The organism is Rhizobium gallicum bv. gallicum R602sp, assembly GCF_000816845.1.
In the GTDB taxonomy this organism is placed as follows: Bacteria; Pseudomonadota; Alphaproteobacteria; order Rhizobiales; family Rhizobiaceae; genus Rhizobium; species Rhizobium gallicum.
Genome location: NZ_CP006877.1, coordinates 2,710,036 through 2,824,217 on the forward strand (window position 1 = coordinate 2,710,036; position 114,182 = coordinate 2,824,217).

Below are 114,182 nucleotides of genomic sequence, written 5' to 3' on the forward strand. Positions count from 1 at the left end.
CATTGACTTGCACGTAACAGGTCAAAAACCGGGAACAAATGACTAAGAATAGGCAAAAAAGCCTGGAAAGGTGGCCCAATATGACTCATACAACGAAAAAATTTCTAGCCTCAGCAATGCTTGGCACATTGCTGGCTTTCTCGGCCCACGCGGCCACGCTCAATATCCACAATGGCGGCGATCCGGCATCGCTCGATCCGCAAAAGCTCTCCGGCGACTGGGAGAATCGCATTGCCGGCGACATCTTCGAAGGACTCGTGGCCGAAGATGCTAAGCTCAATCCGATTCCGGGCCAGGCCCAAAGCTGGACCGTTTCGGACGACGGCAAAGTCTACACCTTCAAGCTGCGCGACGGCATCAAGTGGTCCGACGGCCAGCCGGTAACGGCCGGAGACTTCGTCTTCGCCTTCCAGCGCCTCATGGACCCGAAGAATGCCGCCGACTACGCCTATCTGCAGTTCACCGTCAAGAATGCCGAAAAGATCAACAAGGGCGAGATCACCGATTTCAGCCAGCTCGGCGTCAAGGCAATCGACGATAAGACGCTCGAGATTACGCTCGAAGCCCCGACGCCGTACTTCATCGGCGCGCTCACTCACTACACCGCATATCCATTGCCGAAACACGTCGTCGAAGCCAAGGGAGCGGACTGGGTCAAGATCGGCAACATCGTCACCAACGGCCCCTACAAGCCCGTCGAGTGGGTGCCGGGGTCGCACGTTACAACCGTCAAGAATGACCAATATTATGGTGTCAAAGACCTGAAGATCGACGGCGCGAAGTTCTTCGTGCTTGAAGACCAGGAAGCCGCGCTGAAGCGCTACCGTGCCGGCGAGTTCGACATCCTTACTGACTTCCCGACCGATCAGTACGAATGGATGAAGAAGAACCTGCCCGGTCAGGCGCACGTGGCGCCGTTCTCCGGCCTCTATTACTACGTGATCAACTCGAGCAAGCCGCCGTTCAGCGACAAGCGCGTCCGCCAGGCTCTTTCGATGGCGATCAATCGCGAGGTCATCGGCCCGCAAATTCTCGGAACAGGTGAACTGCCCGCTTATTCGTGGGTGCCGCCGGGTACGGCCAACTACGGCGAGCCGGCCTACGTCTCCTGGAAGGATTTGCCCTACAGCGAGAAGGTCGTCGAAGCTAAGAAACTGCTTACGGAAGCAGGTTTCGGCCCTGACCGTCCACTAACGGCACAGCTCAAGTATAACACCAACGACAACCACAAGCGCATCGCCGTGGCGATTGCCGCCATGTGGAAGCCGCTCGGCGTGAATATCGAACTCGTCAATGCCGAGACCAAGGTGCATTATGATCAGCTGAAAAGTGGCGAAGTGGAAATCGGCCGCGCCGGGTGGCTTGCCGATTACAACGATCCGGACAACTTCCTGAACCTGCTCGTTACCGGCGTTCAGATGAACTATGGCCGCTGGTCTAGCCCTGAATACGACAAGCTGATCAAGGAAGGCAACGCGCAGACGGATCTGGCAAAGCGCGCCGAAATCTTCAAGAAGGCCGAGCAGCTGGCGCTGGACGATTCCGCCGCCCTGCCGATCTACTATTACGTCTCGAAAAACGTCGTCTCGCCGAAGATCGAGGGCTTCGTCGACAACGTGCAGGACATCCACCGTACGCGCTGGCTGTCGATGAAAGAGTAAGGAAAACGGCCCTTCCCGCGGACTGCGGGTAGGGCCGGTCCACGATCATGATCAAATATGCACTCCGTCGATTGCTGTCGACGATCCCCGTTCTCTGGATCGCCGTCACAGCCTGTTTTTTCGTTTTGCGCCTTGCCCCCGGCGGCCCCTTCGATGGCGAAAGGCCATTGCCGCCGGTCATCATGAAGAACCTTGCGGCCCACTACAATCTGGATAAGCCGCTGATCCAGCAGTATATGATCTATGTCGGCGACCTGCTGAAAGGCGATCTTGGCCCGTCCTTCGCCAGCGAAGATTTCACCGTCGGGCAGCAGATCATGATCGGTCTGCCGTATACCTTTACGATCGGCACCGCCGCCTTCCTGCTCGCCATCCTTGTCGGCGTCATCGTCGGCTGTCTTGGGGCGCTCTACCAGAACAAGACGCCCGACTATACCCTGGGCGCACTCATTCTGATCGGCGTCGTGCTTCCCAACTTCCTGATCGCCCCGATCCTGCAGCTCGTTTTCGGTATCCGTCTCGGATGGCTCCCAGTCGGCGGCTGGGGTGACGGCTCCTTCAAGTTCCTTGTCATGCCGATCGTCGTTCTGGCGCTGCCGCATGCCGGCCGCATATCGCGCATCACCCGCGGCTCGATGATCGAGGTCATGAACCAGAACTTCATCCGGACCGCCAAGGCAAAAGGCATCGGTCCGCGCCTGACGGTCATGCGCCACGCGCTGAAACCCGCCATGATGCCCGTCGTCTCCTATCTCGGACCGGCGGCAAGCTATCTTCTCACCGGCTCGCTGGTTGTCGAGAGCGTCTTCGGACTGCCCGGCATCGGCCGCTATTTCATCACTGCAGCGCTGAACCGCGACTACGGCATGGTTCTTGGAACGGTCATCTTCTACATGGTGCTGATCGTCTTCCTCAACCTTCTCGTCGACATCGCCTATGCGTGGCTCGATCCGAAAGTGAGAAACCGATGATCCTCAACCCCGCAAAACGCGAGCTGCTCGCCGCCGAGTTGCTGCAGGCCGAAGGCCTAGCCCCCGAAGGCCGTTCGCTCACCAAGGATGCTCTTCGGCGCCTGTCACGCAACAAGGCCGCGGTAATCTCCATCGCGGTGCTGGCGCTGCTCGTCCTCCTCGCCTTCCTCGGCCCTTACTTCATTCCCTTCAACTATGAGGATCCGGACTGGGCCGCCTTCCGCACGCCCCCGGACTTTGCAAGCGGGCATTACTTCGGCACCGATCCGAATGGCCGCGATCTTCTGGCCCGCGTGCTTTACGGCACCCGTGTCTCGCTTGCCGTCGCGCTGACGGCAACCGTCGTCTCCGTCGTCATCGGCGTGCTCTACGGCGCCGTCTCCGGCTATATCGGCGGCAGGCTGGATTCGATCATGATGCGTTTCGTCGATATCATGTATGCCCTTCCCTACATCCTGTTCGTCATCCTGCTGATGGTGATCTTCGGCCGTAACGTCTATCTGCTCTTCGCCGCGATCGGCGCGCTGGAGTGGCTGACCATGGCCCGCATCGTCCGCGGCCAGACGCTGTCGATCAAGCAGCGCGAATTCATCGAGGCTGCACGCGCCTCCGGGCAGAGGCCTTTCAAGATCATCCTCAAGCACGTCATTCCGAACCTGATCGGCCCGGTGGTCATCTTTGCGGCCCTCACCGTTCCCGAAATCATCGCCACGGAGAGCTTCCTTTCCTATCTCGGCTTCGGCGTTCAGGAGCCGCTGACCTCGCTCGGCACGCTGATTGCCGAAGGCACCGATGCAATGGAGAGCATGCCCTGGCTGCTGGTCTTCCCGGCAAGCTTCCTCGTCGCCCTGCTGCTCAGCCTGCTCTTCATCGGCGACGGCCTGCGCGACGCGTTCGACCCGAAGGATCGCTAACGATGACCGACAACCTTCTCGAACTCAAAGACTACTCGATCACCTTCGAAACGCCGGACGGCCAGGTGAAGGCCGTCTCCAACATGAACCTCACGATCAAGCGCGGCGAGCGCATCGCGATCGTCGGCGAGTCCGGCTCCGGCAAAAGCCAGACTTTCCTTGGCATCATGGGATTGCTCGCCAAGAACGGCAAGACCAGCGGCCAGGCGCTGCTCGAAGGCAGGGATGTGCTGTCGCTGAAGCCACGTGAACTCGATCGGGTGCGCGGCAAGGACATGGCCATGGTTTTCCAGGATCCGATGACCGCCTTGAATCCGTCTCTCAGGATTTCCCGCCAACTGACGGAACAGCTTGAGGTTCATCGCGGTTTCACGGCGCGCGCAGCCTCAGCCGAAGCGCTCGATATGCTGAAGCGGGTCGGCATCCCCGACCCCACGCGTCGCTTCAACCTCTATCCGCACGAGCTCTCGGGCGGCATGCGCCAGCGCATCGTGATTGCCATGGCACTGCTCACCAAGCCGAAGCTGCTGATTGCCGACGAGCCCACCACCGCGCTCGATGTCACCATCCAGGCGCAGATCCTCGATCTCTTCAACGATCTGACGGCCGAGATGAATACGGCGCTCGCGATGATCACCCACGATCTTGGCGTCGTTGCCGGCCTCGCCGATCGCGTCGCGGTCATGTATGCCGGCCGCATAGTCGAGGAAGCGCCGGTCGACGAGCTCTTTGAAAATCCGGCACATCCCTATACGGCGGCGCTGCACGCAGCGATCCCGCGCCCGGACCAGGACGTCGACCAGCTCGTCGTCATTCCCGGGCGGCCGCCGAACCTGCAGCACCTGCCGAAGGGCTGCAACTTCTCGCCGCGCTGTCCCAAGGTAGAAGACGATTGCATCGATCGTCCGCCGCCGCTCGAAACGCTTTCACCACGCCATTGCGCAGCCTGCTTCCACCCCTTCCCGCGTATCGAGGAGCTTCTCAATCATGGCTGAACGATCGCTGTTGCGGGTCGAGAACCTGACGACCCAGTTCGAACTGCCCTCCAAAGGCTTCTTCAAGCCGCCGGTGATGCTGACGGCCGTCAACAATGTCAGTTTCGACTTGAAGGAGGGCCGCACGCTCGGCATCGTCGGCGAATCCGGCTGCGGAAAGTCCACGCTCGGCCGCTCCATCCTGCGGCTTCTACGCTCGCAGGAGGGCCGCATCCTCTGGCAGGGCCGCAACTTGCTAAACCTGTCGGACGAAGAGATGCGCGCCGCGCGCCGCGACATGCAGATCATCTTCCAGGATCCGATCGCATCGCTCGACCCGCGCATGACGGTCGGCGACATCATCGCCGAGCCGCTGACCGTCTTCGAGCCGAAACTTTCCAAAGCGCAGCGCCTCGAACGTGTGCGCGAGATCATGACTGCTGTCGGCCTCGTGCCGGAAATGATCAACCGCTACCCGCATGAGTTTTCCGGCGGTCAGGCACAGCGCATCGGCATTGCCCGCGCGGTCGTGACGAGGCCGAAGCTCATCATCTGCGACGAGCCGGTATCTGCCCTCGACGTTTCGATCCAGGGGCAGGTCATCACGCTCCTGCGCAAGCTCCGGAAAGAGTTCGGCCTGACGCTGATCTTCATCAGCCACGACCTTTCCGTCGTGCGGCTGATCTCGGACGACGTGCTGGTGCTCTATCTCGGCAAGGTGGTGGAAGCCGGTGATTGCCAGACGGTCTTCGAACATCCTGCGCATCCTTATACGCAGGCACTCTTTTCGGCCGCACCCATCCCCGATCCGAAGCTTGCCCGCCAGCGCACACGCATTCGCCTTCAGGGCGATCCGCCCTCGCCGCTGAACCCGCCGAAGGGCTGCGTCTTCTCGCCCCGCTGCTGGAAGGCGACGGATATCTGCCGGACGGAAATGCCGCCGACCGAGCATGTGCGCCCGGGTCAAACGGCAGCCTGTTACCATATGGACCGGTAAATCGCGTCCGCTCTGGGTCAGCTCGCGCGCAACACGCGCGTTGCCCAGCGCCTGCCCCGGAGCGGAACAATCGCGCTCCGGGGCAGTTCTCCCCTTACACAAGCATGCGGGTCACAGCAGGGTTCCGAAGGAGGAGAAATTGCTCAAGCTGATATCCAATGCCGGCCTTGTGCTGGCGCTCACATTCGGGGGCGCTGTCGCGCCCGCATCCTTTGCTCAGGCTCAGGACGTCCAGTTCCGTATCGGCCCGGACGGCGTGGGTATCTACGAACGCGATCGCGATGATCGTTATCGCGACGACTACCGCCGGGGCTGCAGCCCGCGCGAGGCACAAATCGCCGCCCGCGATTCCGGCCTTCGCCGGCCTGAGGTCGTCCGTGTGACGAGGCGCAGCGTCACGGTGCAAGGCTGGACCCGTTATGGCCCGGACCGCATCGTCTTCGCCAACCGCCGCGGCTGCCCGGAGATCGGATAGGCAAACGAACGATCTGCGACATGAGCCCGCCGTCACGCCGGCGGGCTTTTTCACCACTATTTCTGAGGTTTGCGCCCCGTTTGTGAGCCTGTAACTCTTGACGATTGCCCTTCCACTCGCCTTCGCCATGAGGATTGCCCAACGTGGTGGGCATTCTACCATGAAAACACACAGGCCTAGACGCTGATGCAGCGCTGCTTTTGCCACCGCCTTTCCGGCCCAGGCCGAAGATCTGACGTTCAAGCACATCAACGGCGGGCATCGAAGAGTGGGAGGATGATGTCTCCGGCAAGCAGGTCCTGAAGCCGGGCGAAACGATCAGCATCACCATCGCCGATGGCCGCGATGTCTGGAAATACGACATGCGCTTCGAATTCGACGAGGCTTCCGACCTCTGTTCGACCGAGGACCGGCAGGCTCTCTGCCAGCTCGGCAGCTACACGATCCACGAAAGCAATCCGCCATTGGCCTCAAACCTGTCTCGCAAGCGGGCGGGGCTGGTTATTCCGGTGGCTGCCGTCCAACCGGCAATGCCTGCGCTTGCCTCCAAACGCCTCTGCGCGTAATCAGCAGACGCGGAGAATTTTCGGGAGGCAGTTTTGAACGGACGGTTCTTATCGATCGGTGAGTGCATGGTGGAGCTTTCGCAGGCAGGCGGCGGCCTGCTGAGAAAGGGTTTCGCCGGCGATACGCTGAACACCGCCTGGTACGCTCGCGCCTGCATACAGCCCGCCTGGAGCGTCGATTATTTCACCGCGCTTGGCGATGACGCCATGTCGGACGAGATGATCGCCTTCTTCGAAGAAGCAGGCATCGGCACGAATCTCATCAGGCGCATCAAGGGCAAAGCGCCCGGCCTTTACATGATCAACCTCAGGAACGGCGAACGCTCCTTCAGCTACTGGCGCGACAACTCCGCCGCCAGGCAGCTTGCCGCCGATCCCGACCGATTGCGCGAAGCGATCGAAGGTACAGACGTCGTCTATTTTTCGGGCATCACGCTCGCCATTCTTCCGCGCGAAGACGCCGACACGCTGCTTGCCGAAACCCGCCGCGCCAAGGCCGCAGGAAAATTCGTGGTCTTCGATCCGAACATTCGCCCGCGCCTGTGGGCGAGCTATGACGTCATGCATACGACGATCAGCGAAGGCGCCCGCTCCTCTTCCCTCGTCATGCCGAGCTTCGACGACGAGGCCCTGCATTTCGGCGACGACTCCATCGAAGCCACCATCCATCGCTACCGTGCCCTCGGCGCACCGAACGTGCTGATCAAGAACGGCGCGGACGGCGCGACGCTGAACTTCGCCGGCCAGGAGGACTTCGTACCGGCCGAAACGGTCAAGGAGGTCGTCGATACGACCAGCGCCGGCGACAGCTTCAACGGCGCGTTCCTCGCCAAATATCTCGAGACGAAGGATGCGGTCGCCAGCGCCTGTTTCGCGGTGAAGGTTGCCGCGCGTGTCGTCAGCGAGCACGGTGCACTCGTGGCAAAGGATAAGCTCGGGCTCTGAACCTCGATCGGCAGCCTGTAATAAATCCATCACAGAGAAGCCTCAAAATAAGCACGCGGGAATCACGTTCCTTACGCCCGCTTGGGGTTGTGCCGCTGCCGCCCGATACGGCGTGGCGTGGATGGAAAACGGGACATGCTGCAACATCCGTCGAATAACGATCGCGGCGAGAGCTGGGCCAATAGCGCGCCTGGAAGCTTGCCCGAGAGGCTGGTGATCGTCACCGACGCCTGGCATCCGCAGGTCAATGGCGTTGTCCGCTCGATCGAGAATACCAACCGCGAACTCGCGAAACTGGGGGTCGAAGTGTCCATGGTGACGCCCGAGCGCTTCAGCAGCTTCCCCTGCCCGACCTATCCGGAAATTCGCCTTTCGATCGCCAATTACCGCCGCGTCGCCCGCGAGATCGAAAAGCACAAGCCGTCCTATGTGCATATCGCCACCGAAGGCCCGCTCGGGCTGACGGCGCGGCGCTGGTGCCTGAGTACCCGCATGCCGTTTTCCACCAGCTACCACACGCGCTTCCCGGAATATGTCTCGGCCCGTCTGCCGATCCCGAAGCGCTGGCTCTACGCCTTCGTGAAGTGGTTCCACAATTCCGGCGCCGGCTGCATGGTGGCAACGCCGAGCCTTGCCCGCGAGCTGTCGGAAAAAGGCATCCGCAACCTGATGCCCTGGAGCCGCGGCATCGATGCCGCGCAGTTCCGCCCGATGGAACTGGAAGAAAAGCCTTTCGGCCTGCAGCGCCCCATCTACATGACGGTTGGACGGGTGGCGTTGGAAAAGAACCTGCCCGCCTTCCTCGATCTCGACCTGCCCGGCTCCAAAGTCGTGGTCGGCGACGGCCCTGCCCGCGCCGAGCTGGAAAAGCGCTATCCGGACGTGTTCTTTACCGGCCTGAAATTCGGTGAGGAGCTTGCCGGGATCTATGCACAGGCCGATGTCTTCGTCTTCCCGTCGCTGACCGATACCTTCGGCAACACGATCCTGGAAGCGCTCGCCTGCGGCGTTCCCGTTGCCGCTTTTCCCGTCACCGGCCCCCTCGACATCATCGGCGAGGATGGCGAGGTCGGCGCACTGCACGCAGACCTAAAGGTGGCGTGCCTCGGCGCATTGTCCGCCTCGCGCGAGAAGGCACGGGATCTTGCCCTGCAATATTCCTGGGAAGCGGCAACGCAGCAGTTCATCAACAATATCCGCGCCGCCAACGGCGTCATTACGCCGAAATGGAAGAAGGCCTGGCAATATGCCAAGACCCTGCCCAAAAGCAGAAAGGCCGGCGATGCCGCCGGCCCGATGAAATCCGGAACCTGATTTTTCACTTGTGCAGGGCACTGCGCAGCGTGTCGCTGGCAAGCGTGATGGCGCTGCGGACGGCCGGGGTTTCGCTGATGGCGTTCAAGAGCACGAAGTCGTGGATCGTGCCGTTGTAGCGGACCGAGGTGACCTTCACGCCGGCCTGCGAAAGCTTGCGGCCATAGGCCTCGCCTTCGTCGCGCAGCACGTCGTTCTCATCGGTGACGATCAGTGCCGGCGGCAGGCCGTTCAGCTGTTCCAGCGAAGCGTTGAGCGGTGTTGCCGTCGGGTCCTTGCGCTTGGCTTCGTCCGGCAGATAAGCGTTCCAGAACCACTTCATCGCTTCCTTGGTGAGCCACGGGCCGTTGGCGAATTGATTGTATGAGCGGGTCTCAAAATTCGCGTCGGTGACCGGGTAGAACAGTACCTGTTGCTTGAGGGCCGGGCCGCCGCGCTCCTTGGCAAGCAGGGTGACGGCCGCCGTCATGTTGCCGCCGACGCTGTCACCGGCAACGGCTACGCGGCTCGCATCGACCTTGAACTCGTTGGCATGCTCCACGACATACTTCGTTGCGGCATAGGCCTGCTCGATGGCGATCGGATAGCGCGCCTCGGGCGAACGCTCGTAGTCGACGAAAACGACCGCAGCATTGGCGCCATTGGCAATCTCACGGACGAGGCGGTCATGCGTATCGGCATCGCCCAGCACCCAGCCGCCGCCGTGGAAATACATAACGACCGGCAGCGCGCCCTTGGCATTTTCAGGGCGGATGATCCGGAGCTTGATGCTGCCCGTCGGGCCGGCCTTGACCGTCCTGTTTTCTTCATGGACTGCGGGCTTCTTCACCTCGCCCTTCTGCGCGCCGGCGAGAATATTGCGGGCCTCAGCCGGAGAGAAGGTATAGATCGGCTTGCTGCCGGCAAGTGCATCGATGAATTTCTGCGTGGCCGGCTCCAGCACGGGATCGGCAGCGGCGCCAAGGGCCGAGGCGGCCAGGATCACGGCTGTGGAAAGTGCGGTCTTGATGGTCGACATTGTCTTGTCCTCTCAGTTTGCTGTTCGTTGCGAATGGATTTTATATCGCGCACGATTGTTTATTGCGCAATTAAAAATGACGCATTGCTGCCATGCACTAAAATCGCTTGCTATTATTTATCGCACGATTAAATTGATGTATTTCCGGAGACATGCCATGCAGGCGCAACCAGAACTCGACAATTTCATCTGCTTCGCCATGTATACGGCAAGCCACGCGATGAACCGCGTCTACAAGCCGTTGCTCGACGCGCTCGGCCTCACCTATCCGCAATATCTGGTGATGGTCTCGCTCTGGCAGGAGGACGGCCAGACCGTCGGCGGCCTTGGCGAAAAGCTCTTTCTTGAATCGAGCACGCTTACCCCTTTGCTGAAGCGCCTCGAAGCCGCCGGCCATATCCGCCGCGAGCGCAGTAAGGAAGACGAACGCGTCGTCATCATCCGCCTGAGCGGGGAAGGCATCGCACTGCAAGAAAAGGCCGCCGCGATTCCCAACTGCATCGCCGGCGCTACCGGCCGGGACGCCGCCGGCCTCGCGCGCCTGCAGGGCGAGATCGTGGCGCTACGCGAGGCGTTGAACGGGAGTGTGGCGGCTGAGAAGGGCGAATGTTAGCTTTGACTGGCTGCCCCCCGACTTCGCCTTCCGGCTTAAAACGGCCATAGCAAAAACGTCGACGGTACTCTCAGAACCAGACATCAGCGAGCGTGCGCAACGCCATGGCGGCGCCAGACGGTGCAATTGCAAATCGTGGCACCGGTATTTGTGCTCGAAACTCCGAGCGCGCAGCGCCCCAATGACAGAGCCGCGCGTAACCTCAGGCGCCATGTGTGTCGGCAGTGCCATGGTTACCCTTTCACTTTTGTTCGTCCCGGCATGTTTTGCACAGCAAAGAACGATGACTTTGCCGGTCGGTGGATCATGATCGCTTACCCAGCAAATCAGGCCTGCCCCGAAAACGATGCCGATGACGCAAAAAGCCGCCTCGATGAGCATCGTGATTGGACTTCCGCGCCCGCTGGAGTCAATCTTATTTCAGGGCAAAAGTGTAAGGGGGCGGAGCAGCCATCGTCTGAATCGGAGGCTAAAATGAAACATCAAGCACTTGACCAACTGCGGACCGTCGCAAACGTCAACCTGGATCAGCCGCGCCGGCCGATGTCGCGCAGCGAGCGCCTGCAGCGCTGGGCAGAGATCCTCGAGCAGTTCCCGAACCGGCATCTCTCGACACTGCACCAGACAGAATATCAGCCGGAAGCAGGGCGCGACATCATGCGCGCCGACAATTCGCCGATCTCCGTCGCCTTCAAGGATCCTGTGCTGCGTGCAGCCGGGATGGAAAACGACACCTATGGCGAAGCAAAGCGGTTTTTCGAGTTGACCGACAGGGAGTTGCATAAGGTCATCTGCTACTGCCACTTCGGCGCTACGGTAAACGCTGCAACCGCTGCCCGGCAAATCCGCTCTTTCTACGCTGAAGGAAAGCGCGGCATGCTCCATCGGCTGCGCGCGGCGTTCCTCGACTAGGCGCGCCAAGGTTTCGTAGGGTCATTGCTGGAGCCGCCGTCGGCAGCTCCAGCTTTTCCGCGCGCCGTGCGGCGGCGTATTTCCCGAACAGGAGTGAAAGGCGGCTATCGCTTCTTCTTCGACTCGTACGGATTGTCCGGCGAGCGGTAATGGATGCGGATCGGCACGCTCGGCATGTCAAAATCCTCGCGCAAACCATTGATGAGATAGCGCGTATAGGATTCCGGCAGCGCGTCGGAACGCGTGCAGGAAATCATGAACGCCGGCGGGCGGGCCTTTACCTGCGTCATGTATTTCAGCTTGATGCGGCGGCCGGAAACGGCCGGCGGCGGGTGCTGCACCTGTTGCTGCTCCAGCCAGCGGTTGAGCCGCGCCGTCGAAATGCGCTTGTTCCACACCTTGTCGGTATCGATGATCGACTGCATGAGCTTGTCGAGCCCGCGGCCGGTCTGGCCGGAAATCGGAACGGCGCGGATGCCGCGCGCCTGCGGGAGCAGGCGATCGGTCTTTTCGCGCAGGTCGGCGAGGACGGCCTGCGGATCCTCGATCATGTCCCACTTGTTGAAGGCGAGAACGGCCGCACGGCCTTCGCGCAGTACCAGGTCGACGATGTGCAGATCCTGTTTCTCGAAGGGGATCGTTGCGTCGAAGACCACGACAACAAGTTCGGCAAAACGGATCGCGCGCAGCGCATCGGCAACCGAAAGCTTCTCCAGCTTTTCGATCACCCTCGCCTTGCGGCGCATGCCGGCAGTGTCGAACATCTTGATCGTGCGGCCGCGCCAATCCCACTCGACGGAGATGGAATCGCGCGTGATGCCAGCTTCCGGCCCCGTCAGCAGCCGGTCCTCGCCGAGGAAGCGGTTGATGAGCGTCGACTTGCCGGCATTCGGCCGTCCGACGATTGCAACCCGTAGCGGCTTGGTATCGTCGTAGGCGGGCTCTTCGTCCTCTTCCCCCTCCACTTCGGACCGCGCAACGTCCACGTCGGTAACGGCGACGTCTTCCTTCGGCGGATAGGCGCGCTCCTTGCCGAGCGCGGCGACGATCGCGTCGCGCAGGTCGAGCATGCCCTGCCCGTGTTCGGCCGAGATCGGCGTCGGTTCGCCGAGACCGAGTGTGTAGGCGTCGTAGAAACCGCTGTCGGATCCCTTCGCTTCGGCCTTGTTGGCAACAAGCACCACCGGCTTGCCGCGGCGGCGCAGCATTTCGGCCAGGGCGGTATCGACCGGCGTCAGACCGGTCTTGGCATCGACGACGAACAGCGATAGATCGGCCTCGTCGATTGCCGCTTCCGTCTGGGCGCGCATGCGGCCGAGCAGGCTTTCGGCATCGGCCTCTTCGAGACCGGCGGTATCGACGATCGTGAACTTAAGGTCGATCAGCCGCGCATCGCCCGGCCGGCGGTCGCGGGTAACGCCCGGCGTATCGTCGACGAGCGCCAGCTTCTTCCCAACCAGGCGGTTGAAAAGCGTCGACTTGCCGACATTCGGGCGACCGACGATCGCGACCGTAAAGCTCATTAGAGATCCTTAGATTCAGCCCTGCGCGGCGGGCGCCTTGCCGGATGCGGTGATATTATCAAGCATGATCTGGGCGCGGTTTGCAATGTTGCGCGGGCTTGCGGCATCGTCGGCAATCGCCTGATACCACTGGCGGGCCTGCGCCATGTTGCCGGCCTTGTATGCAGCAAGGCCCAGCGCTTCGCGGGCCGAGTGGCGGAAGGCGTTCGCCGGAATGGCCATTTCCTCGACGGCGGCGGAAACCTGCTCGTAAGTGCCGCTTTCGATCAGCAGCCAGCCGGCGCGCATCCTGGCGGCATCGCGGACGGCTTCCGGAACGGACTGGTCCTTGCCGATCGCTTCGAAGGCGGCGATGGCCGCGGCATTGTCGCCCTTCTGCGCCTGAACCGAGGCCGCACGCATGCGGGCGAGAACCGGATAGGCGCCGTGGCCTTCCTTTTCGAGCGTGGCGAGCGCGGCAAGCGCCTCGTTGCTCTTGTTTTCGTCGGCAAGCTTCATCGCCGCCAGGAACTGGTCGCCGGTGCCGGACGAGCGGTTGTCGTCCCAGTAGTCAAAGGCAACCTTGCCAGCCGTACCGACCACGATCAGAACGGCGATGGCGATGACATAGCGGCCGAAACGGCGCCAGGCGCCCTTCATCTGGTCGGAACGAAGTTCCTCGTTGACTTCACGGATGAAGCTGTCGTCGTTGAATGCCATTCTCGTCTCCGGCACGGATAAGCCCATTGCATGCGTTGCCGCATATTGTCGGGCCTTCTACTCCATTTTGCGCCACTTGTAAGGGGGATCGCAAAGATTCGTCACACCGCAAGCGGCGAAACGCCGATCAACCATTCGTGCACTCTCCAAATCAGCAGCCCCCAGGCGACAAGGCCGATGACGACGGCATAAAGATCATACCTGGCTGAAACGAAGGGCCGCAGCGTCAGCTCGCCCGCCCGCTCGCGCCGCTTCAGGGAGATGCGGAGAATGACCCCCCAGGCGAGGAAGGCCGCAAACAGCAGAACGGACGAGGTCTCACCATTGGCAAGCAGATGCGAAAGCGCCCAGATCTTCACCGAAAGCACCATCGGATGCTTGGTCCGAACCGCGATGTGCCCCGCCGGCAGCAGCGAGGCGGCAAGACAGATGAGCGCAATCAGCATCAGCGTCACGGCGATATGCGCCATCCACACCGGCGGCATGTACAGCATGCCGGTCACCTGCCGCGCCTGGCCAAAACCGTAGATCAGCAGGATCAGCGAAAGAAGGCTTGCGATCGAATAGGCGATCTTCCAGCCGTTCTCACCGAGGCTTGCGATCATCGATTGGCGGAAACCGGGTGCAACCACCCGCACCAGATGGATACCGAGGAAGAGTATGATGCCGATGATAAGCAAGGCCATGGCGCGCGTCTCCTGTCCGTTTCCCGAGGCTTAACCGCAGCCGCAGGAAAATGCCAGCGGCACCGCAGCTTTGCCGCAATTCTGTAACAGGAAAGCCGCAAACAAATTTTCGCGGTGCCCATGTTTCGTTTCATTTTCCCTGCCTGCCTCGCCTTTTCCTTTGTCACCTCCCTTCCCGCCCAGGCAGCCGACCAGCCGCCGAAACAGTTGGTGATCGTGTCCTTCGATGGCGCCCATGACAACGCGCTGTGGCAGAAGAGCCGCGAGATGGCAGCAAGGAATGGCGCACACTTCACCTATTTTCTCTCCTGCACGTTCCTGATGAATCAGGCTGCGAAGAAAGCCTACCAAGCCCCTCATCAAAAACGCGGAAAGTCCAATGTCGGCTTTGCCCAAAGCGACGACGAAATCCGCGAGCGGCTCGGCAATATCTGGCATGCGCATCTCGAAGGCCACGATATTTCGAGCCACGCCTGTGGCCATTTCGACGGCCGCAATTGGAGCGAGGCCGATTGGTCCGCCGAATACTCGACCTTCGAGGCGACGCTGAAGAACGCCTGGAAAAGCGTCGACCTCAAAGAGCCGCAAGGTTGGCAGGATCTGGTCGAGCACGGCATCAAGGGTTTTCGCGCACCTTATCTTTCGGCGACGGCGGGCGGCGACATGATCGCTGCGCAGAAGAAGGCGGGCTTTTCCTATGACGCCAGCCTCGTCACCAAGGGTCCGGCCATGCCCGTCGCCGAAGACGGCATCATCCGCTTCGGCCTGCCGCTGATTCCCGAAGGTCCGAAGGAAAAGCCGGTTATCGGCATGGACTACAACCTCTTCATCCGCCACTCCAAGGGCGAAGAAGACAAGACCGACAGCAAGGTCTTCGAAGAGCGCGCCCACGCGGCTTTCAAAGACGCATTCGACAAGCAATATGCCGGAGACCGCATTCCCCTCCAGCTCGGGTTCCACTTCGTGGAAATGAATGGCGGCGCCTATTGGCGCGCGCTCGACCGCCTGGTGAGCGACGTCTGCCGCCGAACGGATGTCGCCTGCGTCAGCTACGCGGAAGCGATCCCGATGATCGAGGCGCGCGGGAAATTGCAGGAACAGGAAACCTCGGGGCTTTGAGCGCCGCCTTTGTGCGCCCTTTGAAACTCCTGCCGGGCCGGGCCCGCATCCGCCCTTCGAGCATCTTCTCCCCGCTGGGCAGAAGAGCAAAGCGACGCGCCCTGTTATTGCTGCGCCCAGCATTCATCAGCGACACCGCCACCCTCCATCGTTCGAGTGACTCAAACGTCACCACGAGTACCGGAAGGCGGATGAGGAGTTGCCGAAAACGGGACGCTCCAGCTTAGCGCAACCCAAGTCTTAGCCGTCCGGTTGGACGACGCCCTCACGATCGAGATAGCGCTGATCGATCTCCGGCAACGGTTCGTCGTCGATCGCCGCCTCGAAGGCCTTGAGGCGCTTGTGGATCGACAGAAGCTCGATGATCGTCGTCCAGGAATTGACGAGATACTGGAAGGAGTTGCTGACCTGGCCGAAGGCAGTCAGGATCTGCTGATAGATACCATAGGTGATCTTTCCCGCCACGATCGTCGGCACCAGCATGAAGGTCACGAACAGCGCGTCGGCCTGCAGATAGAAGTAGCGGGCAACATTGAAATAGAGATAGTGGAAATACATCCGAAAATAGTTGCGGCGGACGTTCGCAAACAGCTCGTTGACCGTCGGCGGCTGGGCCCGGTCGGCATAATCTTCGCCGTAAACAAGTTCCTTGCGGTAAGCAGCTTCCACGCGCTGGTTGCGGAAGTTCAATCCCGGCAGCTTGATACCGGCAACGGCGAGAAGCACCGTTCCGAACGCGGACCAGAAGAGCGCCAGCCAGAACAGCGTATGCCCGATTTCACCGACGATCGGCAGTTCGGAGACGTAACTTGAAAGGGCAAACAGGATCGGCAGGAATACGATGAGCGTCATCACCGAATTGATCAGGTTGATGCCAAGGCCTTCAAGAATGCTCGAGAAACGCATCGTATCTTCCTGAACACGCTGCGCAGCACCCTCGATATGACGAAGCTTCTCCCACTTGGACATGTAGAAATCATTCATGGCCGTTCGCCAGCGAAACACATAATGACTGGTGAAGAAGTCGGTGATGATTGAAACGAACATGCTGAGAAACGCGATCTGCGCAAAGATCAGCATAAGGCTATAGAAGTCCCAGACGGTGACTGGGGCCGTTTTCGCCAGCGCATTCTGCAACGTATCACCAAACGGACGGCGCCAGTTGTTGATGGCAACGGAAATCTGAACCCCGAAATATGTCGCCATGATAATGAGCGCAGAACCCCAAACGGACCAGATCCTCCAAGGATGGTCTTTCGCTCGCAGGTGCCAAAAACCGCAGAAGAGACCAACGCATATCAGGAAGAAGGCATAAAAAAACAGATTGTCGGGCAAGAGGAAAAAGTCGAGTCCGATTGGAGGCTCCTGCCCCTCGGGAAGCGGCCCGAAACCAAGAGAAAGTCCCGTCGATTCTCCGACGCCATACCACACGGCGATACAGATAAGTGCCCAGATGGCTACTGACGGGAAGAAGAGTTTCGGCTGCGGGAAGAAGGAATGGAACACGAGCAGTCGCTTTCCTGAACTGGAATCTTGGGAGTATCAGCTAACTGATTGTGCCGGAAACTATGGCAGTTCGAAGAAGGCAGCAATGGGTTCGGCCCATTGTTACGCATTTGTAACGGCTTATCCCAATCTCTTGATGACGGGAAGCACGAGGGCGGCGCACAGGATGAGGGCTGCGGCAGCTATAAAGGTCGGCATGGTGAAGCTGCCGGTCTGCTCGGCAATCCAGCCGGCAACGATGGGGCCGATGATCTGGCCGAGACCGAAGGCAGCGGTCATTGTCGCGAAGATGCGGCGCGCGCTTTGCGGAGCCAGCTTGCGGCCGATCTGCAGCCCGTAGGCGGTGATGGCGAGGAAGGTGGCGCCGAAGAGAGCGCCGCCGATCAGCGGCGCAATCGAATGCGGCAAAAGCACGGTCGCGAGAACCCCGACCGCCTCCATCAGCAAGGCGGCTACATAGACCCAGCCGAGGCCAAGCAGATATACCATCGGCCGCCATGCAAAAAGCGCAACGGCTGCCGTGAGCCCAGCGATGAACCAGCAGAGGAATTCGACCGTCTGCCCCGCCGCGTCCATGCGCGCGATTGTGACGAGGAAGGTCGCGGTGATCACGTAGCCGAAACCGAAGATGCCATAGGAAAGCGTGAGCAGAGCCACCGGCGGCCTCCAGACGATCGGCGGCTCCATGCCGGCATTGCCTGAGCGTACCGGCGCCGATGGCAGCAAAAGCCAGACGGCGGAAAAGCTGATTGCCGAAAAGATCGCACCGCCGATCCAGTCGGCTCGCCAGCCGGAGGCGCCGGCAAAGATGAGACCGATCAGCATCACCATGACCGAAGAGAGAGCAATGCCAGCACCCGGGCCGCCGAAATGCGCCGCCTGAACGTGATCGTTGCCCGCCGCAGCGCCATGACTCAAGACGATCGACGAGGTGAAGATCATCGCAAATGCGCTTGCCAATCCGGCCAGAAAACGGATGGTCGCGAAAACCGGAACGGAATTCGTGGCGGCCATGGCGGCAAGCAGTAGCGCGTTGGCCAGAAGCGCCGAGAGCGCGACCTTGCGTTCATGGCCAGCGACCCAGCTGTAAGTGGCAAGCACGGCGCCCGCGAGATAGCCTGCGAAATTGGCAGAAGCGATGAAGCCTGCATCGGCCGCCGAAAGCGGCACGCCGCTCATCATCCCGGGCAGGATCGGCGTATAGGAAAACCGCCCGAAGCCCATGGCGGCCGACATCGCGATCATGCCGGCAAGCGCCGTCCGGAAGAGGTTCACTGGTTCGGTATCGCTACGCACTAACATGCTTGGCTTTATCGCGCTGCACAATGGCAGAGACAAACGAGAAAATCTGATCGATCGATCAATTTCACAAATCCTCGGCGTCACTTGAAATGACATATCTTACGATATATGTTTTACGATATAGTGAACGATACATCGAATGACAAAGGAACGAACCATGAGAGGTTTCAGAGGTAGCGGCATGTTCGGCGAAGCGATGCGGATGGGAATGGGCCGCAAGTTTTCGGCTGGTGATCTTCAACTGGTGCTGCTGGCGTTGCTCGACGAGCGACCACGTCATGGCTACGAGCTGATCAAGACCCTGGAGGAGCGCTCGGGCGGCTTTTACGTTCCAAGCCCGGGCGTCATCTATCCGGCGCTGACCTATCTCGAAGAGACGGAACTGGCGGAAGTCCAGATCGAAGGTGCCAAGAAGCTCTACAAGATCACCGAACGCGGCAGGCAAAAGGTCGAGGAGAATCGCGCCATGATCCAGCACACGCTGAACAAGCTCGAGCGCATCGGCGAGAAGATGGCTTTCGTCAACCGCATGTTCGATCCGGATCACCACGGCCGCCACCGCGACGCCGAGGACGAGGAGGATCTGATGCGCGACAACGGCGACATTCGCGCCGCCCGCACACTGCTTCGCGCCGCACTGAGGATGCGTTACCCGTGGTCGAAAGCCGAAGCCACCCGCATCGCCGGCATCCTGGAACGCGCCGCCACGGAAATTCTGCAAGGTGGCAAGCCGGAGGCGAAGGGGTAAGGCCGGCTTCCCCACAGGCGAGAGGTTGCCAAATCTTGTGCTTGGCCACCAGCCAAGATTTAGAGTTCGCTGGTTAAGGTGAAACTACCTCGCGAGAAATCGCCGCTAAACCCCGCCATCCGGCAGCGTCAAAATCAGCGGACCGTTCCGGGTCGCTACCACAGTGTGCTCGAACTGCACGGTCGGGGCTTGCGGGTCGGCGTAGAGCGTCCAGGCATCGTCGCCGCCTTCGGCCCATGTCGCGCCGAGCGACAAGAAAGGCTCGACGGTAAAAACGAGCCCTTCGGTCATCATCCGCTTTTCGGAAGGATCGGGCCAGGTAGAAAGCTCGGCCGGCTCCTCGTGCAGCGAGCGGCCGACACCGTGGCTCGCGAGGTTGGCGACCAGTGTATAGCGGTTCTTTGCCGCAAAGGCGCCGACGGCCTTGCCGATCTTCGCCAGCGGCTCACCGGCCTTCACCTGGTTGAGGCCGACCCAGAGCGCCCGCTTGCCGTCACGGCAGAGCCTCTCGATCTTTGGCTTGACCGGCGGCACGGTGAAGGAGGCGCCGGTATCGGCGAAAAAACCGTCCTTTTCGGCCGAGACGTCAATATTGATGAGATCGCCCGGGCGGACCATGCGCGATCCCGGAATGCCATGGGCGATTTCCTCGTTGACGCTGATGCAGGTCGCACCCGGAAACTGATAGCAGAATTCCGGCGCCGAACGCGCGCCCGCATCTTCCAGGACCTTGCGGCCGATCTGGTCGAGTTCCAGCGTCGTCATGCCGGGCTCGACTGCTGCTGCCATCACCTGAATGGCATTGGCGCAGATGCGGCCGATCTCCTTGAGCTTTACCAGTTCGTCGTCGTTTTCGATTACCATCGCTTTTCCCGGCCCGCCGCAAGGCGCAGGCCATTGCGGGTTCAGGCCGTGGCTTTCGCCCCTTCGCCCGTGTCAGTCAATGCCTTTCTGACAAGCGGGGCCACTTTCGTGCCGTAGAGCTCGATGCCCCGCATCACCTGATCATGCGGCATGAGGCCGATCGCCATCTGCAGCAGGAAGCGGTCGTTCCTAAAGATCTTGTGATGTGCGACGATCTTTTCGGCCACGACCTCCGGGTCTCCGACGAAGAGCGCGCCGGAAGGGCCGCGCGACATATCGAAATGCGCCCGGCTCGTCGGTCCCCAGCCCCGCTCGCGGCCGATGCGGTTCATGACCTCCGCCTGCGGTCCGTAGAATTGATCAGCGGCTACATCCGTCGTGTCGGCGATGAAACCGTGGACGTTGATACTGGTCTTCAGCTTTGCCTGGTCCTGCCCTGCCCGGCGCGCAGCCTCGCGATAGAGATCGAAAAGCGGCGCAAAGCGGCGCGGCTCGCCGCCGATGATCGCAAGCGCCACCGGCAAGCCGAGCGCACCGGCGCGCGCCACCGATTGCGGCGTGCCGCCGACAGCGACCCAGAGTGGCAACGGATCCTGCAGCGGGCGCGGATAGACACCGCGGCCGTTGACCGGCGCCCGCAGCTCGCCCTGCCATTTGACGGTCTCGCTTTCGCGGAGCGTCATCAGCAGATCAAGCTTCTCTTCAAAAAGCTGGTCGTAGTCTTCGAGGTTGTAGCCGAAGAGCGGAAAGGATTCGATGAACGAGCCGCGCCCTGCCATGATCTCGGCACGACCGTTGGAAAGCAGATCAAGCGTCGCAAACTGCTGGAATACGCGAACCGGATCGTCCGAGGAGAGCACGGTCACGGCGCTGCTCAGCCGGATATTCTTCGTCTTGACCGCAGCCGCGGCAAGCACAACGGCGGGCGCGGAGACGGCATAGTCGGGCCGATGATGTTCGCCGAGCCCGAACACGTCGAGCCCCACCTGATCGGCAAGCTCGATCTCCTCGATCAGATGCTTGAGCCGATCGGCCCCCTCCGCACCCTTGCTGCGCTCAGGGTTCGGATTGACGTCGGCAAAGGTATAAAGGCCCAATTCCATAATCGGCATCCCGTTGAATGTGCCCATGGAGATAAGAAGACAAGCAGCGGAGGGCAACCGGAAATTCTGGAACGGACCGTTCGATGAAGTTGATGGGCCATTGCCCTGTTCTTGAATGGAAACCTGCACGTCCGCTGGCAGGCTGCAGAGTTTCTCGGCTTGCGGACGCAAGCCGGCTGGATTCCCGTGCTCGTCACAAGAACAGCCGCGGCACGTCGGCGGGCGAAAAACTCGCATTTCTACTGTAAGATAAATCACTTCGCAGCTTCAACGGAATCACTTTCCGAACAGCTTTACAATGATACCGACCGGTCAGGAGAGCAGCGTTCAGCACCGATCTCCTGCTCCATTGCGGAAAGTCAGATGCGGGCCAGAAGCTCGGCGAGCTGATCGGCAGCCTTGCCCCAGCCTTCGTGGAAGCCCATCTTTTCGTGCTCTTCCTTGTCTTCGGCCCGCCAATGCAGTGCCTTGGCGGTGTACTTGGTCCGGCCGTTGCCGAGGTCTTCGAGAAGCACCAAGGCGGTCATGAAGGGTTTTTCGGAGGGAACCCAGGCGCTGGTATAGGCGTCAGTCAGGACGATCTTCTCGTTTTCGACGACTTCCAGATAGACGCCGTGGTTTGGAAATTCCTGGCCTTCCGGGCTGCGCATGACGACAAGGCTCGAACCGCCCGGGCGAACGTCGCTTTCGACCTTGGACACGGTCCAGGGGCGCGGGACGAACCATTCCTTCATAAGTTCCGGATCGGTCCAGGCCTTGAATATCTTTTCGCGCGGGGCATCGAATTCGCGGACGAGAACGAGTTCATGTTTTGCATCGGCAATCATCTCAGCATTCCTCCTGTTGAACGAAACCTGTTTTCCATCAGGTTGTTACAAAGACGTGTCGCAATTTGCCGTTCCGACATCGCCCACGATTATTTCTTGAAGTTTATTTCGCAACCGGATGTGCCGGCTCGCTCTGCAGCTTGTCGATCTGCAGGCGGATGTGAGCCGCTTCGGCAGCTGAATTTGCAAGCGCGATCGCGCGGTCGAAGGCTTCGCGCGCCTCCCTCGCCCGGCCCATCTGCTTCAGCAGGCCGCCGCGCAGGCCATGAAAGTAGAAATAGCCGTCGAGCTTTTCACCGAGCGTTTCGACAAGCCGCAAGGCCTCCTCCGGTCCCTTAAGCTTCGAAATCGCAACCGCCCGGTTGAGCGTGACGACCGGGGACGGCTGAAGGCGCTCGAGCACGCGGTAGAGCAGATCGATCTCTTCCCAGTCCGTGTCTTCGGCTCGCTTCGCCCGGGAATGAATAGCCGCAATTGCCGCCTGCAACTGATAGGGTCCGGGCCGGCGGTGGCGGATCGCCTTGTCGAGCAGATTCAGCGCTTCGTTGATCAAAGCATGATTCCAACGCGAGCGGTCCTGATCTTCGAGCAGTACCAGTTCGCCATTTGCCTCGAAGCGCGCGTCGCGCCGCGAGATCTGCAGCAGCATCAGCGCCAAGAGCCCCATGATCTCCGGCTCGCCCGGAAAGATGCGAAGCAGGAGGCGGCCGAGCCGGATCGCCTCATCGCTGAAGGCGGCCGCCTCGCGTTTCGGATCGCCCTGCGAATAGCCCTCGTTGAAGATCAGGTAGATCATCGTCGAGACGATCGAAAGACGCTCCGCCCGCTCCTCGGGACCCGGCGTCTCGAACGGCACGCCGGCTTTCGCAACGCGTGCCTTGGCGCGGGTAATCCGCTGCTCCATGGCACTTTCGCCGACGAGAAAGGCGCGCGCGATCTGCGGCACAGAGAGCCCGGAAACGATGCGCAATGCCAGCGCGATCTGCTGGGTGGCAGGCAGGTCGGGATGACAGCAGATGAAGAGCAGCCGCAGGATATCGTCGCGATAGTTGGATTCGTCCAGCCGGTCGGCAATATCGCTTTCGGCATCCTCCTTGTCGGAGATCAAGTCTTCGTCCGGCAACGCCTGGGTCTTTGCCTGTTTGCGCACTGCGTCGATACCGCTGTTGCGGCCGACGAAGATCAGCCATGCGGTCGGATCGCGCGGCGGGCCTTTTTCCGGCCAAGTGCGGATTGCCCGCAGACACGCCTCCTGAAACGCTTCTTCCGCAATGTCGAGATTGCGGAAGTAACGCAGCAGCGCGCCCAGCGCCTTCGGCCGGGCAGCAGTCAGCGCAACGTCGATCCAGGCGATATCCGTCATGTCGAGGCTTCTCCGGGCCGGAAAACGTAAAACGGCCGAATTTCATAGGACGTCGAGCCTGGATTGACCGCCGACAGCTCCTTCGAAAAAGCGATCGCCTCGTCCAGGGTCTCAAAATCAACGACGTAAAAACCGAGAAGCGCTTCCTTGGTTTCCGCGAAAGGACCGTCGAGCACGAGCGGTTCTTCCTTGCCCTTGCGCACGGTGGTCGCCGCCGTCGTCGGCATCAGCCGGCCCGTCGGACCGAGCCTTCCAGCCTGAGCAACGGGGGCCTGCACGGCATGGAGCTTCGCCATGACGGCGTCTTCCTCCTCCTTGGACCAGGAGAAAACGGTCTCTTCATTGGCATAGCAAAGGATTGCGTAAAGCATCTTCCACTCCTCTTCCTCAATGACGAAGAAGTAACCCGGTATCCGACAGGACGCAGCAAAAATTATCGTTGAGAAGATCGGCAAGCCGTATGGTGAAAGACCCGTGAGCGCGGGCAGCAGCGTTGCCGCACCGGCCATGTTCAAGACGTGATCAATCGCTTCGCCATCTGATCCAGCGCCCGCTTGAAAAGGCCTTGTCATCGAGCGCACGCGACAGCACAAGAGCCGCCTGTATTCCAAGCACGGCGTTCTCCGCCGTCGCCCTCGCCTCGTTGGCCGGGCGGCCGCTGCGGACAAGGGCACCGGCGAGCGCATCGATCCAGCGCTGGAAATAGCCGTTGATGGTGGCCGCAAATCGATCACGGGTTTCATCCAGCGCGAAGGCGCCGACCAGGCAGATACGGCCGCCGGAGCGGAAATAGGCGTCGGCGTTCTTCCACATTGCCGCGATCGCTTCGGCAGGATCTTCGCGGCGCAGGGCTCGTAAACGAATTGTTCGAACCAAGTGTCGACATCGGCGAGTACGGCGGCTGCCATCTCTTCCTTTCCACCGGGAAAGAAGTGATAGAGGCTGCCCTTGCCGATGCCAGTCCGCTCAGTGATCCGGCTCAGCGTCGCTCCTTCGAAGCCCAGCTCGCGGAAGATTTCCGCAAGCAGCGGCACCACGTCAGCGCGTTCGTAGAGCGTTCTCAGAGCTGCCACCTTCCTTCAAAGACCAAGGTCGGAGGGGCCGGGATGATCATCTGGCCGCCGGCCGAGCGGCCAGTGGAATTTGCGGTCCGATTCCTTGATCGGCAGATCGTTGATGCAAGCGAAACGCCGCTGCATCAAGCCCTCTGCATCGAATTCCCAGTTCTCGTTGCCGTAGGAGCGAAACCAGTTGCCGCTGTCGTCATGCCACTCATAGCGCACGGCAATGCGGTTCTCGCCGAAGGTCCAGAGCTCCTTGATCAGGCGATAATCCAGCTCCTTTGCCCATTTGCGCGCAAGGAACGCAACAATCTCGGCGCGGCCGTTTATGAATTCCGCCCGGTTCCGCCAGCTGCTGTCCGGCGTATAGACGAGCGATACCCTTTCCGGATTGCGGCTGTTCCAGCCGTCTTCTGCCATGCGGATTTTCTGCGTTGCGGTTTCCAGTGTGAAAGGCGGGACGCGTGCACTCGTGATCACCTCCTGTACTGATGAGAATGCATTGTACCATTACAGAATTGGCAACGAGCCCTGCTGCGCATTTCATCCCCTGATAGAGATTGGCGATACGCCCACGCTTTTGACGCATTTCGTCTATTTGTTTCCTGCTGCAGTGCACGGTCGAGAGAGGGAACCATGCGGCAGGAAAAGACCCGCATCGATTGGCTCGACATCGCCAAGGGGATGTCGATCATCCTCGTGGTCATCTACCACACGCTCCTCTACCACGACTTCCACGAGATTGCGCCGGACCTTTATGCCCGCATCAGCGGCATCATGACGCCGATCCGGATGCCGCTGTTTTTCACCGTCTCCGGCTTTCTTGCGGCATCGGCCGTACAGGCGCCCTGGCGCGACTTCCTGAGCCGGAAGATCTGGCTGCTCATCTATCTCTTCGCCGTCTGGAGCACCGCGCGCTGGCTGTTCTTCCACTATATCCAGACCAATGCCCTGGTACCGGCCGAAGGCAGCGATCCCTACCAGTTGATCGAGATGTGGTGGGCGCCCAATACAGGCATCTGGTTCATCTGGGCACTGGCAATCTTCATGGTCGCCACGAAGCTTCTTTCTTCCGCCCATCATGCGACGTCGATCGCGATCGCCGCCATGGTCTCGATCCTGACTTTCGGCGAGCATCTGCAGATCGATCTCTTTACCCATCGCAATGTGCTGCAGTATTTCGTCTTCTTCCTCTTCGGTTGCTGGTACGGAAAATCCGTGGTCGGCACGATCACGCAGCGCCCGCTTCTGATGGCATTCGGCGGCTTCCTGCTGTTTGCGGCACTCTATCTGTTGCGCTGGCGGCTACAGGCCATCGAGAAAGGCAGTTGGGCGCTGATCTCTTCCATCGCCGGCCTGGCATGGCTTTGCGGAACCGCTGTACTGATGTCGCGGCTGCAGCCAGTTCGGCACGCTTTCGCCTATTTCGGGCGTAACACGCTTCCGGTCTATGTGACGCACGTCATGATTGCTTCCCTGCTTGTGGCGGCGATCGCAACGCTGGTGAAGGCGCACGCGGCAAGCGGTTATGTGACCGCACCTCTTGTCGTGATCATCGCGATCGGCCTGTCGCTCGCCATCAAGGCCGTTGCCGATCGCAGCGGCGCCGGCTGGCTCTACGTTCCCCCCGCAAGGCGCAAGCGGCAAGCAATTGCCGCTTAAAGCGGGCAATAGCTGCGCCAAGACGAACGCTAAACTTCGCTCAACGTCCGCTTTACAGCATTGCGCCATCCCTTGACCTTGGCGGCCCGCGTCTTCTCATCCATGTCCGGCTCGAAGCGCCGGTCGCGCTTCCACCTGGCGGAGAAGGTCTTGCGGTCGGGCCACACACCCGCCCTGCTCCCGGCAAGCCAGGCAGCACCGAGGGCGGTGGTTTCGAGGATGACCGGGCGATCGACGGGAGCTTCGAGCAAGTCTGCCAGCCGCTGCATCGTCCAGTCGGAGGCGACCATGCCACCGTCGACGCGCAGCACCGTGTCGTCCTTGCCGTTCTTCCAGTCCTTTTGCATGGCATCAAGCAGGTCGCGGGTCTGGTAGCACACGGCTTCGAGCGCCGCGCGGGCGAATTCGGCTGGACCGCTGTTGCGGGTGAGGCCGAAAATCGCGCCGCGCGCCTCCGGGTCCCAATGCGGCGCGCCAAGTCCGGTGAAGGCGGGGACGAGATAGACCTCTTGTGTCGGGTCGGCCCGTTCCGCAAGCTCGCCGGTCTTGGAAGCGCGGTCGATGATCCCGAGGCCGTCGCGCAGCCACTGCACGGCCGCGCCAGCAATGAAGATCGAGCCTTCGAGCGCGTAGGTCGTTTCGCCGTTTAGGCGGTAAGCGATCGTGGTAAGCAGCCGGTTCTTGGAGCGCACCAAGTCGGCGCCGGTGTTCAAGAGCGCGAAGCAGCCTGTGCCGTAGGTCGATTTCATCATGCCAGGCTCGAAGCAGGCCTGGCCGATGGTCGCGGCCTGCTGATCGCCGGCTACGCCGAGAATCGGGATCGCGGCGCCGAAGATCGAGGCATCGGCAACGCCGAACTCATCTGCACAGTCCTTCACCTGCGGCAGCATGGCGGCCGGCACGCGCAGGATTTCGAGCAGGTCTTCGTCCCATTTGTTCTCGGCGATATTGTACATCAGCGTGCGCGAGGCATTCGTGGCGTCGGTGACAAAGCTCTTGCCGCCGGTCAGCCGCCAGATCAGGAAGGTGTCGATGGTGCCAAAGCAAAGCTCGCCCTTGGCGGCACGCGCCCGTGCTCCCTTCACATTGGCCAGCAGCCAGGAAAGCTTGGTGCCCGAGAAATAGGGATCGAGGATCAGCCCGGTCTTCTTCGTGAACGTCTTTTCGAGGCCCTGGCGCTTGAGATTGTCGCAGTATCTCGCCGTGCGGCGGTCCTGCCAGACGATGGCGTTCTGGATCGGCTTGCCGGTCTCGCGTTCCCACACGACAACAGTCTCGCGCTGGTTGGTGATGCCAAGTGCCGCGATGTCCTTGGCTTCGATCTTCGCCTCGCGCAGCGCCATGTGGATGGTGGAGACCACCGAATCCCAGATCTCCTCCGGATCGTGTTCGACCCAGCCGGAACGCGGATAGATCTGCGTGAACTCCTTTTGGCCCGCGCCGGCGATCCTCATCTCGCTATCGAAAATGATCGCCCGCGTCGATGTCGTGCCCTGATCGATCGCCAAAACATATCCGCTCACGCCTGTCCCTCCCATGCGCATTGCCTTGTTGCAGAAATCAATAAGGCACCAAAGCGAACCTGAAAAGAAAATAAAACGAAAAAGAACCAGCGCTCGGCTGCTCTCTTTCCAGCCTGCAAATCGTCTCTCCCGCGCGATTGCCAGAAGCGCCGCTTTGGGCATAACCTTCGCGATATTGCGTCGCGAAAACAAGCCATAGGGAGTACAGCATGAAGAGAACCGTTGTCGTCACCGGATCCACCAGCGGCATTGGGCTTGCGATCGCCACCGCCTTTGCCCGAAAGGGCGACAATGTCGTCATCAACGGCTTCGGAAAGGCGGACGAAATCAAGGCGATAGTGGAACGGCTTGAATCGCTGTCCGAGGGAAATGCCCTCTACCACCCAGCGGATATGACGAAACCCGCGGAGATTGCAGACCTGATCGCCACGGCGGCGAAGACCTTTGGCACCGTCGACGTGCTGGTCAACAATGCCGGCATCCAGCATGTCGAGAAGATCGAGGATTTCCCGATCGAGAAATGGGACCAGATCATCGCCATCAACCTGTCGAGCTCGTTTCATACGATGCGCGCCGCCATCCCGCAGATGAAGGCGAAGAAGCATGGCCGCATCATCAATATCGCCTCGGCGCACGGCCTCGTCGCCTCGCCTTTCAAATCCGCCTATGTGGCCGCAAAACATGGTATATTAGGCCTGACGAAGACAGCGGCGCTCGAACTTGCCGAATTCGGCGTGACGGTAAACGCCATCTGCCCCGGCTATGTGCTGACGCCGCTCGTCGAAAAGCAGATACCGGATACCGCCAAGGCCCGCGGGATGACGGAGGAACAGGTAAAGACCGAGGTCATCCTCAAGGCCCAGCCGACGCGCGAATTCGTCAAGGCCGAGGAGATCGGCGCCATGGCGCTCTACCTCGCCAGTGACGACGCCCGGCAGGTGACCGGCACCCACATCTCGATTGACGGGGGCTGGACTGCGGCATAACCATTTCAAAAACAAGAACAAGGAACAACATGAAAGACAGCATCCGCTTCATCCTCAACGGCGAGGACATCACGCTGAGCGATGTCTACCCCTCCGAGACGCTTCTCGATTTTCTGCGGTTGAGGCGCCGGCTGACCGGCACGAAGGAAGGATGCGCCGAGGGTGATTGCGGCGCCTGCACGGTGCTCGTTGGCCGCTTGCTCGACGGCAAGCTCTTCTATGAGACGGTCAATGCCTGTATTCGCTTCTTAGGATCGCTGAACGGCACGCATGTCGTCACCGTCGAGCATCTGGCCGCCAGGAACGGCACGCTGCATCCGGTACAGCAGGCGATGGTGGACTACCACGGTTCGCAATGCGGTTTCTGCACGCCGGGCTTCGTGATGTCGCTCTATGGCCTCTGGCTTTCCAACGAAAAACCCGGACGGCCCGAGATCGAAAAGGCGCTTCAGGGCAATCTCTGTCGCTGCACCGGTTACGAGCCGATCGTCAAGGCGGCCGAAGCCGTCGGCCGTGCGCGTCCGAGCACGCTCTTTGATCCGCTCGAAAAGACCCGCTCTGAAATCGTCTCCAGGCTCTGGGCGATGCAGACACGCGAAACGATCACCATTGTTTCCGGCGAGGACCGGCTGATCGTTCCCGGCTCGGTCGAGGCGTTGGCGCGCGTTCTGGCCGATGAACCGCAGGCAACCGTCATCGCCGGTTCCACCGATGTCGGACTCTGGGTGACGAAACAGATGCGCGCCTTGAGTCCTGCCATCTTCATCAATCACCTGAACGAACTGCAGGCGATCAAGACCACGGATGGCGGCGTGACGATCGGTGCGGGCGTCACCTATACCAAGGCTTTCGAAATCCTTGCGCCGAAGCTACCGACGCTCGGCAATCTCATCAACCGCATCGGCGGCGAACAGGTGCGCAACATGGGTACGATTGGCGGCAATATCGCCAACGGTTCGCCGATCGGTGACAGCCCGCCGCCTTTGATCGCGCTTGGCGCCACGCTGAAGCTGCGCTGTGCAACGGGCACGCGCATGCTGCGGCTCGAGGATTATTTTATCGACTACGGCAACCAGGACCGCAAGCCTGGCGAATTCGTCGAGAGCGTCTTCATGCCCTACCCGGCCGAAGGCAGCCAGTTCGCGGTCTACAAGATCACCAAACGCCGCGATGAGGACATCACTGCCGTGCTCGGCGCCTTCTATCTAACACTCGATGAGGCAGGCGACGTCAACGACATCCGCATCGCCTTCGGCGGCATGGCCGGAACGCCGAAGCGCGCCCGCACCGTCGAATCCGATCTCATCGGCAAACCGTGGAACGAGGAAACGGTCGACAGGGCACGCGACGCCTTCGACGCCGATTTCCAGCCGCTGAGCGACTGGCGCGCCACCGCCGAATACCGGCAACTGACGGCAAAGAACCTGCTGAGGCGCTTTTACCTGGAAACGGTTGGAACGCCAGTGGAATTGAAGCGGTTCGAGGGGGTGGCGTGATGACGATCATCAACATCGTCGCAAGCGGCCCCCCTCATCCGGCTGCCGCCACCTTCTCCCCGCCGGGGCCGTCATGCTCGGGCTTAAGCCGAGCACCCACGCCTGAGCAGCGAGAGCCGGCACCAAACGCCAGTGCAGGCAACTCGGAGGAGCCATCTGATGGATAAATCCACCTTCGACACCGCCAAGGTCATCATCAGCGGTCCCATGCACAGCGCGCTGAAACATGATTCAGCGCATAAGCATGTCACCGGAACTGCCGATTATATCGACGATATTCCGGAACCCGCGGGCCTGCTGCACGGCGCGCTCGGAATGTCCGAGCGCGCCCATGCCGAGATCCTCAGCATGGACCTTTCCGAAGTCCGCCGGCACCCCGGCGTCCTTTGGGTCTTCACCGGCAAGGACGTGCCGGGCGTCAACGACGTCAGTTCAAATGGCAGCCATGACGAGCCGCTGCTTGCCGAAACCGAGGTCGAGTTCCACGGCCAGCCGGTCTTTGCGGTGATCGCCGAGACCCGCGATGCAGCACGGAAGGCCGCACAGAAGGCGAAGATCGAGTATCGCGATCTGCCGCACTGGAGCGATATCGACGGCGCGCTCGAAAACGGCAGCCCGCTCGTCATCGCGCCGATGACACTGCAGCGCGGCGATGCCAAGGCCGAGATGGACAATGCCCCGCACCGGCTGAAGGGCCAAATACGCATCGGCGGGCAGGAGCATTTTTACCTCGAAGGCCACGTCGCCATGGCGATCCCCGGCGAGGACGACGAGGTGACCGTCTGGTCCTCCACGCAGCATCCGAGCGAAATCCAGCATATCGTCGGCCACGTGCTGAACATTCCGTCGAATGCCGTTACGGTGAATGTGCGCCGCATGGGCGGCGGCTTCGGCGGCAAGGAAACGCAGGGCAACCAGTTTGCAGCGCTTGCCGCCATCGCCGCCAAAAAGCTGAAACGTGCCGTTAAATTCCGCCCCGACCGCGACGAGGACATGAGCGCCACGGGCAAGCGCCACGACTTCCTGGTGGATTACGAGCTCGCCTTCGACAATGAAGGCCGCATCCACGCTGTCGACGCAACCTATGCGGCGCGCTGCGGCTTCTCGTCGGACCTGTCCGGCCCGGTGACGGACCGCGCCCTATTCCATGCCGATTCCAGCTATTTCTATCCGCATGTGCATCTGACCTCGATGCCGCTGAAGACGCATACCCCCTCGAATACTGCCTTCCGCGGCTTCGGAGGGCCGCAGGGCATGTTGGGAGCCGAGCGCTTCATCGAAGAGATCGCTTATGCGATTGGCAAGGACCCGCTCGAAATCCGCAAACTGAACTTCTACGGCCAGCCCGGTTCCGGCCGCACGACGACGCCCTACCACCAGGAAGTTGAAGACAACATCATCCTGCGCATCGTCGAGGAATTGGAGGAGCGCGCCAATTACCAGGCCCGCCGCAATGCCATCATCGGCTTCAACCGCGACAGCCGCTACATCCGCAAGGGCATTGCGCTGACGCCCGTGAAATTCGGCATCTCCTTCACGATGACGGCCTTCAACCAGGCGGGCGCCCTGGTGCATATCTATCAGGACGGTTCGATCCACCTGAACCATGGCGGCACGGAGATGGGCCAGGGCCTTTATACCAAGGTGGCGCAGGTGCTGTCCGAAAGCTTCCAGGTCGATATCGACCGCGTGAAGATCACCGCGACGACCACCGGCAAGGTTCCGAACACGTCTGCGACCGCCGCCTCCTCCGGTTCCGACCTGAACGGCATGGCCGCCTATGACGCTGCGCGGCAGATCAAGGAGCGGCTCGTTGCCTTCGCCGCAGACAAATGGAGCATCGATCCGGCAGAAATCGTCTTTTTGCCGAACCGGGTGCGCGTCGGCGAGAAGGAAATCCCCTTCCCCGATTTCATCAAGCAGGCTTATTTCGCCCGCGTGCAGCTCTCGGCAGCGGGCTTCTACAAGACGCCGAAAATCCACTGGGATCGGGCAGCAGGGCGCGGCACGCCGTTCTATTATTTCGCCTACGGCGCCGCCTGCAGCGAAGTCTCGATCGACACACTGACCGGCGAATACTTGATTGACCGCACCGACATCCTGCACGACGTCGGCCGCTCGCTGAATCCGGCGATCGACATCGGCCAGGTGGAAGGCGGCTTTGTGCAGGGTATGGGCTGGCTGACGACGGAAGAACTCTGGTGGGACGACAAGGGCCGGCTGCGCACGCATGCGCCCTCGACCTACAAGATCCCGCTTGCCTCCGACCGGCCGAAGATCTTCAACGTCCGTCTCGCCGAATGGTCGGAGAATGCCGAGCCCACCATCGGCCGCTCGAAGGCCGTTGGCGAACCGCCGCTCATGCTGGCGATCTCCGTGCTCGAAGCACTCTCGATGGCGGTGGCCAGCGTCGCCGACTACAAGGTCTGCCCACGGCTCGACGCCCCGGCAACGCCGGAGCGGGTACTGATGGCGGTGGAGCGGATGAAGCGGGTGTGAGAGTGGCTGGCTCACTAATGCCTCAAGCCAAGGTGAATAAGCGGGGGAGCAAGACTTGCCCGGCTAGAGGCGATGGCTCCCGGCAATCAGCAGGCTGCGGCAATTCGCCCATCGTTTGGCGGCAAGCCCGCACCATTTCGATCTTTCCCCTTGTGAGGGAGGTGTCACGCAGGACAGAGGGGAGTGCTTTCGCGCCATGACGTCCTCTTTCCTCGCCTTTACGAGCGCACACCCCGCCATCATCCTCGTCGACATTGTCGAAACCCAAGGCTCCACGCCGCGCGAAGCCGGCACCTTCATGCTCGTCGCCGAAAATGCCACCTGGGGCACGATCGGCGGCGGGCAGTTGGAGTTCATGGTGATCCGCAACGCACGAGACCTGCTTATAGGCAGCGGCAGGGCGACCATGAATGTTCCGCTTGGGCCGGAGATCGGGCAATGCTGCGGCGGGCGTGCTGAGTTGCGGTTCCGGCGGGTGACGGATGATCTGATGACAGAGCTGAAAGCACGGCAAGCCGAAGAAACGTCACGCCTTCCGGAGGTCTATCTTTTCGGCGCAGGCCATGTCGGGCATGCGCTCGCGGCCGCACTTGCGCCGCTGCCGCTCTTCGTGACAGTGGTCGAGACGCGTAAGGAAGAGCTTGCTGACCTGCCATCGGAAGCGAAGACGCAGCTTACGCCGATGCCGGAAGCGCTGGTGAAGGAAATGCCCGCGGGCTCGGCCGTCGTCATCCTGACGCACGACCATGCGTTGGACTTTCTGATCGCCCGCGAGGCGCTGGCGAGAACCGATCTTGCCTATACCGGCATGATCGGCTCGGCCACGAAACGGGCAACCTTTGCAAACTGGCTTTCGCGCGAAGGCGGCGAACGGAACTGGCTCGACCGCCTCACGCTGCCGATCGGCGGCTCGGTTGTCAGGGACAAGCGGCCGGAAGTGATCGCCGCCATGACCGCTGCCGAAATACTGACGGCACTTTCGGCCTATCGGCACAGATCGCTCTCGTAACGGGGATCGCGCCCGTCCAGGAAGCCAAGATCGCGCTTCACGCGATCGGGAATGCCGTCGAGATCGAGCCGCGACGGGTGGAATATCTTGCCAAAAGCCCACCCTGTCACGCCTGAAACAAGTGACAAAAGCGAAAGATTGACGAGATTTTTGTTCTCTTCGATAGCATGGCAATCCATGACCTCACCCTTGTTCAACTGATGCTATGGCTTGCAGATTGCCGCTAAAAATGCTGCAATTCCAATCGAACAACCGTCTATGTGCATAAAGAGAACTTATCCATGAAGCTGTCGAAACAGTTCGCGTTGAATGCGCTGCGCGTCTTCGAAGCCGTGGCGCGGCTCGGCAGCTTCACGAAGGCGGGCGAAGAGCTCGGCATGACGCAGACGGCTGTGAGTTACCAGGTGAAACTGCTGGAGGAGAGTATCGGCGAACCGCTGTTCCTGCGCCGCCCGCGCCAGATCAGCCTGACGGATACCGGCGAACGGCTGGCGCCGAGGGTGACGGAGGGTTTTGCCGTCCTGAGCGAAGCAGTCGCCTCCGTCAGCGCCGCAGCAGAAGAAATGCTGCTTATCCACTCGACTCCGACCTTTGCGGCGCAGTGGCTGGCGAGACACATAGGCTCGTTTCACCTGAAATATCCGAGCACTGCGGTAAGATTGAAAACCTCAGACACGCTGATCGATTTTTCGCGCGAGTCCGCGGACCTTGCACTGCGCAGCGGCAAAGGCAACTGGCCGGGCCTGCGTTCCCATATGCTGATGAAGGTGACGTTTACACCGATGCTGGCGCCCGCATTGGCCGAGTCGATCGGCGGCATCCATTCACCGTCCGACCTGCTGAAGCTGCGGCTTATCGATGCCGGAGACCCTTGGTGGCTCCAGTGGTTCACCGAGGCCGGCGTACCAAACCCCGATCTTGCCGGTCGTCCCCGCTCAAGGCTCGGCGCGCAGTCCTTTGAAGCAAGTGCCGCAATTGCCGGCCAAGGCGTTGCGATCCTGACGCCGGAATTTTATTCGGACGATCTCGCCGCTGGCAGGCTCTGCCAGCCCTTCGACCTCGTCTGCTACGACGGCGCCGACTACTGGCTCGCCTATCCGGAAAGCCGAAGGAATGTGCCGAAGATCCGGGCCTTCCGGAACTGGATCATCGGCGAGATGGACGCGCACGCTCTTTGAGCGGCGCTCAATAGCCCATTTCCGGCGCGTAGAAGCAGCGCGGCGTGTCCTCGTTCGGGAACAGGCAGAGGTGATATTCGCCATCGCCGGATTGCATCGCCTTTGTCATCGGCAGCATGAAGACATGCGCCCGCGTCACCAGCCGGTGGTCGCCGGGCAACAGCGTCACCCGATACCCTCTGGGCGTCACCTTGACGCTTTTTGAAGGAATCATCTGGCAATCGCCAGTATGGTTGTCGCCGTTACAACAGAAGGGTTCGTAAGACCAACCCGCTGGCGCGTCGTGGGCACTCACACTCGACGCGAACGCAATCATCACACCTGCCAGAATGCTGCGCATGGGCATCTTCTCCGTCGATGAATGCGCCGCCTCAATGCGGTTTCCACCTCATCCTGGCGGCCCATAATGGTAATTGTAACCGGGTCGTGACATTTCAAGGATCACTAAATTCTGCAGTGCAACATACTCAAACCAGACGTGCTGCCTTAAACCGTCCGCAAGTTTCAATGACCTCACGGTGACATAATCCATGCTGACGGAGACCGAATTGAGGCTTATCGTGCGGAAATGCGTGACGGCAATGCTCTCGGGGTCAGCCTCAATCGCGGCCGCGTCGAATGATCGGTGTTACCCGTTTGAGACGCTCGGCAGAACTCGACTTTTTGGCAACCCTGCTTCGATCAAGCCACTCCTGACCATTGAACTGCCAGAAATTTCACAGAAATGAATTGCGCGGGACGGCAAATCCGCTGCCTTCATAATAATCGAGGGAAACAATCGCCGATACGTGCTCCTCGGCAAGGCAAGCGGCTGGCGTCTTACCCCTTCCCTCCCGGCGCAACTTTCTGCAATGTGGCGAGTCGGAGGAAGACAGGGGAACTGAATGTATGAATATGCCATAGCGTGGGAATGGCTGGCTTTTGCGACACGCTGGTTTCACGTCATCACCGCGATCGCCTGGATTGGCTCGTCCTTCTATTTCATCGCGCTTGATCTCGGGCTCATGAAGCATCCGCATCTTCCGCCGGGCGCCTATGGCGAGGAGTGGCAGGTGCATGGCGGCGGCTTCTATCACATCCAGAAGTATCTGGTGGCGCCGGCGCAGATGCCGGAGCATCTGACCTGGTTCAAATACGAAAGCTACTTCACTTGGATCTCCGGCTTCCTGATGCTCTGCATCGTTTATTATGGCGGAGCCGACCTCTTCCTCATCGACCGCCATGTGCTGGACATCAGCGCGCCTGTCGCGATCCTGATCTCGCTCGCCTCGCTGGCCATCGGCTGGATCGTTTACGACCTGCTCTGCAAGTCGCCGCTCGGCAAAAACACCTGGGGCCTGATGGCGGTGCTCTATGGCGTGATCGTCTTCATGGCCTGGGGCTATACGCAACTCTTCACCGGCCGCGCCGCCTTCCTGCATCTCGGCGCCTTCACGGCGACAATCATGTCGGCCAACGTCTTTATGATCATCATTCCGAACCAGAAGATCGTCGTCGCCGACCTTATCGCCGGACGCACGCCGGACCCGAAATACGGCGCGGTCGCCAAGCAGCGCTCGCTACACAACAACTACCTGACGCTGCCAGTCATCTTCTTCATGCTGTCGAACCATTATCCGCTAGCCTTCGGCACCGCCTTCAACTGGGTGATCGCAGCCCTCGTCTTCCTGATGGGCGTCACCATCCGCCACTGGTTCAACACGACGCACGCACGCAAGGGGCGCCCGACCTGGACCTGGATCGCGACGGTCATCCTCTTCATCCTCATCATGTGGCTTTCGACGGTGCCCAAGGTGTTGACCGGTGGAAGCGAAACGGCTGCCGTCGCGCCGGCCTTCCAGCAGTTTACGGGTGATCCCCACTTCCCTGCGGTCAAGGAGGTGATCGGCACGCGCTGTTCGATGTGCCATGCCGCCGAGCCAGTCTATGAGGGCCTTTCCCGGCCGCCGAACGGCGTCATCTTCGAAAACGACGCGGAAATCGCGGCCCATGCGCGTGAAATCTATATACAGGCAGGCCGCAGCCATGCCATGCCGCCCGGCAACGTGACGGAAATCACGTCGGACGAGCGGAAACTGCTCGTCGCCTGGTTCGAAAGCGCAGTCGAAGGCAAACAGCAATGATGACGAAACTCCTGCGCGGGCGCCTGCTCTCGTTCAAGCGCGCGCCTCTCAGCGTCACTGATACGGACAGCTACCGCTACGAGAGCGACGGCGGCCTGCTGATCGAGGCAGGCAAGATCGCGGCGATCGGCGCCTATGGCGACATCAGGAAGAAGGCTGCGGCAGATGCGGTCGAGATCGACCACCGCCCATACCTCATTATGCCGGGCTTCATCGACACGCACCTGCATTTTCCGCAGATGCAGGTGATCGCCTCCTACGCAGCCGACCTGCTCGAATGGCTGAACACCTACACCTTCCCGGAAGAATGCCGCTTCGTCGAATCCGCGCATGCCGAAAAGATCGCGGCGCATTTCTACGACGAACTGGCCCGCCACGGCACGACGACGGCTGCCGCCTATTGCTCCGTCCATAAGACCTCCGCCGACGCTTACTTCTCGGAGGCCATGCGCCGCAACATGTGCATGGTCGGCGGCAAGGTGATGATGGACCGCAATGCCCCGCAGGGCCTGCTCGACACGCCTGAGATGGGCTATGACGAGACGCGGCAGGTGATTGCCGACTGGCACGGCAAGGGCCGAAACCACGTCGCCATCACCCCGCGCTTCGCCATCACTTCGACGCCGCAGCAGATGGCGGCGGCCCAGGCTCTCGCGCAGGAATTTCCGGACTTGCACATCCAGACGCATCTTTCGGAAAACCACGACGAGATCAGGTTTGCCTGCGAACTTTATCCGGACGCGATCGACTACACCGATATCTACGCCCGCTACGGCCTGCTGGGCCCGAAGAGCCTCTTCGGCCACTGCATTCACCTCTCCGAGCGCGAGGCAGATGCCATGAGCGAAGCCGGTTCGGTTGCAGTCCATTGCCCGACTTCGAACCTCTTCCTCGGCTCCGGCCTCTTCCCGCTGAAGGCACTGGCGCGCCGCGAAAAACCCGTCAGGATCGGCGTTGCCACCGACATCGGCGGCGGCTCCAGCTATTCGATGCTGCGCACCATGGACGAAGCCTACAAGATCCAGCAGCTCCTTGGCGAGCGCCTCAACCCGCTTGAAAGCTATTATTACATGACGCTCGGCAATGCGGAGGCGCTCTCGCTCACCGAGAGCATCGGCACCCTGGATGAAGGCACGGACGCCGATCTCGTCGTCCTGAACGCCGCGGCAACGCCTGCCATGGCGTTGAAGATGGACGTGGTGAAGACGCTGCCGGAAGAACTTTTCCTGCTCCAGACGATGGGCGACGACCGGGCGGTCGCGGAGACTTATGTGGCGGGCGAGGCAGCAAAGAGCAACCTCACTTTCCAAAGCAGGCAAGCTGCACATTCTCGCGACGCTGATCGATGCTTATGAGGCGTCACGCTCTCCAATCCATCTGCCCGACCCTTGAGCCGCAAGGACCTTCAACCGATGCTCGGCAAAATGATCCGCCGGCTGCATGAGCATCTCGAGGTTCCGACCGACACCTTGATCGTGCCGATCCGTACCAACAACGCGGCACAGGATATCAATACGACCAGCTTTTCTTCAAAGCCTCCATCACTGCGCGGATGATCGGGACATTCCTGATGTCGGAGTGAACGACAAGCCAGACTTCGCGCGCCAGCGGCTTGGGCTCCCGAACGGCCTTCACGAGGCCATCCAAGCCTGCAAGGAGGAAATTCGGCAGGAGGGCGACACCGCCGCCGGCTTTCGCGGCGGAAAGCTGGAACTCGAGGGTCGTGGCCTTGATGGACAGTTTTCGCCCGTTCGCCACCTCGAGCAGGCGAGTTGACTGCGGCGAACTCGACATGGTTTCGTCATAGGCGATGAAGTTCCAGTCCTCTTCCGGCACAGAAGCCAGATAAGTTGGCGCCGCATAGAAGCCAAAAGCCACGTCGCCAAGCTTGGTGATGGTGAAGTCGCCCTGTTCCGGCTTCGTCATGCGGACCGCGATGTCGGCCTCCCGCCGGTCGAGCGAGGCGTATCGCGTCTCGCCGACAATGGTGATGGCGATGTCCGGGTGGTTGCGCCGGAGCTGGACGAGCGGCCCGGCAAGCAGCGCGGCCGCAAGCGTCGGCGGTGCGCTTACCTTGACATCGCCGGCAAGCCTGCCGCCGGCAGCAAGGCTCACACGTTCGATTGCCCGGGCCTCCTCGCCCATGCGCTCGGCCATCGCCGCGACCCGTTGCCCCTCAGCCGTCAACAATATTCGCCGCCCGCGCCGGTCGACGAGCTTCACGCCCATCTGCGCCTCCAGGCCGGCGACGCGGCGAGCGACCGTCGCATGCTCCACGCCGAGCGAGCGGGCAGCGCCGAGCAAAGTGCCAGTCTGCGCCAAGGCCGCGAAATAGCGAAGATTTTCCCAATCGAACATTGATCATTTTTTCCCATCAATTGGCAGACAATAGGGAATTTCCGACCAACAGGCCATCGGCCATGATTGCTGCGACAGCAAATCGGAGCAGAGTCATGGACAAGATCGTTACAGTTCAGGCGCCGGGCGGTATCGAGCAATTGCAGGTGCTGGAGCACACACCGCAGCAGCCTGGCCCCAATGAGATCCGCATACGGCATGAAGCAATCGGCATGAATTTCGTCGACATCTACCATCGGAAGGGCATCTATCCCTTGCCAGCCTATCCGGCAGTCCTGGGCGTCGAGGGCGCGGGCATCGTAGAGGCTGTTGGTACCGGCGCCGTCGAGGTGAAGCCGGGTGACCGTGTTGCCTATGCCGGCGTAGTCGGCGCCTATGCGGCAACGCGCCTGCTCCCCGCCGCGCGCGCCATCCGACTTCCGGACGAAATTCCATCACGCCTCGCCGCAAGCTCGATGCTGAAGGGCATGACTGCCTACATGCTGCTGACGCAGACCTACAAGGTCTCCCCCGGCACGGTCGTCCTCGTGCATGCGGCAGCCGGCGGGCTCGGCGCCATTCTGGTTCAGTGGGCAAAGGATCTCGGAGCAACAGTTATCGGGACCGTCAGTTCAGCGCAAAAGGCAGTGCTCGCCCGCAATCATGGCGCCGACCACCTGATCGTCGGGCGCGACGCGGATGTCGTCGGCGAAGTGAAACGGCTGACTGGCGGCCGCGGCGTTGATGCCGCCTATGACGGCATCGGCGGCAGCATGCTATCCAAGACCATCCAATGCCTGCGGCCATTCGGCGTCGCCGCAACGATCGGCCAGGCCGGCGGCCCGATACCGCCTGTCGCTGTCGAGGAGCTGCGCCCCGGAAAATCTCTCGCCCATCCGAGCATCATCGCCTATGTCGCCGACCTCGATAACTACGCAGGGGCGGCCAAAGCCGTGGTCGAGATTCTGCGTTCCGGCATCACCGCAACGATTGCCGGAGAATACGCTTTGACCGACGCCGCCAAGGCGCAGCACCTCCTCGAAGAAGGACGTGCCGCGGGTAGTTTCATTCTTGTTCCATAGGCGACGAAAGAGATACCCACCGGCTTGGAAATCATGTTAAGGGCCACGGCACTATCCAGATGCGAAAGTCTCGTCCATGGCCACTCCTCTCACCATCGCTGACCTCAAGCAACTCGCCCAGCGCCGCGTGCCGAAAATGTTCTTCGACTATGCGGATTCCGGTGCCTGGACGGAGTCGACCTATCAGGCGAATGAGAACGATTATGCCAAGATCAAACTGCGCCAGCGTGTACTCGTCGACATGACGAACCGCACGCTGGAAACGACGATGATCGGCCAGAAAGTCTCGATGCCGGTGGCGCTCGCGCCAACCGGCTTGACGGGCATGCAGCATGCCGACGGCGAGATGCTGGCTGCACGGGCGGCCGAGGAATTCGGCGTTCCCTTCACGCTCTCGACCATGAGCATCTGCTCGATCGAGGATGTCGCCTCGGTGACGACGCGGCCGTTCTGGTTCCAGCTCTATGTGATGAAGGACAAGGACTTCGTCATGGATCTCATCAATCGCGCCAAGGCGGCCAGGTGCTCTGCGCTGGTGCTGACGGCTGACCTGCAGATCCTCGGCCAGCGGCATAAAGACCTGCGCAACGGCCTCTCCGCCCCGCCGAAATTCACGCCGAAGCATATCTGGCAGATGGCGACGCGCCCCTTCTGGTGCCTCGACATGCTGAAGACGAAGCACCGCACCTTCGGCAACATCGTCGGCCACGCCAAGAATGTCTCCGACCTCTCCTCGCTGTCTTCCTGGACGGCCGAGCAGTTCGATCCGCAGCTCTCCTGGGCCGACGTCGCGTGGATCAAGGAAAAGTGGGGCGGCCCGTTGATCATCAAGGGCATTCTCGATGTCGAGGACGCGAAGGCCGCAGCCGAGACGGGAGCCGACGCAATCGTCGTCTCCAACCATGGCGGCCGTCAGCTCGACGGCGCCCCTTCCTCGATCAGCATGCTCCCGCAGATCGTCGATGCCGTCGGACATAAGATCGAAATCCATCTCGACGGCGGCATCCGCTCCGGCCAGGACGTGCTGAAGGCCGTGGCGCTCGGCGCCAAGGGCACTTATATCGGCCGTCCCTTCCTCTACGGCCTCGGCGCCATGGGAAAAGAGGGCGTGACACTGGCGCTCGGGATCCTCCGCAAGGAGATGGACATCACCATGGCGCTCTGCGGCAAACGCGACATCAACGACGTCAACTCCTCTATCATCGTCGGACGGCAGTAGCGCTCGCAAGCTGAGGAACCGTCCCATTTCAAGTCATCGCGCAATGCAAGATAAAGCCGCGCAATCGCTGTTGCCAACAAAAGCCGCGCGTGCACTTGCGATTGCCGCGGAGGAAAAGGTGGGTACCGCCAAGGCCGTAGAGATCGCCGAACGTGTCGGCATGGGCGAAGGCCTCGCAGCGCAACTGCTATCCTATCAGGCCAACAAACCCATCTTGGACAGGCTCATGAAGGAAGCAGGCTTCGATGGCGACAATGCCGTTTCGTCTCTGCTTGACAATCTGGGTGAAACCTGGCGCACCGAAAGGGATTCACGAAGACGACTAGACAACTATCGAATCCAGCCCGTTGCCAGCGCGGCCGCCCAGTCGGGGCGGCCGTTTGCTTTTGCAAGTCTCGACATCGACATGTGATCGTAGGCGACCTTGCGGAAACAAGGTGTCCAGCCGGACGCGGATTTCTCCAGGATGGCGTAGCTTGCCATCGGATGGCCAGTCTCCACCTTGTGCGGATAGGGTTTGTCATCGTCATAAGCCGGGCCGCCGACGCTGCCGGGATTGACGATGAGGCGGCCGTCGCGAAGCTGGACAAGGCGCGAAATATGGCTGTGGCCGCACAGGATCAGCGGCAAATCGATCCCGTCTGCGAGCGCCTCGATTTCTTTCAACGGCTTCAGAAACACATGGCCTTCCGGAGCGACGGACTCCAGCCAGTAGAGATTGTCATTCTTAGGCGTCGCGTGGCAGAGATAGGCTTCACCTTTGTAGATAAGGTCGCTCGGCAGAGATCGCAGCCAATCGAGATGACGCGGCAGAAGCTGCTGATAGGCAGCTTTGTCGGAAGCATGCATGGATTCCGGCTTCTGCTCGATCAGATAGCGGTCGTGGTTGCCGCGGACTGTCGGAAGGGCGAGCGAGAGAAGCAGCTCGGCGGTCTTTCCTGCTTCCAGAGGGCCACTGAAGCAATCGCCGAGATCGACGATATCCGAAATGCCCTGCGCGCGGATATCGGCAAGCACGGCCTCCAGAGCCAGATGGTTGCCGTGGATATCGGCGATCGCCGCAAACCGCATGGCTAGCTCCCGCGATAGGTGGAATAGCCGTAAGGCGAGATCAGCAGCGGAACGTGATAATGCGCGCCGGTGTCGGCGATGCCGAAGCGGATCGGTACAAGATCGAGAAAGGCCGGATGCGGCAGGGGCAAGCCTAACGCGCGCAGATAATCGCCTGCATGGAAGAGCAGTTCGTAGGTTCCTGCCTGGAAATTCGCGCCTGAGAGGATCGCGCCGCCGTCGACACGGCCGTCCGAATTGGTCTCGACCGTCTTGATGTGATGGCGGATATCGCCCTCCAGGCGAAAAAGGTCGATCCTCAGTCTTTCAGCCGGCTTACCGGAGGCGGTGTCGAGAACATGGGTCGTCAGTCCGGTCATTGAGCTGGCTCGCTGATTGTGTATGGGGTTTCGAAGAAATGCTCTTGCAGATTGTCGCCGGGACCGTCCCTGTCGACAACGAGAAAGTCGCTTTGTTGGTTGAGCACGAGCAGCGGGTGATGCCAGACGTTGCGGCGATAATTCACGCCCTGGTCGCCGTGTGCGAGGAACACCTGCGGCCTGCCGGGCTTTCCGTCCTGATCTTCCGAAACCACGACCAGAAACGGCCGCCCGGAAAGCGGCGAGAAGCTCTGGCTGCCGAAAGGATGCCGCTCCATCATGCCGATCTCATAGGGAAAGGCGCGCGGCTGACCGCGGAAGAGATTGATGATGACGCGTGCGCCCTCGCCTGCCGCCTCGGCCGTAGCCAGCGCATGAAAGCGTTCCGTCGTGCCGCCGTTGATGTACCGCATTGTTGCCGGATCGGCCTCGATAACGTCGCCGAACGGCGCGAATGCAGTTTTGGTGAGAGGCTGGATGTCGAGAAGGTCTGTCAAATGTCATTCACCCTGGGCGTGCCAGTGACGCAATCCATGCAGTTGATCGAGAAGATCGGGGATGGCTGTTTGCGCAGTTTCCCAAACGGTGTCCAGGTTCATGCTCATATAGCCGTGAGCGATCCGGCTTCTCATTCCGCGCATCTTTTGCCAGGGCACGTTGGAGAATTCCGCTGCAAACTCGGGATATTCCTCCATGATTCGCGATGTTGCCGCGCCGATCATCAGGAGGTTCATTCCGACTGCGCGCTGTCTCACAAGGTCCCTCAGAAATTCATCCTTGCTCATGTCCTTGACAAAATCGATGGTTTCGAATGCGACCTGCTGCATCTCGTCGAGATAGGTTCGAAGCCGATCGATACTCATACAGGCTTGGCTTCCTGCAGGACCCGGCTGCGGACACGTTCGGGAATATCGCCTGGCGTCAGAACGTGGATTTCCGTTCCCGACATCAGCGCCTGCAACTCCTCCAGCAACCCGCCGAGATCGAAAAGCGTCGTCCCCGGCAGCGCATCGACGAGAATATCGAGATCGCTGTCCGGCCTATCCTCGCCGCGGGCCACGGAACCGAAAATGCGCGGGTTCGCCGCCTTGAAACGCGTCGTGGCGTCGCGGATCGCCTGCCTGTTCTTTTCCAGCACTTCCGAAGGCTTCATCGAGGCATCACTCCTGATGCCTCGAATATAGGGGAGCGGCGATAAAGAAGAAAGAACTCACCCCTTCACCCCGAAGAGCCGCAGCCGCATGATGCCGCCATCTGGATGCATCGCGATGCGGACATGCGTCACCGGCCCGATATCGGCGATGGCATCCGCGCCATATTCGTGGATGTGGTCCATCTGCAGCTTGGTGCGTGTCAGGATCGGCTTCCAGTTTTCCGAAGCCGCTGTATCCACTTCGCTCAGAGTATCGCCAAGATCGGGCAGATAGGCGCCGAGAAGCTCGCAGGTGTCCGGGAAATTGCCCTTGAAGAAGGCGGTATCGACTATGACGCGCTTGATTGTGCCGGGGTGGCCAAGGCGGATCACAGCCCAGTCGTGACCCGGGCCGCGGCGGCGCTTGGTTTCCCAGCCGTCGCCCATATTGATGCCGCGACCGGGGCCGAGCATCTTGTCCGGGTGGCCGTAATGGGCGTCCGACCAGGCAAGCGACTTCGCGCCATTGAAGATATAGCCGAGGTCAACCTCCTCGCTCGCACCGACCTTCGACCAGTCGAAATAGGCCGAACCGTAGACGCGCAGGCGCGCGACGCCGCCATCGGGATAGATATGCAGGCGCAGATGCGTCCAGATCTTCTCCTTGCCGGCATTCTCGAAGAAGTGATGTGCGCTTGGCCCCAGAGGCGACTTCGCGAGGATTTCGGTCCACACCGTTGCGTCGGTCGGATCGCCGTCGTCGACGAAAACGGCGTCGATCGAGCAATGCGGCGGATAGTTGCCGGTAAAATAGCTGGTATCGACGTCGAAGCCGAAGATGCGGCCGGGCATGGCAAGCTTGACGATCGCCCAGTCATGGCCGGGCACGCGCTTGCGGCGGCTTTCCCAGCCGTCCATGTACTTGCCGTTGTCGTCGTAAAGATCCGCATCGAAGCTCGCCGGCACATCCTGCAGCATGCGCTCGAGCGGCGCAAAGAACTCGTCCGTCGCATAGAGGCCCCTGGCGCCGAGGCGCGCAGACGCAAGGTTGATCGCGCCGTTCGCGAAGGACGGCAGGCTGGCATTGGAATTGTCGGTCATTCACTTCTCCGGAAGCATGGATGTCAGTCGCAAAAGCGCAATCTTTTCGACCTCAGCGCAGGCGGTCGCAAGTTCCTCGTCGCGGCTGTTGCCGATACGTTTTTCGAAAGCCGCAAGAATATCGTCCTTGTTCAGTCCCTTCACCGCGACGATGAAGGGAAAGCCGAATTTCTGGACATAGGTGGCGTTGAGTTCGGTGAAGCGGGCATGCTCTTCGCGGCTCAGCCGGTCAAGTCCGGCACTTGCCTGCTCCTTCTTGCTGTCTTCCGTCAGTTCGCCGGCGACTGCCAGGCGTCCGGCAAGATCGGGATGGGCGCGAAGAACGCCAAGACGCTCCTCCTCGCTTGCCGCGCGGAAGATCGCGACGAGCGGAATGTGCACCTTGTCCACAGTCAACTCTTCGCCAATGAAACCGTCGTCATAAGCGCGCTCTGCAATGAAGGACGAATGTTCGAAAACACCGCCGAAACGCGACACGAATTCATCCCGCCGGATCATCAGGTCATGTCCTGCTTGTGGTTCTTGTGCCAATGCTCGGCAATCTCGATGCGGCGAGGGATCCACACGTTGTCGTGCTTCAGCACATATTCGATGAAACGCTTCAGGGCTGCAGCGCGGCCGGGCCGACCGACCAGACGGCAATGCAGGCCGACCGACATCATCTTCGGATTGCCGGCCCTGCCTTCTTCGTAGAGCATATCGAAGGCATCCTTGAGATACGTGAAGAATTGATCGCCGGAATTGAAGCCCTGCGGCGTCGCAAAGCGCATGTCGTTCGTTTCAAGCGTATAAGGAATGATGAGGAACGGTTTGTCATCAATCCCCTTCACCCAGTAGGGCAGGTCGTCGGCATAAGAGTCTGACGAATAAAGGAACCCACCCTCCTCTTGAACCAGCCGCAGCGTATTGTCGGAGGGCTTTCCCTGGTACATGCCGTAGGGGCGCTCGCCGGTGAGCTCGGTGTGGAGACGCACCGCCTCGAGAATGTGCTTGCGCTCGAGGTCTTCCGGAAAATCCTTGTACTCCAGCCATCGGTAGCCATGGCTGGCGATCTCCCAGCCGGCTTCCTTCATCGCCGCGACGGCCTCCGGATTGCGGGCCATCGCAAGCGTCACGCCGTAGACGGTCGCCTGAACCTTGAGCTCGGTGAACATGCGCCAGAGCCGCCAGAACCCGGCACGCGAACCGTATTCGTAGATCGATTCCATGTTCAAGTTGCGCTGGCCCGGCCAGGGCGCTGCTCCCACGATTTCCGACAGCAGGTTCTCGGACGACGCATCACCATCGAGGATCGAGCTCTCACCGCCCTCTTCGTAATTGATGACGAACTGCACGGCGAGGCGGGCCTCGTCCGGCCATTTCGGATCGGGGGTATTGCGACCATAGCCGACGAGATTGCGCGGATAGGTATCGGAAGCCATCAAATCACCTTTTGAAAGTCAGGCGAAACGGTAGCACCCGGAGACGGAATGTCGAGACGGAAATGCGAAACTGACTTTCGCCGCTACGGCACAAGTCGCCGCCTTTGCGGCTGGGTCATATGCCTGCGGCCCGCAATAGCGCGACGCAGAAGACGCCGAGCGCCACGGAAAAGAGCATCGGCAGACGGAGTGCTGCAATGGCGGTGAGTGCGCAGGCGATCGTTTCCGCAATGCCGGTGGCAAAGGCGGTCGGCGCGACGACCGCCATCAGAACGGCAGGCGGAATGGATTCGATCGCCTTTCGGCGGCTTCCCTCCAAGGACACATGCCACATGAGCACAAGACCGCTCAGGCGCGTGAGCACCGTCACGGCTGCCATGGCGATGATCGCGACAAGGGTGGAGAAATCGACTGTCATTGCGTCACCTCCACGCGCCGACTGCCGCTGGCGACTGCCGCAAGCAGACCGGCGACGGCGCCGGCTGCGACATACCAGACGCCTGGTACGAAATGTTGGGTCGCTACCGCGGCCGCACCGCTTGCGATAAGTACAGCGCCGGTTTCCGGTCCCTTCCAGAAGCCCATGACGAGCACGATGAAGACGGCCGGAAAGGCGAAATCCAGTCCAAGCGCCACGGGATCACCGAGGAAAGCGCCGAGCGTCGCGCCCGCAAGGCCCGAAAGTACCCAGGCGAGATAGAAGGGTGCGGCAAGCCCAGCGAACCAGGCGGGCGTGAGCCGCGCAAGACCGGCGCGGAATTCCGCCATCGCCCAGATCTCGTCTGCAAGAAACAGGCATGCGAAATAGCGCCTGCGTCCGCCAAAAGCCTGCATCTTGGTGCCGAGCGATGCACTCATCAGTACATGGCGGATATTGACGAGCAAGGCCGCAAAACCGACGCTCGTCCACGAGGCCGGATGCGTCCAGATATCCATTGCCACGAACTGCGAACCGCCGGCAAAGACCAGCGCGCTCATCAGTGCGGTCTCGACCGGGGAAAGCCCTTTCGTGACTGCGACCGCGCCGAAGACAAGGCCGATCGGTATGACGGCAGCGATGAGCGGCGAAATGGCTCTCATGCCGCCGAGGAACTCCGCCCATTTTCCATTCTCATTCACGACAGGATCTCCGATTTGATGCGGAGGTTTTAGAATGGAGATGAATGGTCGTCTTGAACGAAAGTGACTACCGCGCGCGATACTGGCCGGGCGTCACGCCGGTGCGCGCCTTGAAATGCCGGCTGAAATGCGCCTGGTCGGCGAAACCGCATTCGAGCGCAATGTCCGCCGGCTGTCCGCCAGCCTGCAGCTTGCGCCGGGCAACGCGAATGCGGATATCAGTGAGGAAGGCGTGCGGCGTGATGTGGAATTCCTTGCGGAAGGCGCGTATCAGATGCGCACGGCTGAGGCCCGCCACGGCGGCGAGTTCTTCAAGTCCGACATCAAAGGCGTAGTTTTCCATCAGGTAGTCACGGGCGCGCTGCACCCCCGACCGCTCCTGCGTGTCGATCGGCACGATGATTGAACTGCCGTGATGCCGAAACATGGCCTCGAGCACAAGGAACATGCCCTGACTGGTCTCCAGCGCACCGGCCCCCGATTCCAGCGCGCGGTGCGCATCATGAAAAGCCTCGGCAAGCCGGGGATCGCGGAGGATCTGCTTGCCGAAGGCCGGCATGCCGCTGAAGGTGCGGCCGGTGACATCTTCCAGGATTTCCCGGAAGAGTGACGTGTCCGGGTAGATCATCCGGTAGCGATAGCCGCCCTCGACAGGCACGCCATCATGGATTTCGCCCGGATTGATCAGATAGAGATCGCCCGGCCCCGAGCTTTCGCGCGCGCCCCGGATCGTCGCGATCTGGCTGCCGCTTTCGATAGCGCCGATGCTGAAGGTCTCGTGGGCATGCGGCGCGAACTCATGCGTCAGGAAGGTCGCGCTCAGGCATTCCATGCCGCCAAAACGGCTGTCGCGCCAGAATCGCGTCGTCTCCGCCCCAGACAGCGGCATGGCTTCGGTTGCCTGTTCCTGGGAGATGTTGTCCATCGTCCGGATATAGCATCTTTGGGCCGCCCATTCTTGAACAAAAGTGATCAGGCGATCTTGCGCGCGCTGACCTTGCCCATCGGATGCAGCGAATGGACGCGGAACGGGCCGCCTGCGCCTTCCTCGATCATCAGCGCGATGTTGGCGACGGTGACCGGCTCAGCGAGAACAGGCTCGAAGACGCTACGCAGCGCCTGCTCGATGCGCGGCATATCGACAAGATTGACAGGACCCGTCACAGGCATGTGGAAGCGGAACTCATCCATCACATAGGGATTGCCCCAGCGATGCAGATTGGCAAACTGCGCGGCCGAAAGCCCATCCGGATCGATGCGCTCGATCTCGGCTTCGGAAAGCGGTGCACGGAAGCGGTCGAAATGCTGCACGACCGCAGAAGCGAGATAGTGCATGTCTTCGCAGGGGACCGACGGCACGAGGCTGAAGAAATTGCGCAGGCGCGCAACCTCGATCCTTGGAATCCGGAACGGCTGGAAGCTGCCGGAAAAGCGCATCATATCGCGTAAAAGTTGCGTTTCCGAAACATCGGCTGCAAGGTGAAACGGCGCCCTCAACACACCATGGAAACCGTAGCGGCGCGGCACGGCAGTATGGAACGCTACGTCGTGGATGCCGATCCCGCCAATGGCTGGAGGTTCGACCATCTCGCCGGAAAAGACGTTGCGACCGAGCCAATTGGCCGCCACATGGCTGATCGGATCGCTCGGCGTAGGCGTGAAGCAAATGGCGTAGCGCATACAATCTCCTCCACAAGGAAGGGCGCGCAGACGATTCCGGCGCCGTCGATGCGCTAGCAGATAGGCGATTTGCATGACAGAATAACGAAAAGCACCAGCTTCTAATTCACGTTTAACGTGAAGCAGCGATGATATGGCTCGAAAACGCGAAACTTTCCGGCAGGGCGAAAGGTGCGGAACGCCCGTCGGCCATATGTACGGCAGCTTCGGCAAGACGGTGGGCAAGGCCGAAGCTGACTTTGAAGCCGCCGGTCAAGGCGATGAGCTTCGGATAAATCGGATGCGGACCGATCATCGGATCGCGGTCGATCGCCTTCGGACGAAGGCCGGCCCAGCGCTCGACGACCGGCGCCTTCCCAAGCACGGGGGCCATCTCGCGCGCCGCTTCGATCAGAGCGTCGAGTTGAGCATCGGTCGTATTGGGATTGTCAAAACGGTCCTCGCTGGTGCTGCCGATCGCAGCATGGCCGCCCTCATGAGCAATGATATAGAGGCCGTCGCGGAAGATGGTGGGAAGGGCGGGATCGATCTCGGCTTTCAACAGCGCCGCCTGCCCCTTGACCGGTTGGCCGAGCGGCCTTTCCAATCCGGGCGTGAACCGCTGCAGAAGCGGAAATGACTGATGACCTGCCGCGACGATGCAGCGGCCAAAGGCGATTGTTCTCCCACCGGCGTCGGCGATCCCGCGTTCCGGTTCGAGACCGTCGACTGTAGCATTCTCGATAATGCTCACACGCTTTGCCTGCCTCAGAAAGGCGACAAGAGCGGCGACCAGCGTACGGGGTGCGACGCGGGCAGCAAGCGTGTCGTGCACGAAGCCGCTCGCACCAGCGGCAGGGTCGATCCAGCCTGTAACCGGCGGAGCATCTGCGACATGCCAATGGAAGCTGCGGCCGTGCCGATGCCAATGTGTTTCGGCATCGGCAAAATGGGTAAGCGCGATCTTGCGTAGATGCGGCTTCGGCAGCGGGATGATGCGCCCGGAGCGGCGGTAGCCTGTGGAAAGGCCGGTGGCAGCTTCGATCGCAGCGATCTCGGTTTCGAGGGAAACCAGCGCATCGAACTGGAACTGCTTCTTGGCATTCCATTTGTCCGGCAAATGCGGCATCAGCGCCCCGAGCAGCCCGCCGCTCGCGCCCTGCCCCAATTCACCGGCATCGACGAGGAGCGTGTCGATGCCAAACCGCTCGGCATGAACCGCCGCCCACAGCCCCATGATGCCGCCCCCGGCAATCAGCAGGCTGACGGACGATTGACCGGAGGAGATGGCCGCACTATCGGCTTTAGGCATGACAGAGATTGATCCCGATCAGAGTGGCAGCACGAGCCAGCCGCTCGAATGGCGCGACGGCGATATGCCTTATTCGCGGGCCTTTGGCGACCATTTTTATTGCCAGACGGACGGGCGGCTCGAATGCGGCCACGTCTTTCTGGCGGGCAATGGCCTGCCGGAACGGTGGACCGGCAAGGAAAATTTCCGCATTGGAGAGTTGGGGTTCGGCACCGGGCTGAACTTCGCGGAAACATGGCGGCAATGGAAAGCGCATCGCCAAACGGGTCAACATCTGAACTTCATTTCCTTCGAGCTTTACCCGATGCGCCCGCACGAGATCGGTCGCGCACTTTCGCACTGGCCGGAAATCGATGCCGAGCGGAAGGCGCTGACGGCGCTGTGGCCCGGCCAACCGAAAGGTACCGTGACGCTGGCATTGGACGAGCAGACGACCTTGAGCGTTGTCTGCGGCCCGGCAATCGATGGCGTTGCGGCTGCCGAACCCGGCTTCGATGCCTGGTATCTCGATGGCTTCGCGCCGTCGCGCAACGCCGACATGTGGTCGGAAGATCTAATGCGGCTCATCTGCGAGAAGACCCTCTCAAAAGGAAGCTTCGCGACCTATGCCGCTGCAGGCTTCGTCAGGCGCAATCTGATGGCGGCGGGATTTGCGGTCGAGCGGCGCAAGGGTTTCGCCGGCAAGCGCGAGATGCTCTGCGGCGTAAAACCCTAGCGGCCCGAGCGGCCGGGCAACTGCGCGCTCTTGCCGAGCCAGAGCTGGATTTTCTCTTCCAGCAGTTCGGGGCTGATCGGCTTCGACATGTAATCGTCCATGCCGGCGTTGAGACAGAGCTCGCGGTCGCTTTCGAGCGCATGCGCCGTTACGCCGATGATCGGCACGCGGTGGCCCTGTCCGCGCTCTCGGACACGGATCGCGCGGGTCGCATCGTGGCCGTTCATCACCGGCATCGAGACGTCCATCATGATAATCCGCGGCGCATGGCTTTCCCAGGCGTTGACCGCCTCCTGGCCGTTATTGACGACGAGGAAACTCAGGCCGGTGCCCTGCAGGATCTGCGTGAAGACGATCTGGTTCACCTCGTTGTCCTCGGCGACGAGCACATCGATGAAGGCCGTCTTTCGCTGTTTTGAGGACGGCGGCGCATAAGGCTCCGGTTCCCTCATCTCGGTTTCTGCCTGCAGGCGTGCGATTTCGGCTGCAGAAGCCCGCTTCACGCGGCTTGCGCGCACGACCTCGACGATCGTGTTGCGAAGAAGGTTGGCACGGGCCGGTTTCATCAGATGCGCATGGCCGTTGAGGGCTGCGAACTCCTTCTCCGTGCCGGAGATATCCATTGAGGTCAGGAAGATGATCGGCAGGCACTCGAAGCGCGCGTCGGCCCTGAGCCTGCGGGCGACTTCCGCACCGTTCATTTCCGGCATGTGATAGTCGAGCACCAGGGCATCGACCTGAACGCCGATCTGGTGTGCGGCCTCAAGGATGGCAATGCCGGTCCCGCCGTCTTCGGCAGCCACGCCGTCAAACCCCCAAAGCGGCAGCTGCTCGGAGAGAATGCGGCGGTTCACCTCGTTGTCGTCGATGACGAGCACGCGTGCGCCGCGTACATTGACGGGCAGCGGCTTGGGATCGAGGCGGGCGGCAGCGATGGCGAAGGGCAGGTTGACGGTGAAGACCGAGCCCTTGCCCGGTTCGCTCTCGGCGTTGACGTAACCGCCAAAGAGATCGACCAGACCGGCAGTGATGGCAAGACCAAGGCCGGTCCCCTCGTGGCGCCGCGTCGAAGAGGAATCGACCTGCGAGAATTTGTCGAAGACCGATTGCAGTTTGTCTGCCGGGATGCCGATGCCGGTATCCTCGATCCTGATCTCGACCATGACCTCGCCGTCCGAGCCAGGCCGGAAACCGACATCGACGAAGACATGTCCCTTCTCTGTGAACTTGACGGCGTTGCCCACGAGATTTGTGACGATCTGGCGAAACCGCCCGGCATCGCCGATGATTGCGGCAGGCAGGTTCGGATCGGCGCGCACCAGAAGCTCGAGATCCTTCTCAGCCGCGGGCGAAGAAAGCAGCGTCGCGACATCCTCGACCGCTTCCACCGGATCGAAGGCCGCCTTGCGCAGCGTCATCTGTCCGGCATCGATTTTTGAGAAGTCCAGAATATCGTTGATGATCGTCAAAAGCGCGTTGCCGGACTTGACGATGATGTCGATGAAGGTCTTCTGCCGCGGGTCAAGATCGGTCTTCGCCATCAGCTCGGCCATGCCGAGCACGCCATTCATCGGCGTGCGGATTTCATGGCTCATATTGGCGAGAAATTCCGACTTGGCGCGATCGGCGGCCTCAGCCCGTGCCAGCAGCGTCTCAAGCTCTTCCTCGCGCTCTTTCATTTCGGTGACGTCGGTGAAGAGCGCGACCCAATGGCCGCGCTCGCTGATCGTCGCCTCCATGTTCACCCAGCGCTCCCCGGCCACATGAAAGACAGTGGCAATCGGCTGCTTCGCAGCGATGTTTGAACGCCAATAGTGCAACACTTCGGCGGCGGGACTCTTGAAGTCGCCGCGATCGGCGCAGAAATTGAAGAGGTCGATCCAGCCGCGGCCCGCAACAAGGTATTCCGGCGGAATACGCAGAACTTCCGAAAGCGCATCGTTGGAGAGCTTGATGATGCCGTCCTGGACGATCGTCAAGCCTTGCGGCATGGCCCGCGTCGCATCCCGCATCAGTTCACCGAGGTGCTCCAGGGCAGCGCGCGCTTCATGGATTTCCTTCTCGCTCGCGCGAATGGCGCTCATATCGGAATAGGAGAGAAGAATGCGGTCGTTCGAGATGCGGCGGCTGTCGAAGATGATCGATTTGCCGTCCGACCAACTGAGTTCGATCGGCTCCTGCTCCCCATCCGAACCGAAATGGCGCTGGCGCTCCGCCAGGATCTCTTCCGGGCTGTGCTCGTGGCCATAGCGCCCGAGTTCACAATTACGGCGGATGACATCGATGAACGGCCGGCCGTCAAAACGATCGTCAGGCGGCAGATCGCAGATCGTGTAGAATTCGTCGTTTATGTAGAGGATATCGAGATTGTTATCGAGGATCAGCACGCCGACCGGCAGCGAACGCAGGATGTTTTCAATGTCGCGATGCAGGATTTCCGCGTGCTTCTGGGCCTCGATCAGCTTGGCTTCACGCTCCTTGAGCGGTGAGATATCCGAAAAAGAGCCGACAACATAGACCTTGCTATCCGGCGTCTGCACGCGATTGACGCGCGTCAAGATCGGATAAACTGTTCCGTCCGTGCTTGGAAGCTTACCTTCCACCTCCGTGAGCGAGCCGTCCTTGAGCGCCAGAGCGTTTTCCTCATAGATGCTGGCGCCATTCTCCTCGCCGAACATCTCAAACTCTGTGAGGCCAAGCACCTTTGACCGGACATGGCCCGTGAAGGTCTCGTAATACTGGTTGGCATAGACGAGGCGGTGCCGTTCGTCGCGCGCAAAAGCGGCAACCGGCAGGTCTTCCATGATGGTTCGGAGGAGATCGAGCTCGTTTACGCTCTCGTGCCATCCGGTTTCCGCGGACGATGCCTTGCCTCCGTTTCGATAAGCCGAATTGACGATCAGCGGGCGGCCGTCGTCAGCGAAAATGCCGACCGGATGATCGAGTTTTTCCAGCGTGGCACGGACGCGCTCGAAATCGGCGAGCAAAGCCTGATCCGGCCCCGAGAGAACCGGCCGGCGGGGCTGCGTGCGCGCCTCGAAGATACCGAAAACATAGGCCCGGTCTTGCGACGGCATGAAGCTCTCGATCCGGATCCGCTCATGCTCGGTTGCGGCAGCATCGAAGCAGATGGCAGTTTCTTCGGTGCCGAAGACGAGCGCGCGCCGCTCCTTGTCTTCACGCTCCTCCTCTTCCGGACGATCGAGAATTTCGCGGGTCCGACGGCCGATGAAATCGGAAATTTCCCTGCCGAAGAAGCGGGCATAGGATTCGTTGACGGCAACGTAGCGAAGCTCGCTGTTCTTGACATAGGCAGGCGTCTCCAGATCTGCGATCCGGCTGCATGCCAGTTCGAGAAGGTCCCCGCTCGATGTCAAAGATGTCGCCTCGCTGTCAGGAGAAGGAGTTTTGTTCTGGCATCCACTATAGGTGTAAGCCGTTTAACAAGGTTTTAACCATGACACGTTCCGGAAATCTGACCCCGGGACAACGAAGTTCGGCCCAAGTGTATCAGGAACTATGCTATAATCTCCCACGTTGTAAGACTGAACTCGATCAGTTGGCCGCGTTTCGCCACGGTTTCTCCTGACGGCTTCAAGAAACAAGTTCGTCTATGAAAGGAGACGATCATGTCCGTACTTCACAAAAGCATGGCGGCGGGCTTGATGGCGTTGACTTTGACTGGCACCTCCCTCATTCCGGCAACCCCGGCGGACGCCCGCGATGACTTTTGGGGCGGTGTTGCGGCCGGAGCAATCGGCGGCATCCTTCTCTCGCATGCTGTCCGTCCCTACCCTGGCTACGGCTATTATCCCGGACCTTACTATGGAGCCTACTCCGGGGCTTACTATGGAGCCGACTCCGGGCCTTATTACGGAGCCTACTCTAGGCCGTACTACAGGCCCTACTACAGCCCGTATCCGGTCTATCGGAGCTATTACCGGCCCTACCGGCCTTACTATCGCTCCTACTATCGGCCTTACCCGGCCTATTACCGCAATTATGGATATTGCGGTGTGGAGCGCCGCTACGATCACCGAGCGGACGTATGGGTCAGAGTTCGGGTCTGCCCCGGCTATTGAAGTGCCCCGGGTATTGAGGAGCATGTGTGGGCCACGCCGCCGCTCGTTTGGGCGGCGGCGCAGCACCTTTCTCTCGCTCGTCTCTTGACTTTCAACCTGAACTAGACCAAATGCAGGCCAGCTTTCACCTTCCGGCCGCCGCGTGAGCTGCCCCTGCGAAAAAAGACAAACGCAAGAAGAAGGATAAAAGCGCATTTCATAGGATGCCGCGATCCCAAGTGCGGCCAGAAGCGCTGGAAAGTTTTTCCAACACACAAGTTCCCACTTCACGCGGGGTTCTTGACGTCAGAATGATACCGGACCGCATGGTGTGATCCGGCACATCGTTTCGGCGCCCCGAAAGGTTATGACTTGACTAATTTTGAATCGCTTGGTGTCTCCAAGCCGATCGTCGCCACGCTTTTTCAGCTCGGCATTGAAACGCCGACGCCCATTCAGGCGCAGGCAATCCCTCTTCTCCTCGAAGGCCGCGATCTGATCGGCCTCGCCCAGACCGGCACTGGCAAGACGGCTGCCTTCGGCCTGCCGCTCATTGAAAAACTGCTCTCCGATGAGAGGCGTCCCGACAATCGCACGACGCGTACGCTCATCCTCGCTCCGACCCGCGAGCTGGTGAACCAGATCGCCGAGAACCTGAAGAACTTCGTCCGCAAGTCGCCGCTGCGCATCAATGTCGTTGTCGGCGGCGTGTCCATCAACAAGCAGCAGCTGCAGCTCGAACGCGGCACCGACATTCTCGTCGCGACACCCGGCCGCCTCCTCGACCTCGTCAACCGCCGCGCCATCACGCTGACGGCGGTGCGCTACCTTGTGCTCGACGAAGCAGACCAGATGCTCGATCTCGGCTTCGTGCATGATCTGCGCAAGATCGCCAAGCTCGTTCCGAAGCGCCGCCAGACCATGCTCTTCTCGGCAACCATGCCAAAGGCGATCGCCGATCTTGCAGGCGAATACCTGACCGATCCGATCAAGGTGGAAGTGACGCCTCCCGGCAAGGCTGCGGACAAGGTCGAACAGTACGTCCACTTCGTCGGCGGCAAGAACGACAAGACGGATCTGCTGAAGAAGTCGCTTTCCGAAAATCCGGATGGCCGCGCGATCGTGTTCCTGCGCACCAAGCACGGCGCCGAGAAGCTGATGAAGCATCTCGACCACGTCGGCTATTCGGTCGCTTCCATCCACGGCAACAAGAGCCAGGGTCAGCGCGAGCGTGCCCTGAAGGCATTCCGCGACGGCGGCATCAAGACTCTGATTGCAACCGACGTTGCCGCCCGCGGCATCGATATTCCGGCCGTCAGCCATGTGTTCAACTATGATCTGCCGGAAGTGCCGGACGCCTATGTGCACCGCATCGGCCGCACGGCTCGCGCCGGCCGCGACGGCATCGCAATCGCGTTCTGCGCGCCGGATGAGGCACGCCTGCTGCGCGATATCGAAAGGCTGATGGGCATCGAGATCATCGTTGCCAGCGGCGAACCGCCGGCGCACATGCGCGCGGCCCCGCGCCGCGACAACGGCAACAACCGCAATCGCGGTGGCCAGGGCCGTGGTGGCGAAGGTCGCGGCGATGGCCGTCCGGGTGACCAGCGCTCCGGCAATCGCCAGGACCGCCGTCCGCGCCGCGAAGGCGACGCTGGCGAGGTCCGCGCGAACAACGAGGAACGCCGCGAGCGCCGTCCGCGTCCCGAGCGCCAGACTGCCCGCAACGAGGACTTCCGCGGCCAGCGCCGCGGCGAAGCGACACCCCAGGGGCCGGACAACGACCTCGTATCGACCTCCGATTTCCGACCGGCCAAGAAGCCGCAACAGCGCCCGCATGGCAGCGCCGATGCGAACCGCCATCATCCCGGCGGCGCCCGTAACGCGCACGGCCGCCCTGGCCGCAAGCATGGTGAGGATCGCGGCCAGCAGGCTCACGGTGAGCACCGCCAGGACGGCTCTGGCGGCATACGTCGCAAGGGCCCCCGCAATGGCGGCGGCCAGCGTCGCGAACAGGCTTGAATACAGAACTGAAAGAGGCCGGGTATCTTCCGGCCTTTTTTTGCTTTAAGCCTAGGTGAACGCTTACCCCGGCGAGACGGTCTCAAGGGACTGCGCGCCGGCGACATGTGAACACTATCGCAATCTGCATTGCTATTTTCCGGCATATCTGCCGATCTTAGCAATTCCGCTTGCATGCCAGCGCCTTCGCGACACTGGCCCTCATTGGGTGCATTCAACGACAGACTGCTTATTCAATAAGAGAGATAGACCTTGCGATCACCCGTAGCGTCCGGCAGCCGCCGCTTTCAGCTCATTCTGCTCAAGCCGTCGCACTATGACGACGACGGCTACGTGATCCGCTGGTGGCGCGCCATGATCCCTTCGAACTCGCTGGCGGCTCTCTTTGGCATTGCGGCAGACTGCGCGGAGCGTGAAGTGCTCGGCCCGGGCGTCGGCATCGACATCAAGGTGATCGACGAAACCAATACACGCGTGCATATTCCGGAACTGCTCGCGCTGCTGAGGCAGCACGGTAATTTCGGCATGGTCGCGCTGGTCGGCGTTCAGTCGAACCAGTATCCACGGGCGCTCGACATTGCCCGGCCGTTTCGCGCGGCGGGCATTCCAGTCTCGATGGGCGGCTTTCACGTTTCCGGTTGTCTTTCGATGCTCGACGGAAAGGCGGTCGAACTCGACGCCTGCCGGGAGATGGGCATTTCGATGTTCGCCGGCGAGGCCGAAGGCAGGCTCGACAAGGTCTTGCAGGACGCGGCCTATGGCGAGCTCGAGCCGGTCTACAATTTCATGAACGACCTTCCGGGCATCGGCGGCACGCCTGTGCCGTTCCTGCCCAAAAAAAATGTCGAACACACGCTCGGGCTGAGCAGCAGCTTCGATGCCGGCCGCGGCTGCCCCTACCAGTGCTCATTCTGCACGATCATCAATGTGCAGGGCCGCAAATCCCGTTTCCGCTCCACCGACGATATCGAAAAGCTGGTGCGGATGAACTGGGCGCAGGGCATCCACAAATTTTTCATCACCGACGACAACTTCGCCCGCAACAAGGACTGGGAAGCGATCTTCGACCGGCTGATTGAACTGAAGGAAAGGCATGGCATCCCGCTCGGCCTAATGATCCAGGTCGATACGCTCTGTCACAAGATCCCGCACTTCATCGAAAAGGCAAAACGCGCCGGCGTCACGCGGGTCTTCATCGGCCTGGAGAACGTCAATCCGGACAATTTGACGGCCGCCAAGAAGAACCAGAACAAGATCACCGAATACCGGAAGATGCTGCTCGCCTGGAAAGCGCAGGGAATCATGACGCTCGCAGGTTACATCCTCGGCTTTCCTTCCGACACGCCGGAAACCATTCGCCGCGACATCAAGATCATTCAGCACGAGCTGCCGCTCGATGTCATCGAGTTCTTCGTGCTCACGCCGCTGCCGGGCTCGGAGGATCACCAGACGCTCTGGCGCAAGGGCATCCCGATGGATGCCGACCTCAATACCTATGACGTCGAACATGTCTGCACTGCGCACGAGAAGATGAGCCGGCAGGAATGGGAGAACATCTATCACGAGGCCTGGTCGCTTTATTATTCGCCGGAGCATGTGAAGACCTTGCTGCGCCGGGCCGTTGCAAGCGGCTTGCCACTTGCAAGCCTTGTCAAGGTGCTGGTGTCCTTTGCAACCACGGTGCCGCTCGAAAAAGTGCATCCCCTTCAAAGCGGTCTGCTGCGGCTGAAGCACCCCTCGGAACGGCGGCCCGGATTGCCGCAGCAGCATCCCCTCGTCTTCTGGCCGCAATTCGTGTGGGAAACCGTTGCCAAGCACGTCGCGTTGGCAGGCACCATCCTGCGCATGAGCGCAACTGCGTTCCTCATCAAGAGAAATCCGGCATCAAAAAACTACATGGACCAGGCGCTGACGCCGGTTGATGACAGCGAGGAAGAGAAGCTCGATCTGTTCACCAAGACAGCCGGCGGTACCGCGGCCGTCACGCATGTACGCAAAATCGCGCAGTTGACCCATGCCAACCATTAGGCTTGATCAAGCCTCAGCCATGCGGGCGCTTTTCCGGTTCGTCAGATAGACGCCGGTGACGACCACGATCGTTCCGATGATCAGCGGCACGGTCAGCGGTTCGCCGAAAGCGATGAAGGCCTCGATCGCGACCGTTGGCGGCATCAGGTAGATCAGCGATGCGGCGCGCGAGACCTGGCCGCGGCGGATCAGGTAAAGAAGCAGCCCGATCCCGCCCATCGACAGGCCGAAGACCGACCAGATCAGGGCGCCGAAAGCCTCTGGCGTTGCATCGAAATGCAGGCGCTCGAAGGCGAGCGCGAGCGGCAGGGTGACGATAAGCGCCCCGACATATTGCATCGTCGCGATCGTCTTGAGATCACCCGTCTGCAAGTGTTTCTTCTGGTAGATCGTGCCGTATGTGACGGAGATCATGGCGATTAGGTTGATCGCGAGCGGCACCGCGGCGTGAACGAGGCTCGCGGAGGCTGGATCGAAAAGTTTCGGGGAAACGGCGATCGCTATGCCGAAGAAGCCGAGGAGAAGTCCGAACTTCTGGGTGGGCTGCAGGTGTTCGCCGATCAGGAAGGGCGCCACCATCGCCGTCAGCAGCGGCTGCAGCGCGGCGATGATCCCGGAAATGCCAGCTGCAACGCCATTGGCAATGGCCCACCACAGGCCGGCAAGATAGAATCCGTGCAGAAAGAAACCGGAATAGATCGCGCGCAGAACCGTCGCGCGATCCGGCCATTTCGCCTTCAGCACCCAGCAGAGAGCGAAAAACGCCAGCGCCGAAAGCGCATAACGGATACCGAGGAAGGTGAAGGGCTCCGAATGGCGTGCCGCATATTTCGCGACGACCCAGCCGGTGGACCAAAGCAGGACAAAAATGGCGGGAGCGAAACGATCAAGGGTCATGGAGGGCCTGGGGGCAATGCGGTATCGCGCGCTGATAGTCCCCAAGCGCCCTCGCGTCAAAGGCGAAGCATTGATACTTATTTCAAGTTTCGCTGATGATTGGCGCAAATGCGGAAATGACCGGGCGTTTGCCCGGCCATCTCATGCTCGGCTTGCGGCCGGGAGTTGCCGTCAGCCGATCTTGATGAGCTTGCCTTCCTTGACGGACTGTACCGCCGCATCGGCGAGCGCCAGCGCGGCAAGGCCGTCGGCGCCGGAGGGCGAAATCGTTGCGTCCTTCTCGACCGCGGCGATGAAGCTTGCGATCTCGTTGGCGTAGGCTTCCGTGTAACGGGTCATGAAGAAGTCGTGCAGCGGCGGGCGCGTATAGCCGTCACTGTTGGCGACTTCGATCGAGACCGGACGCTGATTCTCGGCCGCTACCATGCCCTCCGACCCGTGCACTTCGATGCGCTGGTCGTAGCCGTAGGTGGCGCGGCGGGAGTTGGAGATGATCGCCTGCTTGCCGGACTTCGTCTGCAGGATGACCGAAACGCTGTCATAGTCGCCCGCCTCGCCGATTGCCTTGTCGACAAGGACAGCGGCCGTTGCGGTTATCGAGACCGGCTCCTCGCCAAGCAGGAACCGGGCCATGTCGAAGTCGTGGATCGTCATGTCGCGGAAGATGCCGCCGGAGCGCTTGATGTAGTCGACCGGCGGGGCCCCGGGATCACGCGAGGTGATTGTCACCATCTCGACCTCGCCGATGCGGCCGTCGTCGATGGCCTTGCGCACGGCCATGAAATGCGGGTCGAAGCGGCGATTGAAACCGACCATCAGCTTCGCCTTAGTCTCATCGACGATCTTGATGCAGGCCTTGACACGGGCAACGTCGAGATCGATCGGCTTTTCGCAGAAGATCGCCTTGCCGGCCCGCGCGAAGCGCTCGATGAGATCCGCGTGCGTGTCGGTCGGCGTGCAGATGACGACGGCGTCGACATCCTTGGCGGCCTCGATCGCCTCGATCGTGCGGAGCTCGCAGCCATAAGCGGAAGCGATCGCTTCAGCCGCCTGTGGAAGCGCGTCGGCGACGGCGACGAGTTTCGCATTCGCGTTGCCGCTCACGGCTTTCGCGTGAACCTTCCCGATGCGGCCGGCGCCGAGAAGACCAAATCTGACTGTCATGAGAACCTCCCTCGAACTCGGAACAAATAAACCGAATTGTAGCAATTGTGGAATTTTCATTCCATTTTCTATTCGAGCCGTCAAGCCCGTTGCCCTTTCACATTCTCGAAATCCATCCTAAAGACAAGTGATCGAAATATGACCGGGGGACACATGCAGCTGATCGATCCAAACCATCCGGCCTACCGCCGCGTCTGGGTGCGGGCGCTGATCGTGGGCCTGTGCCTGGGCTGGGCGGCGCTGGAGTTCATTACCGGCGACCCGTTCTGGGGCGTGCTGTCGGCCGGCGCCGGCGTCTATGCTTTCTACATGCTCTTCTGGACTTTCAAGCCACAGACACCCGCCGAACCCGCCGAGGCTCCCAAACCGGAAGAGACGGACCCCGAATAATCAGCGGCCGCGATGCCGCACAGCTTCATCGATCAGCAGGTTCGCGAGCATCATGCGCTTCGTTGCATTCTCCCGGAATGCAGGCGCGACGCGATCGGGATGGTTCGACTTGGCAAAGGCACGGCGCTTTTCGTTCAGCGTCTGCAGCGTATCGGCGGCTGTGATGGAGAGCTCCGCAGCGATTTCGGCAGGCGCTGTGCGCGCAAGATGTTCCGGCATGACGGGTTCCGGCTCAGGCTCCGCACGGGGCTGCGGCTGGATGTCCTCCTCTGCCGCGGCAACAGGCATCTCCAGTTCCAGATTATCGAGATAGGCTTGGCCCACCCGTTGCGAGGCCGCTGATACGCCCTCCATCACGTCGAAGGCGAGACCGGTTGTGAAGCCATGGACGCGATGCGCAGCGGACGCCTCGGCCTCGTCTTCGCTCTCTTCTTCTGCTTTCAGCCGTTCCAGAACGGATTGAAAAACCGATTGCCCGAACAACATGCCCCTTCCCTTCCAAGTGGCGCATTGAACACCTCCAGCATGGCGCCGGGCTTGCGCTCAGCATCCCTGCTTCCGACTTTCCTCGAGGATAAGGTCGTAGAGAAGCCGCGCACTCGGAGGCAGGGCGCGCTCGCGTGCGGTGATGAGGCTGTAGGGCTTTACGTCGAGCTTGAAATCGGTCGGCAGCACGCGCACGTCGGATGCCTTCGCATCCTGGCCGGCGAGGAACTGGGCAACATCCAGCGCCACGGGTGCGATCGCGTCCGTCTCGCAGATGATCGCGCAGGTGAGCAGCAAGGAAGATGTATTGACGATATTTTCCGGCAATGGCACGCCCGCCGCCAGAAAGATATCCTCCAGCGTCCGCCGCAGCAGTGTGCCCGGCGGCTGGAAGACCCACCCGTAACCATGGAGATCGGCGAGGCTGCTTGCATTCTTCGTGAGGAGCGGATGGTCCCTGCGCACGATCAAACAGGCTTTTTCGATGCCGATCTCGCGCACTTCGAAGAGTCGCGGATTAACGTCGTCGGGAATGCGGCCGATGATGAAATCGTGCCTGGCGGCGAGCAATTCCCGCGCGAGGACGTTACTGGTCTCCACCTCTATGTTGATCTCGATGCCCGGAAACGCCTTGCGAACCTTGTCGATGGCCGGAACAACCAGGCTCATGGCCGGTGCTGTGACCGCGCCGATGAAGACGGAACCACCCTTGCCGCTCTTCAATTCGCTGATCTCGCGGCTGGCCTCGCGCAATTCCAGCAGAATTTTTCGTGCACGCTTGGCGAGTGCTTGTCCGAACGTCGTCAGCACGACACCGCGGGCGATTCGTTCGTAAAGCGGCGTCTTAACGATCGATTCCATTTCAGCGAGCATTCTGGAGGCGGCAGGCTGGGAGATGTTCAGCATCTCCGCCGCCGCGGAAATCTGTCCGCTATCTTCGATTGCGACGATCATGCGCAGGTGATTGAGCTTCAAGCCCGCACGCAGAAAGGCATCATCGCCAATATTATCGCTGTGAATATCGATCCGATCCTCGGAAATCGACCCGGAAACAATCGCCATGGTTGCGGCCTCCCATCCGCCTTCCATCAAAAGTAATACTTTTTAACGATATACCAAATTTGTTATGCACTTTACCACTTATTCTATTTGACAGTTATAAGATTCCATACGAGTTTGCGGCCGTGTGCTGGTTGGCACTCAACACGTGTGAGATCGTGGAGGAGACCTACTTCGTTTCTCACCATCTGAAGTAACTATCCAATCTACGGAACCTGCCACAGTTTCGTGGCGGGCGAATATTCGTCCGCCGTCTATTAACAAGGGAGAGAGAAATGAAATCCATTATCTCATTGATGGCTGCGGCCGCCTTCGGCGTCGCTTCATTCGTTATGCCGGCACTGGCGCAGGACAAGGGGACCGTCGGCATCGCAATGCCCACGAAGTCTTCCGCTCGCTGGATCGACGACGGCAACAACATCGTCAAGCAGCTTGAGGCAGCCGGCTACGGCACCGACCTGCAGTATGCAGACGACGACATTCCGAACCAGCTGTCTCAGATCGAGAACATGGTCACCAAGGGCGTTAAGGTTCTCGTCATCGCCGCCATCGACGGTACGACGCTTTCCGACGTTCTCCAGAAGGCTCATGACGCCGGCATCAAGGTCATCGCCTACGACCGCCTGATCCGCGACTCGGCCAACGTTGACTACTATGCAACGTTCGACAACTTCCAGGTTGGCGTTCTGCAGGCAACCTCCATCGTTGACGCCCTCGGCCTCAAGGATGGCAAGGGTCCGTTCAACATCGAACTGTTCGGCGGTTCGCCGGACGACAACAACGCCTTCTTCTTCTACGACGGCGCAATGTCTGTCCTGCAGCCCTACATCGACAGCGGCAAGCTCGTCGTGAAGTCCGGCCAGACCGGCATGGACAAGGTCGGCACGCTTCGTTGGGACGCGGCAACGGCCCAGGCCCGCATGGACAACCTGCTTTCGGCTAACTACACCGACGCCAAGGTCGACGCCGTCCTGTCTCCGTACGACGGTCTCTCCATCGGCATCATCTCGTCGCTGAAGGGCGTCGGCTACGGCACCCCGGATCAGCCGCTCCCGGTCGTTTCCGGCCAGGACGCTGAAATTCCGTCCGTCAAGTCGATCATTGCTGGCGAACAGCACTCGACAGTCTTCAAGGACACGCGCGAACTCGCCAAGGTCACCGTTGCAATGGTTGACGCTGTCATGTCCGGCAAGGAGCCGGAAGTCAACGACACGAAGACCTACGACAACGGCGTCAAGGTTGTTCCGTCCTACCTGTTGAAGCCGGTAGCGGTCGACAAGACCAACTACGAGAAGGTTCTCGTCGAAGGCGGTTACTACACGGCTGACCAGCTGAAGTAACTGTACCAAGTTGGCCGGAATCCGCTGGTTGCGGGTTCCGGTCTTCACTTTTATGATCGTCGCGCCGTATTTCCGGCTGCTGACGTTGGATTTTGACTATGGACAATACAATCCTCGAAATGCGGAACATCACCAAGACGTTCCCGGGCGTAAAAGCGCTTGAGAACGTGAACCTCAAGGTTCGTCAGGGTGAAATTCACGCATTGGTGGGCGAGAACGGGGCCGGAAAATCGACCCTCATGAAAGTTCTCTCCGGCGTTTACCCGGCCGGCACGTACGATGGCGAGATCGTCTACGAAGGCGAAGTCCGCAACTTCAAGGTCCTGAAGGATTCGGAAGAAATCGGCATCGTCATCATCCATCAGGAGCTGGCGCTCGTGCCGCTTCTGTCGATCGGCGAGAATATCTTCCTCGGCAACGAGAATGCCAAGAGCGGCATCATCAGCTGGCAGGAAACGTTCAACCGCACGCGGCAGCTGCTCGCAAAAGTCGGCCTGCGCGAATCTCCGGACACGCTTGTCACCGACATCGGCGTCGGCAAGCAGCAACTCGTCGAGATTGCCAAGGCGCTGTCTAAGAGCGTGAAGCTCCTGATTCTCGACGAACCGACGGCATCGCTCAACGAAAGCGACTCAGATGCGCTGCTGAACCTGCTGATCGAGTTCCGCAACCAGGGCCTCACCTCGATCATCATCACCCACAAGCTGAATGAAGTGCGCAAAGTTGCCGACCAGATCACGGTTCTGCGCGACGGCATGACGGTCAAGACGATGGACTGTCACACCGAAGAAATCAGCGAAGATATCATCATCAAGAACATGGTGGGCCGCGAGCTTGCCGATCGTTATCCGCCGCGCTCCGTGCCGATCGGCGAAACGATCCTCGAAGTCAAGAACTGGAACGCCTATCACCAGCATCACCGCGACCGGCAGGTGCTGCACAATGTCAACATCAGCGTCCGCAAGGGCGAAGTCGTCGGCATCGCCGGCCTGATGGGTGCCGGCCGCACTGAATTCGCCATGAGCGTCTTCGGAAAGTCCTATGGCCACAAGGTCAGCGGCGAAGTGCTGATGCATGGCAAGCAGGTCGATGTCAGCACCGTCCGCAAGGCGATCGACGCCGGTCTCGCCTATGTGACCGAGGACCGCAAGCATCTCGGCCTCGTGCTCGGCGAGAACATCGTTCACAACACCACGCTCGCCAATCTAGCCGGGGTCTCGAACGCGACGGTCATCGACAGCATCAGGGAATCCAAGGTCGCATCGGACTACCGCTCGAAGCTGCGCATCCGCAGTTCCAGCATCTTCCAGGAAGCGATCAATCTATCGGGCGGCAACCAGCAGAAGGTCGTGCTGTCCAAGTGGCTGTTCTCCGATCCCGATGTCTTGATCCTCGACGAACCCACCCGCGGTATCGATGTCGGTGCAAAATACGAAATCTATACTATCATCAACCAGCTCGCCGCCGACGGCAAAGGCGTTCTGATGATCTCATCGGAAATGCCGGAACTGCTTGGCACGTGCGACCGCATCTATGTCATGAATGAAGGACGTATCGTTGCGGAACTGCCAAAGGGAGAGGCGAGCCAAGAAACCATCATGCGCGCTATCATGCGCTCAGGGGAGAAGAAACAATGACTCCGGTCAACCCTCCAGCCGCCGAGGAAAGCAACGTAGTTTCCGTTGCCGACTATATCCGTGGCAATATCCGTGAATACGGCATGCTCATTGCGCTCGTCGCGATCATGGTTTTCTTTCAGTTCTACACCGGCGGCATTCTCTTCAAGCCGGTCAACCTGACGAACCTTGTTCTGCAGAACTCGTTCATCGTCATCATGGCGCTCGGGATGCTGCTCGTCATTGTGGCCGGCCATATCGACCTGTCCGTCGGCTCGATTGTCGCCTTCGTCGGCGCCCTCGCCGCCATGATGATGGTCACGTGGCAGATGAATTTCGTGGTGGCGGGCATTCTCTGCCTGATCATCGGCGGCATCATCGGTGCCGCCCAAGGCTACTGGATCGCCTATCACCGCATCCCGTCCTTCATTGTGACGCTTGCCGGCATGCTGGTCTTCCGCGGCCTGACGCTCTTCGTACTCGGGGGCAAAAACATCGGCCCGTTCCCGAAGGATTTCCAGATCATCAGCACCGGCTTCCTGCCGGGCAGCATGATCGACATCGCCGGAACGCCGGTGCAGTCCACGTCGCTGATCCTGACACTCATCATTCCGGTCGTGCTATTTTACCTTGCCTGGCGCCGCCGCAAGGTGAATGAGAGCCACGGCATCGATGTCGAGCCGATGGGCTTCTTTATCGCCCAGAACGCCGTCGTTTCCCTGGCGATCCTCTTTCTCGGCTATCAGCTTTCGACTTACAGGGGCCTGCCGAACGTTCTCGTCGTCATGCTCGTGCTGATCGCAGCCTATGCATTTGTCACGCGCCGCACGACGATCGGCCGCCGCATCTATGCGATGGGCGGCAACGAAAAAGCCACCAAGCTCTCCGGTATCAACACGGAGCGCCTGAGCTTCTACACCTTCGTCAACATGGGCGTTCTTGCCGGTCTCGCAGGCATGATCGTGGCGGCTCGGCTGAACTCGGCAACGCCGAAGGCAGGCGTGGGCTTCGAGCTCGACGTCATCGCGGCGTGCTTCATCGGCGGCGCCTCGGCCTCCGGTGGTGTCGGCAAGATCACCGGTGCCGTCATCGGCGCGTTCATCATGGGCGTCATGAACAACGGCATGTCGATCGTCGGCCTCGGTATCGACTTCCAGCAGATGGTGAAGGGCCTCGTGCTTTTGGCCGCCGTCTTCTTCGACGTTTATAACAAGAATAAGGGCTAAGCGCTCCGGCGCCAGTCCTGGCATTTGCAGTCATGAGTAAGACCAGTTCCGGGTCCCTCGGGAGCCGGAGAGGCGGAGCTTGTCCGCACCCAGCTAAAGAGGATGAAAGCCGTGCTTATTTCGCAGATCAAGGGTTCGAACGGAGAGATCATCGTCGCCGTGCGTGAGCCGGGCGGTGCAGCGAAAGCCGTGAAGAATGCAGGCAGCGTATACGCGCTGGCAATGGAAGCTGCAGACGCCGGCAAGTCGCTCGTTTCCATCATCGAGGCGCATGGCTATGGCGATGCCGTCGATCTGGAAAAGGCCTATGCCGAAGGCAAATTCCTCCCGCCGATCACGCATCCGGATGCTGCCCACCTGCACCTGACGGGTACGGGCCTCACCCACCTTGGCTCAGCGGCGACCCGTGATTCCATGCACAAGAAGACCACCGAGGCCGCGGAAGAAACGCTCACGGACTCGATGAAGATGTTCAAGATGGGCATCGAGAACGGCAAGCCGAAGGCTGGAGAAAAGGGCGTCCAGCCCGAATGGTTCTATAAGGGCAACGGCTATGGCGCTGCAGCGCCCGGCGCTCCCCTCGTCTCCCCTTCCTTCGCGCTTGACGGCGGCGAAGAGCCCGAAATGGCCGGCATCTACGTGATTGCCAAGGACGGTACCCCGTTCCGCATCGGCTTTGCGCTCTCCAACGAATTTTCCGACCACGTCACCGAGCGGATCAACTATCTCTATCTCGCCCACTCCAAGCTGCGTCCCGCAAGCTTCGGTCCGGAAATCCGCATCGGCGTTGCCCCGGAAGATATTCGCGGTACCTCGCGCATAAAGCGCGGCGACAAGGTGATCTTCGAAAAGCCGTTCCTCTCCGGCGAGGCGAACATGTCGCACACCTTCGCGAATCTCGAATATCACCACTTCAAGTATGGCCTCTTCCGCGTCCCGGGTGACGTTCACGTCCACATGTTCGGCACGGCGACGCTCTCCTTCGCAGATGGCGTCAAGACGGAAGAAGGCGATGTTTTCGAAATCGAGGTTGCCGAATTCGGCCTGCCGTTGCGCAATCCGCTGAAGGTTGCCGCCGAGGAAAATATCGCTGTGAAGCAGCTTTGAATTTTGCGCTGGGCTGGCCGCGATCTGCGGCCGGACCACTCTGTAAAGGTAAAGGAGGCTCGTTCAGCCCATGACCATTTATCAAAACCTGATCGCCGGCGAATGGACCGGCGCCGACGCCGTCGAAAACATCAACCCATCCGATACGAAGGAGGTCGTTGGCCTTTATGCCAGCGGCTCGGCCGCCGACACCCGGAACGCGATCGCCGCCGCCAAGGCCGCCTTCCCCGCCTGGTCGCATTCCGGCATCTGGGAGCGCCACGTCATCCTGAAGAAGGCCGGCGACGAGATCATGGCGCGCAAGGACGAACTCGGCGCGCTACTTGCCCGCGAAGAAGGCAAGACCCTGCCGGAAGCCATCGGCGAGACGATCCGCGCCTCACAGATCTTCGAATTCTTCGCAGGCGAAGCGCTGCGCCTGGCCGGCGAAGTTGTGCCCTCCGTGCGTCCGAACATCGGCGTCGAGATCACCCGCGAGCCGCTCGGCGTCATCGGCATCATCACGCCCTGGAACTTCCCGATCGCGATCCCCGCCTGGAAGATCGCCCCGGCGCTCTGCTACGGCAACACCATCGTCTTCAAGCCGGCCGAACTCGTGCCCGGCTGCTCCTGGGCGATCGTCGACATCCTCAACCGTGCAGGCCTGCCGAAGGGCGTTTTGAACCTCGTCATGGGCAAGGGCTCGATCGTCGGCCAGACGATGCTCGACAGCCCCGACCTTGCCGGCATCACCTTCACCGGCTCCGTCGGCACCGGCAAGCGCGTCGCGGTTTCCTCGATCGAGCATAATCGCAAGATTCAGCTCGAAATGGGCGGCAAGAACCCGATGGTCATCCTCGATGACGCCGATCTTTCCGTCGCCGTCGAAGCGGCGGCCAACTCGGCCTTCTTTTCGACCGGCCAGCGCTGCACGGCATCGTCTCGCCTGATCGTGACGGAAGGCATCCACGACAGGTTCGTGGCGGCCATGACCGAGAAGCTGAAGACACTGAACGTCGATCACGCGCTGAAGACCGGCACGCATATCGGCCCGGTCGTCGACGAGAGACAGCTTAAGACCGACACCGACTACATCGAGATCGGCAAAAATGAAGGCGCAAAGCTTGCCTTCGGCGGCGAGCTGATCGCGCGTGACACACCCGGCTTCTACCTGCAGCCGACGCTGTTCACCGAAGCGACCAACCAGATGCGCATTTCCCGCGAGGAAATCTTCGGACCGGTAGCATCGGTCATCCGCGTCAAGGATTACGAAGAGGCGCTGGCTGTCGCCAACGACACGCCGTTCGGCCTGTCGTCGGGCATCGCGACCACCAGCCTCAAGCACGCGACGCACTTCAAGCGCAACGCCGAAGCCGGCATGGTCATGGTCAACCTGCCCACCGCCGGCGTCGACTTCCATGTTCCCTTCGGCGGACGCAAGGGCTCGTCCTACGGCTCGCGCGAGCAGGGCAAATACGCCGCCGAATTCTTCACAACCGTCAAGACCGCATACACCCTGGCGTAACGACATCATCGGCTTCCGGGTGGCGCGAGGCGACCTGGAAGCCGTGAAGGACAGAGACTATGAAAAAGAAAGCTGAATGGCCGCGTAAGCTGCGGTCGCAGGAATGGTACGGCGGCACGAGCCGAGACGTGATCTATCACCGCGGCTGGCTGAAGAACCAAGGGTATCCACACGACCTGTTCGACGGACGGCCGGTTATCGGCATCCTCAACACCTGGTCGGATCTGACGCCGTGCAACGGTCATTTGCGAGAGCTCGCCGAGAAGGTGAAGGCGGGCGTATGGGAGGCAGGCGGCTTCCCGGTCGAGGTGCCGGTGTTCTCGGCATCCGAAAACACCTTTCGGCCGACCGCGATGATGTATCGCAACCTTGCCGCGCTCGCGGTGGAGGAGGCGATCCGCGGCCAACCGATCGATGGCTGTGTGCTGATGGTCGGCTGCGACAAGACCACGCCGTCGCTTCTCATGGGGGCAGCTTCCTGCGACTTGCCCTCGATCGTCGTCACGGGTGGGCCGATGCTGAACGGCTATTTCCGCGGTGAACGCGTCGGCTCAGGTACGCATCTGTGGAAGTTTTCCGAAATGGTGAAGGCTGGCGAGATGACACAGGCCGAGTTCCTCGAGGCTGAGGCCTCGATGAGCCGTTCGTCGGGCACCTGCAACACCATGGGCACCGCCTCCACCATGGCTTCCATGGCCGAGGCGCTCGGCATGGCGCTTTCGGGCAACGCCGCGATCCCGGCGGTCGATTCCCGCCGCAAGGTCATGGCGCAGCTCACCGGCCGGCGTATCGTACAGATGGTTAAGGACGATCTGAAGCCCTCTGACATCATGACGAAAGAGGCCTTCGAGAACGCCATCCGCACCAATGCGGCTATCGGTGGATCGACCAACGCCGTCATCCACCTGCTCGCCATGGCCGGCCGGGTGGGCGTCGATCTTTCGCTGGACGATTGGGATCGCTGCGGCCGCGAGGTCCCGACCATCGTCAACCTGATGCCGTCGGGCAAGTACCTTATGGAGGAGTTCTTCTATGCCGGCGGCCTGCCGGTGGTGCTGAAGCGCCTCGGCGAGGCGGACCTCCTGCACAAGGACGCGCTGACGGTATCTGGCGAAACCATGTGGGATGAGGTCAAGGACGTCGTCAACTGGAACGAGGATGTGATCCTGCCTGCCGAAAAGGCGCTGACGTCTTCGGGCGGCATCGTCGTGCTGCGCGGCAATCTGGCGCCGAAGGGCGCGGTGCTGAAGCCTTCGGCCGCCTCCCCGCACCTGATGGTGCACCGTGGCAGGGCGGTCGTGTTCGAGGACATCGACGATTACAAGGCCAAGATCAACGACGACAGCCTCGATATCGACGAAACCTGCGTCATGGTCATGAAAAACTGTGGACCAAGGGGCTATCCGGGCATGGCCGAGGTCGGCAACATGGGCCTGCCGCCCAAGGTGCTCAAGAAAGGCATCACCGACATGGTGCGCATCTCCGACGCCCGCATGTCTGGAACGGCCTACGGCACCGTCGTGCTGCACACCTCCCCGGAAGCTGCGGTCGGCGGGCCGCTCGCAGTGGTGAAAAACGGCGACATGATCGAGATGGACGTGCCGAACCGTCGTCTGCATCTCGACATTTCTGAGGAGGAGCTGGCCCTGCGGCTCGCCGAATGGCAGCCGAACCATGATCTGCCGACGTCCGGCTATGCCTGGCTGCACCAGCAGCATGTCGAAGGGGCCGATACCGGCGCCGACCTCGACTTCCTCAAGGGATGTCGCGGAAACGCGGTCGGCAAGGACAGCCACTAGCGGAGCGCATCGAGACAGAAAATCGATGAGGCGGAGGTGAAGCCCCGCCTTTTTCGTTGGTTGGTTGGAAAGGAAAGGCGCTTCAGCGCCGCGCCGCCTGGGTCAAGCCGCACGTGCCGATCGAGGGCGGCTATTTCCAGCTTACATCAAACGGTCATAGAGGCCGATAAGGGTGCCGACGTCGATTTCCTGGTCGGCTCGCGCGGCTCGAAGATCCCGATGGACCGCCAAGCCCCTGGGGCCAAACGGTCACCAGCGTCAAAAGGCGGTACGAAAGTTCCGCCTTTTTCTTGCCAACCGCCCTTCTTCCGGAACGTTCTCGCCTCGCCGCCGTTACCGCGGTAGGGAGGGAACCATGCCTGGAGTTCAAAAATCGATCGTGCTCAGCGCCTTCAACAAGGATGAGCGAGGTACGCTGTTACCGGCATTCGAGCCTCGGCAGATGAAGAGGGAAGAAACGGCCGTCTATATCGCCCAGACGCTCGTCAGGGATTATGATGGGGTCGTCGTCCGGTGCAGCGAGAAAAGCCATGCCATCGGCGGACAAGGCCCATCAGTGATCCTGTTCCGCTCAGGTCTGGTGCCGGAATTCGAGTAGCCACAGCTTTATCGCATCAAAGCTCCGGGGCGGGCGAGGCAGGATGACCGTTTATTCCGTCAAGCACATCACGCATTATTCCTATAAGCGGCCTGTTGCCTTTGGCCAGCACCGCGTGCTTTTCCGCCCCCGGGACAGCTTCGACCAGCGGCTTCTGGATGCAACGATGACGATCGATCCGGAACCGGCAGGAATCCGTTGGATACACGACGTCTTCGGGAATTGCATTGCGCTCGTGGATATAGACCGGCCGGCCGATCAGTTGCGGTTCGAGACCAATATTCGCCTCGACCACACGCCGCAGGTGCCGCTCGATCTCGAAATCGATCGAAAGGCGCTGACTTACCCTTTTTCCTATGACGACGAGGAATTGACGGACCTTTCCTGCACGATCACGCGCCACTACGAGGATCCGGGTGGTGCAGTCGCACACTGGGCGCATCAGTTCGTCGGAACAAGCTCGTCGGGCCAGACGGGCCACGTCCTGATGACGCTCTGCTATGCGATCCACGAGAGTTTCGTCTATGCCCGCCGCTCTGAACATGGAACACAGGCGCCGATCCAGACGCTGATGATGCGGCAGGGAACTTGCCGCGACTTTGCCCTGCTAATGATGGAAGCGGCTCGTTCGCTCGGCCTGGCCGCCCGTTTCGTCACCGGCTATATCTACGTGCCGGATCGCGACGGCTCGACGACGCTCGGCGGCGGCTCGACGCATGCCTGGTGCCAGGTTTATCTCCCGGGCGCCGGCTGGGTGGAATTCGATCCCACGAACGGCATCGTCGGCAACCACGATCTGATCCGCGTCGGCGTTGCGCGCGATCCTCGCCAGGCGGTTCCGCTCTGGGGCAGCTATGACGGAGCGGCGGACGATTTCGACGACCTGGTTGTGCAGGTCAACGTTACCACCCAACGGTAAAATATGGCGAAGGGGCCGCTTCCCTGTGGAACCGAAATGTTCTACTGGCGTTCCTTGATGGCCTGCGGGCTTGCTGGACGAAGGAGCTTCCATGAAGATTCGCGCTGGTTTCACGATCGGCTATGAATGTGTGCAGCCAACGCCAATGCTTCTCGTCCTCAATGTCCATCCCTCGCGGCGTCCCGACCTTCTGACGGATCAGGTGCTGTCGTTCAGTCAGCCGATCGCGGCGTGGAACTACACCGATGGTTTCGGGAATTCGTGCACACGCATTGTCGCCCCGCCGGGACTGACCACGATTTCGACCGTGTTCGAGATCTACGACAGCGGCCAGCCGGATGCGGTGCCGCTGGATGCGCAGCAACACGAGATCAAGGACCTGCCGGACGACGTGCTCGTTTTCCTTCTCGGCAGCCGTTATTGTGATACGGACCGGTTGAGCGATTTCGCCTGGGCGACGTTCTCGCAGACGAAACCCGGCTGGCCGCGGGTGCAGGCCATTGCCGATTTCGTACACGGCCATATCGAATTCGACTACCTGAAAGCCGATCTACTCCGTACCGCGCATGGTGGCTATTGCGACAAGACCGGCGTCTGCCGCGACTTTGCGCATCTTGCCGTAACGCTCTGCCGCTGCCTGAACATACCAGCGCGCTATTGCACAGGATATCTCGGCGATATCGGCGTGCCGCCCGATCCCGCGCCGATGGATTTCAGCGCCTGGTTCGAAGTCTATCTGGGCGGCCACTGGCATACGGTCGATGCCCGGCACAATGTTCCGCGCATCGGCCGCATACTGATGGGAACCGGCCGCGACGCGACGGACGTGGCCATCTCGACCGCTTTCGGCCCGGCTGTATTGAAGCAATTCGATGTCGTGACGGAAGAGGTGCCCGGCGATAACGGCGCCATCGCCTGAACATTTTCACGATCAGCGGAAATCCCGTGCGGTGAGCGTCAGATTGTTTCCGCGCCGATTTGCATAGGCTCTGGCGGCTGCTTCCTGGATCGTAGAGCGTGCGGCGTCAAAGGCATTGAGACAGGCAAGCTCCGAAGCGTTCGCCGCAGCGGATTGTCCAAGCGCTGCTGCTTCGACGAGAAACCTGATTTCAAACATGCCGTCGTAGCCGGTAAAGCGTACAGCCTTCCTCGTTTCGTCGAACGTCCGGCTTTTGTTGGGAAAGATAAGCGTCATTCGGTTAGTCCTCCAAATGAGCGCGGTCAGCCCGAAGAGCTGCAGCGATCAGATCGGATTCAAAAGTGTGAGCACGCAGTTGCTGATTGAAATCGACGAGCTGTTCTGTGGCCAGCGAGCTCGGTTCTCCCCGCAGTAAAACACCCGCAATATGGGCTTCCTGCGCTGCGATGTGCTTTCTGTCTTCCGCGACGCGCCGGCGGGAAAGCTCCAGATCTTTCGAAGAATAAGCCATAGCTTATTATAGCACGGCTTTGAGCCGAAATCTAAGTAACGCCAAAATGAAAATCTTCCGATCTTCCTTTCTGCGAATAGTTTTAAGCCATGCTGGCCATCAGCTCTGGCTTTGCATCTGGCCCTGATCTTCGACCTTGACCATGACCGAGAGCTTCTCGCCCGGCGTGCCGATGCGCATGCCGGAGACAGGGGCTGCGTCGCGGTAGCACAGGCCGGAAGCGACGCGGACGTAGCGGGCATCGGGGCAGATGTCGTTTGCCGGATCGAAGCCGACCCAGCCGAGGCCAGGAATGTGCGCCTCGCCCCAAGCGTGTGTCGCGGCCTGCTCCGCCTTCCCCTCCATCATCAGGTAGCCGGAGATATAGCGCGTCGGCACCTGCAATGCGCGAGCCGCGGAAACGAAGATGTGGGCGTGGTCCTGGCAAACGCCGCTCTTCTTCTCCATCGCCTGTTCGGCGGTCGTGTCCGTGTTGCTGGTCCCCGGCTTGTATTCGACCGCTTCGTGAATGGCCGCCATCAGCGCGTGCATCAGCGCGAGCTCATTGTCGCCTTTTACGGTCCGTATGAGTTCCCTGATGAGCCTGCCGGGCTTGGTACGCGGCGTGTCGCGCAGGAACAGCCACAGCGGGCAGAAGCCTGAATGCGGGCCGGTCACTCCATTGCGATCTTCGGTTTCGACTTCACCTTCGGCGACGATGCGCGTCACCTGCTGTTCGCCTTGCAGCGAGACGAGGTTCACATGGTTGCCGAACTGGTCGTCATACTCCACCTCTGGCTTGGCGCCTTCGACATGCAACGACCAGTTCAAGACCTTCTGACCGAAGGCTGAGGGCGGTGTCAGGCGCAGCCGCTGCAGCGAGAACTGCGACGGCTCGTCGTAGTGGTATTCGGTGACATGGCTAATCTTCAGTCTCATCTCATGCCCCGCTTATACGTAGAACCGATAGCCGTCGGAAATTTCCATGCCCAGCTGGTTGTTGCGATTGACGAAATCCTCAAGGAATTCGTGCAACCCCTGGTCCATGACGTCCTTGATCTGCCTCGTTTGCAATGATGTCCGGATGGCGTCGGCGGTATCGTGGGCCGGCAGCCGTTCACCGCCGTAACTGCTCGATATGTAGCCGAGGTTGCTGACGATCTTTTCGTAGCAATAGGCCAGCGACCGCGGCATCTGGCCATTCAAGATCAGGAAGTCGGCGATATTGGCCGCCTTGTACTCCTCATCATAGGCCCAGCTATAGGAACGGTGCGCTGAAACCGAACGCAGGATCGATTCCCACTGCACATTGTCGATCGAGGACCCCACCTGCGAAATGGATGGCAGCAGCACGTAGTACTTCACGTCGAGAATGCGGCTCGTATTGTCCGCCCGCTCGATGAAGGTGCCGATGCGCGCGAAGTTATAGAGCTCGTTTCTCAGCATCGAGCCGTGAAAAGCGCCGCGGATAAGGCCCGCCCGCCGCTTGATGACATCGATGATCTCGGGCATTTCGGCCGCCTTGGGGCGCTTGGAAAGCAGGGCCTTAAGCTCGATCCAGCACTCGTTGGTCGCCTCCCAGGTCTCGCGCGTCAGAGCCGTGCGAACCATGCGGGCGTTGTTGCGGCCGGAATCGATGCACGACATCACGCTCGACGGGTTCGAATGATCGCGCAGCAGATAGTCGACCGCATCGACCCTGGTGAGTTTGGCGTGCCCTTCGTCGTAGGCTTCGCGAACACCCGCACTCTGCAGCACGCCATCCCAGTCGTCGTCGCCTGTGCCGCTTCGGGTTAGCGACATGCGCAGGCCGGCATCGATAAGACGCGCGATATTCTCGGCGCGCTCGATGTAACGGAACATCCAGTAGAGTCCGTTTGCAGTTCTTCCGAGCATCAATCCTCCAATACCCAAGTGTCTTTGGTACCGCCGCCCTGGCTCGAATTGACGACCAGCGAGCCCTGCTTCAGCGCGACGCGGGTCAAGCCGCCCGGAATGATCTGCACCTTGTCGGAAACCAGCACATAGGGCCGCAGGTCCACATGGCGCGGTGCGATGCCCTTATTGACGAGGATCGGCACCGTCGAGAGCGACAGCGTCGGCTGGGCGATGTAATTATTCGGCCGGGCCTTCAGCTTTTCGGCAAAATCGGCCCGCTCCTTCTTCGAGGCCGTCGGGCCAACCAGCATGCCGTAGCCGCCGGAGCCGTGCACCTCTTTCACGACGAGTTCTTCGAGGTGTTCCAGCACATATTTGAGGCTGTCGGCTTCCGAGCAGCGCCAGGTCGGCACGTTTTCGAGAAGCGCCTTCCGGCCGGTATAGAACTCGACGATCTCCGGCATGTAGGAATAGATCGCCTTGTCGTCGCAGATGCCGGTGCCCGGCGCATTGGCGATGGTGATGTTGCCGGAGCGGTAGACATCCATGATGCCCGGAATGCCGAGGGCGGAATCGGCACGGAATGTCAGCGGATCGAGGAAGTCGTCATCGACGCGGCGATAAAGCACGTCGATCGCCTCATAACCGCGGGTCGTGCGCATCTTCACCTTGCCGTCGATGACGCGCAGATCCGCCCCCTCGACCAGTTCCACGCCCATCATGTCGGCGAGGAACGAATGCTCGTAATAGGCGGAGTTGTAGATGCCGGGCGTCAGCACGGCGACGCGCGGCTTGCCCTTGCACCCGGGAGGGGCGAGCGAGGCAAGCGATTGGCGCAGCAGATACGGGTAGTCCTCGACGCGCTGGACCTTGTTCTGGTGGAAGAGTTCCGGAAACATCTGCATCATGGTTTCCCGGTTTTCCAGCATATAGCTGACGCCGGACGGCGTGCGGGCATTGTCTTCCAGCACGTAGAACTGATCCTCGCCGGTGCGCACGATGTCGGTGCCGACGATATGCGTATAGACGCCGCCGGGCGGACGGAAGCCGATCATCTCGGAAAGAAACGTATCGTTCTTCTCGATCAGCTCGCGCGGAATGCGGCCGGCGCGGATGATCTCCTGCTTGTGGTAGATGTCGTCCAGGAAGGCATTCAGCGCAATCACGCGCTGCTCGATGCCCTGAGCGAGCTTCCGCCATTCGCGCCCGGAAATAATGCGCGGGATGATGTCGAAGGGAATGAGCTTCTCGGAGGAATCCGCATGTCCGTAAACTGCGAAGGTAATGCCGGTTTTGCGGAAGATGTTTTCCGCGTCGCGAGATTTGGCAATCAGATGCGCCCTGTCCTGGGCATTGTACCACTCGAAATATTTCTCATATGGCTGACGGGGATTTTCATCCCCGGTGATCATTTCATCAAATGCCAAAGGTGTGGCTCCCCTTCTTTTTGTTCATTTGAATACAATGCAAAAGGCAATGCAAGAACCATGCACAGTTCGAAGAGAAGATTCCTAAAATCCCCTTGGCGCCAAAAACAGCCGAAAAACCGGGCATTTAGGCGGTTGCATCGCAAGGGCCCGGACGGCCGGCCGAGCGAGCACGACCAAAAAGTGGGCATGTGATTATTTTCCGCCCGCCCCGTCGAGGCAAATCGCGCCAGTGGACTTTGCGTGGAGTGCACCCGCAATGGCCGATCGCTCAGCCGTGCCCCGGTCCGCCTGTATTGACGATATCTTCGTCGATCACGCCAAGCGCCCGGTTCAGATGTCCTTCGAAGACAAGGTTCTGCTCGTCTGCGACCACTCGCAATTCCGGCATGCCTTCCATGCGCACGATATGCGATTGCCCAAGGCCCTCCTCAATCCCCTGGCGCAGCAGATCGTAGTAGCGCGTGCCCGGCCCGGTGATTGCGACCGGCATGCGCTCCGTCAGGCTCAGCACGCGCGACAGCCCGTTGCCGAGCGCAAGGCCCGCCTGGCGGAAGGCGAAGGCCGACATGCGATGCCCCTGGCGAGCCTGCGCGGCGATCTTGTCGAGTTCGGCGACCGGCACGAATTTTGCCGGGATCGTATCGAGCGGCACTTCGAAGGCCGTTCGAAGGATCGCATAGAACCCGGCATGCGCCTCAATGCATCCCTTGGTGCCGCAACGACAGAGACCGCCATTGGCCATGTGCAGCATATGGCCGAAATTCGGCGCCGATATCTCCTGGCCGCCATGCGGCGTGCGCCTGACAATGCCGAGCCCGATGCTGTGGCCGAGCGAGAGTGCGCCAAGCGAACGGAAATCCTCGCCCTTTACATTCTCCTCGCGTGCGCCGAGCGCGGCGGCGACGAGCAGTGTTTCATTGTCAAGGATAATCTTCGCCTGCCATTCCGGACGCAGCGCCGATTCAAAATCGATCTGTTCGCTGCCGAAGATCGGCGACCAGACGAGTACGGGCTCGAGCGAATTCACTAGCCCTTTGCTGCTGATTGAGATCAGCAAGACTTTATTGCGGCCGATCCGGGAACGCTCCAGAATACGTGACAGACCCGCCTTGACCGCAGCCGCAAAGCGCGCCGCCCCGGCAGGGTCATGCGAACGTTCCTCGCTGAAGCGATCGATCAGCTTGCCGGCGTAATCCACCAGGGAATATTGCACGGCGTCCGACGAGATGATGACCACGATCAGATACCCGCAATCCCGCCGCTGCCGGAAAAGCACGCGTGGCCGTCCTCTTCCGCTTGCCGCCTGGTGCTCCGATTTCTCGATGATCTGCGCCTTTTCGAGATCAGCGGTAATCGCAGAAACCGTCGCAGAGGACAGGCGGGTATAGTCGGAAATCTCGGTATGCGCGGCCGCACCGTGGCGGCGGAGAGCGGAAAGCACCAGCACGCTATTCCTCTGCCGGACCAGCTCCGTGCTCGATTTGGTCAGCATGAATGCCGCCCTCTCCCCGTATTCCGCCCCGCTTTCACACCGAATCTCCAGCCGATTTTCGCAATGGAATTTAGCCGGTAGTGCGGTGTTGACAGTTGAAAAAATCTCTGACACTAAATTTCTCGACTGTCGAGAAAATAATTCATTGATTTCTGGACAGCGATCCGCGGCGGCCGGAGGAAACATTCGGGCTGGGTCGACCGCAATTCATTCGGGAGGACAATATGAAGTCTATTTTGAAGCTGATGGCCGGCACGGCCATCCTCATTTCCGTGCAAACGGCGGCCATGGCTGCCGATCTCGTCGTCGGCGTTTCCTGGTCGAACTTCCAGGAAGAGCGCTGGAAGACCGACGAAGCCGCCATCAAGAAGGCCCTCGAGGCCAAGGGCGCAAAATACATCTCAGCTGACGCCCAGTCGTCTGCGGCAAAGCAGCTGACGGACGTTGAATCGCTGATCTCGCAGGGCGCGAACGCCCTCATCGTGCTTGCGCAGGACTCCGACGCCATCGCCCCGGCCATCGAAAAGGCCGCCGCCGAAGGCATCCCGGTGGTCGGCTACGACCGCCTGATCGAAAATCCGGCAGCCTTCTACATCACCTTCGATAACAAGGAAGTTGGCCGCATGCAGGCAAAGGGCGTCTTTGACGCAAAGCCTGAAGGCAACTACGTCTTCATCAAGGGTTCCTCGTCCGACCCGAACGCAGACTTCCTGTTCTCGGGCCAGATGGAAGTGCTGAAGGCCGCAGTCGACGCAGGCAAGATCAAGAATGTCGGCGAAGCCTATACTGACGGCTGGAAGCCGGAAAACGCGCAGCGCAACATGGAACAGTTCCTGACCGCCAACGACAACAAGGTTGACGCCGTTGTTGCTTCGAACGACGGCACGGCCGGTGGCGCAATCGCCGCTCTCGACGCACAGGGTCTCGCCGGCTCAGTCCCGGTCTCCGGACAGGACGCCGACAAGGCAGCGCTCAACCGCGTCGCCCTCGGCACCCAGACGGTCTCCGTCTGGAAGGACTCGCGCGAGCTCGGCAAGCGCGCTGCCGAAATCGCCCTCGATCTCGCCGCCGGCAAGACCATGGACAAGATCGAAGGCGTTGAGACCTTCAACGGCGGCCCGAAGGGCGTCGCCATGCAATCCGTCTTCCTGAAACCGCTACCGATCACCAAGGACAACCTCAACGTCGTCATCGACGCCGGCTGGATCAGCAAGGCGGAAGCCTGCCAGGGCGTCAAAACCGGTTCGCTTGCTGCCTGCGACTAAATCCGCTGCCGACAGGTTGAAAACAGTGCCGGCGCCGCAACGGCAAACCGTTGCGGCGCCGGATGCGGATCGAGATCCGGCGCCAGCCCAGGTAGCGACCGCTGATCGACCGCCATTACCCATCCCGACCCGATGCCGTCACGGCCGCTGAGACCGGATCTGCAGAAATCGGGGGGATAGTTTAAGAACTGGGCGTAAAGGGCGGCGGTTGGCTAAGAAGAGCGCCGCAGCCTGCCCAAACGATGGGGGAACGGCAAACCCATGGCCGAAACGGTACATTCCACGACTTCCAACGGGCCGCGCAACGCGGAAGCCAATCCGGTGGCGCGCTTCTTCCGCGCGACGGAGATCGACACCCGCCTTCTCGGCATGGTCGGCGCGTTGCTGATCATCTGGATCGGCTTCCAGATCATGACCGGCGGCCTCTTCCTGACACCGCGCAACCTCTGGAACCTCTCCGTCCAGACCTCGTCCGTCGCCGTCATGGCGACTGGCATGGTGCTGGTGATCGTCACCCGCAACATCGACCTTTCCGTCGGCTCCATGCTCGGCTTCTGCGGCATGGTGATGGGCGTCTTGCAGGCGCAGGTGCTACCGCAATATCTCGGCTTCAACAGCCCCGCCACCTGGATCATCACGCTTGCTGCCGGCCTCATCGTCGGCGGATCGATCGGCATGCTCCAGGGCATGATCATCGCCTTCCTGAATGTGCCGTCCTTCATCGTCACCCTCGGTGGGCTTCTGGTCTGGCGCGGCGCCACCTGGTTCGTCACCAGCGGCCAGACGGTCGCGCCGATGGATATCAACTTCCGCATTATGGGCGGCGGCACCGACGGCTCGATCGGCGCCACCTGGAGCTGGATCGTCGGGGTCATCGCCTGCCTCACCATCGTTGCAAGCATCATCAATTCCCGCCGCCAGCGCCGGCGCTTCGGCTTCCCGCTGCGCCCGCTTTGGGCCGAATACTTCCTTTCGGCCCTCGGTTGCGTGCTCGTGCTCGGCGCCATCGCCGTCGCCAACAACTATTACTGGCCGACGAACATCGCCAAGAGATATGCGGAGGCAAAGGGCATTCCCTGGCCGGAGTCCGGCCTCGATATTCCCTACGGCATTGCCGTGCCGGTTCTGATCGCCGTCATTGTCGGCGCGATCATGACCTTCGTCGCGACGCGCCTGCGCTTCGGCCGCTACGTCTTCGCCATCGGCGGCAATCCGGAGGCAGCCGAGCTTGCCGGTATCAAGACCCGCTGGGTCACGGTCCGCATCTTCGCGCTCATGGGCCTGCTCTGCGCCATCGCCGGCGCAATCTCGACCGCCCGCCTCAATGCCGCGACGAACGCGCAGGGCGAGCTGGACGAACTCTATACCATCGCCGCTGCCGTCATCGGCGGCACGTCGCTTGCGGGCGGCACCGGCACCATCGCCGGCGCCATGCTCGGCGCGCTCGTCATGCAGTCGCTGCAGTCCGGCATGGTACTGCTCGGAATCGACAGCCCGCTCCAGAGAATCGTTGTCGGTGTCGTCCTTGTCGTCGCCGTCTGGCTCGACACGGTCTACCGCGCCCGAGCCAAATAAGAGGAGGCCAAACCATGACACAACAAAGCACTCCCCTTGTGGAATTGAAAAACATCTCGATCTCCTTCGGTGGCATCCACGCCGTCGACAACGCCTCGGTCGACCTCTACCCCGGCGAAGTCGTCGCCCTCCTCGGCCATAATGGCGCCGGCAAGTCGACGCTGATCAAGATTCTTTCCGGTGCCTACAAGCGCGACGGCGGCGACATCCTTATCAACGGGGAACCGGCCGACATCCGCAACCCGCGCGATGCGAAGAAATACGGGATCGAGACGATCTATCAGACGCTCGCCGTTGCCGATAACGTCGATGCCGCCGCAAACCTCTATCTCGGCCGCGAGATCCGAACGAAGTGGGGCACGCTCGACGACGTCGCCATGGAGGCCTCGGCCCGCGAGGTGATGGGGCGCCTCAACCCGAACTTCAAGCGCTTCAAGGAGCCGGTAAAGGCGCTTTCAGGAGGTCAGCGGCAGTCGGTGGCGATCGCCCGCGCGATCCTCTTCAACGCCCGCATCCTGATCATGGACGAGCCGACAGCAGCCCTCGGTCCCCAGGAAACGGCGCAGGTCGGCGAACTCATCAAGCAGCTGAAGAAGGAAGGCATCGGCATCTTCCTCATCAGCCACGACATCCATGACGTCTTCGACCTCGCCGACCGCGTCTCGGTCATGAAGAATGGCCAGGTCGTCGGCCACGCCCGCACCGAGGACGTCACCAAAGACGAGGTTCTCGGCATGATCATCCTTGGCAAGGTGCCGCCAAAGGCGATCCCCGGCCCCGGCGCCATGCAGATCTGAACGAATAGACCCGTGAACGCCAAAAGTCCGCCACTCGCAAGTGAACTGACCCCCGAAAGTTGGACACCTACCTTCGGGGGTTTTGCATGTCCAAGTACAGCTTAGCGTTCAAGCAGTCCGTCATCGCCGCTTATGAGAGCGGCACGGAAGGGGCACGCGCAGTAGCGGCTCGGTTTGACGTTGATCATTCGACGGTGCGCAAATGGGCTGCGGCTCATGCGGCGCATGGCGTGTCTGGGTTGGTAAAGAAATACAGCTCCTTTGACGCGTCTTTCAAGCTTTCGGTATTGCAGCGGATGTGGGACGATGGGCTTTCCTATCGGCAGACGGCTGCGATTTTCAACATCCGCAACAAGAGTAGCCTTGTCGATTGGGAGACGTGTTACGAGCGCGGCGGGATAGAGGCGTTGGCCCCGCGGTGCAGAGGAAGGCCCCGATTGATGCCCAAACCGCCTACCACCGATGAACCGCAAGCCTTGGCGAGCGATGACACGAAGAGCCGCGAGGAGTTGCTTTCGGAACTGGCCTATCTGCGCATGGAGAACGCTTTACCTAAAAAAACTGGAGGCCTTAACGCAGGAACAACAGCGGCTACAAAAAGCGCCAAGCCGTTCACGCGTTAAGGCCGCTCCATTCGTTTGCCGGTCTGCTGCAATTGGCAGGCCTGGCCCGCAGCACGTTCTACTACCAGCAAACGGCAGCATCGCTGGCCGACCGCCATGCCGCGCTCAAAGACAGCATCAAAGCCATCTTCGCCCTTCACAAGGGGCGCTATGGCTATCGCCGCATCACGGCTGCCATCTGCCGACTGGGACGGCACGTCAATCACAAGACAGTTCAGCGCCTGATGGGGCAAATGGGTTTGAAATCGCTGGTGCGGCCGAAGAAGTATCGGTCCTACAAGGGCGCTACCGGCCGCACCGCTCCCGATCTCATCCAGCGCAAGTTCACGGCTGAGGATGCAAACCAGAAATGGGTGACGGATGTGACCGAGTTCAACGTTGCGGGCGAAAAGCTCTATCTCTCACCGGTCATGGACCTTTTCAATGGCGAGATCATCGCCTTCGAGACAGCCCGCCGTCCCGTCTTCAAACTCGTGGAAACCATGCTCAGCAAGGCGCTGGACCGGCTGGGGGCGGCGAAAAGCCGATCCTGCATTCCGATCAGGGATGGCACTATCAGATGACCGCCTATCAGCGCACGCTTGAAAACACGACGTCATCCAAAGCATGTCACGCAAAGGCAACTGTCTCGACAACGCGGCAATGGAAAGCTTCTTCGCGGTGCTGAAATCAGAGCTGTTCTACCCGACCAAATTCGCCAGCATTCAAAGCCTGCAGTCCGCCATCACCGACTATATCAACTACTACAATCACGACAGGATCAAAATGAAACTCAAAGGGCTGAGTCCTGTACAATACAGAACCCAGCCCTTAAATCTGCCTTGCCTTTAAACCGTCCAACTTAATGGGGTCAGTTCACAAGAACGGCGGACTTTTCAATTTTGGAGATTGAAGCGCAGGGCAAGCTAGGCTAAGAACCTCCCATCGGACAGGCGATTCAAACCGCCTCAGGGCATGCACCCGTAGCTCAGCTGGATAGAGTGTTGGATTCCGATTCCAAAGGTCACAGGTTCGAATCCTGTCGGGTGCGCCATTTTTCTACCACTCCAGAACAAAACTAAGAAACTGCAGAGAAGGCGGCTTTGCGCCTCGTTGTCGGTCACAAAAACTGCTTTTCCGGCTTCTCGAAAGCGGACATTGCAGGATCCATCACCAACGTCGTACTCGCGCGCCATCAACGGACATCGATCGATGGAACCCACGGGCATTGCCCTCACAGCCAAAAGTCGAGCCTATGTCCTGACCAGAGCAAGCCGGCAATCCAAAATGATGCGCTCTTTAGTCGGGAAGGCCAGCCTTGCGGTAGCCTTCGACGAAGCGCTGGAGCACTTCCTCGTCGTCGAATGGCTGCGATGATGCCCAGTGCCCGATGCTAAAATGGGGATCGTTCATCATGAAGAATTCCGCCTCCTGACGGGCTTCATCCAGGCGCCCGAGCTGCGCGAGGGCTGCCGCCAGCAAGCGCCGCGACGTGGTGCGGTAGGTTTCCGGCTTGCGCAAAGCCTCAACCGCGGATTGATAGTCGCCGAGCGCATAATAGGCTTGGCCTGCCATCCAATAGTACCATCCCGGTGGGCGCGGATTGAGCCGCAACGCCCGCTTCACGAATTCGACGCCCTTGACCGCGTCGCCCCTCAGGGTGATGAGATCCGAGCGTATCGCCCAGGCATCGGCATGATTAGGATCGAGCTTGAAGGTTGCCTCGAACTCGGCATCCGATTCCGCGTAACGCCGTTCGTGACCAAGTATGATGCCCAGCCCCCAGCGGTTCCCCGCATCGTTAGGGTCGAGCGCCACAGCCCGCTGCGCTTCCGCCAGCGCGCGAGGCTGGTTGGTTTCCTTCGGCTCGTTCCAGAACAGCCAGCCGAGCCAAAGATTGAGCGCCAGCAAGCTATGTGCCTCGGCATAGTCGGGATCGAGTCCGATCGCCTTTTCCAGGAGCATGCGCGCTTCCCGCGCGCCTAACCCGGTCTGAAAACTGACGCCGCGGGCTCGCACGCAAAGGTCATAGGCTTCGAGACTCGTCGGCCGTTTGCGCGCCGGCTGTCCGGCCAATCGGCCCACAAGGGCTTCGACGATCTTGGCCGTGACCTCGTCCTGCACTGCGAAGATGTCCTCGAGACTGCTGTCGTAGCGCTCGGCCCAGATATGATCGCCGCCGATCGCGTCGATCAGCTGCGCATTGATGCGCACGCGCGCCGCGGCGCGCCGGGCGCTGCCTTCAACCACATAGCGCACCCCTAGATCACGCGCGGTCAAACGCACATCGACCGACCGCCCCTTGTAAGCAAAGGTTGAGTTGCGCGCGATGACGAAGAGGCCGGCTGAGCGAGACAGGTCGGTGATCAGGTCTTCGGTCAAGCCGTCGACAAAGGATTCCTGTTCCGGATCGTTGCTCATGTTGGTGAAAGGCAAGACCGCGATCGAGGGCTTGTCGGGCAATTCGAGCGATGCCAGTCGGCCGACCGGAGCGGCTCTCGGAACGTGCAGGTTCACGCGATAGCAGTATATCGGCTCGGCTATATTCTTCACCCGCTGCTCGCCCATGGGCTCGAACGCAAACGCCAGCTTCTGCCTGACCTCCTTGGACACCTTCTCCGAAACGCAGATACCACCGGGCTCGGCGAGTTGTTGGAGACGCGACGCCACGTTCACGCCCTCGCCATAGCGATCGTCCCCTTCGACGATCACTTCTCCAAGGTTGATTCCGATCCGGACTTCGAAGCGCTGGTCTTCGGCGACGCTCGCGTTACGCTCCGCCATGCCGCGCTGAAGCGTGACCGCGCATTCGACCGCATCCACCACGCTGCCGAACTCCGCCAGCAGGCCGTCTCCCATCAGCTTGAAGATTCGCCCGTGTCGCGTCGCGATTTCCGGCTCGAACAGCTCTTTGCGGCCACGTTTCAGCCGGTCGAAGGTGCCCGCTTCATCCGCCTCCATGAGCGCCGAGTACCCGACAACATCGATGGCAAGGATGGCAGCGAGCTTCCGCTCCATGTTGAGCCTCAATAAAGATTCACGACTCGCAAGCCGCAGGTCAGAGCCAGGCAGGACCGGCGCCTCTGGCATTACCGCCTTACCGGCCTATGATACCACAGATCACGCCTCTTGAGACTATGGCTCGCGCGACGCCCCAGCTCTCCTGCCGCAGCGCCACTGACGCGCGTCCGACCGATCCCGCTGCTTGTTCGCAGCAGTGGCGCAAACGGACTATGACCCCTTTGCGCCTTCATTTCGGACATCAAAGCTGCTTGTCCAACGTCCAAAAGCCGACATTCCTTATGACGTATCCGGGGCCAGCCGATTATTTCGGGGTATATGTTCGAATCCCGCCCGGTCCGCCAAGCATGCGGCCGCAAGAAATCCTCAAGCGGTGGCTGGGCGATCGCGTCGACATAGTTGGTGATGGTCGAGGCCGCGGTCACGGCCACCATCTCCAGCACCTGCTCCCGGCGCAATCCAGCGGCGACGCCGGTTTCAAGATCATCGTCGCGCACATGGCCGCGTGCTTCGCGCCAAGTGCCGACAGAGCGGCAAGTCGAGTGTCAGCAGGAACACCGCCCTCGCGGATCGCCTCGACATCAGCGGGCGTGAGTCCTTCCTTCAGAGCGAGGATGCTGTGGAAGGCCACCGCCCAATCGCAGGAATTGGTGACTGCACTGGCAAAGGCCCGAAGGCTTCCACAATCGCACAGTTGAGGACCCCCCGGCTCGAGTGTTTTGTCTCCTTGCCATGAGACGCCGGCTGCCATCCGTCGCCGAGGTCGAACGGGCAGTTCCCTTCGAGCGGCGCCGCGAAAGCGGATCCGTCGATGGTTAGTCGGGGAAGCCGGTTTCGGCCGGTTCGCCCTGGTCCCGCCCTCGCGAATCTTATTGCTTTTCGGCCGATCTCAGCACCCCCACAAGGATACGACCGTCGGTGAAGTACGGGTCTCCGCCGCCGTTGCGACCATCTTTTGTCGCACCGGCACCTGCGCGCTCGTAGGTCATCGAAACCTGCCCGGCGGCCTTGAGGTCACCGATCACCAGCTCGCGCTCGGCATCGAGATCGGGTCCGATATGGTGGGTGATCTGCCCGGTGTCGTGGCTGACGCCGACTCCGCGGTCGAAGCTGGCGGAGCCCAGCCACAGCGGCTGGCCGTCGGCGCCGACCGACGCCGTGTGCCAGAGGCGTATGTGGTGGCGCTCGTCCGCGCTTCGCCCGACTGGTTTTTCGAAGGCCAGATCCTGCTTCCGGCCATCGAAGAACAGCGGGCTGACCGGCGCATCGAGATCCGGCCGATCGAGCGCCACGCTCAGGCCAATTTCGATCGAGGAGAGCAGTGTTATCCTGTCGGCGGGATCCCAGCCTGAGGCGGCGAAGGCTTTGATCACCTGCTGCTTCGGGCCGACGACGCCGACGTTGATTGGGTCGCCCGGAATGTCGTCGTCGGTCGTAGTGACCATCCGGCTGAGATCGGCAACAGTGCTCCGGTCACGGAAGATCCAAAGTTCAGGCATCACCAGGTAGCAGACGAGCAGATACGCCAGGAGGACGGCGGCAAGAACGCCCGCCGCCGATTTCCATCCGCCTCGGCTGTTTCTCCCCTGCTCCATTGCAGTGTGCCGCTCCCGACTTCAGTAGCAGGGCGGATACGGATAGTAGCCGCAAGCGGGGTTATAGCATGGCACGGGAGCCGCCGCAGCACCGATGGCAGCGCCCGTCGCGACTGCGGCGCCGTAGCGGGCCGCCGGATGCGCATGCAATCCACCATGGAAGCCGACCGCACCCACGCCAACGCGCCCCATTCCGGCGCGCGCCACGAACATGTCGATGAAAAGCGAAGCCGGGCCATGAAACGGCGGGGTAACCGGCACCCATTTCAACCGTGTCCAGTAACAGCAATGAAGCAGCGCGTCGCTGGCAACAATCCCGAGCTGATCCGAGAGGTCCAGCATCTGCCGCTCCCCGAGGTGGGTGACCAAGCCATGAAAGATGGGGAACACGATCCAGAACAGAATCAGGGCCGCAGCGGTCTGAGCTGCGAGGAGCCCCACGTAGATCCATGGTGCCGACAGCCCTGATCTTGACTTCAAGCTCCGCCTCCCAATGCAGTCCCGCTGATCGTTGCTCTGGTGAAAACACGAAGCAGAACGCACAGGCCGCCGTGGCTGATCCCGACGCGCCCTCATGTACGGCGCGGTATTCCGGCCGATGCCGATCCCACCTACCAGTCGAATCGCATTGGAGGCGGGCGCCGCCTGTGGCGATCCGTTCATCGCGTATTCTGGCGTCACTCGACTGGTTCGAACTCGCCCGGCTTCCAGGTCTTGTCGAACCATGACTCCAGCGGGCCATATAGGCGAAGAAGGACGTTCCAACCCTTGCCCGGCACTGTCTGGACCCAGTTGGCCTCATGGCCTTTCGGCGCCGTCGGACCGAACCAGACGTCGACCGACGAGTCCGCGTTGATCACGATGTCCTTCTTGTCGCTTCCGATGCTGGGGAATTGCCGGTCCGTCTGCAGCATCGAACGCGTCTGGTTGTCATACGCCACGAACGACCAGAATTCCTTTGCAGGAATGTTTGGCGGCAGGTGAATCTTATAGGTCTTGCCGCCGTCGAACGGCTTGCCGTCCTTGTCGGTCGTTGCGCCGGCATATTGCGAGCCGATGCCGACGCGCTTTATCGCCATGGCCGGCGTGATGCCCGTTGCGTAGTAATGAAACAGGACACGGGCCTCCAGATAGCGAACGCCGGGCTGCAGCAGAAACTCGTAGCTCCCGCCGACAAAGCCGGTGAACCAGGCGCTGTTCGGGTAATAATAGGCGTCCTTCATGCGGGTCTTGAAGGTGATGGTGCGCGCCGTCGCATTGCCGACGGCCACGGCTTCGGTAAGGATCTTCTTCATCCGCTCGTCGGGCGCGAAGGCTTTGCCCTTGACGATTCCGATGGCTGCGAGCTGTCCCAGCACTTCAGGGTGATAGGCGTCGTTCGGCTCGTACTGGACGATGTCGTTCACTTCCTCGTAGAAATGGAAATTGTTGGCATGGATGGTGTTGAACTCCCTGCCTGAGACGTTGATTAGCTTCATCGGCGGCGGATTGTCGGCTTCCGAAAGCGGATAGACCTTGGCGAATTTCCTGGTGTTTTCGACGGCGGTCGTCGTGCTGCCGTTCTCGAGGAAGCCGCGCCAGAAGAACAGGTTTCCATAGGTCGACGTCCGCAACACGTGATAACCTTCGGGGATCTCGCCCTCGTGGCCCGGCGGCAAGAGCAGGTATTTTCCACCCTTGCCCTTGTCCGGACCGGCATTGCCGACGTCGCCGACATATTCGAACCAGTGGTTGTCGATCATTCCCAGGATATTGGGCGGCGTCTCGATGACCAGCGGACCCGCCTTGGTGTCGAGCCACATGAGATTGTAGATGCTTTCGGTGTTGCCGGTCAGGAACAGCGAATGCGAATCCATGAGATTCTCGAAGATCAGGATGGTCTGGTTGTTGTCCGCGCCCTGGCTGGCCAGTCCAACCCGCATAGCTTCGACGGATGCGCCGGGCATGGCGTTGAGAAAGGCGTCGACACCACGCATGAAATCGAGATTGTCGTAGATCTTCTCCGAAGTGGCGTCGTCCGGAAAGCCGTCGAAGAAATTCAGCTTGCCAATCCTGGTGTCGACGCTCTCCGGCGTGACGATCGAACTCGGTATCGGCGTCGCCATCTCCATCTTCGGTGCTGTCTGCCCGTGCGCGACCCCGGCAAGAAGGACCAGCGCCGAAGCCGCTCCAAAGAGGTTTTTCATCGATGAAATCGTCATGTGGTCCCTCCACTAAGTCAATTTATGGGAGACAACGAGCGGTGGCCGGACGCCGGCTAGAATTTCACCGCCAGTCGCGTGAAGATGCCGTGCTGGGTGGCGTCATAGCGGAAGCCACCTTCCTCATAGTCGGTGTAGAAGGCCTTGTAGCCGAAAGACGAAGCGAGCGTGTCCGTCCAGTTGTAGCGCCGACAGTTGCCGTTCCCTGCAGAGTGATGTCGGGTGCGACGCCGAAGGCGCCGACGTCGGCCATGACGTCCACGAACCATTTGTTATTGACGTCATAATGCATGGTGAGCCCGACCATCGGATCGGTCCAGCTTTGCGAACCGCTGCGGTCGATCGCCGGGAAGAACACGGGATCGATCCCGAGTTCCACCTTGTTGTGCTGGTAGCGAAGTCCACCCGTCGCGTAGAGCTGCATGTTCGCCACGTTGACCGGCAGCTCGTAGCCGACAAGCGCCGTCGCCACGATCTGCGTCTGCTCGAAGTCGGCGGTTCCGCCGAAGGGGCCGACGTCGGCGTCGGTCGAAATCTTGGCCCACATGACATCCGTATAAAGAAGCCAGCTATCGCCTGCTGCTTGAAAGGATCCCGCGAAAACGCCGTCCAAATCCTCGAGCACGTCCAGAGGCGAGACGTCGACCGCCGCCGCCGGGAGGCCGCGCACGCCGATGTCGCCATTCAAGCCTGCCAGCCAGCCGTCGAACGTGACCTGGAATTTCCATCCGCTGTCGACGACGACCGGTCGAGGTTCCGACGTGTCTGCGGCGGCCGCAGGTGTCGCCGCCAGGGCCAGAGCCATCCCGCAATAGATGCTTTTCATTTCAATCATGCAGCAGTCCCCGATTTCCCATGGCTCCGGCGATTGCCGGAACTGATTCCCGGCGCAAGGCTGGCCAATCACGCTGGAAAAACCCCGTATGTTACCGGATCCGTTTGTTCCCGCGGACTATTGGCGTGACCATTTCTGCGACTCGCAGACGACCTTCATCACACAGCCCTTGAGGGTGACCGTGTCGCCGGAGACGCTGATGGTGCCGTTGTAGGTCTTCTTCGCGTCGGGATCGGTGATCTTGCCAGAATAGCTGCCGCCGTTGCCTTCGAACGCGCCGATCTTCTCGCCGGTATGCTTGCCGCTCTTCAGCGTGATGCAGAAACCGCCGCCGCACGGCTCGATCGTGGCGGTGTCGCCGAGCGTCGTCTTCCAGTTTCCGACGATCGGATCGGCTGCGCTCGCCAGTCCGGTCGACATCAGCAGCGCTGTGACGGAGATCAGGATGGGTTTCACGGTAAGGTCCTCGCATGGCTGGCCCGCCAACAGGCCGATGACCGAATGGACCACACAGGCGCTGCCGACCGCAAGAAACTCGCCGTGTGTTACTGTAACCTACATGGTGCCGGCCGGGTTCTGTGTCATCCTCATGACGACTACGCGGATGTGCGGGAGCCCGCGTCGCCTGGCCGGGAGCCGATGCAATGGAATACGACACGGAGTTTGCCAAGCGCAGGTTTCCCGAGCAGACGCTGGAGATCGAAGCGCTTGCCTCCCGCAATGAAAGCTTCCGGGAGCTGTGCAACGACTTTTCCATCGCGGACCAGCACATGCGGGACTGGGAGTCGTCTACGGCTCCTGAGCGAGATGAACGTTATGCCGAGGCGCTCGAACTCATGGATTGGCTCGGCAAGGAAATCCATACCATGCTGGATCTTGCCAAGGTCGTGCCATTCCCGGGCGCCAGATGAACGCGCGATCTCCGCATCATCGGCACGTCGGCCGTTACGGAAAAGGAACAACATGCCTCGACTGATGGCGATCATCTTGATCTTCGCGGTCGCCCTGGTCATGGCGGCTTTGACAGCCTGGGGTTCCCTCGCCCTATGGTATCGCCTGTCCCTGCCTGATTCCGGACGAGCAATTGGCGCTGGCGTCTTCCTCGTCTTCGGTCTCTGCACTGTCGCGGCGCTTGCCAGCCGGCTGCGCATGAGAGCCATCCTTTCGTTCGCTGTCGTCTTTGCCTTGGTTCTCTTCTGGTGGAGCTCGATCAAGCCGGAAGCGAACGCTGCATGGGCGCCGGACGTCGCCCGCCAGGTCACGGGTCGTATCGACGGAAATTTGCTGACCTTGACTGATGTCCGGGATTTCGAGTGGCGAAGCAATTCCGACTTCACGGAGCACTGGACGACACGAACCTACGATGTGAACAAGGTGAAGACAGTCGACCTGTTCATGTCATACTGGGCGGGGCCCCAGATCGCACATGTCATCTTCAGCTTCGGCTTCGAAGGCGGCGAACAACTCGCCTGGTCGATCGAGGTACGCCATAAGGTCGGTGGCGCGTTTTCTCCCCTTGCCGATCTCTTCAAGAACGACCCGCTCGTGGTTGTTGCCGCGGACGAACGTGACGTTGTCGGCGTCCGCTCCAACGTGCGTGGCGAGGACGTCCAAATCTATCGGCTGAGAGCCAGTCCGGAGCAGGCACGAAAGCTACTGCTCGAGTACGTCGCGGAGGCCAACGCCCTCGCCCGGACTCCACAGTACTACAACTCGATCACCACCAACTGCACGACGACCGTCGCCAAGCTGATGCGTGTCGCCGGAGACAAGGTGCCGTTCGACTGGCGGTTGATCGTCAACGGTTATCTTCCCGACTACGCGTATGACCGGGGAGCCATTGACACGTCGATGCCGCTCGCCCGGCTGCGAGAGATTGCCAAAATCCACGGGCGGGCGCGGGCGGATGGATTGTCGCCCGATTTCTCGAAGGCAATCCGTCTCGGCGTGCCCTTCCCGGTCGCCGTCGCTACGCCGTAACGTACAGTAACATACGAAGGGAAACGCGATGATTGAGGCATCGTGCGCCCTGTCAGGAATTCGCTGGGCGAAGTTTCGCCTACGCCCTCAACCAGGACCGAACTCATGAAGCTCATCATCAAGCACTTTCAGAACGTCGCCACGGCTGCGGCCCTCCTGATGATGGTGGCCGTACCAATGTTCGCTCCGACCACGGCCGAAGCCCGCCGTGCGGTGGCTGGATGCGGAGCTAGAGGATGTGCGGCCGTCGGTGGTCGCGGTGCAGTCGTAGTCCCTCGCCCGCCCGTCATGCGGGGCGTCGTCGTGGTGAACCCTCGCCGTTATTGGCCCGCGGGCGGTGCGATTGCCGCGGGGGCTGCCCTCGGCTTCATCGCAGGCGCAGCGGCGGCCTCGGTCGCCGGAACGCCGCCGCAGTCCGGCATGTGCTGGTATTATACCGATAACACCAAGAAGACGGGTTTCTGGGATGTCTGTCCGCGATAACATGCTATGACGTCGGCATGTGGATTGAGGACGGCGATCAATTTGAACAGACAAGGGGTGATGCAGGCGCCATCACCCAGTCGCTCGTCTGACGGCAAGGACGTCAGAGCGTCTTTGAAGTTCACGGAAGTTAACTGATTGAGAAGATCCTCGCCTCCTGATGTGGCGACGGAACATGCCACGCGAACAGCACAAGTGTCTGTTGCGTCAACAAGCTACTGTCCGCCTTCGGGCACGTGACTGCGTATCGATGTCGGAATGCTGATGGGGGATGACTTGGGCTTGTTTGGTTCGTTGACTGCTGGTCGTATCCGGCGACTTCTTCCATGCCTCGCGCTGGTCGTGCTCACAGGCTGTGGCGGACACCCGAAAGACGTGCTGTCGCCCGTTGCGGATACCGTGCCGGATACCAGCCGCGTCGATATGCTGGTCGCGACCACACGCGCCCGATCCACCGTTCCCGGCCAGATGTTTACGGGCGAGCGCGCCCGGACGCCGTCCTTCGCGGAGATGAGAGTTTCACTGCCCAAGATCCGCAAGGAGGGTGACGTCGCCTGGCCAAAGAAGCTGCCTTCAAATCCGGAAACCGATTTCGCCACACTGAAGGCCGACGAGCTCAGTCTCGACGGCGCGAAAGGCTGGCTGAACGCCTCGGTTAGAAAGAACCCCGACCACAGCGTCCTCGTCTTCATCCACGGCTTCAACAATCGCTTTGAAGACAGCGTCTACCGCTTCGCTCAGATCGTCCACGATTCCAATGTCCGCAGCACGCCGATCCTTGTAACCTGGCCATCGCGCGGCAGCCTGCTGGCCTACGGTTATGACCGCGAGAGCACCAACTACACGCGCAACGCACTTGAGACGCTGTTCCAGTATCTCGCCAAAGACGGAGAGGTGAAGGAAGTCAACGTGCTGGCCCACTCAATGGGCAACTGGCTGGCGCTGGAGGCGCTCCGGCAGATGGCGATCCGCAACGGCGGTCTTCCGGGGAAGTTCAAGAACGTGATGCTGGCCGCCCCTGATGTGGACGTCGATGTCTTCCGATCGCAAATCGAGGACATGGGCAACCCGCATCCGCAGTTCACGCTCTTCGTATCGCGCGACGACAAGGCGCTTGCCTTCTCGCGCCGGGTCTGGGGCAACATCCCACGGCTCGGTTCGATCGATCCGGAAACCGCACCGTACAAGGCTGAACTCGCCGACTACAAGATCTCGGTGATCGACCTGACGAAGATCAAGGTCAGCGACGATCTCAATCACAGCAAGTTCGCCGAGTCGCCGCAAGTCGTCCAGCTCATCGGCGCGCGGCTATCCGAAGGGCAGACGCTGACGGACAGCCGGGTCGGTCTTGGCGACACGATCCTTGCGGGGACGACGAATGTGGCGGCGGCGGCCGGAAGTGCCGCGGGTCTCGTACTGACCGCCCCCGTCGCGGTGCTTGACGCCGATACGCGCGGCAACTACGCCAATCATGTCGGCGGCCTGACCGGACAAGACGGCGGAAGGCAGAAGATTGCGGTCAAGAACTGCGCGGCGATTCCGACCGACCCGGCGTGCCGGAAGCCGAGATAACAGGAGACGTCCGCTTGAGCTCGATCGCCCTGGGCGCACTCGTTTTCATCTGCCTGTTCGGGGCCTCGCTGATCGGCATCCTCATCCGTAACCGGCTGCCAGCCCATCACCTCGATTCCGAATCCAAGGACGTGATCCGCCTGTCGACGGCGGTTGTCGGCACCTTGTCTGCCCTTGCCCTCGGGCTGCTGATCGCCTCGGCGAACAACGTCTACAACAACGCCGAAGCCGAACTGCGGACTTCCGTTGCCCGTTTGCTGCTGCTTGACCGGGTGCTGGCGCACTACGGCCCGGAGACGGCGGATGCGCGTAGCCGGCTGCGGCTTCTCGTCGAGAACAAACTTGTTCAGGGATGGGGAACCGCGGCCGAGCGGGCGGGCATCGAACCATACGATGAAAACCAAGGCATCGAGCCTGTGCAGGGCGAACTTCGCAACCTGGTTCCGGCGACCGAACCACAGCGCTTGCTTCAGGCTCGAGCGCTCGAGATCAGCGGCCTTCTGGCCGAAGCCCACTGGATGTTCGTCGAAAGCAGTTCGGAAGGGCTGCCGACTGCGTTTCTCGTTATCCTCGTCTTTTGGCTGGCGTGGCTGTTCCTGACCTTTGGCCTCCAGGCCCCGGCCAATTCGACCGTGATCGGGGTCATGCTGGTCTGTTCGCTGTCAGTCGCAGCAGCGATCTTCCTCGTCGTCGACATGGCGCATCCGTATCTTGGCGTCATCTATGTCTCGGACGGGCCGCTGCGGGCTGCGCTTGAACACATTGACTCTCGGTAACTGCGCGGGCGGACCGAGCGCCTCCGTATGGTTCACCCCGAGAATCCTTCCCGACAGTGCCACATTTGCCGGCAGCGAAACCTCTTTCAGGTAGACGAAACGCTCTTCGGGAGCTAGGTTGCATCAGGGGATTCCAATACAAGCTGTAACTGTCGCGCATATGCTGTGACCGGTGAGGAGGATGCAATGCAGCCCTCGGTGCCTACGCCTGACAATCGGGCCGAGCGCCCCTGTCCGACCCATGAGGAGGTCAGGGCGCAGCTTAAACGGATTCTGTCCAGCCGCGAGTTTCCCAGCGCCGGACGTGGCGCTGCCTTCCTGAAATATGTTACCGAGGAGACGCTTGCAGGCCGGGCACAGCGTCTCAAGGCGTATTCGATCGCCATCGAAGTGTTCCACCGAAGCGCGAGCTTCTCTCAGGAAGATCCCGTCGTTCGGATCGAGGCCGGACGTCTGCGCCGGGTCATCGAACGCTACTATCTCATTGCGGGCCAGCGCGATCCGATCCGCATCGACATCCCCAAGGGCGGCTACGTGCCGACCTTTACGCGGAATGACGCGCCGATAGAAGCGGCCGGGGATGCGCTGAACGAAGACGTCACCGAGGCCCCTGCTTTCGCGTGGCGGCGTCTCGCCTGGCCCGTGCTGGCCGTGCTCGTGGCATTCGTCTGCGCGGGGCTTGGCTATTACGCGGGCGTTCTGACGGGGCCGGCCACCGGTCGTTCCGCCGGGCAGGTTCCGGGCGAGCCGACCCTCGTCATCGCACCCTTCGCGGACCTGGGCGATGGCCCGCAGGCTGCTCGCTATACCGCCGGGCTGACCGAGGAGCTTCTAACCGCCCTTCCCCGCTTCAAGGAGATCACCGTCTTCGGCCGCGAGACATCGAAGGCACTGCCTCCCGGTGTCGAGGCATCGCAGGTGCGCGAGGGACTTGGCGCCCGTTACCTTCTCGCAGGCGGGGTCCGCGTCGCGGGCGACAAGGTCCGTGTGACCGTGCGCCTCGTCGACACCTCCAACGGATCCATCCTGTGGTCGCAAGACTACGACGAGAATCTGGACACGCACGAGCTCTTCTTCATTCAGACGGATGTCGCGAGCAAGGTGGCAACGGCGATCGCCCAGCCTTACGGCATCATCGCAAAATCGATGGCGGCCAACCCGCCGCCGGACGATGTTGGCGTCCATGACTGCACGCTGCGCTACTACGCCTACCGCGAGGAGCTGAACTCGGAAGCGCATCTGATCGCGCGCGACTGCCTGCAGAACGCCGTGGCGCGTTTCCCCGCCTACGCGACGGCTTGGTCAATGCTCTCGATCATCCATCTCGACGAGGGCCGGTTCGAGTTCAATCCGCAGAGTGACAAGGGTCCCGCGATGGAGCGCGCGCTCGGTTCGGCGCGGCGGGCGGTCTCGCTCGAACCCGACAACACGCGCGCCCTGCAGGCGCTCATGACGGCACTGTTCTTCAACAACGAGACGAAAGAGGCGTTCGATGTCGGCGAGGAGGCGCTCGCCGCCAACCCGAACGACACGGAGTTCCTCGGGGAGCTCGGAACGCGCGTCGCGTTCTCGGGGCAATGGAAGCGTGGCGCGGAACTGCTGGATCGTGCGATCAAGCTCAATCCAGGCGGAGCCGGATATTACTTCGGGACGCGCGCCCTGATCGCCTGCATGCTCGACGAGCATGAGATGGCGGTGCGGCTGATCCGCAAAGCCGACCTGCAGAAATTTCCGCTCTTCCATGGCGTTGCGGCGGTCATCTACTCCGAGGCCGGGCTGTTAGCAGAAGCGAGGCGCGAGGGCGAGGTGTTCATGAAAATGCGCCCCGACTATCTGCCCAACATCGTGGCCGAGAACCGGAAGAGAAACCTGCCACCGAAGGACAGCACGCGCATGATCGCAGCGCTTCGACGGGCTGGACTGCCAGTGCCCAGCGCGACGGATGTCGAAGCTGAGTTCAGGGTTTCCGACGCCGCATACGGCCGTTAGGGCCGTATGCTACGGTAGCATACGTTTCTTTTCCGGCGTGTTCCGTCATTCTTCCGGCGCATGACCTCAGTCTGGCTCACCGCCAGCCTCGGCATCAGACGGAGAATAGTGCAATGGCCACGACCGCATCGACCCGCATCTTGCTGCGAAGGACATCCCTGACGCTTGCAGTCTCAGCGACGCTCGGCATGGGGTCGACCGCCTACGGACAGAATTCCAGCGCCGATCTCGCCAAGAAACCTTCGAATCCGATCGCCTCGCTCATCAGCGTCCCCTTCCAGTTGAACTATGACCACGGCTACGGCCCGCTCGATGGCGACAAGACGTCGCTGAACATCCAGCCCGTGATCCCCATCTCGCTGAACGCCGACTGGAACCTGATCTCCCGCACGATCCTGCCCGTGACCTTCCAGGACGACATCGCCGGGCCATCCGGATCGCAGTTCGGTCTCGGCGACGTCGTCCAGAGCTTCTTCCTGTCGCCTGCCAAGCCAACCGATGGCGGCCTCATCTGGGGCGCGGGACCTGTCTTCCTGATCCCGACCGCGACTGACGACCTGCTCGGCGGCGAGAAATTGGGCGCAGGAGCGACGATTGTTGCGCTGAAGCAGGGCGGCCCCTGGACCTATGGCGTGCTGGCCAACCACATCTGGTCGTTCGCTGGCAATGAGGACCGCAACGACATCAGCAACACGTTCCTGCAGCCCTTTCTTTCTTACACGACACCGAATGCATGGACGTTCGCGCTGAACACGGAACCCACATACGACTGGAAGGCGAATGAATGGTCGGTGCCGATCAATCCGACCGTCTCCAGGCTGGTCAAGGTGAACGAGCAGCCGATCAGCCTGACGGCCGGGCTCCGATACTGGGCGGCGGCTCCGGACAACGGCTCCGAAGGGCTGGGCGGGGGTCGGGCTGACGTTCCTATTTCCGAAGTAGGCGCAAAGAGCCCCGAAGAGACATCGTACTCATAACTGGAGCTCGTTCGGCGCATGTCCGCAGTCGGATAACCTTCTCCTGCTACCTCTGCATGCCCGACCGCACGCTGCGAACCAAAAGGACGTTCACATGCTTACGAAACGCGATCTGCTCCGCTCTGCTGCGATGGCCGCATTCGCCGCCACGACGGCGAAATCCACCCAGGTATTTGCGCAGAATAAGGCCGAATCGCCCAGCCTGCTGGAGGCCAAAGACATTGCCGAAGAGGGCTTCATCTACGGCTTGCCGCTCGTGATGAACTACGCAGTCATGCAGGAGTTCGCCGTGGACAGGAATTCCGGACAGTTCAAGGCACCGTTCAACGAAATCAACAACATGCATCAAGTCGCCACCCCGGCGGACACCGCAATCATCACACCGAACAGCGACACGCCTTACTCGATCCTCTGGCTGGATTTGCGCGCCGAACCGATGGTCATCTCGGTGCCAGCGGTCGAGAAGGACCGCTATTATTCGGTCCAGTTCATCGACGGAAACACCTACAATTTCGGCTATATCGGCTCGCGCGCCACAGGGACCGAGCCGGGCTCCTATCTCGTTGTCGGACCCGACTGGAAAGGCGAGAAGCCCAACGGCATCAAGCAGGTCTTCTCCTCGACCACCCCGTTCGTGTTCGCCAACTTCCGGACCCAACTTATCAACGCCGAAGACATGCCGAACGTGGAAAAGGTGCAGGCGGGCTACAAGGCGCAACCGCTTTCAGCCTTCCTCAAACAGCCCGCCCCGCCCGCCGCACCGACGATCGAGTTCGTTCCTGCCACCACTGCCGGGATCAAGAAAAACTTCTTCCTATATCTCGACGTGGCCCTGCAATACGTCCCTGAGACGTCAAGGGACGAAGCAATCCGAGCCAAGCTTGCAAGGATTGGCATCGGTTCCGGTAAGACCTTCGAGTTCAAGGATCTGTCGCTCGAACATAAGGCAGAAATGCTGGCCGGCATGAAGCAAGGTGACGATAAAATCAACAAATGGCTGGCCAGCGGAAACGAACCCATCAACGGCTGGAACGTCAGTTCGCTGCTTGGCGATGAGGCCTTCTTCAACGGCGATTGGTTGATGCGGGCTGGGGCCGCCAAGGCCGGTCTCTATGGCAACGATGCCGCAGAGGCCATGTACCCCTTCACCCGAACGGATGCGACCGGTGAACCGCTCGACGGCAGCAAGCACAAGTACACCATCACCTTTCCGCCTGGCCAGTTGCCGCCTGTGCATTCGTTTTGGTCCGTGACGATGTACGACGGCAAGAGCCAGTTCCTGGTCAAGAATCCGATCAATCGCTACCTCATCAACTCTCCGATGTTGCCGGGGATGAAAAAGGACGCTGACGGTTCGCTGACGCTGTACATCCAGAAAGACAGCCCTGGTGCGGACAAGGAAGCCAACTGGCTTCCGGCCCCGGATGGCACAATCTATCTCGTGATGCGCCTGTACTGGCCGAAGACGGAAGCGCCTTCGATCCTGCCGGCGGGGAAAGGGACATGGCAGCCGCCCGGCGTGAAACGGGTCTCGTAGAAGACGCTGAACGCCGACGATAACTTGATTTCCCGCACAATCCTGCCCCTTTCTATCATGTGCAAAGGATGCCTCAGACGGGCCTGACAAACACAAAGCTGCTTTTGCTCTCTCCGCCGCTCGGCAAGGCAATCGTGGCCGTGGATCCTCGAAACTCGGCTGCGAGCGGCCGCATCATGTCGACCAGGGGATCCAGAAATTCCGAGAGCGCTTGCGGCCCCACTCTCGTCTGGCCGGACACAGCCAACAGAGCGGCCCTCTGCGCCAAATAGGCTTGGGCTTGAGGACCTAGAGTCGTCGGCACGGAATCACCTGGCCTTTTAAACGCTGTCGGATCGCTCACATATGTCCTTCTTCGGTGGTTTTCTGATTTAGCTGAAAGACAGGTGCCCATCTCGCTCTTGAAATGCCGGCACACTATGCTTCACGAAATTAGCTGATGACTTCTTGCCCACCGCGTGATCGCATCTTGGGGTGTAGGCGCGGGTCCGAAGAAATGTTCTTGTTTCGAAATATTCGAAACGTAGACGCCCTTCTTGAAGAACAGGAACATCTCGATCAGATCGTACCCAAGCTCGGAAAACAGCTTCACGGGCCGAGCGAGCAAGCGGAAAACCAACCATGGCACGACCCGAACCCTAAGACGTCTCTTCGTAATTTCGGAGACGATATCGGCGATCTCTTGCTGACTCTTGGGGCCATCGCGCCAGCCGACATCGATGGTTTGGTTGTTGATTTCACTGCCAGGAAACGTCGCGGCTTTGGCAAGATATGAGGCCAGATCATCTGTTAGAACATAGGACCACCTCGTGGTCTTATCGCCCATCGCCAGGAACCGGCCAGCTTTCACACCCTTCGCAATAAAGTCCGTACTCTGATCGAGAAATGTAGGCGCGCGGACAAATACATACGGCACCCCGGAGGCCTTGATCAGATCCTCGGCCACTTTCTTGGCGTGGAAATGCGGCACTGCAGACGCAGCCTCGCAGCTAACGATGCTGAGAAAGACAAATCGGCCAACTTTGGCTCTTGCCGCCGCCTCTATAAGGTTCTTGTTGCCCTGGAAATCCGTGTCGAGGCTTCCCTTCATGTAACTGTTAGCTGAACTGACGACGACGTCCACGCCCCGCAAAGCACGATCCAATGAAGCTGGATCCATCATGTCGCCGCGCACCCATTCGACGTCGGCGCTTTCATTTGAGGGCGCGCCCTTTCGCGACATCGCGACGACGGCAACGCTCGCATCAAGCGTCAAGTTGCGAAGAATCTTCGCTCCGAGGAACCCTGTTGCGCCGACGACCAGGACCTTCTTTTTCGCCGTCGCGCTTGAGCCTTCGATCTCGGCGAGTGCCTTCTTATCCGAGGCAGTCAAGGGATTTGCTGATAGAGGCAATCTAGTCTCCTGTCATGAACTAATATCGGTCCGGGCGCTCAGGACGGGGTAATCGATGTAGCCCTGTGCGGTGCCGCCGAAGAAGGTGTTGTGGTCTGCCTCGTTCATCGCTGCATTAGCCTTCAGCCGCACGACGAAGTCCGGATTGGCCAAGACCATCTGGCCATAGGCTTCGAGATCGGCCAGTCCCGAAGTCACGTCGACGCCGATCTGATCGTGCGGGCGACCCGGCCGGTTGAGGATCAGCGGTTGGTGCCAGAGCTTGCGGATGTTGGCGAGTAGCGGCTCGTCGCCTTGGTGCATGATGTGCATATAGGCGAGCCCGAGGTTGTCGAGTTCGGCGACGAGATGGCGATAAAGATCCGCCCCTTCAGCGCCTTCGTCAATTCCCCACATCGTCGTGCCGGGGGACAGTCGGATTGCAGTTCTGTCCGCACCGATCTCCTCGGCGATCGCCGTGGCGACCTCGATGGCGAAGCGGGCACGGTTCTCGATGGAGCCGCCATATTCGTCCGTGCGCGTGTTGGCACTCGGCGCGAAGAACTGCTGGACGAGGTAGGCGTTTGCGCCGTGAATCTCGATGCCGTCGGCGCCGGCCTCGATCGCTGAGCGGGCCGCGTGACGGAAATCGGCGACGGTTCGGCGCACTTCTTCGGTCGTCAGCGCGCGCGGCGCGGGAATGTCCTGCATCCCGGTCGCCGTGAACATGGCCGTCCCCGGCGCGATCGCGGACGGTGCGACGCCTTGGCGATGATGCGGCGTGTTGTCGGGATGCGACATACGCCCAGCGTGCATGAGCTGGATGAAGATGTGGCCGCCTTTATCGTGCACGGCGGACGTGATCTTGCGCCAGCCGGCGACATGGGCGGGCGTATAGATGCCGGGTGTGGTGAGATAGCCCTGGCCGTCATCCGAGGGCTGGGTGCCTTCAGTGACGATCAGGCCGAGCTCGGCGCGCTGAGCATAATATTCCATGGCCAGCTCGCCCGGCGTACCGTCGAAGCCGGCGCGGCTGCGAGTCATCGGGGCCATCACGAGGCGGTTCGGCAGAGCGTAGCGGCCGACGCGGACAGAGGTGAAGATGGGGTTCATTGTGGGCTCTCCATTGGCTGGAGCCCTTATCCACTATTCCAATCTAAGGATAATCGGGCAAAACTGAAATCAGTTTTCCATCTATGGCGCAATCACATGAGTCATTTGAACGATATGGCACTATTCGTGGAGGTCGCTAGAGCCAGGAGCTTTCGGAAGGCTGCGGAGGCTCTCGGCATGCCAAACTCCACTCTGTCGCGACGTGTCAGCGAATTGGAGAAGGCTATCGGGCTGAGGCTCCTACACCGCACGACGCGCAAGATCGAGCTCACCGAGGCCGGTCAGCTCTATTTTGAGCGGAGCAAGCGGATCGTCGACGAGGCACGGCTCGCACACGAACAGCTCGGCGCGATGCTTGAGCAGCCAAGCGGCGTCCTCCGGGTTTCGCTTCCGGTCGACCTCGCTACTTTTTACCTCACGCCGATCATCGGCGATTTCGCGCGGCATTATCCCGGCATCTCGTTCGAATTCGACCTGACCCCGCGCCGTGTCGATCTGGTCACCGAGCCGTTCGATGTGGCGATCCGCATAGGCAAAATGGCAGATTCCACTCTGATAACTCGCCTGATCGGGCGGCATTCGCTGCACCTCTATGCGTCTCCTGGCTATATCGAAGCGTCAGGCGAGCCCGCCACACCGGCGGAACTGGCGAAGCATGAATGCATCGGCATGCTGCGGAGCCCTACCTGGACTTTGCACCGGGAGATGAACAAGGTCGATGTCGCCGTTAGCGGCCGCTTCACGCTCAACAGCGTCGGGATGATCCGAGCCCTGGCGGTCAACCACCAGGGCATCGCCCTGCTTCCCGAGAAGATCGTTGCTGAGGACTTGGCCTTCGGCCGGCTCCGACGCATACTGCCCGAGTGGCAGGGCTCGGCGGTCAGCATCTACGCCGTCACCGAAACTCGCCTTATTCCAGCCAAGACCCAGCGCTTCATCGAGTTCCTATCCTCTAGGCTGATGGAAGCTTGAACCTGGAGTTTCTTATGGAAGCACGCGGGACCGGCAGCTTTCGGAAAGGTGCGGGCTTGATGGTCTAAGACCGGAATGGGCCTGACTGCCGACGACGATGTCATCTCATCCCGCCCAGGGAAAAGCTCGAAAAGCGCTTGGCCTCGACATGCCGGTTAGAGAAGGCGCCGTCGCTGGGATGGGCCGCGCTCGTCCCACCTGAGGACCTGTCCATCGTATCGACCGAAACGATGTCAATGATCTCCCAACTGTCGAAGATTTTCCGCCCACCGCAGATGTCAGCGGACACGACGCCGACGCCGAGCTCGATACTGGTCGCGAGAAAGTCTTCGCCATTGTCTCTATCGAGAACACAAACATTGCAACCTTTGGAGAACGGCGCGCAGCCTGTCGCTGCATCCTTGCGTACAGGCCTATACGACATGCGCTCCTCGGATCGTTCGGCTCTTCCGAACCGCAGATTGGCGATCTGCCGACTAATCCGGACGGGCATTTCGGTTTAAATCATTGTCATCACCCCGGCATGGGGCGAGCAACCGATCAACGAAAGGAATTCGTCATGTCCAGACTTGCAAACAAGACCGCCCTCATCACCGGCGGCACCAGCGGCATCGGCCTTGAGACCGCCCGCCAGTTCATCGCGGAAGGGGCTCGCGTCGCCATCACGGGCAGCAGCGCGGCCAGCGTTGAGAACACCCGGAAGGAATTCGGCGACAAGGCGCTGGTCATCCAGTCCGACGCCGGAAGTGTCGAAGGACAGAAGGACGTCGCGCGGCAGATCGAGCAGGCGTTCGGTCATCTGGACATCCTCTTCGTAAATGCCGGCGTCGCCCAGTTCGGTCCGGTAGAAGGCTGGACGGAGGCCGACTTCGACAAGTCGGTCGCGACGAACGTCAAGGGTCCGTATTTCCTGATCCAGGCGCTGCTGCCGATCTTCGCCAAGGGTGCGGCCATCGTGCTGAACATCTCGATCAACGCGCACATCGGAATGCCCAACTCCAGCGTCTACGCCCTTACCAAGGGTGCGCTTCTCACCTTCGCCACGACGCTCTCGGGAGAGCTGATCGGCCGCGGCATCCGCGTCAACGCCGTGAGCCCCGGCCCGATCGCAACGCCGCTATACGGCAAGCTGGGAACGTCGGAGGCAGACTCGAAGGCCATGGCCAGCCAGATCCAGAGCCAGATCCCCGCCGGCCGCTTCGGCGACGCAGCCGAGGTTGCGAAGACGATCATCTTCCTCGCTTCGGACGAAGCTTCCTACATCGTAGGCAGCGAGCTGATTATCGACGGCGGGATGAGCAACCTCTGAGGGCTATCTCGCCAGCGTGCTCGGGCAGCGGGTCCAACCGACGAGGTGGGCCTTCTCCACGAAAATCGTGACGGCGTAGGCGACAGTTTGATCGAGCTCGACCTTTCGTTCCGGACTATCTGGCTGGGCACTCGGTGGATTGATCATGGCGAGGTTGCCTTTCAGAGAGATATGGTCACGGCGGACGGGTTAGATGCTCGCCTGGCGTTTCGTTGCCCGCACCGAGAAATCGGAAAAACCGGTGCGTTCATCATCTCCGTCGTGTCCGATTGACACACCGCGACCTCACGCGACCTCACGCAATTAACCTCCGTTCCTAGCGAAGGTTCCAGTAGACACTATAATAGCGATCCCGGCCCCGTTTCGCGGTTGCCAGCTAGAAGATCGACGTCGCATCGCCTACGCGCCCTTGAAACCAACACAATCATCGATTATCTGCAGGTAATCGGCGTTGCTGGTGAGCACTCCACGCGAGCGTTCGCGACTGCCGAAGTCGCTTATCTGCTTTTGACCACGGATGTACTGGCAATGGTGTGAAAAGCGATGTCGAGAAGGTCGGTGCGGTTTCGCCCCGGCCTTTTTTATTGCCTGGTTATCAGGGCAGAGCGCCCGGCCACTCATTCGGCGGTTCTCCGGGCGGGACATCGATTCCCCCAGGGCCAGCCGCTAAGGTTTTAGATCGAGCAGAGCGCGACCGCTTCCATCCATGGCGAATGGCACGGATGCATGTTGGTGGGACACCATCCAGCGGCCATCGCGCTTCACCAGGCCAAGTGTTTGACGAAACCAAAGATCGACCTCAGTGCCATCAGTTTTAGTTCCTGTCATGCGCGTCAGACCACTCCAGAAAGCAACGTCTCCGCCGACTGTTAGCTTGGCGTCGCAAACATCGCCACCGATCGGACCTTCCCAGGTATTGAACCACGCCTGTAGGCCTGCCTCATCCTTGCCGTGGTAGACGAGCGGCGGTGCTAGCGAAAACTCGACAGAATCCTCGGTTTCGTAGGAAAGTGCACCCTTGGCATCTTTTTCGCCGAGCGCGGAAGCGCGCATCGTTAGCATGGCGATAATCGCCTCGTCTTCGATTTTGACTTTGGTTTCGTTGCTCATTGGCCGTTCTCCTGTGCTGTTCAAGCAGAGGACGAACGAGGCAACGACAATCCGACACCGACACACGAAGCTAGTGGAAATTTCGCGCCTTCACCTTCAAGGTGTCGATATGGAGATCCGGGATTTGTCCCGAGCCGGATACTATGCCGAGTCCGTCCCTCAAAGCCCGCGACTTCCGGTAAACCCGGAAAGCAAGCTCGGAACAATATCGAAGAAGTCCCGCGCTCAATCGCAGGCTGCGGCTTGTCCCTTGGGTCCGGCCCGCCGCCATGGGCAAACGCGTCTCCCCTGCCGTCGGTAGCTTGAACGCCGTGCCGGTCGGCAAGCCCTGACAGGTCGCCCGACAGATCGAAGAGCTGATGTGATGCCAGTGACCGGAGTTACGGTGGTGGTGGCGTTGGTTGCAGCATTCATTGGCTTTGATCTCCTTCATCATTAGAGGGCGATCGGCGAAGCGATGCAAAGCGAGGCTTTGGCAGGCAACAACGACATAGTGATGCCAGTTTCTCATCTCTTCGGGTGCGCCAGGTGCCTTCCCGGTGAATTCCGAACGTGCCGGATCAGGAACCGTCCATAGCAGCGGTGGGTCTCGCTGCGTTGATCGGCTATGTCTGGGGGATGGACCCGCTACCCCAATCCTTTGCACGTAGTTGAACGATTGGCTATTCAGGCCCTTGCGGCCGATCGGCAGGACCAGAGGGCGGCTGTAGAGCAGTGCCAGTCCCGGTTTTGGGTCGTCTGATACGGAGCCTCCGAGGGCTTACCAGAGACGGCGGCGCATCGGAGAGCATCTCACGCGCGGCGGTGGTCAAGGTGGAAGCGATGAAATCAGCCTCTGGAAGCTTGTGCAGGTGCGTGTCATCATCATTTTCAGACCAGAGCACTGCGCCTACGCGCGTGGTGGGATACATGCGCTTGAATCGGCGTACAAGTATGCCGGCATGCCTGACGGAGTCAAAGTTCAGGAAGCAAACGACGATGGCATTTGCTCCATTCGGAACGAGATCGCGGCTGCGGCGGTTGGCGATGTCGGAGTGCCTTGCTGCCACCACTTCCGCTCCTTGCACTTGGAGAACCTGGGCCAGCATCACCGCTGATGCATCATCAAGAGGCCCCCTGCCACCAATGCAGAAGACCGTTTTCCCGGTCCCGTCCGGCAGTTCCTCGTCGCCTTCTCCCTCGTCCTTCGTGGCCGTCAAGGGTGTCTCGTCGGCGGTTTTGTCCTCCTGCTCTTCTTCCTCCTCCTCCCGGGCGATCTCTTCCAGATTCGAGACCAGCGTGATGGCGGTACCGAACAATTGATCCATCTGCTCCGCTGTCAGGACGCCTCTGCGGCGGTCCTGCTCGGCGAGCAGGAGGGCTGGAATAGCAACCTTGCCATAGTATTCCTCCAGATAATCTTCCTCGAGGATCTCCTCAGCGAGATCGGTGGCCTCGTCGGGATCCCCAGCTAAAAGTCTTTGATAAAGGCGTTCCTTGGGATCAAGCACCGGTTCGCTGCCAAACAGGACTTCCAAGAATTCAAACTGCGGGACATAACGCCCTAGAACTGCCAGGCACACGGTCAGCGGCGTCGACAGGATAAGGCCGACCGGTCCCCATAACCATGCCCAGAAAATAGCCGCAACGATGATGGCAAGGGGAGAGAGGCCTGTTCGGGAACCATACAGCCACGGTTCGACGATGTTGTTGCTCGTCAGCTCCAGCGCGAGAAAGATCGTGGCGACCCAAAGAACAAGGCTCCAGCCCGGATCGACCGCGAACGCCAGGAAGAGCGGCAGTACGGCAGCTATTACCGGCCCGATATATGGGACGAACCGCAGAACGATGGCGAGCATCCCCCAGAGCACTGCATTGGGTATTCCCACCGCCCAAAGCCCAAGCGCCAAGGGGATGCCGTAAGCGCAGTTCACGACCAACTGCATGAGAAGATATTGCGCAACGCGGCTTCCCGCCTCCTGCAGGGCTTCGGTGGTGCGATGGAGGTCTCCGTAGCCGACGAGCCGGATAAAGCGGTCGCGAAGCTCCTCCCGCTCCAGGAGCATGAATATGACGACGACTATGATTAGTCCCAATGACGCGATCGGACCGACCAAGGGGCTGATCAAATTTGTCAGCGTAGCAATGGGACGGCTTGGCGCGAATATCTCTACGAGCAGGGGCTCCCTAGATGGAGGCTCGCCCACGGGAGCAGTCGGGTTCTTCTCCACACTGTTGAGTTCCCGTCCGACACTTTCGACGACAGAAGTCAGACGCTGAAGGATACCCTTATCGCTCCCGCTCTCCTGGAGCGCCCGGATCTTTCCCACAATGTTGGTTTGATAGGCAGGGAGGTTTTGCGCGACTTCAGTAACCTGTCCCGCTACCACAAGGCCGAATAGGAGGAGAATAAGGAAGGCGAGCATGACGGTAGTTATGACCGCCAGAATGCGAGGAAGCCCCAGCTTACGAAGACGTGAGGAAATTGGTGCCAGTGCGAACGTCAGCAGAACAGCGATTGCCAGAGGAAGAAGGACTTCCTTTGCAAAGTAGAGAATGGCAATGACCGCGAGCACGCTCGCAAAGGCAGGCATGCGTGAAGGTGATGAGGGCGGAATTGAGTATATACGACGAGAACCCCCGGGGTCGTTTTTCAATTCCGCCTCCTTGCTGTGGTCGTGACGTGAAGGCGTCGATATGCCAATTGGTCCCAGACTCAGGGAGGTAGGGCGCAGATAGGACTTAGCAAATGATCGCTGCACTGGGCCGAGCGGCAAGGTGCCACTCTCCAAGATAATGGTGATCTCGCAGGACTGGGGGCCTACGATGAATGCGCATCCTGCCTAGGTCGCCCTCCAGGCCGCCCTCGGATAAGGATCGATTGGGTATTCAGCAACGGCAAGCCTAGTTTGGTCGAAGCGGTCCGATGCTCAAGCTCAGGACATCAAGCCTTGCCGGTTCGAACTACCCGCCTGGCTATTTTCGCAGGATCTTCTCCATCGCTTTCCCTTTGGCGAGTTCGTCGATCAATTTGTCCAAGTAGCGGATTTCACGCATCGTAGGTTCTTGGATGTCTTCCACGCGAACGCCACAGATCACACCGGTAATCAGCGATCGCGAGGGATTCATTTGAGGCGCTTGCGCAAAGAAGTCCTCAAATTTTGTGTCGTTCGCCAACTGATCATCTAGCGTCTCTTGGGTATGTCCCGTCAGCCAACAGATGATCTCATCGACGTCAGCTTTCGTGCGCCCCTTCTTCTCCGCTTTGGCGACATAGTGCGGATAGACGCTCGCGATACTGACTGAATAGATTCGATGCTTGGTCATGCATCCCCCGGCGGAAGCGTTGTGAGCTTTTGTCACCGCTAACCTTAGCCAACGGACCCTCAACCGCAATCCTTTGCAGCGCGGGAGGCTTAAAGAGCAAGTGCGGCATGTCCGACGAGCGGCGCGAACGTCCGCTCTAGGGCCGATAGCGGAAGACTGTGCACTTCAGGATGCGTTTATCCTCCTGCGCGACGCCATGCGCAAATCAAACGTAGCAGCAATCGCGCGGGCGGTGCTGTCCTGCAGATGCGCACGGTCGTGTTCCGCGCTCAAAAAAAATGGCCTCATCGCCATCGCATTGAACTTCGACTACGACGTCAGGTCGTCCCCGACGGCTTTCGACGAGATACCAAAGCTGAAGATGGAGGTCGAAATGCTCGATCTCGCAAAACACATCATCGGCACCGAGAAGGAAATTCAATCCGGCGGAGTACGACAGCGACGAAATCGCTGTCGTCGTGAACCCAATAATGCCTGCGTTTCCTCTCCCTCCCAAAGAAATTCTTGTTAGCCGCATGCATTCCACATTTATATGCGATCACGTGCCCCCGCCAAATTAGGCCATTCGGCAACGTGTTTCAGGGTATGCGCCACTCTTGAGAATTCCGGTTATCGTCAGTCATTTTGCGCCCACAGTCTGGTATCTGGCGAACGCGGCAGGCAGCCTGATCTCTCTGACCAGCACTGTCGATGTGGGCATCTCGACTAGCTCGGATGGAAACTTCATCAGCGTCCGGCGTAGTACGCCTGCGCCGGAAAATCTTGCGTCTTCGCCGGAAACAAGAAAACTCTCCGGCGCCTTTTCCACAATTTTCAGGGGATTGGCATGATTGATTGCGGCGACTTTTCAGTTATGTCGGCTGAGTTTTGCAGGATTGACCGATGAAATACCGCGCAGAAATTGATGGCCTCAGAGCCATCGCCGTCCTATCGGTGATCCTTTTTCATTCAGGAGTTTCCTTCCTGCCGGGCGGCTTCGTCGGCGTCGATGTCTTCTTCGTCATCTCGGGATATCTGATCACGGCGATCATCATCGGCCAGATGACGGAACAGACGTTCTCCGCGGCCGATTTCTACCTTCGCCGAGCAAAGCGGATTTTGCCTGCTCTTTTCGCGATGATGTTCGTAACGGCCTTGGTCGGTGCCGCACTTCTCACGCCTCCAGCCTTCGAGCGGCTGATGCGGAGCATCGGCGAGGCCAGCCTGTCGATCTCCAATTTCAGTTTCGCCAGGGCGGCTGGGTATTTTGACGAGGGCACCGCCTGGCGGCCGATGCTTCACACTTGGTCTCTCGGTGTCGAGGAACAGTTCTATCTTTTCCTGCCGCTCTATTTGTTCATTGCCCGCTCCCGAACAAGCTGGTCATGGCAGCGGATCGTCACCCTCCCGATGATCATCTCGTTCGCAATTGCCGTCGTCATGGTGCGGCATTGGCCGACGGCCGCCTATTACCTTCCGTTCGGCCGCTTCTGGGAACTGCTCGTCGGAAGCCTGCTGGCGACAGGAACGTTTGGCGCCATTCGGGACGACCGTAGGCGTCAAGCAGCGTCGGCCGCCGGGCTTGCTCTCATCGCCATTCCTGTTCTCTTCTATGGAGAAAACACGACATTCCCGGGGGAGACGGCACTTCTTCCCTGTCTCGGAGCTTTCCTGATCCTGCATTCGGCGCGGTCCGGACGAAGTTTTGTCTCAACGGCCCTTGCTTCTACCCCTCTCGCGTTCATCGGAAAACTGTCCTATTCACTCTATCTATGGCATTGGCCTGTTCTCTATTTTGCCAGAATCATAAAAGGACAAGCGCTCACGGCCGGTGAAGGGCTCGCCCTCTTGCCTCTCACCTTTGCTGTCAGCTACGCCGCCTGGCGGTTCATCGAGAACCCTGCTCGACGATCCGATGCCAGCTTCCGTACTGCCGCAAAGTTGGTCGCAGCGACCGTTGCAACCTGCATCAGCCTATGGGTCGTCACGGAACAATTGGGCGGCATGCCCGGGCGGTTTTCCGGCGTCGAACGACGCATGGCGTCGGGTGCGCGCGACACCAATCCCGACCGTCGTGCATGTGACACGCCTTCGCTCGAACGCTTGAGGGCTGGCACGCCCTGCGTTCTCGGCGCCGACAAGGTGCCCGGCGTGGCGCTGATGGGCGACAGCATCGCAGATGCGCTCGCACCGGGTGTCGTCGCGGCCGCCGAGCAGGCCGGGCAGAGTGTCATGATCCTGACGAAAGAAGGCTGCAGACCGATCATCTGGTCGAGAAGCGATTCCGGCAGCTGCCAGCGGTTTCTGGTGGAGGCCGAACAACTGTTGAAGCGAACGGAAACCATTCATACCGTCGTCATCATCGCGCGCTGGACAAACATCGCCAGCGGCTATCGCTATGGCGCTCCCATCCTGGTACCGCCGTCGATGACGCATCCCGACGACGAAGCGAAGCTTTCCAGGCTTGCCGCGGCTCTTTCAGATCAGTTCGCTCACCTCGACCAGAAGCGGATCGTCGTTGTCGGCTTCGTTCCGGAGCAGCCGTTATACGTGCCGCAGACCGTCTTGGTCCGGCATCGGCTGGGCCAGCCCCTGCCTTCGGGTGTGTCGAGGGATGTGTTCGAAGAGCGGCAGAAAATCGTCAGGCGGCTGTTTTCGAGGCCCAACTTCGCGAAGGTGACGCTGATCGATGCCACGCCATTCTTTTGCAATGATGAAACCTGCCCCGTCCAAGACCAGGGAATTCCGGCTTTCGTCGACGACAATCATCCAAGCGCGTCCAAGGCGCTGTCCGTCCGCGCAATGTTCGCGCCGGCATTCGTCACCCGCGAGCGGCTCCAATCGACGGCGAAGGCTCCTCCAGTTTCTCAGAAGCCCTCTTAGGTAAGCCTAGGCCTTCTTACCGAAGACCTCTAGCATCTTTTCTCCGTCGATTTTCTCACCCTAGATAGAAAAACCTCGTCTCAAGGTCTTTCGCGTTTCGTGCAGACTGTGCAGTTTGGCATGTCAATCCTGGCTCGCGACGGGGCCAGCCGTGCCGAGCTTGAGGCCGTGGCTGAGGTCTCGATACTGGGATGGGATGCCCGCGCCAGGAGCGACACCCTTTCCACATAAAAGCGTGCAGGCTCATGGGCTGCGCTCTATCGATTCTCATTGATAAAGCAGGCAACCGAGGAAAACCGTTCACCTCCGGTGGCCGTCTGTCGAGACCCGGGATAGTGCTGCGATTGGAGGGAGGACGGAGCAGGAGGTTTGCCCATCGCGACGGCGTGAGGCACAATTGCTTGAAACCGACCCAAGGATGCACCCGATCAAGCGATCGCACTTCCGCGGCCCGTCGATTTGACCTGCTGAGTTCGGCCGAGAGGACGTCTACTCGCGTGCCCGCTTCAGGTCGGATAAACTGCCTCGACACCCGCATTTGAACAAAACCGCGCTCCCGCTGGTTATTCTGCAAAATCGCGAGAGAACGACGATGGATTTCCTAGAGGCGGTCAACGCTGCCGGATCTTGGCTGCAGGCTTTCCTTTTCAATGAGTGGACGGTCTATCAGTCCGCCCTGATTGTCGCCGGTTACCTGCTTTCCGGCTTGCTGGCAAAACGGATCGAGCCGGCATTGGAATCGCGCGCCCGCACCATCAAGGGAAATCCGGATCTACTTCGCGTCATCATCGCATTCATGCGGCGAACACGCTGGCTCTTTCTGATTGTACTGCTGGCGGTTGCGGATGTGGTGCTGTTGCGATTTGCGTGGCCATCGCACCGGTGGCTGGTAGCAACAGCCCTCACTCTCGTGGTGGCGTGGTTCGTCATCTCGGTACTCACGCGCATCATCCGCAACCAGATGCTGGCGCGTGTCGTTGCCGCCGCCGGCTGGCTCTACTTTGCACTTTACGCGCTTGGGCTGGATCGCGCGCTTCTGGCAGCACTCGATGGTATAGCCGTCAATCTCGGCGCCGTTCGCCTTTCAATGCTGCTCGTCTTGAAGGCCATCGTCCTTTCCGTCGCGTTGATCTGGCTTGCGGTTCTGATCGGCAACATGTCGTCGAACTGGATCCAGAAGTCCGCGGATCTCACGCCCTCCTTGAAGGTTCTCATCAGCAAACTGATCAAGATCGGGCTCATTGTCTTTGCGGGCACGATTGCCTTGTCTGCGACAGGCATTGACCTGACGGCGCTCACGGTTTTTTCAGGTGCTGTCGGCGTCGGCATTGGTTTCGGCCTGCA

General features: G+C 60.5%; 103 protein-coding genes, 1 tRNA gene and 5 pseudogenes (1 of these 109 running past the window's edge). 55 read left to right on the forward strand and 54 right to left on the reverse strand.

Features of this window, described 5'->3' with window-relative positions; translation table 11 throughout:
- Positions 1-80 precede the first annotated feature (80 nt).
- The 9 genes and pseudogenes from RGR602_RS13450 to RGR602_RS13490 all read left to right on the forward strand — a co-directional run bounded on the left by RGR602_RS13450 (position 81) and on the right by RGR602_RS13490 (position 8,817).
- Positions 81-1,661 carry a peptide ABC transporter substrate-binding protein gene (locus RGR602_RS13450; RefSeq protein WP_039845526.1) on the forward strand — a complete coding sequence of 527 codons (1,581 nt, stop codon included), beginning with the start codon at positions 81-83 and terminating at the stop codon, positions 1,659-1,661.
- Between the two features lie 47 nt (positions 1,662-1,708).
- Positions 1,709-2,632, forward strand: a complete 924-nt coding sequence (locus tag RGR602_RS13455) for an ABC transporter permease subunit (protein WP_039845527.1) — start codon at positions 1,709-1,711, stop codon at positions 2,630-2,632.
- Positions 2,629-3,546 carry an ABC transporter permease subunit gene (locus RGR602_RS13460; RefSeq protein WP_039845528.1) on the forward strand — a complete coding sequence of 306 codons (918 nt, stop codon included), beginning with the start codon at positions 2,629-2,631 and terminating at the stop codon, positions 3,544-3,546. Before RGR602_RS13455 ends, RGR602_RS13460 begins: the two co-directional genes overlap by 4 nt.
- A 2-nt stretch (positions 3,547-3,548) precedes the next feature.
- Positions 3,549-4,541 (forward strand): ABC transporter ATP-binding protein, encoded by a 993-nt coding sequence (locus RGR602_RS13465; protein WP_039845529.1) that lies wholly within the window; start codon positions 3,549-3,551, stop codon positions 4,539-4,541.
- Positions 4,534-5,517 carry an ABC transporter ATP-binding protein gene (locus tag RGR602_RS13470; RefSeq protein WP_039845530.1) on the forward strand — a complete coding sequence of 328 codons (984 nt, stop codon included), beginning with the start codon at positions 4,534-4,536 and terminating at the stop codon, positions 5,515-5,517. Before RGR602_RS13465 ends, RGR602_RS13470 begins: the two co-directional genes overlap by 8 nt.
- Positions 5,518-5,656: 139 nt before the next feature.
- A complete protein-coding gene (locus RGR602_RS13475; RefSeq protein ID WP_039845531.1) occupies positions 5,657-5,992 on the forward strand; it encodes a hypothetical protein in 336 nt (111 codons plus the stop codon).
- Positions 5,993-6,255: 263 nt separating this feature from the next.
- A pseudogene (locus tag RGR602_RS39400) lies at positions 6,256-6,444 on the forward strand (hypothetical protein); the annotation flags it as partial.
- A 147-nt stretch (positions 6,445-6,591) separates the two neighbouring features.
- Positions 6,592-7,503, forward strand: a complete 912-nt coding sequence (locus tag RGR602_RS13485; RefSeq protein ID WP_039845533.1) for a sugar kinase — start codon at positions 6,592-6,594, stop codon at positions 7,501-7,503.
- Positions 7,504-7,638: 135 nt separating this feature from the next.
- Positions 7,639-8,817, forward strand: coding sequence for a glycosyltransferase family 4 protein (locus tag RGR602_RS13490; RefSeq protein WP_039845534.1), 1,179 nt, complete (start codon positions 7,639-7,641; stop codon positions 8,815-8,817).
- A gap of 4 nt (positions 8,818-8,821) precedes the next feature.
- On the opposite strand, the gene RGR602_RS13495 is transcribed toward RGR602_RS13490, so the two are convergent.
- Positions 8,822-9,835 (reverse strand): alpha/beta hydrolase, encoded by a 1,014-nt coding sequence (locus RGR602_RS13495; protein WP_039845535.1) that lies wholly within the window; start codon positions 9,833-9,835, stop codon positions 8,822-8,824.
- Positions 9,836-9,992: 157 nt separating this feature from the next.
- Here RGR602_RS13495 and RGR602_RS13500 point away from each other — a divergent pair, with 157 nt between their 5' ends.
- Together RGR602_RS13500 and RGR602_RS13505 are read left to right on the forward strand one after the other, a co-directional pair.
- Positions 9,993-10,448: a MarR family winged helix-turn-helix transcriptional regulator gene (locus RGR602_RS13500; RefSeq protein ID WP_039845536.1), complete on the forward strand. Its 456-nt coding sequence runs from the start codon at positions 9,993-9,995 to the stop codon at positions 10,446-10,448.
- 474 nt (positions 10,449-10,922) lie between these two features.
- Entirely contained in the window at positions 10,923-11,360 is a 438-nt protein-coding gene (locus RGR602_RS13505) for a hypothetical protein (protein ID WP_039845537.1), read from the forward strand.
- Positions 11,361-11,464: 104 nt separating this feature from the next.
- On the opposite strand, the gene der is transcribed toward RGR602_RS13505, so the two are convergent.
- The 3 genes from der to RGR602_RS13520 form a co-directional block, all read right to left on the reverse strand.
- The gene (gene der / locus RGR602_RS13510) at positions 11,465-12,883 is read right to left on the reverse strand and encodes a ribosome biogenesis GTPase Der (protein ID WP_039845538.1); all 1,419 of its coding nucleotides are present in this window, start codon (positions 12,881-12,883) and stop codon (positions 11,465-11,467) included.
- Positions 12,884-12,898: 15 nt separating this feature from the next.
- Entirely contained in the window at positions 12,899-13,582 is a 684-nt protein-coding gene (locus RGR602_RS13515; RefSeq protein ID WP_039845539.1) for a tetratricopeptide repeat protein, read from the reverse strand.
- Between the two features lie 101 nt (positions 13,583-13,683).
- Positions 13,684-14,268, reverse strand: a complete 585-nt coding sequence (locus RGR602_RS13520) for an NnrU family protein (RefSeq protein ID WP_039845540.1) — start codon at positions 14,266-14,268, stop codon at positions 13,684-13,686.
- 120 nt (positions 14,269-14,388) lie between these two features.
- Here RGR602_RS13520 and RGR602_RS13525 point away from each other — a divergent pair, with 120 nt between their 5' ends.
- Positions 14,389-15,387: a polysaccharide deacetylase family protein gene (locus tag RGR602_RS13525; RefSeq protein ID WP_039845541.1), complete on the forward strand. Its 999-nt coding sequence runs from the start codon at positions 14,389-14,391 to the stop codon at positions 15,385-15,387.
- 240 nt (positions 15,388-15,627) lie between these two features.
- Here the strand turns inward: RGR602_RS13525 and sbmA are convergent, their stop codons facing one another.
- Both sbmA and RGR602_RS13535 read right to left on the reverse strand, forming a co-directional pair.
- Complete coding sequence (gene sbmA, locus RGR602_RS13530; protein ID WP_039845542.1) at positions 15,628-16,893, reverse strand: peptide antibiotic transporter SbmA; 1,266 nt, start codon at positions 16,891-16,893, stop codon at positions 15,628-15,630.
- A 120-nt stretch (positions 16,894-17,013) separates the two neighbouring features.
- The gene (locus tag RGR602_RS13535) at positions 17,014-18,195 is read right to left on the reverse strand and encodes a YbfB/YjiJ family MFS transporter (RefSeq protein WP_039845543.1); all 1,182 of its coding nucleotides are present in this window, start codon (positions 18,193-18,195) and stop codon (positions 17,014-17,016) included.
- 157 nt (positions 18,196-18,352) lie between these two features.
- Between RGR602_RS13535 and RGR602_RS13540 the strand changes: the two genes are divergently transcribed.
- On the forward strand, positions 18,353-18,943 hold the full coding sequence (locus tag RGR602_RS13540) for a PadR family transcriptional regulator (protein WP_039846861.1): 591 nt from the start codon (positions 18,353-18,355) through the stop codon (positions 18,941-18,943).
- A 105-nt stretch (positions 18,944-19,048) separates the two neighbouring features.
- On the opposite strand, the gene map is transcribed toward RGR602_RS13540, so the two are convergent.
- The 7 genes and pseudogenes from map to RGR602_RS13575 form a co-directional block, all read right to left on the reverse strand.
- The gene (map, locus tag RGR602_RS13545; RefSeq protein ID WP_039845544.1) at positions 19,049-19,807 is read right to left on the reverse strand and encodes a type I methionyl aminopeptidase; all 759 of its coding nucleotides are present in this window, start codon (positions 19,805-19,807) and stop codon (positions 19,049-19,051) included.
- A 41-nt stretch (positions 19,808-19,848) separates the two neighbouring features.
- The gene (locus tag RGR602_RS13550; RefSeq protein WP_039846862.1) at positions 19,849-20,910 is read right to left on the reverse strand and encodes an LLM class flavin-dependent oxidoreductase; all 1,062 of its coding nucleotides are present in this window, start codon (positions 20,908-20,910) and stop codon (positions 19,849-19,851) included.
- 359 nt (positions 20,911-21,269) lie between these two features.
- Complete coding sequence (locus RGR602_RS13555; protein ID WP_039845545.1) at positions 21,270-21,737, reverse strand: SRPBCC family protein; 468 nt, start codon at positions 21,735-21,737, stop codon at positions 21,270-21,272.
- Positions 21,738-21,840: 103 nt separating this feature from the next.
- Positions 21,841-23,100, reverse strand: coding sequence for an RNA polymerase sigma factor (locus tag RGR602_RS13560; protein WP_039845546.1), 1,260 nt, complete (start codon positions 23,098-23,100; stop codon positions 21,841-21,843).
- Positions 23,097-23,471 (reverse strand): YciI family protein, encoded by a 375-nt coding sequence (locus RGR602_RS13565; protein WP_022714124.1) that lies wholly within the window; start codon positions 23,469-23,471, stop codon positions 23,097-23,099. Before RGR602_RS13565 ends, RGR602_RS13560 begins: the two co-directional genes overlap by 4 nt.
- A gap of 140 nt (positions 23,472-23,611) precedes the next feature.
- Positions 23,612-24,164, reverse strand: a pseudogene (locus tag RGR602_RS13570) (TetR/AcrR family transcriptional regulator).
- A 15-nt stretch (positions 24,165-24,179) separates the two neighbouring features.
- Positions 24,180-24,581, reverse strand: coding sequence for a nuclear transport factor 2 family protein (locus RGR602_RS13575; RefSeq protein WP_052451555.1), 402 nt, complete (start codon positions 24,579-24,581; stop codon positions 24,180-24,182).
- Between the two features lie 216 nt (positions 24,582-24,797).
- Between RGR602_RS13575 and RGR602_RS13580 the strand changes: the two genes are divergently transcribed.
- A complete protein-coding gene (locus RGR602_RS13580; RefSeq protein WP_039845547.1) occupies positions 24,798-25,823 on the forward strand; it encodes an acyltransferase family protein in 1,026 nt (341 codons plus the stop codon).
- A gap of 29 nt (positions 25,824-25,852) precedes the next feature.
- Here RGR602_RS13580 and glpK read toward each other — a convergent pair whose 3' ends face one another.
- On the reverse strand, positions 25,853-27,346 hold the full coding sequence (gene glpK, locus RGR602_RS13585; RefSeq protein ID WP_039846864.1) for a glycerol kinase GlpK: 1,494 nt from the start codon (positions 27,344-27,346) through the stop codon (positions 25,853-25,855).
- Between the two features lie 209 nt (positions 27,347-27,555).
- Here glpK and RGR602_RS13590 point away from each other — a divergent pair, with 209 nt between their 5' ends.
- From RGR602_RS13590 to xdhC, 4 genes are all read left to right on the forward strand, one after another.
- Positions 27,556-28,332, forward strand: coding sequence for a 3-hydroxybutyrate dehydrogenase (locus tag RGR602_RS13590; RefSeq protein ID WP_039845548.1), 777 nt, complete (start codon positions 27,556-27,558; stop codon positions 28,330-28,332).
- Between the two features lie 29 nt (positions 28,333-28,361).
- A complete protein-coding gene (gene xdhA, locus RGR602_RS13595; RefSeq protein ID WP_039845549.1) occupies positions 28,362-29,828 on the forward strand; it encodes a xanthine dehydrogenase small subunit in 1,467 nt (488 codons plus the stop codon).
- 159 nt (positions 29,829-29,987) lie between these two features.
- Positions 29,988-32,327, forward strand: coding sequence for a xanthine dehydrogenase molybdopterin binding subunit (xdhB, locus tag RGR602_RS13600; RefSeq protein ID WP_039845550.1), 2,340 nt, complete (start codon positions 29,988-29,990; stop codon positions 32,325-32,327).
- Between the two features lie 196 nt (positions 32,328-32,523).
- Positions 32,524-33,336 carry a xanthine dehydrogenase accessory protein XdhC gene (xdhC, locus tag RGR602_RS13605; protein WP_039845551.1) on the forward strand — a complete coding sequence of 271 codons (813 nt, stop codon included), beginning with the start codon at positions 32,524-32,526 and terminating at the stop codon, positions 33,334-33,336.
- Here xdhC and RGR602_RS13610 read toward each other — a convergent pair.
- Positions 33,312-33,515: a hypothetical protein gene (locus RGR602_RS13610; RefSeq protein ID WP_039846865.1), complete on the reverse strand. Its 204-nt coding sequence runs from the start codon at positions 33,513-33,515 to the stop codon at positions 33,312-33,314. The two genes, xdhC and RGR602_RS13610, sit on opposite strands and share 25 nt — an antisense overlap.
- 102 nt (positions 33,516-33,617) lie before the next feature.
- Here RGR602_RS13610 and RGR602_RS13615 point away from each other — a divergent pair, with 102 nt between their 5' ends.
- Complete coding sequence (locus RGR602_RS13615; protein ID WP_039845552.1) at positions 33,618-34,514, forward strand: LysR substrate-binding domain-containing protein; 897 nt, start codon at positions 33,618-33,620, stop codon at positions 34,512-34,514.
- 7 nt (positions 34,515-34,521) lie between these two features.
- Here the strand turns inward: RGR602_RS13615 and RGR602_RS13620 are convergent, their stop codons facing one another.
- Positions 34,522-34,854: a hypothetical protein gene (locus RGR602_RS13620; RefSeq protein WP_022714113.1), complete on the reverse strand. Its 333-nt coding sequence runs from the start codon at positions 34,852-34,854 to the stop codon at positions 34,522-34,524.
- A gap of 544 nt (positions 34,855-35,398) precedes the next feature.
- On the opposite strand from RGR602_RS13620, the gene RGR602_RS13625 reads away from it, so the two are divergent.
- Both RGR602_RS13625 and guaD read left to right on the forward strand, forming a co-directional pair.
- Positions 35,399-36,637: a urate hydroxylase PuuD gene (locus RGR602_RS13625; protein ID WP_039845553.1), complete on the forward strand. Its 1,239-nt coding sequence runs from the start codon at positions 35,399-35,401 to the stop codon at positions 36,635-36,637.
- Positions 36,634-37,992, forward strand: coding sequence for a guanine deaminase (gene guaD / locus RGR602_RS13630; RefSeq protein WP_052451556.1), 1,359 nt, complete (start codon positions 36,634-36,636; stop codon positions 37,990-37,992). The genes RGR602_RS13625 and guaD overlap by 4 nt, the downstream gene beginning before the upstream one ends.
- Positions 37,993-38,146: 154 nt before the next feature.
- On the opposite strand, the gene RGR602_RS13635 is transcribed toward guaD, so the two are convergent.
- Positions 38,147-38,995 (reverse strand): LysR family transcriptional regulator, encoded by an 849-nt coding sequence (locus RGR602_RS13635; RefSeq protein ID WP_039845554.1) that lies wholly within the window; start codon positions 38,993-38,995, stop codon positions 38,147-38,149.
- 95 nt (positions 38,996-39,090) lie between these two features.
- Between RGR602_RS13635 and RGR602_RS13640 the strand changes: the two genes are divergently transcribed.
- Together RGR602_RS13640 and RGR602_RS13645 are read left to right on the forward strand one after the other, a co-directional pair.
- Positions 39,091-40,056 (forward strand): quinone oxidoreductase family protein, encoded by a 966-nt coding sequence (locus tag RGR602_RS13640; RefSeq protein ID WP_039845555.1) that lies wholly within the window; start codon positions 39,091-39,093, stop codon positions 40,054-40,056.
- Positions 40,057-40,132: 76 nt separating this feature from the next.
- On the forward strand, positions 40,133-41,275 hold the full coding sequence (locus RGR602_RS13645) for an alpha-hydroxy acid oxidase (RefSeq protein WP_039845556.1): 1,143 nt from the start codon (positions 40,133-40,135) through the stop codon (positions 41,273-41,275).
- A 330-nt stretch (positions 41,276-41,605) separates the two neighbouring features.
- On the opposite strand, the gene RGR602_RS13655 is transcribed toward RGR602_RS13645, so the two are convergent.
- The 13 genes from RGR602_RS13655 to RGR602_RS13715 all read right to left on the reverse strand — a co-directional run bounded on the left by RGR602_RS13655 (position 41,606) and on the right by RGR602_RS13715 (position 50,449).
- Positions 41,606-42,346 (reverse strand): metallophosphoesterase family protein, encoded by a 741-nt coding sequence (locus RGR602_RS13655; protein ID WP_039845558.1) that lies wholly within the window; start codon positions 42,344-42,346, stop codon positions 41,606-41,608.
- A 2-nt stretch (positions 42,347-42,348) separates the two neighbouring features.
- Positions 42,349-42,705: a hydroxyisourate hydrolase gene (gene uraH, locus RGR602_RS13660; protein ID WP_039845559.1), complete on the reverse strand. Its 357-nt coding sequence runs from the start codon at positions 42,703-42,705 to the stop codon at positions 42,349-42,351.
- The gene (locus tag RGR602_RS13665) at positions 42,702-43,202 is read right to left on the reverse strand and encodes an ureidoglycolate lyase (protein ID WP_039845560.1); all 501 of its coding nucleotides are present in this window, start codon (positions 43,200-43,202) and stop codon (positions 42,702-42,704) included. The genes uraH and RGR602_RS13665 overlap by 4 nt, the downstream gene beginning before the upstream one ends.
- Positions 43,203-43,205: 3 nt before the next feature.
- On the reverse strand, positions 43,206-43,568 hold the full coding sequence (locus RGR602_RS13670; RefSeq protein WP_039845561.1) for a HepT-like ribonuclease domain-containing protein: 363 nt from the start codon (positions 43,566-43,568) through the stop codon (positions 43,206-43,208).
- Positions 43,565-43,858, reverse strand: a complete 294-nt coding sequence (locus RGR602_RS13675; protein ID WP_039845562.1) for a nucleotidyltransferase family protein — start codon at positions 43,856-43,858, stop codon at positions 43,565-43,567. The genes RGR602_RS13670 and RGR602_RS13675 overlap by 4 nt, the downstream gene beginning before the upstream one ends.
- Positions 43,859-43,915: 57 nt before the next feature.
- Positions 43,916-44,938: an allantoicase gene (gene alc / locus RGR602_RS13680; RefSeq protein WP_039845563.1), complete on the reverse strand. Its 1,023-nt coding sequence runs from the start codon at positions 44,936-44,938 to the stop codon at positions 43,916-43,918.
- Entirely contained in the window at positions 44,939-45,436 is a 498-nt protein-coding gene (gene uraD / locus RGR602_RS13685) for a 2-oxo-4-hydroxy-4-carboxy-5-ureidoimidazoline decarboxylase (RefSeq protein ID WP_039845564.1), read from the reverse strand.
- Entirely contained in the window at positions 45,436-46,359 is a 924-nt protein-coding gene (gene puuE, locus RGR602_RS13690) for an allantoinase PuuE (RefSeq protein ID WP_039845565.1), read from the reverse strand. The genes uraD and puuE overlap by 1 nt, the downstream gene beginning before the upstream one ends.
- Positions 46,360-46,474: 115 nt before the next feature.
- A complete protein-coding gene (locus tag RGR602_RS13695; RefSeq protein ID WP_039845566.1) occupies positions 46,475-46,777 on the reverse strand; it encodes an AzlD family protein in 303 nt (100 codons plus the stop codon).
- Positions 46,774-47,439, reverse strand: coding sequence for an AzlC family ABC transporter permease (locus RGR602_RS13700; RefSeq protein ID WP_052451643.1), 666 nt, complete (start codon positions 47,437-47,439; stop codon positions 46,774-46,776). The genes RGR602_RS13695 and RGR602_RS13700 overlap by 4 nt, the downstream gene beginning before the upstream one ends.
- 106 nt (positions 47,440-47,545) lie before the next feature.
- Entirely contained in the window at positions 47,546-48,403 is an 858-nt protein-coding gene (locus tag RGR602_RS13705) for an AraC family transcriptional regulator (RefSeq protein WP_039845568.1), read from the reverse strand.
- A 47-nt stretch (positions 48,404-48,450) separates the two neighbouring features.
- A complete protein-coding gene (locus RGR602_RS13710; protein WP_039845569.1) occupies positions 48,451-49,158 on the reverse strand; it encodes a DUF1045 domain-containing protein in 708 nt (235 codons plus the stop codon).
- A gap of 112 nt (positions 49,159-49,270) precedes the next feature.
- Complete coding sequence (locus RGR602_RS13715) at positions 49,271-50,449, reverse strand: NAD(P)/FAD-dependent oxidoreductase (RefSeq protein WP_039845570.1); 1,179 nt, start codon at positions 50,447-50,449, stop codon at positions 49,271-49,273.
- Between RGR602_RS13715 and mnmD the strand changes: the two genes are divergently transcribed.
- Entirely contained in the window at positions 50,448-51,164 is a 717-nt protein-coding gene (gene mnmD, locus RGR602_RS13720) for a tRNA (5-methylaminomethyl-2-thiouridine)(34)-methyltransferase MnmD (RefSeq protein WP_039845571.1), read from the forward strand. The two genes, RGR602_RS13715 and mnmD, sit on opposite strands and share 2 nt — an antisense overlap.
- Here the strand turns inward: mnmD and RGR602_RS13725 are convergent.
- On the reverse strand, positions 51,161-54,541 hold the full coding sequence (locus RGR602_RS13725) for a response regulator (protein WP_039845572.1): 3,381 nt from the start codon (positions 54,539-54,541) through the stop codon (positions 51,161-51,163). The two genes, mnmD and RGR602_RS13725, sit on opposite strands and share 4 nt — an antisense overlap.
- A 252-nt stretch (positions 54,542-54,793) precedes the next feature.
- On the opposite strand from RGR602_RS13725, the gene RGR602_RS35630 reads away from it, so the two are divergent.
- The 3 genes from RGR602_RS35630 (at position 54,794) to RGR602_RS13735 (ending at position 59,275) form a co-directional block, all read left to right on the forward strand.
- Positions 54,794-55,246, forward strand: a complete 453-nt coding sequence (locus RGR602_RS35630) for a hypothetical protein (RefSeq protein WP_082046542.1) — start codon at positions 54,794-54,796, stop codon at positions 55,244-55,246.
- A gap of 351 nt (positions 55,247-55,597) precedes the next feature.
- Positions 55,598-57,247: a DEAD/DEAH box helicase gene (locus tag RGR602_RS13730; RefSeq protein WP_039845573.1), complete on the forward strand. Its 1,650-nt coding sequence runs from the start codon at positions 55,598-55,600 to the stop codon at positions 57,245-57,247.
- 252 nt (positions 57,248-57,499) lie between these two features.
- Positions 57,500-59,275, forward strand: a complete 1,776-nt coding sequence (locus RGR602_RS13735; RefSeq protein ID WP_039845574.1) for a B12-binding domain-containing radical SAM protein — start codon at positions 57,500-57,502, stop codon at positions 59,273-59,275.
- Positions 59,276-59,281: 6 nt separating this feature from the next.
- Here the strand turns inward: RGR602_RS13735 and RGR602_RS13740 are convergent, their stop codons facing one another.
- Both RGR602_RS13740 and iolG read right to left on the reverse strand, forming a co-directional pair.
- On the reverse strand, positions 59,282-60,172 hold the full coding sequence (locus RGR602_RS13740) for a DMT family transporter (RefSeq protein ID WP_039845575.1): 891 nt from the start codon (positions 60,170-60,172) through the stop codon (positions 59,282-59,284).
- A gap of 171 nt (positions 60,173-60,343) precedes the next feature.
- Positions 60,344-61,336, reverse strand: a complete 993-nt coding sequence (iolG, locus tag RGR602_RS13745; protein ID WP_039845576.1) for an inositol 2-dehydrogenase — start codon at positions 61,334-61,336, stop codon at positions 60,344-60,346.
- A 153-nt stretch (positions 61,337-61,489) separates the two neighbouring features.
- On the opposite strand from iolG, the gene RGR602_RS13750 reads away from it, so the two are divergent.
- The gene (locus tag RGR602_RS13750) at positions 61,490-61,726 is read left to right on the forward strand and encodes a hypothetical protein (RefSeq protein WP_039845577.1); all 237 of its coding nucleotides are present in this window, start codon (positions 61,490-61,492) and stop codon (positions 61,724-61,726) included.
- On the opposite strand, the gene RGR602_RS13755 is transcribed toward RGR602_RS13750, so the two are convergent.
- Together RGR602_RS13755 and RGR602_RS13760 are read right to left on the reverse strand one after the other, a co-directional pair.
- Entirely contained in the window at positions 61,727-62,212 is a 486-nt protein-coding gene (locus RGR602_RS13755; protein ID WP_039845578.1) for a hypothetical protein, read from the reverse strand. It lies immediately after the preceding gene.
- Positions 62,213-62,269: 57 nt separating this feature from the next.
- Positions 62,270-63,274, reverse strand: a complete 1,005-nt coding sequence (locus tag RGR602_RS13760; protein ID WP_039846867.1) for a LysR family transcriptional regulator — start codon at positions 63,272-63,274, stop codon at positions 62,270-62,272.
- 272 nt (positions 63,275-63,546) lie between these two features.
- Here RGR602_RS13760 and chvE point away from each other — a divergent pair, with 272 nt between their 5' ends.
- From chvE to RGR602_RS13805, 9 genes are all read left to right on the forward strand, one after another.
- A complete protein-coding gene (gene chvE / locus RGR602_RS13765) occupies positions 63,547-64,611 on the forward strand; it encodes a multiple monosaccharide ABC transporter substrate-binding protein (protein ID WP_039845579.1) in 1,065 nt (354 codons plus the stop codon).
- A gap of 98 nt (positions 64,612-64,709) precedes the next feature.
- On the forward strand, positions 64,710-66,248 hold the full coding sequence (mmsA, locus tag RGR602_RS13770) for a multiple monosaccharide ABC transporter ATP-binding protein (RefSeq protein WP_039845580.1): 1,539 nt from the start codon (positions 64,710-64,712) through the stop codon (positions 66,246-66,248).
- Positions 66,245-67,453 (forward strand): multiple monosaccharide ABC transporter permease, encoded by a 1,209-nt coding sequence (mmsB, locus tag RGR602_RS13775; protein ID WP_022717091.1) that lies wholly within the window; start codon positions 66,245-66,247, stop codon positions 67,451-67,453. Before mmsA ends, mmsB begins: the two co-directional genes overlap by 4 nt.
- Positions 67,454-67,564: 111 nt before the next feature.
- Positions 67,565-68,560, forward strand: a complete 996-nt coding sequence (araD1, locus tag RGR602_RS13780; protein ID WP_039846868.1) for an AraD1 family protein — start codon at positions 67,565-67,567, stop codon at positions 68,558-68,560.
- A gap of 70 nt (positions 68,561-68,630) precedes the next feature.
- On the forward strand, positions 68,631-70,064 hold the full coding sequence (locus RGR602_RS13785) for an aldehyde dehydrogenase family protein (protein WP_039845581.1): 1,434 nt from the start codon (positions 68,631-68,633) through the stop codon (positions 70,062-70,064).
- Between the two features lie 59 nt (positions 70,065-70,123).
- Positions 70,124-71,863, forward strand: a complete 1,740-nt coding sequence (gene araD, locus RGR602_RS13790; RefSeq protein ID WP_039845582.1) for an L-arabinonate dehydratase — start codon at positions 70,124-70,126, stop codon at positions 71,861-71,863.
- Between the two features lie 355 nt (positions 71,864-72,218).
- Positions 72,219-72,461, forward strand: a complete 243-nt coding sequence (locus RGR602_RS13795) for a hypothetical protein (protein WP_039845583.1) — start codon at positions 72,219-72,221, stop codon at positions 72,459-72,461.
- Positions 72,462-72,504: 43 nt separating this feature from the next.
- Positions 72,505-73,380, forward strand: coding sequence for a transglutaminase family protein (locus RGR602_RS13800; protein ID WP_039845584.1), 876 nt, complete (start codon positions 72,505-72,507; stop codon positions 73,378-73,380).
- A gap of 91 nt (positions 73,381-73,471) precedes the next feature.
- Entirely contained in the window at positions 73,472-74,299 is an 828-nt protein-coding gene (locus RGR602_RS13805; protein WP_039845585.1) for a transglutaminase-like domain-containing protein, read from the forward strand.
- A 12-nt stretch (positions 74,300-74,311) separates the two neighbouring features.
- Here the strand turns inward: RGR602_RS13805 and RGR602_RS13810 are convergent, their stop codons facing one another.
- The 6 genes from RGR602_RS13810 to RGR602_RS13835 all read right to left on the reverse strand — a co-directional run bounded on the left by RGR602_RS13810 (position 74,312) and on the right by RGR602_RS13835 (position 79,589).
- Positions 74,312-74,575, reverse strand: a complete 264-nt coding sequence (locus RGR602_RS13810) for a DUF1488 family protein (protein ID WP_039845586.1) — start codon at positions 74,573-74,575, stop codon at positions 74,312-74,314.
- Between the two features lie 4 nt (positions 74,576-74,579).
- Positions 74,580-74,810 carry a hypothetical protein gene (locus RGR602_RS13815; protein ID WP_039845587.1) on the reverse strand — a complete coding sequence of 77 codons (231 nt, stop codon included), beginning with the start codon at positions 74,808-74,810 and terminating at the stop codon, positions 74,580-74,582.
- A gap of 99 nt (positions 74,811-74,909) precedes the next feature.
- Complete coding sequence (locus tag RGR602_RS13820) at positions 74,910-75,728, reverse strand: transglutaminase family protein (protein WP_039845588.1); 819 nt, start codon at positions 75,726-75,728, stop codon at positions 74,910-74,912.
- 12 nt (positions 75,729-75,740) lie between these two features.
- Positions 75,741-76,685, reverse strand: coding sequence for an alpha-E domain-containing protein (locus RGR602_RS13825; protein ID WP_039845589.1), 945 nt, complete (start codon positions 76,683-76,685; stop codon positions 75,741-75,743).
- Positions 76,685-78,094 carry a circularly permuted type 2 ATP-grasp protein gene (locus tag RGR602_RS13830; RefSeq protein WP_039845590.1) on the reverse strand — a complete coding sequence of 470 codons (1,410 nt, stop codon included), beginning with the start codon at positions 78,092-78,094 and terminating at the stop codon, positions 76,685-76,687. The genes RGR602_RS13825 and RGR602_RS13830 overlap by 1 nt, the downstream gene beginning before the upstream one ends.
- Before the next feature lie 271 nt (positions 78,095-78,365).
- Complete coding sequence (locus RGR602_RS13835; protein ID WP_039845591.1) at positions 78,366-79,589, reverse strand: ROK family transcriptional regulator; 1,224 nt, start codon at positions 79,587-79,589, stop codon at positions 78,366-78,368.
- Positions 79,590-79,813: 224 nt separating this feature from the next.
- Between RGR602_RS13835 and xylF the strand changes: the two genes are divergently transcribed.
- The 5 genes and pseudogenes from xylF to RGR602_RS13865 all read left to right on the forward strand — a co-directional run bounded on the left by xylF (position 79,814) and on the right by RGR602_RS13865 (position 84,882).
- On the forward strand, positions 79,814-80,854 hold the full coding sequence (gene xylF / locus RGR602_RS13840; protein WP_039845592.1) for a D-xylose ABC transporter substrate-binding protein: 1,041 nt from the start codon (positions 79,814-79,816) through the stop codon (positions 80,852-80,854).
- Between the two features lie 261 nt (positions 80,855-81,115).
- The gene (locus tag RGR602_RS13845; RefSeq protein WP_039845593.1) at positions 81,116-82,429 is read left to right on the forward strand and encodes a sugar ABC transporter permease; all 1,314 of its coding nucleotides are present in this window, start codon (positions 81,116-81,118) and stop codon (positions 82,427-82,429) included.
- Between the two features lie 14 nt (positions 82,430-82,443).
- Positions 82,444-83,226, forward strand: coding sequence for an ATP-binding cassette domain-containing protein (locus RGR602_RS13850; RefSeq protein WP_039845594.1), 783 nt, complete (start codon positions 82,444-82,446; stop codon positions 83,224-83,226).
- Between the two features lie 86 nt (positions 83,227-83,312).
- A pseudogene (locus RGR602_RS37180) lies at positions 83,313-84,680 on the forward strand (IS3 family transposase).
- A 125-nt stretch (positions 84,681-84,805) separates the two neighbouring features.
- A tRNA-Arg gene (locus tag RGR602_RS13865) sits at positions 84,806-84,882 on the forward strand.
- Positions 84,883-85,127: 245 nt separating this feature from the next.
- On the opposite strand, the gene RGR602_RS13870 is transcribed toward RGR602_RS13865, so the two are convergent.
- From RGR602_RS13870 to RGR602_RS13900, 7 genes and pseudogenes are all read right to left on the reverse strand, one after another.
- Complete coding sequence (locus tag RGR602_RS13870) at positions 85,128-86,846, reverse strand: adenylate/guanylate cyclase domain-containing protein (RefSeq protein ID WP_039845595.1); 1,719 nt, start codon at positions 86,844-86,846, stop codon at positions 85,128-85,130.
- 424 nt (positions 86,847-87,270) lie between these two features.
- Positions 87,271-87,600 (reverse strand): carboxymuconolactone decarboxylase family protein, encoded by a 330-nt coding sequence (locus RGR602_RS39700; RefSeq protein WP_052451558.1) that lies wholly within the window; start codon positions 87,598-87,600, stop codon positions 87,271-87,273.
- 118 nt (positions 87,601-87,718) lie between these two features.
- Entirely contained in the window at positions 87,719-88,444 is a 726-nt protein-coding gene (locus RGR602_RS13880) for an LssY C-terminal domain-containing protein (protein WP_039845596.1), read from the reverse strand.
- A gap of 21 nt (positions 88,445-88,465) precedes the next feature.
- Positions 88,466-88,684 (reverse strand): annotated as a pseudogene (locus tag RGR602_RS39705) (hypothetical protein); the annotation flags it as partial.
- 437 nt (positions 88,685-89,121) lie between these two features.
- On the reverse strand, positions 89,122-90,645 hold the full coding sequence (locus RGR602_RS13890; RefSeq protein WP_082046544.1) for a DUF1254 domain-containing protein: 1,524 nt from the start codon (positions 90,643-90,645) through the stop codon (positions 89,122-89,124).
- Between the two features lie 64 nt (positions 90,646-90,709).
- On the reverse strand, positions 90,710-91,480 hold the full coding sequence (locus RGR602_RS13895; RefSeq protein ID WP_223843941.1) for a hypothetical protein: 771 nt from the start codon (positions 91,478-91,480) through the stop codon (positions 90,710-90,712).
- 117 nt (positions 91,481-91,597) lie between these two features.
- Positions 91,598-91,900, reverse strand: coding sequence for a DUF2147 domain-containing protein (locus RGR602_RS13900; RefSeq protein WP_052451644.1), 303 nt, complete (start codon positions 91,898-91,900; stop codon positions 91,598-91,600).
- 224 nt (positions 91,901-92,124) lie between these two features.
- Here RGR602_RS13900 and RGR602_RS13905 point away from each other — a divergent pair, with 224 nt between their 5' ends.
- From RGR602_RS13905 to RGR602_RS13940, 8 genes and pseudogenes are all read left to right on the forward strand, one after another.
- The gene (locus RGR602_RS13905; protein WP_039845597.1) at positions 92,125-92,391 is read left to right on the forward strand and encodes a hypothetical protein; all 267 of its coding nucleotides are present in this window, start codon (positions 92,125-92,127) and stop codon (positions 92,389-92,391) included.
- 52 nt (positions 92,392-92,443) lie between these two features.
- Positions 92,444-93,460, forward strand: coding sequence for an Lnb N-terminal periplasmic domain-containing protein (locus RGR602_RS13910; protein WP_039845598.1), 1,017 nt, complete (start codon positions 92,444-92,446; stop codon positions 93,458-93,460).
- Positions 93,461-93,565: 105 nt separating this feature from the next.
- Positions 93,566-93,943 carry a hypothetical protein gene (locus RGR602_RS13915; protein ID WP_039845599.1) on the forward strand — a complete coding sequence of 126 codons (378 nt, stop codon included), beginning with the start codon at positions 93,566-93,568 and terminating at the stop codon, positions 93,941-93,943.
- A gap of 264 nt (positions 93,944-94,207) precedes the next feature.
- Positions 94,208-95,515 (forward strand): alpha/beta hydrolase, encoded by a 1,308-nt coding sequence (locus RGR602_RS13920; RefSeq protein WP_052451559.1) that lies wholly within the window; start codon positions 94,208-94,210, stop codon positions 95,513-95,515.
- A gap of 14 nt (positions 95,516-95,529) precedes the next feature.
- Positions 95,530-96,291, forward strand: coding sequence for a bestrophin-like domain (locus RGR602_RS13925; protein ID WP_039845600.1), 762 nt, complete (start codon positions 95,530-95,532; stop codon positions 96,289-96,291).
- A 186-nt stretch (positions 96,292-96,477) separates the two neighbouring features.
- On the forward strand, positions 96,478-98,280 hold the full coding sequence (locus RGR602_RS13930; RefSeq protein ID WP_039845601.1) for an adenylate cyclase: 1,803 nt from the start codon (positions 96,478-96,480) through the stop codon (positions 98,278-98,280).
- Positions 98,281-98,468: 188 nt separating this feature from the next.
- Positions 98,469-99,222, forward strand: a pseudogene (locus RGR602_RS13935) (transporter).
- A gap of 129 nt (positions 99,223-99,351) precedes the next feature.
- Positions 99,352-100,794 (forward strand): DUF1254 domain-containing protein, encoded by a 1,443-nt coding sequence (locus RGR602_RS13940; protein WP_039845602.1) that lies wholly within the window; start codon positions 99,352-99,354, stop codon positions 100,792-100,794.
- A gap of 424 nt (positions 100,795-101,218) precedes the next feature.
- Here RGR602_RS13940 and RGR602_RS13945 read toward each other — a convergent pair whose 3' ends face one another.
- A complete protein-coding gene (locus tag RGR602_RS13945; protein WP_082046545.1) occupies positions 101,219-102,187 on the reverse strand; it encodes an SDR family oxidoreductase in 969 nt (322 codons plus the stop codon).
- A 12-nt stretch (positions 102,188-102,199) separates the two neighbouring features.
- Positions 102,200-103,279 (reverse strand): alkene reductase, encoded by a 1,080-nt coding sequence (locus RGR602_RS13950; protein WP_039845604.1) that lies wholly within the window; start codon positions 103,277-103,279, stop codon positions 102,200-102,202.
- A gap of 96 nt (positions 103,280-103,375) precedes the next feature.
- Between RGR602_RS13950 and RGR602_RS13955 the strand changes: the two genes are divergently transcribed.
- Positions 103,376-104,251, forward strand: coding sequence for a LysR family transcriptional regulator (locus RGR602_RS13955; protein ID WP_039845605.1), 876 nt, complete (start codon positions 103,376-103,378; stop codon positions 104,249-104,251).
- 100 nt (positions 104,252-104,351) lie between these two features.
- On the opposite strand, the gene RGR602_RS13960 is transcribed toward RGR602_RS13955, so the two are convergent.
- Positions 104,352-104,675 (reverse strand): hypothetical protein, encoded by a 324-nt coding sequence (locus RGR602_RS13960; protein ID WP_039845606.1) that lies wholly within the window; start codon positions 104,673-104,675, stop codon positions 104,352-104,354.
- 135 nt (positions 104,676-104,810) lie between these two features.
- Here RGR602_RS13960 and RGR602_RS13965 point away from each other — a divergent pair, with 135 nt between their 5' ends.
- The gene (locus tag RGR602_RS13965) at positions 104,811-105,560 is read left to right on the forward strand and encodes an SDR family oxidoreductase (protein ID WP_039845607.1); all 750 of its coding nucleotides are present in this window, start codon (positions 104,811-104,813) and stop codon (positions 105,558-105,560) included.
- A 666-nt stretch (positions 105,561-106,226) separates the two neighbouring features.
- On the opposite strand, the gene RGR602_RS13975 is transcribed toward RGR602_RS13965, so the two are convergent.
- The 3 genes from RGR602_RS13975 to RGR602_RS13985 form a co-directional block, all read right to left on the reverse strand.
- On the reverse strand, positions 106,227-106,670 hold the full coding sequence (locus RGR602_RS13975) for a YybH family protein (protein WP_039845609.1): 444 nt from the start codon (positions 106,668-106,670) through the stop codon (positions 106,227-106,229).
- 662 nt (positions 106,671-107,332) lie between these two features.
- Positions 107,333-109,243 (reverse strand): AI-2E family transporter, encoded by a 1,911-nt coding sequence (locus tag RGR602_RS13980; RefSeq protein WP_223844017.1) that lies wholly within the window; start codon positions 109,241-109,243, stop codon positions 107,333-107,335.
- Positions 109,244-109,625: 382 nt separating this feature from the next.
- Positions 109,626-109,976, reverse strand: coding sequence for a DUF2200 domain-containing protein (locus RGR602_RS13985; protein WP_039845610.1), 351 nt, complete (start codon positions 109,974-109,976; stop codon positions 109,626-109,628).
- Positions 109,977-110,076: 100 nt separating this feature from the next.
- Here RGR602_RS13985 and RGR602_RS38335 point away from each other — a divergent pair, with 100 nt between their 5' ends.
- The 3 genes from RGR602_RS38335 to RGR602_RS14000 form a co-directional block, all read left to right on the forward strand.
- Positions 110,077-110,487, forward strand: a complete 411-nt coding sequence (locus RGR602_RS38335) for a Ku protein (protein WP_407692054.1) — start codon at positions 110,077-110,079, stop codon at positions 110,485-110,487.
- Positions 110,488-110,858: 371 nt separating this feature from the next.
- Positions 110,859-112,838: an acyltransferase family protein gene (locus RGR602_RS13995; protein WP_052451560.1), complete on the forward strand. Its 1,980-nt coding sequence runs from the start codon at positions 110,859-110,861 to the stop codon at positions 112,836-112,838.
- Positions 112,839-113,430: 592 nt separating this feature from the next.
- On the forward strand, positions 113,431-114,182 hold the 5' portion of the coding sequence (locus RGR602_RS14000) for a mechanosensitive ion channel family protein (protein ID WP_052451646.1). 595 nt of this gene lie beyond the right edge of the window; the window shows 752 of its 1,347 coding nt (coding positions 1-752); it begins with the start codon at positions 113,431-113,433; the stop codon falls past the right edge of the window.

What these genes read in the sequence shown, in the direction of transcription:
- RGR602_RS13455 (WP_039845527.1), top strand. Translation starts at nt 1,709, where the DNA reads ATGATCAAATATGCACTCCGTCGATTGCTGTCGACGATCCCCGTTCTC.
- RGR602_RS13740 (WP_039845575.1), bottom strand. Translation starts at nt 60,172, where the DNA reads ATGACCCTTGATCGTTTCGCTCCCGCCATTTTTGTCCTGCTTTGGTCC.
- RGR602_RS13470 (WP_039845530.1), top strand. Translation starts at nt 4,534, where the DNA reads ATGGCTGAACGATCGCTGTTGCGGGTCGAGAACCTGACGACCCAGTTC.
- RGR602_RS13955 (WP_039845605.1), top strand. Translation starts at nt 103,376, where the DNA reads ATGAGTCATTTGAACGATATGGCACTATTCGTGGAGGTCGCTAGAGCC.
- RGR602_RS13515 (WP_039845539.1), bottom strand. Translation starts at nt 13,582, where the DNA reads ATGGCATTCAACGACGACAGCTTCATCCGTGAAGTCAACGAGGAACTT.
- RGR602_RS13490 (WP_039845534.1), top strand. Translation starts at nt 7,639, where the DNA reads ATGCTGCAACATCCGTCGAATAACGATCGCGGCGAGAGCTGGGCCAAT.
- RGR602_RS13760 (WP_039846867.1), bottom strand. Translation starts at nt 63,274, where the DNA reads ATGGCGATTGTTTCCGGGTCGATTTCCGAGGATCGGATCGATATTCAC.
- RGR602_RS13980 (WP_223844017.1), bottom strand. Translation starts at nt 109,243, where the DNA reads ATGCCTGCCTTTGCGAGCGTGCTCGCGGTCATTGCCATTCTCTACTTT.
- RGR602_RS13675 (WP_039845562.1), bottom strand. Translation starts at nt 43,858, where the DNA reads ATGAAGCCTTCGGAAGTGCTGGAAAAGAACAGGCAGGCGATCCGCGAC.
- mnmD (WP_039845571.1), top strand. Translation starts at nt 50,448, where the DNA reads ATGACAGAGATTGATCCCGATCAGAGTGGCAGCACGAGCCAGCCGCTC.
- RGR602_RS13540 (WP_039846861.1), top strand. Translation starts at nt 18,353, where the DNA reads ATGAGAGGTTTCAGAGGTAGCGGCATGTTCGGCGAAGCGATGCGGATG.
- map (WP_039845544.1), bottom strand. Translation starts at nt 19,807, where the DNA reads ATGGTAATCGAAAACGACGACGAACTGGTAAAGCTCAAGGAGATCGGC.
- RGR602_RS13565 (WP_022714124.1), bottom strand. Translation starts at nt 23,471, where the DNA reads ATGCTTTACGCAATCCTTTGCTATGCCAATGAAGAGACCGTTTTCTCC.
- RGR602_RS13870 (WP_039845595.1), bottom strand. Translation starts at nt 86,846, where the DNA reads ATGGAGCGGAAGCTCGCTGCCATCCTTGCCATCGATGTTGTCGGGTAC.
- RGR602_RS35630 (WP_082046542.1), top strand. Translation starts at nt 54,794, where the DNA reads ATGTCCGTACTTCACAAAAGCATGGCGGCGGGCTTGATGGCGTTGACT.
- RGR602_RS13465 (WP_039845529.1), top strand. Translation starts at nt 3,549, where the DNA reads ATGACCGACAACCTTCTCGAACTCAAAGACTACTCGATCACCTTCGAA.
- RGR602_RS13555 (WP_039845545.1), bottom strand. Translation starts at nt 21,737, where the DNA reads ATGATTGCCGATGCAAAACATGAACTCGTTCTCGTCCGCGAATTCGAT.
- RGR602_RS13795 (WP_039845583.1), top strand. Translation starts at nt 72,219, where the DNA reads ATGCCTGGAGTTCAAAAATCGATCGTGCTCAGCGCCTTCAACAAGGAT.
- RGR602_RS13975 (WP_039845609.1), bottom strand. Translation starts at nt 106,670, where the DNA reads ATGAGCAACGAAACCAAAGTCAAAATCGAAGACGAGGCGATTATCGCC.
- puuE (WP_039845565.1), bottom strand. Translation starts at nt 46,359, where the DNA reads ATGGCTTCCGATACCTATCCGCGCAATCTCGTCGGCTATGGTCGCAAT.
- RGR602_RS13715 (WP_039845570.1), bottom strand. Translation starts at nt 50,449, where the DNA reads ATGCCTAAAGCCGATAGTGCGGCCATCTCCTCCGGTCAATCGTCCGTC.
- RGR602_RS13895 (WP_223843941.1), bottom strand. Translation starts at nt 91,480, where the DNA reads ATGATTGAAATGAAAAGCATCTATTGCGGGATGGCTCTGGCCCTGGCG.
- RGR602_RS13655 (WP_039845558.1), bottom strand. Translation starts at nt 42,346, where the DNA reads ATGCGGTTTGCGGCGATCGCCGATATCCACGGCAACCATCTGGCTCTG.
- RGR602_RS13785 (WP_039845581.1), top strand. Translation starts at nt 68,631, where the DNA reads ATGACCATTTATCAAAACCTGATCGCCGGCGAATGGACCGGCGCCGAC.
- RGR602_RS13520 (WP_039845540.1), bottom strand. Translation starts at nt 14,268, where the DNA reads ATGGCCTTGCTTATCATCGGCATCATACTCTTCCTCGGTATCCATCTG.
- xylF (WP_039845592.1), top strand. Translation starts at nt 79,814, where the DNA reads ATGAAGTCTATTTTGAAGCTGATGGCCGGCACGGCCATCCTCATTTCC.
- iolG (WP_039845576.1), bottom strand. Translation starts at nt 61,336, where the DNA reads ATGACAGTCAGATTTGGTCTTCTCGGCGCCGGCCGCATCGGGAAGGTT.
- der (WP_039845538.1), bottom strand. Translation starts at nt 12,883, where the DNA reads ATGAGCTTTACGGTCGCGATCGTCGGTCGCCCGAATGTCGGCAAGTCG.
- RGR602_RS13505 (WP_039845537.1), top strand. Translation starts at nt 10,923, where the DNA reads ATGAAACATCAAGCACTTGACCAACTGCGGACCGTCGCAAACGTCAAC.
- RGR602_RS13620 (WP_022714113.1), bottom strand. Translation starts at nt 34,854, where the DNA reads ATGCGCAGCATTCTGGCAGGTGTGATGATTGCGTTCGCGTCGAGTGTG.
- RGR602_RS13850 (WP_039845594.1), top strand. Translation starts at nt 82,444, where the DNA reads ATGACACAACAAAGCACTCCCCTTGTGGAATTGAAAAACATCTCGATC.
- RGR602_RS13575 (WP_052451555.1), bottom strand. Translation starts at nt 24,581, where the DNA reads ATGGCAGAAGACGGCTGGAACAGCCGCAATCCGGAAAGGGTATCGCTC.
- RGR602_RS13755 (WP_039845578.1), bottom strand. Translation starts at nt 62,212, where the DNA reads ATGTTGTTCGGGCAATCGGTTTTTCAATCCGTTCTGGAACGGCTGAAA.
- RGR602_RS13590 (WP_039845548.1), top strand. Translation starts at nt 27,556, where the DNA reads ATGAAGAGAACCGTTGTCGTCACCGGATCCACCAGCGGCATTGGGCTT.
- RGR602_RS13705 (WP_039845568.1), bottom strand. Translation starts at nt 48,403, where the DNA reads ATGGACAACATCTCCCAGGAACAGGCAACCGAAGCCATGCCGCTGTCT.
- RGR602_RS13920 (WP_052451559.1), top strand. Translation starts at nt 94,208, where the DNA reads ATGGGGGATGACTTGGGCTTGTTTGGTTCGTTGACTGCTGGTCGTATC.
- xdhC (WP_039845551.1), top strand. Translation starts at nt 32,524, where the DNA reads ATGACGTCCTCTTTCCTCGCCTTTACGAGCGCACACCCCGCCATCATC.
- RGR602_RS13915 (WP_039845599.1), top strand. Translation starts at nt 93,566, where the DNA reads ATGAAGCTCATCATCAAGCACTTTCAGAACGTCGCCACGGCTGCGGCC.
- xdhA (WP_039845549.1), top strand. Translation starts at nt 28,362, where the DNA reads ATGAAAGACAGCATCCGCTTCATCCTCAACGGCGAGGACATCACGCTG.
- RGR602_RS13535 (WP_039845543.1), bottom strand. Translation starts at nt 18,195, where the DNA reads ATGTTAGTGCGTAGCGATACCGAACCAGTGAACCTCTTCCGGACGGCG.
- RGR602_RS13810 (WP_039845586.1), bottom strand. Translation starts at nt 74,575, where the DNA reads ATGACGCTTATCTTTCCCAACAAAAGCCGGACGTTCGACGAAACGAGG.
- RGR602_RS39700 (WP_052451558.1), bottom strand. Translation starts at nt 87,600, where the DNA reads ATGGCAGCCGGCGTCTCATGGCAAGGAGACAAAACACTCGAGCCGGGG.
- xdhB (WP_039845550.1), top strand. Translation starts at nt 29,988, where the DNA reads ATGGATAAATCCACCTTCGACACCGCCAAGGTCATCATCAGCGGTCCC.
- RGR602_RS13950 (WP_039845604.1), bottom strand. Translation starts at nt 103,279, where the DNA reads ATGAACCCCATCTTCACCTCTGTCCGCGTCGGCCGCTACGCTCTGCCG.
- RGR602_RS13500 (WP_039845536.1), top strand. Translation starts at nt 9,993, where the DNA reads ATGCAGGCGCAACCAGAACTCGACAATTTCATCTGCTTCGCCATGTAT.
- RGR602_RS13525 (WP_039845541.1), top strand. Translation starts at nt 14,389, where the DNA reads ATGTTTCGTTTCATTTTCCCTGCCTGCCTCGCCTTTTCCTTTGTCACC.
- RGR602_RS13800 (WP_039845584.1), top strand. Translation starts at nt 72,505, where the DNA reads ATGACCGTTTATTCCGTCAAGCACATCACGCATTATTCCTATAAGCGG.
- RGR602_RS13940 (WP_039845602.1), top strand. Translation starts at nt 99,352, where the DNA reads ATGCTTACGAAACGCGATCTGCTCCGCTCTGCTGCGATGGCCGCATTC.
- RGR602_RS13615 (WP_039845552.1), top strand. Translation starts at nt 33,618, where the DNA reads ATGAAGCTGTCGAAACAGTTCGCGTTGAATGCGCTGCGCGTCTTCGAA.
- RGR602_RS13495 (WP_039845535.1), bottom strand. Translation starts at nt 9,835, where the DNA reads ATGTCGACCATCAAGACCGCACTTTCCACAGCCGTGATCCTGGCCGCC.
- alc (WP_039845563.1), bottom strand. Translation starts at nt 44,938, where the DNA reads ATGACCGACAATTCCAATGCCAGCCTGCCGTCCTTCGCGAACGGCGCG.
- RGR602_RS13965 (WP_039845607.1), top strand. Translation starts at nt 104,811, where the DNA reads ATGTCCAGACTTGCAAACAAGACCGCCCTCATCACCGGCGGCACCAGC.
- guaD (WP_052451556.1), top strand. Translation starts at nt 36,634, where the DNA reads ATGATGACGAAACTCCTGCGCGGGCGCCTGCTCTCGTTCAAGCGCGCG.
- araD (WP_039845582.1), top strand. Translation starts at nt 70,124, where the DNA reads ATGAAAAAGAAAGCTGAATGGCCGCGTAAGCTGCGGTCGCAGGAATGG.
- RGR602_RS13670 (WP_039845561.1), bottom strand. Translation starts at nt 43,568, where the DNA reads ATGAGTATCGATCGGCTTCGAACCTATCTCGACGAGATGCAGCAGGTC.
- RGR602_RS13910 (WP_039845598.1), top strand. Translation starts at nt 92,444, where the DNA reads ATGCCTCGACTGATGGCGATCATCTTGATCTTCGCGGTCGCCCTGGTC.
- RGR602_RS13825 (WP_039845589.1), bottom strand. Translation starts at nt 76,685, where the DNA reads ATGCTCGGAAGAACTGCAAACGGACTCTACTGGATGTTCCGTTACATC.
- RGR602_RS13640 (WP_039845555.1), top strand. Translation starts at nt 39,091, where the DNA reads ATGGACAAGATCGTTACAGTTCAGGCGCCGGGCGGTATCGAGCAATTG.
- RGR602_RS13635 (WP_039845554.1), bottom strand. Translation starts at nt 38,995, where the DNA reads ATGTTCGATTGGGAAAATCTTCGCTATTTCGCGGCCTTGGCGCAGACT.
- RGR602_RS13580 (WP_039845547.1), top strand. Translation starts at nt 24,798, where the DNA reads ATGCGGCAGGAAAAGACCCGCATCGATTGGCTCGACATCGCCAAGGGG.
- RGR602_RS13460 (WP_039845528.1), top strand. Translation starts at nt 2,629, where the DNA reads ATGATCCTCAACCCCGCAAAACGCGAGCTGCTCGCCGCCGAGTTGCTG.
- RGR602_RS13625 (WP_039845553.1), top strand. Translation starts at nt 35,399, where the DNA reads ATGTATGAATATGCCATAGCGTGGGAATGGCTGGCTTTTGCGACACGC.
- RGR602_RS13710 (WP_039845569.1), bottom strand. Translation starts at nt 49,158, where the DNA reads ATGCGCTACGCCATTTGCTTCACGCCTACGCCGAGCGATCCGATCAGC.
- RGR602_RS13905 (WP_039845597.1), top strand. Translation starts at nt 92,125, where the DNA reads ATGGAATACGACACGGAGTTTGCCAAGCGCAGGTTTCCCGAGCAGACG.
- RGR602_RS13560 (WP_039845546.1), bottom strand. Translation starts at nt 23,100, where the DNA reads ATGACGGATATCGCCTGGATCGACGTTGCGCTGACTGCTGCCCGGCCG.
- RGR602_RS13820 (WP_039845588.1), bottom strand. Translation starts at nt 75,728, where the DNA reads ATGAGACTGAAGATTAGCCATGTCACCGAATACCACTACGACGAGCCG.
- RGR602_RS13960 (WP_039845606.1), bottom strand. Translation starts at nt 104,675, where the DNA reads ATGTCGTATAGGCCTGTACGCAAGGATGCAGCGACAGGCTGCGCGCCG.
- RGR602_RS13890 (WP_082046544.1), bottom strand. Translation starts at nt 90,645, where the DNA reads ATGACGATTTCATCGATGAAAAACCTCTTTGGAGCGGCTTCGGCGCTG.
- chvE (WP_039845579.1), top strand. Translation starts at nt 63,547, where the DNA reads ATGAAATCCATTATCTCATTGATGGCTGCGGCCGCCTTCGGCGTCGCT.
- RGR602_RS13930 (WP_039845601.1), top strand. Translation starts at nt 96,478, where the DNA reads ATGCAGCCCTCGGTGCCTACGCCTGACAATCGGGCCGAGCGCCCCTGT.
- RGR602_RS13900 (WP_052451644.1), bottom strand. Translation starts at nt 91,900, where the DNA reads ATGTCGACCGGACTGGCGAGCGCAGCCGATCCGATCGTCGGAAACTGG.
- RGR602_RS13880 (WP_039845596.1), bottom strand. Translation starts at nt 88,444, where the DNA reads ATGGAGCAGGGGAGAAACAGCCGAGGCGGATGGAAATCGGCGGCGGGC.
- RGR602_RS13645 (WP_039845556.1), top strand. Translation starts at nt 40,133, where the DNA reads ATGGCCACTCCTCTCACCATCGCTGACCTCAAGCAACTCGCCCAGCGC.
- RGR602_RS13610 (WP_039846865.1), bottom strand. Translation starts at nt 33,515, where the DNA reads ATGGATTGCCATGCTATCGAAGAGAACAAAAATCTCGTCAATCTTTCG.
- RGR602_RS13835 (WP_039845591.1), bottom strand. Translation starts at nt 79,589, where the DNA reads ATGCTGACCAAATCGAGCACGGAGCTGGTCCGGCAGAGGAATAGCGTG.
- RGR602_RS13845 (WP_039845593.1), top strand. Translation starts at nt 81,116, where the DNA reads ATGGCCGAAACGGTACATTCCACGACTTCCAACGGGCCGCGCAACGCG.
- RGR602_RS13450 (WP_039845526.1), top strand. Translation starts at nt 81, where the DNA reads ATGACTCATACAACGAAAAAATTTCTAGCCTCAGCAATGCTTGGCACA.
- uraH (WP_039845559.1), bottom strand. Translation starts at nt 42,705, where the DNA reads ATGACCGGACTGACGACCCATGTTCTCGACACCGCCTCCGGTAAGCCG.
- RGR602_RS13815 (WP_039845587.1), bottom strand. Translation starts at nt 74,810, where the DNA reads ATGGCTTATTCTTCGAAAGATCTGGAGCTTTCCCGCCGGCGCGTCGCG.
- RGR602_RS13995 (WP_052451560.1), top strand. Translation starts at nt 110,859, where the DNA reads ATGAAATACCGCGCAGAAATTGATGGCCTCAGAGCCATCGCCGTCCTA.
- mmsB (WP_022717091.1), top strand. Translation starts at nt 66,245, where the DNA reads ATGACTCCGGTCAACCCTCCAGCCGCCGAGGAAAGCAACGTAGTTTCC.
- RGR602_RS13695 (WP_039845566.1), bottom strand. Translation starts at nt 46,777, where the DNA reads ATGACAGTCGATTTCTCCACCCTTGTCGCGATCATCGCCATGGCAGCC.
- RGR602_RS13700 (WP_052451643.1), bottom strand. Translation starts at nt 47,439, where the DNA reads ATGAGAGCCATTTCGCCGCTCATCGCTGCCGTCATACCGATCGGCCTT.
- RGR602_RS13550 (WP_039846862.1), bottom strand. Translation starts at nt 20,910, where the DNA reads ATGGAATTGGGCCTTTATACCTTTGCCGACGTCAATCCGAACCCTGAG.
- RGR602_RS13985 (WP_039845610.1), bottom strand. Translation starts at nt 109,976, where the DNA reads ATGACCAAGCATCGAATCTATTCAGTCAGTATCGCGAGCGTCTATCCG.
- RGR602_RS13805 (WP_039845585.1), top strand. Translation starts at nt 73,472, where the DNA reads ATGAAGATTCGCGCTGGTTTCACGATCGGCTATGAATGTGTGCAGCCA.
- uraD (WP_039845564.1), bottom strand. Translation starts at nt 45,436, where the DNA reads ATGATCCGGCGGGATGAATTCGTGTCGCGTTTCGGCGGTGTTTTCGAA.
- mmsA (WP_039845580.1), top strand. Translation starts at nt 64,710, where the DNA reads ATGGACAATACAATCCTCGAAATGCGGAACATCACCAAGACGTTCCCG.
- RGR602_RS13750 (WP_039845577.1), top strand. Translation starts at nt 61,490, where the DNA reads ATGCAGCTGATCGATCCAAACCATCCGGCCTACCGCCGCGTCTGGGTG.